This is a genomic window from Thiomicrospira sp. S5 (assembly GCF_003991075.1).
Lineage (GTDB): Bacteria > Pseudomonadota > Gammaproteobacteria > Thiomicrospirales > Thiomicrospiraceae > Hydrogenovibrio > Hydrogenovibrio thermophilus.
The window spans coordinates 400,315-515,657 of record NZ_CP014470.1; the positions used below are offsets into that span (position 1 = coordinate 400,315).

At 51.5% G+C, this 115,343-nt stretch carries 103 protein-coding genes and 1 pseudogene (2 of these 104 only partly in view); 61 read left to right on the forward strand and 43 right to left on the reverse strand.

The genetic code is table 11. The annotated features are described in order from the left end of the window. On the reverse strand, positions 1-655 hold the 5' end (the start) of the coding sequence (locus AYJ59_RS01845; RefSeq protein WP_127119150.1) for an acetolactate synthase large subunit. Its footprint begins 1,010 nt before the window's first position; only the first 655 of its 1,665 coding nucleotides appear in the window; the start codon lies at positions 653-655; its stop codon lies beyond the left edge, outside the window. A 105-nt stretch (positions 656-760) separates the two neighbouring features. After that, the gene (locus AYJ59_RS01850) at positions 761-1,354 is read right to left on the reverse strand and encodes a hypothetical protein (protein ID WP_127119151.1); all 594 of its coding nucleotides are present in this window, start codon (positions 1,352-1,354) and stop codon (positions 761-763) included. Positions 1,355-1,705: 351 nt separating this feature from the next. On the opposite strand from AYJ59_RS01850, the gene sdhC reads away from it, so the two are divergent. The 9 genes from sdhC (at position 1,706) to AYJ59_RS01895 (ending at position 8,604) form a co-directional block, all read left to right on the forward strand. Then, complete coding sequence (sdhC, locus tag AYJ59_RS01855; RefSeq protein WP_127119152.1) at positions 1,706-2,101, forward strand: succinate dehydrogenase, cytochrome b556 subunit; 396 nt, start codon at positions 1,706-1,708, stop codon at positions 2,099-2,101. Continuing rightward, positions 2,098-2,433 (forward strand): succinate dehydrogenase, hydrophobic membrane anchor protein, encoded by a 336-nt coding sequence (gene sdhD / locus AYJ59_RS01860; protein WP_164730721.1) that lies wholly within the window; start codon positions 2,098-2,100, stop codon positions 2,431-2,433. The genes sdhC and sdhD overlap by 4 nt, the downstream gene beginning before the upstream one ends. A 31-nt stretch (positions 2,434-2,464) precedes the next feature. Continuing rightward, entirely contained in the window at positions 2,465-4,249 is a 1,785-nt protein-coding gene (gene sdhA / locus AYJ59_RS01865) for a succinate dehydrogenase flavoprotein subunit (protein WP_127119154.1), read from the forward strand. Positions 4,250-4,264: 15 nt separating this feature from the next. Further along, positions 4,265-4,981: a succinate dehydrogenase iron-sulfur subunit gene (locus AYJ59_RS01870; RefSeq protein ID WP_127119155.1), complete on the forward strand. Its 717-nt coding sequence runs from the start codon at positions 4,265-4,267 to the stop codon at positions 4,979-4,981. Between the two features lie 8 nt (positions 4,982-4,989). Beyond that, on the forward strand, positions 4,990-5,292 hold the full coding sequence (locus AYJ59_RS01875) for an FAD assembly factor SdhE (protein WP_127119156.1): 303 nt from the start codon (positions 4,990-4,992) through the stop codon (positions 5,290-5,292). 26 nt (positions 5,293-5,318) lie between these two features. After that, positions 5,319-5,720, forward strand: coding sequence for a GFA family protein (locus AYJ59_RS01880; protein ID WP_127119157.1), 402 nt, complete (start codon positions 5,319-5,321; stop codon positions 5,718-5,720). A gap of 132 nt (positions 5,721-5,852) precedes the next feature. Beyond that, entirely contained in the window at positions 5,853-6,830 is a 978-nt protein-coding gene (locus AYJ59_RS01885; protein WP_127119158.1) for a helix-turn-helix transcriptional regulator, read from the forward strand. 303 nt (positions 6,831-7,133) lie between these two features. After that, positions 7,134-7,352, forward strand: coding sequence for a hypothetical protein (locus tag AYJ59_RS01890; RefSeq protein ID WP_127119159.1), 219 nt, complete (start codon positions 7,134-7,136; stop codon positions 7,350-7,352). Between the two features lie 43 nt (positions 7,353-7,395). Next, on the forward strand, positions 7,396-8,604 hold the full coding sequence (locus tag AYJ59_RS01895) for a serine hydrolase domain-containing protein (RefSeq protein ID WP_127119160.1): 1,209 nt from the start codon (positions 7,396-7,398) through the stop codon (positions 8,602-8,604). A gap of 119 nt (positions 8,605-8,723) precedes the next feature. On the opposite strand, the gene AYJ59_RS01900 is transcribed toward AYJ59_RS01895, so the two are convergent. From AYJ59_RS01900 to AYJ59_RS01910, 3 genes are all read right to left on the reverse strand, one after another. After that, the gene (locus AYJ59_RS01900; protein ID WP_127119161.1) at positions 8,724-10,724 is read right to left on the reverse strand and encodes a putative bifunctional diguanylate cyclase/phosphodiesterase; all 2,001 of its coding nucleotides are present in this window, start codon (positions 10,722-10,724) and stop codon (positions 8,724-8,726) included. Beyond that, on the reverse strand, positions 10,725-11,606 hold the full coding sequence (locus AYJ59_RS01905) for a hypothetical protein (RefSeq protein ID WP_127119162.1): 882 nt from the start codon (positions 11,604-11,606) through the stop codon (positions 10,725-10,727). Positions 11,607-11,746: 140 nt separating this feature from the next. Continuing rightward, the gene (locus AYJ59_RS01910) at positions 11,747-12,214 is read right to left on the reverse strand and encodes a thioesterase domain-containing protein (protein ID WP_127119163.1); all 468 of its coding nucleotides are present in this window, start codon (positions 12,212-12,214) and stop codon (positions 11,747-11,749) included. A gap of 282 nt (positions 12,215-12,496) precedes the next feature. Between AYJ59_RS01910 and AYJ59_RS01915 the strand changes: the two genes are divergently transcribed. Continuing rightward, positions 12,497-12,925 (forward strand): Hsp20/alpha crystallin family protein, encoded by a 429-nt coding sequence (locus tag AYJ59_RS01915; RefSeq protein ID WP_206197891.1) that lies wholly within the window; start codon positions 12,497-12,499, stop codon positions 12,923-12,925. Between the two features lie 201 nt (positions 12,926-13,126). Here AYJ59_RS01915 and AYJ59_RS01920 read toward each other — a convergent pair whose 3' ends face one another. Beyond that, positions 13,127-14,857 (reverse strand): GNAT family N-acyltransferase, encoded by a 1,731-nt coding sequence (locus AYJ59_RS01920; RefSeq protein WP_127119164.1) that lies wholly within the window; start codon positions 14,855-14,857, stop codon positions 13,127-13,129. Positions 14,858-15,024: 167 nt separating this feature from the next. On the opposite strand from AYJ59_RS01920, the gene AYJ59_RS01925 reads away from it, so the two are divergent. The 3 genes from AYJ59_RS01925 to AYJ59_RS01935 all read left to right on the forward strand — a co-directional run bounded on the left by AYJ59_RS01925 (position 15,025) and on the right by AYJ59_RS01935 (position 18,000). Next, positions 15,025-15,834: an ABC transporter permease gene (locus AYJ59_RS01925; protein WP_237260358.1), complete on the forward strand. Its 810-nt coding sequence runs from the start codon at positions 15,025-15,027 to the stop codon at positions 15,832-15,834. A gap of 155 nt (positions 15,835-15,989) precedes the next feature. After that, the gene (locus AYJ59_RS01930; protein ID WP_127119165.1) at positions 15,990-17,435 is read left to right on the forward strand and encodes a protein adenylyltransferase SelO; all 1,446 of its coding nucleotides are present in this window, start codon (positions 15,990-15,992) and stop codon (positions 17,433-17,435) included. Between the two features lie 31 nt (positions 17,436-17,466). Beyond that, the gene (locus AYJ59_RS01935; protein WP_127119166.1) at positions 17,467-18,000 is read left to right on the forward strand and encodes a hypothetical protein; all 534 of its coding nucleotides are present in this window, start codon (positions 17,467-17,469) and stop codon (positions 17,998-18,000) included. Positions 18,001-18,019: 19 nt separating this feature from the next. Here the strand turns inward: AYJ59_RS01935 and AYJ59_RS01940 are convergent, their stop codons facing one another. Together AYJ59_RS01940 and pgm are read right to left on the reverse strand one after the other, a co-directional pair. Next, complete coding sequence (locus AYJ59_RS01940) at positions 18,020-18,559, reverse strand: hypothetical protein (protein WP_029938995.1); 540 nt, start codon at positions 18,557-18,559, stop codon at positions 18,020-18,022. Between the two features lie 17 nt (positions 18,560-18,576). Beyond that, the gene (gene pgm, locus AYJ59_RS01945) at positions 18,577-20,220 is read right to left on the reverse strand and encodes a phosphoglucomutase (alpha-D-glucose-1,6-bisphosphate-dependent) (RefSeq protein WP_127119167.1); all 1,644 of its coding nucleotides are present in this window, start codon (positions 20,218-20,220) and stop codon (positions 18,577-18,579) included. Positions 20,221-20,530: 310 nt separating this feature from the next. On the opposite strand from pgm, the gene AYJ59_RS01950 reads away from it, so the two are divergent. Both AYJ59_RS01950 and AYJ59_RS01955 read left to right on the forward strand, forming a co-directional pair. Then, positions 20,531-20,872 (forward strand): hypothetical protein, encoded by a 342-nt coding sequence (locus AYJ59_RS01950; protein ID WP_127119168.1) that lies wholly within the window; start codon positions 20,531-20,533, stop codon positions 20,870-20,872. A 63-nt stretch (positions 20,873-20,935) separates the two neighbouring features. Next, complete coding sequence (locus AYJ59_RS01955) at positions 20,936-23,140, forward strand: TonB-dependent receptor (RefSeq protein ID WP_127119169.1); 2,205 nt, start codon at positions 20,936-20,938, stop codon at positions 23,138-23,140. 99 nt (positions 23,141-23,239) lie between these two features. Here the strand turns inward: AYJ59_RS01955 and AYJ59_RS01960 are convergent, their stop codons facing one another. Continuing rightward, on the reverse strand, positions 23,240-24,181 hold the full coding sequence (locus AYJ59_RS01960) for a DnaJ C-terminal domain-containing protein (protein WP_127119170.1): 942 nt from the start codon (positions 24,179-24,181) through the stop codon (positions 23,240-23,242). Positions 24,182-24,414: 233 nt separating this feature from the next. Between AYJ59_RS01960 and AYJ59_RS01965 the strand changes: the two genes are divergently transcribed. Further along, positions 24,415-24,807, forward strand: a complete 393-nt coding sequence (locus tag AYJ59_RS01965; protein WP_127119171.1) for a hypothetical protein — start codon at positions 24,415-24,417, stop codon at positions 24,805-24,807. Between the two features lie 68 nt (positions 24,808-24,875). Here the strand turns inward: AYJ59_RS01965 and AYJ59_RS01970 are convergent, their stop codons facing one another. Continuing rightward, positions 24,876-25,214 carry a HopJ type III effector protein gene (locus AYJ59_RS01970; protein ID WP_127119172.1) on the reverse strand — a complete coding sequence of 113 codons (339 nt, stop codon included), beginning with the start codon at positions 25,212-25,214 and terminating at the stop codon, positions 24,876-24,878. Here AYJ59_RS01970 and AYJ59_RS01975 point away from each other — a divergent pair. The 4 genes from AYJ59_RS01975 (at position 25,213) to sppA (ending at position 28,145) form a co-directional block, all read left to right on the forward strand. After that, a complete protein-coding gene (locus AYJ59_RS01975) occupies positions 25,213-25,410 on the forward strand; it encodes a hypothetical protein (RefSeq protein WP_029938988.1) in 198 nt (65 codons plus the stop codon). The genes AYJ59_RS01970 and AYJ59_RS01975 overlap by 2 nt on opposite strands. A 33-nt stretch (positions 25,411-25,443) precedes the next feature. Further along, complete coding sequence (locus AYJ59_RS01980) at positions 25,444-26,544, forward strand: TRAP transporter substrate-binding protein (protein ID WP_029938987.1); 1,101 nt, start codon at positions 25,444-25,446, stop codon at positions 26,542-26,544. Between the two features lie 220 nt (positions 26,545-26,764). Then, entirely contained in the window at positions 26,765-27,022 is a 258-nt protein-coding gene (locus tag AYJ59_RS01985; RefSeq protein ID WP_029938986.1) for a hypothetical protein, read from the forward strand. 154 nt (positions 27,023-27,176) lie between these two features. Next, positions 27,177-28,145 carry a signal peptide peptidase SppA gene (sppA, locus tag AYJ59_RS01990; RefSeq protein ID WP_029938985.1) on the forward strand — a complete coding sequence of 323 codons (969 nt, stop codon included), beginning with the start codon at positions 27,177-27,179 and terminating at the stop codon, positions 28,143-28,145. Positions 28,146-28,227: 82 nt separating this feature from the next. Here sppA and AYJ59_RS01995 read toward each other — a convergent pair whose 3' ends face one another. The 7 genes from AYJ59_RS01995 to AYJ59_RS02025 all read right to left on the reverse strand — a co-directional run bounded on the left by AYJ59_RS01995 (position 28,228) and on the right by AYJ59_RS02025 (position 39,022). After that, positions 28,228-30,801, reverse strand: coding sequence for a methyl-accepting chemotaxis protein (locus AYJ59_RS01995; protein ID WP_051673444.1), 2,574 nt, complete (start codon positions 30,799-30,801; stop codon positions 28,228-28,230). Positions 30,802-31,033: 232 nt separating this feature from the next. Next, complete coding sequence (locus AYJ59_RS02000; RefSeq protein WP_127119173.1) at positions 31,034-32,734, reverse strand: DEAD/DEAH box helicase; 1,701 nt, start codon at positions 32,732-32,734, stop codon at positions 31,034-31,036. 328 nt (positions 32,735-33,062) lie between these two features. Beyond that, complete coding sequence (locus AYJ59_RS02005; protein WP_127119174.1) at positions 33,063-35,177, reverse strand: putative bifunctional diguanylate cyclase/phosphodiesterase; 2,115 nt, start codon at positions 35,175-35,177, stop codon at positions 33,063-33,065. Positions 35,178-35,274: 97 nt separating this feature from the next. After that, entirely contained in the window at positions 35,275-36,648 is a 1,374-nt protein-coding gene (locus AYJ59_RS02010) for a TRAP transporter large permease (RefSeq protein ID WP_029938981.1), read from the reverse strand. Continuing rightward, positions 36,648-37,244, reverse strand: coding sequence for a TRAP transporter small permease subunit (locus tag AYJ59_RS02015; RefSeq protein WP_127119175.1), 597 nt, complete (start codon positions 37,242-37,244; stop codon positions 36,648-36,650). Before AYJ59_RS02015 ends, AYJ59_RS02010 begins: the two co-directional genes overlap by 1 nt. Before the next feature lie 239 nt (positions 37,245-37,483). Beyond that, positions 37,484-37,993, reverse strand: coding sequence for a DsrE family protein (locus AYJ59_RS02020; protein WP_237260359.1), 510 nt, complete (start codon positions 37,991-37,993; stop codon positions 37,484-37,486). Between the two features lie 186 nt (positions 37,994-38,179). Continuing rightward, positions 38,180-39,022 carry a pirin family protein gene (locus AYJ59_RS02025; protein WP_127119176.1) on the reverse strand — a complete coding sequence of 281 codons (843 nt, stop codon included), beginning with the start codon at positions 39,020-39,022 and terminating at the stop codon, positions 38,180-38,182. Positions 39,023-39,180: 158 nt separating this feature from the next. On the opposite strand from AYJ59_RS02025, the gene AYJ59_RS02030 reads away from it, so the two are divergent. The 3 genes from AYJ59_RS02030 (at position 39,181) to AYJ59_RS02040 (ending at position 44,464) form a co-directional block, all read left to right on the forward strand. Continuing rightward, complete coding sequence (locus tag AYJ59_RS02030) at positions 39,181-40,086, forward strand: LysR family transcriptional regulator (protein WP_029938976.1); 906 nt, start codon at positions 39,181-39,183, stop codon at positions 40,084-40,086. A gap of 119 nt (positions 40,087-40,205) precedes the next feature. Continuing rightward, positions 40,206-41,336, forward strand: coding sequence for an efflux RND transporter periplasmic adaptor subunit (locus tag AYJ59_RS02035; protein WP_127119177.1), 1,131 nt, complete (start codon positions 40,206-40,208; stop codon positions 41,334-41,336). Beyond that, positions 41,336-44,464, forward strand: a complete 3,129-nt coding sequence (locus AYJ59_RS02040) for an efflux RND transporter permease subunit (RefSeq protein ID WP_127119178.1) — start codon at positions 41,336-41,338, stop codon at positions 44,462-44,464. The genes AYJ59_RS02035 and AYJ59_RS02040 overlap by 1 nt, the downstream gene beginning before the upstream one ends. Positions 44,465-44,523: 59 nt before the next feature. Here AYJ59_RS02040 and AYJ59_RS02045 read toward each other — a convergent pair whose 3' ends face one another. After that, positions 44,524-45,648, reverse strand: a complete 1,125-nt coding sequence (locus AYJ59_RS02045; protein ID WP_237260360.1) for a methyl-accepting chemotaxis protein — start codon at positions 45,646-45,648, stop codon at positions 44,524-44,526. Positions 45,649-46,034: 386 nt separating this feature from the next. On the opposite strand from AYJ59_RS02045, the gene AYJ59_RS02050 reads away from it, so the two are divergent. Next, positions 46,035-46,853 (forward strand): DUF2189 domain-containing protein, encoded by an 819-nt coding sequence (locus AYJ59_RS02050; RefSeq protein ID WP_127119180.1) that lies wholly within the window; start codon positions 46,035-46,037, stop codon positions 46,851-46,853. Positions 46,854-46,926: 73 nt separating this feature from the next. Here AYJ59_RS02050 and AYJ59_RS02055 read toward each other — a convergent pair whose 3' ends face one another. Continuing rightward, entirely contained in the window at positions 46,927-48,036 is a 1,110-nt protein-coding gene (locus tag AYJ59_RS02055) for an SO_0444 family Cu/Zn efflux transporter (protein ID WP_127119181.1), read from the reverse strand. 228 nt (positions 48,037-48,264) lie between these two features. Between AYJ59_RS02055 and AYJ59_RS02060 the strand changes: the two genes are divergently transcribed. The 7 genes from AYJ59_RS02060 to AYJ59_RS02090 all read left to right on the forward strand — a co-directional run bounded on the left by AYJ59_RS02060 (position 48,265) and on the right by AYJ59_RS02090 (position 54,137). Then, positions 48,265-48,651: a hypothetical protein gene (locus tag AYJ59_RS02060; RefSeq protein WP_127119182.1), complete on the forward strand. Its 387-nt coding sequence runs from the start codon at positions 48,265-48,267 to the stop codon at positions 48,649-48,651. A gap of 145 nt (positions 48,652-48,796) precedes the next feature. Beyond that, positions 48,797-50,638 carry a DNA helicase RecQ gene (gene recQ, locus AYJ59_RS02065; RefSeq protein ID WP_206197892.1) on the forward strand — a complete coding sequence of 614 codons (1,842 nt, stop codon included), beginning with the start codon at positions 48,797-48,799 and terminating at the stop codon, positions 50,636-50,638. A 288-nt stretch (positions 50,639-50,926) separates the two neighbouring features. Further along, positions 50,927-51,817: a DUF6662 family protein gene (locus AYJ59_RS02070; RefSeq protein ID WP_127119183.1), complete on the forward strand. Its 891-nt coding sequence runs from the start codon at positions 50,927-50,929 to the stop codon at positions 51,815-51,817. Positions 51,818-51,826: 9 nt separating this feature from the next. Continuing rightward, positions 51,827-52,360, forward strand: coding sequence for an FMN-binding protein (locus AYJ59_RS02075; RefSeq protein ID WP_127119184.1), 534 nt, complete (start codon positions 51,827-51,829; stop codon positions 52,358-52,360). Beyond that, on the forward strand, positions 52,357-53,154 hold the full coding sequence (locus tag AYJ59_RS02080) for an FAD:protein FMN transferase (RefSeq protein WP_127119185.1): 798 nt from the start codon (positions 52,357-52,359) through the stop codon (positions 53,152-53,154). Before AYJ59_RS02075 ends, AYJ59_RS02080 begins: the two co-directional genes overlap by 4 nt. A 46-nt stretch (positions 53,155-53,200) precedes the next feature. Further along, on the forward strand, positions 53,201-53,638 hold the full coding sequence (locus AYJ59_RS02085) for a hypothetical protein (protein ID WP_127119186.1): 438 nt from the start codon (positions 53,201-53,203) through the stop codon (positions 53,636-53,638). A 25-nt stretch (positions 53,639-53,663) separates the two neighbouring features. Further along, on the forward strand, positions 53,664-54,137 hold the full coding sequence (locus AYJ59_RS02090; RefSeq protein WP_029938968.1) for a YaiI/YqxD family protein: 474 nt from the start codon (positions 53,664-53,666) through the stop codon (positions 54,135-54,137). Positions 54,138-54,187: 50 nt separating this feature from the next. Here the strand turns inward: AYJ59_RS02090 and AYJ59_RS02095 are convergent, their stop codons facing one another. The 4 genes from AYJ59_RS02095 to trpB form a co-directional block, all read right to left on the reverse strand. Then, entirely contained in the window at positions 54,188-58,609 is a 4,422-nt protein-coding gene (locus AYJ59_RS02095) for an EAL domain-containing protein (RefSeq protein WP_127119187.1), read from the reverse strand. 93 nt (positions 58,610-58,702) lie between these two features. Next, on the reverse strand, positions 58,703-60,508 hold the full coding sequence (locus AYJ59_RS02100; protein WP_127119188.1) for a GGDEF domain-containing protein: 1,806 nt from the start codon (positions 60,506-60,508) through the stop codon (positions 58,703-58,705). A gap of 88 nt (positions 60,509-60,596) precedes the next feature. After that, a complete protein-coding gene (locus AYJ59_RS02105; RefSeq protein WP_127119189.1) occupies positions 60,597-61,406 on the reverse strand; it encodes a class I SAM-dependent methyltransferase in 810 nt (269 codons plus the stop codon). Positions 61,407-61,454: 48 nt separating this feature from the next. Then, positions 61,455-62,657: a tryptophan synthase subunit beta gene (trpB, locus tag AYJ59_RS02110; protein WP_127119190.1), complete on the reverse strand. Its 1,203-nt coding sequence runs from the start codon at positions 62,655-62,657 to the stop codon at positions 61,455-61,457. 311 nt (positions 62,658-62,968) lie between these two features. Here trpB and AYJ59_RS02115 point away from each other — a divergent pair, with 311 nt between their 5' ends. Next, complete coding sequence (locus AYJ59_RS02115) at positions 62,969-63,547, forward strand: uracil-DNA glycosylase family protein (RefSeq protein ID WP_127119191.1); 579 nt, start codon at positions 62,969-62,971, stop codon at positions 63,545-63,547. A gap of 2 nt (positions 63,548-63,549) precedes the next feature. Here the strand turns inward: AYJ59_RS02115 and AYJ59_RS02120 are convergent, their stop codons facing one another. Then, complete coding sequence (locus tag AYJ59_RS02120) at positions 63,550-64,851, reverse strand: aminotransferase class I/II-fold pyridoxal phosphate-dependent enzyme (RefSeq protein WP_127119192.1); 1,302 nt, start codon at positions 64,849-64,851, stop codon at positions 63,550-63,552. 81 nt (positions 64,852-64,932) lie between these two features. Between AYJ59_RS02120 and AYJ59_RS02125 the strand changes: the two genes are divergently transcribed. Further along, entirely contained in the window at positions 64,933-65,610 is a 678-nt protein-coding gene (locus tag AYJ59_RS02125) for an MOSC domain-containing protein (protein ID WP_206197893.1), read from the forward strand. A 14-nt stretch (positions 65,611-65,624) separates the two neighbouring features. Here AYJ59_RS02125 and AYJ59_RS02130 read toward each other — a convergent pair whose 3' ends face one another. Further along, a complete protein-coding gene (locus AYJ59_RS02130; protein ID WP_127119193.1) occupies positions 65,625-66,095 on the reverse strand; it encodes a DUF2059 domain-containing protein in 471 nt (156 codons plus the stop codon). A 346-nt stretch (positions 66,096-66,441) separates the two neighbouring features. Between AYJ59_RS02130 and AYJ59_RS02135 the strand changes: the two genes are divergently transcribed. The 12 genes and pseudogenes from AYJ59_RS02135 to tnpC all read left to right on the forward strand — a co-directional run. Beyond that, positions 66,442-68,478: a TonB-dependent receptor plug domain-containing protein gene (locus tag AYJ59_RS02135; RefSeq protein WP_127119194.1), complete on the forward strand. Its 2,037-nt coding sequence runs from the start codon at positions 66,442-66,444 to the stop codon at positions 68,476-68,478. Between the two features lie 171 nt (positions 68,479-68,649). Further along, a complete protein-coding gene (locus AYJ59_RS02140; RefSeq protein WP_164730723.1) occupies positions 68,650-69,702 on the forward strand; it encodes an ABC transporter substrate-binding protein in 1,053 nt (350 codons plus the stop codon). Next, on the forward strand, positions 69,692-70,735 hold the full coding sequence (locus AYJ59_RS02145) for an LLM class flavin-dependent oxidoreductase (RefSeq protein WP_127119196.1): 1,044 nt from the start codon (positions 69,692-69,694) through the stop codon (positions 70,733-70,735). Before AYJ59_RS02140 ends, AYJ59_RS02145 begins: the two co-directional genes overlap by 11 nt. Beyond that, positions 70,732-71,736: a FecCD family ABC transporter permease gene (locus AYJ59_RS02150; RefSeq protein WP_127119197.1), complete on the forward strand. Its 1,005-nt coding sequence runs from the start codon at positions 70,732-70,734 to the stop codon at positions 71,734-71,736. Before AYJ59_RS02145 ends, AYJ59_RS02150 begins: the two co-directional genes overlap by 4 nt. Positions 71,737-71,896: 160 nt before the next feature. Next, on the forward strand, positions 71,897-72,106 hold the full coding sequence (locus AYJ59_RS02155; protein ID WP_127119198.1) for a TOBE domain-containing protein: 210 nt from the start codon (positions 71,897-71,899) through the stop codon (positions 72,104-72,106). A 129-nt stretch (positions 72,107-72,235) separates the two neighbouring features. Next, positions 72,236-73,081: a ModD protein gene (modD, locus tag AYJ59_RS02160; RefSeq protein ID WP_127119199.1), complete on the forward strand. Its 846-nt coding sequence runs from the start codon at positions 72,236-72,238 to the stop codon at positions 73,079-73,081. Between the two features lie 6 nt (positions 73,082-73,087). After that, positions 73,088-73,837: an ABC transporter ATP-binding protein gene (locus tag AYJ59_RS02165; protein WP_127119200.1), complete on the forward strand. Its 750-nt coding sequence runs from the start codon at positions 73,088-73,090 to the stop codon at positions 73,835-73,837. Between the two features lie 204 nt (positions 73,838-74,041). Then, a complete protein-coding gene (locus AYJ59_RS02170; protein ID WP_164730724.1) occupies positions 74,042-74,470 on the forward strand; it encodes a helix-turn-helix domain-containing protein in 429 nt (142 codons plus the stop codon). 433 nt (positions 74,471-74,903) lie between these two features. Further along, positions 74,904-75,821, forward strand: coding sequence for a putative peptidoglycan binding domain-containing protein (locus AYJ59_RS02175; protein ID WP_127119202.1), 918 nt, complete (start codon positions 74,904-74,906; stop codon positions 75,819-75,821). 28 nt (positions 75,822-75,849) lie between these two features. After that, entirely contained in the window at positions 75,850-78,123 is a 2,274-nt protein-coding gene (locus AYJ59_RS02180; RefSeq protein ID WP_127119203.1) for a hypothetical protein, read from the forward strand. Positions 78,124-78,136: 13 nt separating this feature from the next. Further along, on the forward strand, positions 78,137-80,359 hold the full coding sequence (locus AYJ59_RS02185) for a WG repeat-containing protein (protein WP_127119204.1): 2,223 nt from the start codon (positions 78,137-78,139) through the stop codon (positions 80,357-80,359). Positions 80,360-80,534: 175 nt separating this feature from the next. Beyond that, positions 80,535-81,177 (forward strand): annotated as a pseudogene (gene tnpC, locus AYJ59_RS02190) (IS66 family transposase); the annotation flags it as partial. A gap of 11 nt (positions 81,178-81,188) precedes the next feature. Here the strand turns inward: tnpC and AYJ59_RS02195 are convergent. Next, on the reverse strand, positions 81,189-81,761 hold the full coding sequence (locus AYJ59_RS02195) for a cytochrome b/b6 domain-containing protein (RefSeq protein ID WP_127119206.1): 573 nt from the start codon (positions 81,759-81,761) through the stop codon (positions 81,189-81,191). Between the two features lie 266 nt (positions 81,762-82,027). Between AYJ59_RS02195 and AYJ59_RS02200 the strand changes: the two genes are divergently transcribed. The 6 genes from AYJ59_RS02200 to AYJ59_RS02225 all read left to right on the forward strand — a co-directional run bounded on the left by AYJ59_RS02200 (position 82,028) and on the right by AYJ59_RS02225 (position 92,315). Beyond that, positions 82,028-84,394: a primosomal protein N' gene (locus tag AYJ59_RS02200; protein ID WP_127119207.1), complete on the forward strand. Its 2,367-nt coding sequence runs from the start codon at positions 82,028-82,030 to the stop codon at positions 84,392-84,394. 80 nt (positions 84,395-84,474) lie between these two features. Further along, positions 84,475-84,978: a DUF2062 domain-containing protein gene (locus tag AYJ59_RS02205; protein WP_127119208.1), complete on the forward strand. Its 504-nt coding sequence runs from the start codon at positions 84,475-84,477 to the stop codon at positions 84,976-84,978. Beyond that, on the forward strand, positions 84,975-86,846 hold the full coding sequence (locus tag AYJ59_RS02210; protein WP_127119209.1) for a TIGR03545 family protein: 1,872 nt from the start codon (positions 84,975-84,977) through the stop codon (positions 86,844-86,846). Before AYJ59_RS02205 ends, AYJ59_RS02210 begins: the two co-directional genes overlap by 4 nt. Positions 86,847-86,957: 111 nt before the next feature. After that, positions 86,958-90,188: a methyl-accepting chemotaxis protein gene (locus tag AYJ59_RS02215; protein ID WP_127119210.1), complete on the forward strand. Its 3,231-nt coding sequence runs from the start codon at positions 86,958-86,960 to the stop codon at positions 90,186-90,188. A 91-nt stretch (positions 90,189-90,279) separates the two neighbouring features. Further along, on the forward strand, positions 90,280-91,299 hold the full coding sequence (locus tag AYJ59_RS02220; protein WP_225972326.1) for a CsgG/HfaB family protein: 1,020 nt from the start codon (positions 90,280-90,282) through the stop codon (positions 91,297-91,299). Next, complete coding sequence (locus tag AYJ59_RS02225) at positions 91,296-92,315, forward strand: LPP20 family lipoprotein (RefSeq protein ID WP_127119211.1); 1,020 nt, start codon at positions 91,296-91,298, stop codon at positions 92,313-92,315. The genes AYJ59_RS02220 and AYJ59_RS02225 overlap by 4 nt, the downstream gene beginning before the upstream one ends. A 23-nt stretch (positions 92,316-92,338) precedes the next feature. On the opposite strand, the gene bioC is transcribed toward AYJ59_RS02225, so the two are convergent. The 4 genes from bioC to bioB are packed head-to-tail and all read right to left on the reverse strand — an operon-like array spanning position 92,339 to position 96,370. Further along, on the reverse strand, positions 92,339-93,274 hold the full coding sequence (gene bioC, locus AYJ59_RS02230; RefSeq protein ID WP_335930356.1) for a malonyl-ACP O-methyltransferase BioC: 936 nt from the start codon (positions 93,272-93,274) through the stop codon (positions 92,339-92,341). After that, positions 93,271-94,116, reverse strand: a complete 846-nt coding sequence (bioH, locus tag AYJ59_RS02235; RefSeq protein WP_237260361.1) for a pimeloyl-ACP methyl ester esterase BioH — start codon at positions 94,114-94,116, stop codon at positions 93,271-93,273. The genes bioC and bioH overlap by 4 nt, the downstream gene beginning before the upstream one ends. Positions 94,117-94,137: 21 nt before the next feature. After that, entirely contained in the window at positions 94,138-95,331 is a 1,194-nt protein-coding gene (gene bioF / locus AYJ59_RS02240) for an 8-amino-7-oxononanoate synthase (protein ID WP_127119212.1), read from the reverse strand. Positions 95,332-95,353: 22 nt separating this feature from the next. Further along, on the reverse strand, positions 95,354-96,370 hold the full coding sequence (gene bioB, locus AYJ59_RS02245; protein ID WP_029938928.1) for a biotin synthase BioB: 1,017 nt from the start codon (positions 96,368-96,370) through the stop codon (positions 95,354-95,356). A gap of 71 nt (positions 96,371-96,441) precedes the next feature. Between bioB and AYJ59_RS02250 the strand changes: the two genes are divergently transcribed. After that, on the forward strand, positions 96,442-97,137 hold the full coding sequence (locus AYJ59_RS02250; RefSeq protein ID WP_127119213.1) for a ComF family protein: 696 nt from the start codon (positions 96,442-96,444) through the stop codon (positions 97,135-97,137). A gap of 26 nt (positions 97,138-97,163) precedes the next feature. On the opposite strand, the gene AYJ59_RS02255 is transcribed toward AYJ59_RS02250, so the two are convergent. The 11 genes from AYJ59_RS02255 to hisB form a co-directional block, all read right to left on the reverse strand. Beyond that, positions 97,164-97,850 carry a zinc metallopeptidase gene (locus tag AYJ59_RS02255; RefSeq protein WP_127119214.1) on the reverse strand — a complete coding sequence of 229 codons (687 nt, stop codon included), beginning with the start codon at positions 97,848-97,850 and terminating at the stop codon, positions 97,164-97,166. A 27-nt stretch (positions 97,851-97,877) separates the two neighbouring features. After that, positions 97,878-99,629: a thioredoxin domain-containing protein gene (locus tag AYJ59_RS02260; RefSeq protein WP_164730726.1), complete on the reverse strand. Its 1,752-nt coding sequence runs from the start codon at positions 99,627-99,629 to the stop codon at positions 97,878-97,880. Between the two features lie 49 nt (positions 99,630-99,678). Next, positions 99,679-100,806: a twin-arginine translocase subunit TatC gene (gene tatC, locus AYJ59_RS02265; protein WP_127119216.1), complete on the reverse strand. Its 1,128-nt coding sequence runs from the start codon at positions 100,804-100,806 to the stop codon at positions 99,679-99,681. Next, a complete protein-coding gene (tatB, locus tag AYJ59_RS02270) occupies positions 100,803-101,297 on the reverse strand; it encodes a Sec-independent protein translocase protein TatB (protein ID WP_127119217.1) in 495 nt (164 codons plus the stop codon). The genes tatC and tatB overlap by 4 nt, the downstream gene beginning before the upstream one ends. A gap of 57 nt (positions 101,298-101,354) precedes the next feature. Then, positions 101,355-101,612, reverse strand: coding sequence for a twin-arginine translocase TatA/TatE family subunit (gene tatA / locus AYJ59_RS02275; protein ID WP_029938922.1), 258 nt, complete (start codon positions 101,610-101,612; stop codon positions 101,355-101,357). Between the two features lie 124 nt (positions 101,613-101,736). Next, a complete protein-coding gene (locus AYJ59_RS02280) occupies positions 101,737-102,057 on the reverse strand; it encodes a histidine triad nucleotide-binding protein (protein ID WP_029938921.1) in 321 nt (106 codons plus the stop codon). A gap of 24 nt (positions 102,058-102,081) precedes the next feature. Then, positions 102,082-102,423 (reverse strand): phosphoribosyl-ATP diphosphatase, encoded by a 342-nt coding sequence (locus AYJ59_RS02285; protein ID WP_029938920.1) that lies wholly within the window; start codon positions 102,421-102,423, stop codon positions 102,082-102,084. An 8-nt stretch (positions 102,424-102,431) separates the two neighbouring features. Next, positions 102,432-103,205, reverse strand: coding sequence for an imidazole glycerol phosphate synthase subunit HisF (gene hisF, locus AYJ59_RS02290; RefSeq protein WP_029938919.1), 774 nt, complete (start codon positions 103,203-103,205; stop codon positions 102,432-102,434). A 10-nt stretch (positions 103,206-103,215) separates the two neighbouring features. After that, positions 103,216-103,956, reverse strand: coding sequence for a 1-(5-phosphoribosyl)-5-[(5-phosphoribosylamino)methylideneamino]imidazole-4-carboxamide isomerase (gene hisA, locus AYJ59_RS02295; protein ID WP_127119218.1), 741 nt, complete (start codon positions 103,954-103,956; stop codon positions 103,216-103,218). A gap of 40 nt (positions 103,957-103,996) precedes the next feature. Further along, complete coding sequence (hisH, locus tag AYJ59_RS02300) at positions 103,997-104,638, reverse strand: imidazole glycerol phosphate synthase subunit HisH (RefSeq protein ID WP_127119219.1); 642 nt, start codon at positions 104,636-104,638, stop codon at positions 103,997-103,999. A gap of 4 nt (positions 104,639-104,642) precedes the next feature. After that, the gene (hisB, locus tag AYJ59_RS02305; RefSeq protein WP_029938916.1) at positions 104,643-105,230 is read right to left on the reverse strand and encodes an imidazoleglycerol-phosphate dehydratase HisB; all 588 of its coding nucleotides are present in this window, start codon (positions 105,228-105,230) and stop codon (positions 104,643-104,645) included. Between the two features lie 404 nt (positions 105,231-105,634). Here hisB and ccoN point away from each other — a divergent pair, with 404 nt between their 5' ends. The 9 genes from ccoN to ccoS all read left to right on the forward strand — a co-directional run bounded on the left by ccoN (position 105,635) and on the right by ccoS (position 114,361). Beyond that, positions 105,635-107,065 (forward strand): cytochrome-c oxidase, cbb3-type subunit I, encoded by a 1,431-nt coding sequence (ccoN, locus tag AYJ59_RS02310; RefSeq protein ID WP_029938915.1) that lies wholly within the window; start codon positions 105,635-105,637, stop codon positions 107,063-107,065. Positions 107,066-107,139: 74 nt separating this feature from the next. Then, entirely contained in the window at positions 107,140-107,970 is an 831-nt protein-coding gene (gene ccoO, locus AYJ59_RS02315; protein ID WP_029938914.1) for a cytochrome-c oxidase, cbb3-type subunit II, read from the forward strand. Further along, positions 107,963-108,148: a cbb3-type cytochrome c oxidase subunit 3 gene (locus tag AYJ59_RS02320; RefSeq protein ID WP_029938913.1), complete on the forward strand. Its 186-nt coding sequence runs from the start codon at positions 107,963-107,965 to the stop codon at positions 108,146-108,148. The genes ccoO and AYJ59_RS02320 overlap by 8 nt, the downstream gene beginning before the upstream one ends. A 22-nt stretch (positions 108,149-108,170) precedes the next feature. Next, positions 108,171-109,070, forward strand: coding sequence for a cytochrome-c oxidase, cbb3-type subunit III (gene ccoP, locus AYJ59_RS02325; RefSeq protein WP_029938912.1), 900 nt, complete (start codon positions 108,171-108,173; stop codon positions 109,068-109,070). Between the two features lie 60 nt (positions 109,071-109,130). Beyond that, positions 109,131-109,268 (forward strand): hypothetical protein, encoded by a 138-nt coding sequence (locus tag AYJ59_RS12915; protein ID WP_164730727.1) that lies wholly within the window; start codon positions 109,131-109,133, stop codon positions 109,266-109,268. A gap of 153 nt (positions 109,269-109,421) precedes the next feature. Continuing rightward, positions 109,422-110,891: a cytochrome c oxidase accessory protein CcoG gene (gene ccoG, locus AYJ59_RS02330; RefSeq protein ID WP_029938911.1), complete on the forward strand. Its 1,470-nt coding sequence runs from the start codon at positions 109,422-109,424 to the stop codon at positions 110,889-110,891. A gap of 95 nt (positions 110,892-110,986) precedes the next feature. After that, positions 110,987-111,526 (forward strand): FixH family protein, encoded by a 540-nt coding sequence (locus AYJ59_RS02335; RefSeq protein WP_029938910.1) that lies wholly within the window; start codon positions 110,987-110,989, stop codon positions 111,524-111,526. Positions 111,527-111,537: 11 nt separating this feature from the next. Then, positions 111,538-114,033 carry a heavy metal translocating P-type ATPase gene (locus AYJ59_RS02340; RefSeq protein WP_127119220.1) on the forward strand — a complete coding sequence of 832 codons (2,496 nt, stop codon included), beginning with the start codon at positions 111,538-111,540 and terminating at the stop codon, positions 114,031-114,033. 13 nt (positions 114,034-114,046) lie between these two features. After that, on the forward strand, positions 114,047-114,361 hold the full coding sequence (gene ccoS, locus AYJ59_RS13045; RefSeq protein WP_237260363.1) for a cbb3-type cytochrome oxidase assembly protein CcoS: 315 nt from the start codon (positions 114,047-114,049) through the stop codon (positions 114,359-114,361). Positions 114,362-114,420: 59 nt separating this feature from the next. Here ccoS and AYJ59_RS02350 read toward each other — a convergent pair whose 3' ends face one another. Both AYJ59_RS02350 and AYJ59_RS02355 read right to left on the reverse strand, forming a co-directional pair. Further along, complete coding sequence (locus tag AYJ59_RS02350; RefSeq protein WP_127119221.1) at positions 114,421-115,161, reverse strand: hypothetical protein; 741 nt, start codon at positions 115,159-115,161, stop codon at positions 114,421-114,423. 133 nt (positions 115,162-115,294) lie between these two features. Beyond that, positions 115,295-115,343 carry the 3' portion of a glutamate synthase subunit beta gene (locus AYJ59_RS02355; protein WP_029938906.1) on the reverse strand. 1,364 nt of this gene lie beyond the right edge of the window, so the window shows 49 of its 1,413 coding nt (coding positions 1,365-1,413); the start codon falls outside the window, past its right edge; it ends in the stop codon at positions 115,295-115,297.

A 115,343-nucleotide genomic window follows, 5' to 3' on the forward strand; every position in this document is an offset into this window, starting at 1 on the left:
ACTGGCGCAGCATCTTCCCGGCGGTTTTGCGGTTGGCACCGGCGCCAATCATAATCAACGGGCGCTTGGCGCGTTGAATCATTTCCACCGCATTCCGCACGGCTTTATCTTCCGCCAGCGGGCGGCGGTGCATGCCTTGTTGAATCACCGGCGAATCGGATTCTTCGCGGGCGATGTCTTCCGGCAATTCTAAATGGGAGGCACCGGGGCGTTCGGTTTTGGCGGAGCGGAAGGCTTCGCGGATGCGTGCCGGAATGTTATGGCCGCTGTGAATCTGGCAGGTGTATTTGGTGATGGGGCGCATCATATCCACCACATCGACAATCTGGAACTGACCCTGTCGGTTGGTTTTGACGGGTTTTTGCCCGGTGATCATCACCATCGGCATGGCGCCTAGTTGGGCGTAAGCCGCGGCGGTGACCAAGTTGGTCGCGCCTGGTCCGAGCGTGGACATGCAAACTCCGGCCATCCCGGTAAGGCGGCCATAGGTGGCGGCCATGAAGCCGGCGGCCTGTTCGTGGCGGGTGACGATAACTTGGATTTGGGAATCTTTGAGGGAATTGAGTAAATCCAGGTTCTCTTCACCTGGAATGCCGAAAACGTATTCCACGCCTTCGGCTTCCAGCGCTTTGACAAACAGATCCGATGCTTTCATGGAGGCCTCCGTAGTGTAGTGAATCTGCATCATAACACGTCTTCAATAGGCGATGGAGTATGGAAAATTTAATGCCCTGAAAATTATTTTTATACGTGGTTTTGATTAAGTTTTGTCTGCATTTGCGACAAATAGGTCATAATATTTTCGTGCTTCTTCTTCGGGACCTAACGCGATGTCAATAAGCATTTGAAGATTCCATAAAGGTCCTGGTATCACTTGTTCTGAGTCAAGGTCTTTAGGATAATTTTCTGGAGCTATTGACATTTCTATGTTTTCGAACCACCAAATTTCTATCTTGCGTAATAGCTTTACCATTTCATCAAATGCTTCTCCGACATCAAAATCCACACCTGACGAAGCAAATTTGAGCATTTCATGAGTTAAAGTGTTACGACAATTTTTAATATGTTCGAATTTTTCTAAGTCTTTACTGTCAATAGCATCCATGTCTTGAAGCCATTTTAATGATGCATAGAGAGGACTTCTGTTGAGAGAAAGTACCTTCTCTTTATATTCTGGACTAACAGTCATTCCATTTTCGTCAAAGCCATCTGTAAAAAAACTTTCAATTTTTTCGATAATGCTACTCTTGAGCATTTCAAAAGCCATTGAAAATATAGAAGCAGTAATAATGTTTGTTTTAAGCGTCTCAGGATGAAGTGTCCTTTCCCATGACGCTTTAATTTTTTCATCCATGTTGAATATCAATAAAGGTATTAATGATTAAGTTAAATGACTGCATATTTTTGCGGTAGGCTTGGGTGTTTGGTTAGTATATATTCTTTCTGTTTGGCATATAAACTGCCGCCATACATCCTGATAGCAGTGACAATTTAAATCTTACCCTATCCATTTTGCCGTTTCTATTTCAAATACGTAAAAAACATAATTCCACCAGGCCTGGTGAATTTTATAAATCGTGGGGTTAACCTTATTTTGGGTATGGAGTATACTTGGAATTATCTCATGGACAGTCATGCCTCCGGTCATTCGGGGGATGAACGCGACGGCGCTACGCAGCGGCCGTGACAAGGTAGGAGTTCCTTTATGTATCGCCACCCCGGCAAACGCCCTGTTTACCTCAATCTGTTCGCCTTTCGCTTTCCGTTAAACGCCATTCTTTCCATTTTGCACCGCATCACCGGAGTGGGACTGTTGTTGTTCCTGTTGACCGGCCTGGCCTGGTTGAATCTGTGGGTTTTGTTTCCCGAACAAAGAGTGGACACCTTACACGCCCTGACGCATCCGCTGGGGCAGTTGATTTGGTTTTTCGCTGCCGTCAGCTTGTGGTTTCACTGGTTGGCTGGCGTGCGGCACTTGATGATGGAGCATAATGCCTTTCAATGGCAAAGCCAGCCGCAAAAAGGGCGGCAATCCGGCCTGCTGTTGCTGGCGTTGTTTGCCATTGGAGTCGTAGTGATTTTTGCGGGAGTCTGGTTATGAACGTGTTATCCGGCTTGAGAGCGCATGTTTGGCAACGATTCAGCGCCTGGTATCTGATGGTGTATTTCCCTTTGGCGGCGTTGTATTGGTGGCAAGCGCCGACGGAATCGGTCGCGCAGGTGCAAGCGGCGATGACGTCTTGGTTGTTTTTGTGGCCGTCGTTGCTGGCCTTCGGGTTGTTGATGGTACACGCCTGGATCGGATTGCGGGATGTGTTGCTGGATTATCTGCCACGCAGAGCCTTGCAAGCGGGATTATGGCTTTGGGCGTTGGTGTGGTTGTTGGTGTTGGCCGATGGCGTGTTTTTAGCCGTGCAGTTGGTTGCGAACTGAGATTTTAAAGAATAAAGAGAAGAGAGGCGAAATGGTTTCATTGCAGCAGGTCGATACCTTTCATTTTGATGCGGTGATTGTCGGAGCCGGGGGCGCGGGGCTTCGGGCTGCGTTGCAATTGGCCAAGTCGGATTTGCGCGTGGCGGTGGTGTCGAAAGTGTTTCCGACGCGTTCGCATACAGTGGCGGCGCAGGGCGGCATTAATGCGGCCTTGGGCAATCTGACCGAGGATAACTGGCACTGGCATATGTACGACACCGTCAAGGGCAGTGATTATCTGGGCGATCAGGATGCGATTGAATTCATGTGCCGGGAAGCCACTGAAATTGTGCGCGAGTTGGAGCATTTCGGCGTGCCGTTTTCGCGCACCGAGCAAGGCAAAATTTATCAACGACCGTTCGGCGGCCAAAGCCGAAACTTCGGCGAAAGCCAGGCCACGCGCACTTGTGCGGCGGCGGACCGCACCGGACATGCCATTTTGCAAACCCTGTATCAGCAGAACATTCAGGCGGGCACGACCTTTTTCGATGAATTTTTTGCGGTGGATTTGGTCAAGGATGAAGTTGGTCATATCGGTGGCATGGTGGTGATGAACCTGCAAAACGGTGAATACCAATTATTGCGCGCTCATGCGGTGATGGTGGCCACCGGCGGGGCTTGCCAGTTGTTTAAAACCAACACCAACGCCAAAATCAACACCGGCGACGGCTTGGCGATGGTGCTGCGCGCGGGCTTGCCGTTGCAGGACATGGAGTTCTGGCAGTTCCACCCGACCGGCGTGGCGAACAAAGGCATGTTGTTGTCGGAAGCGGCGCGGGGCGAAGGCGGCGTGTTGCGCAATGCCGACGGCGAAGCCTTTATGGTGCGTTATGCGCCGCATGTGAAGGATTTGGCGTCGCGGGATGTGGTGTCACGCGCCATTGCCATTGAGGTGAAAGAAGGACGCGGTTGCGGCCCCAATAAAGACCATATGTTGCTGGATTTGACTCATCTCGATTCGGAGATGATTAAAAAGCGTTTGCCGGGCATTCGCGACATCGGTTTGACGTTTTTGGGCTTGGATATGTGCGACGACCCGATTCCGGTGTATCCGACCGCGCATTATATGATGGGCGGCATTCCGACCAATTTCCACGGTCAGGTGCAGACGCTGGATGAAAGCGGTCAGGCCATCAGTGTGCCGGGCCTGTATGCGGTGGGCGAATGCGCTTGCGTGTCGGTGCACGGTGCGAACCGCTTGGGCGGGAACTCCTTGTTGGACATCGTCGTGTTCGGACGGGCCGCCGCCAAGGAAATCGAACGGGTGTTGAACTTGCAGAAATCGGACCGCAACTTCGACCGCCGATTGGATTTGGCGCCGGTGGAAGCGCGACTGAACAAATGGGAAGCGCCAGCGCATGACCGCAAGGAGTCCATTGCCGCCATCAAACACGATTTACAAGTCGCCATGCAGGAGGGTTGCGGGGTTTTCCGCAACCAGGAATCCATGCAGGCGTTGATTGAAGCCTTGGAGCCGATTCAACAGCGTTTGGATGAAGCGGTGTTGCACGACCGCAGCCGGGCGTTCAACTTGGAACGCATGGAAGCGCTGGAGCTGGAAAACCTGATGACGCTGGCGTATGCGACCGTGCATTCCGCGATTGAACGAACGGAAAGTCGCGGCGCGCATTCCCGCGTGGACTTTACCGAGCGTGACGACGAAAACTGGTTGCAGCACAGCCTGTATTTTCTGGACGGCCATCGTCTGCGTTATAAGCCGGTGTGCGTCACGCCGTTGACCGTGACCGGATTCGAACCCAAGCCTCGCGTGTACTAACAAAAGGATAAAGCAATGCGGTTTTCCATTTATCGTTTCAACCCGGAAGTCGATGAACAGCCTTACATGCAGGATTATGAGTTGCCGGATGCGGAGATTCGCGACGACATGATGTTGTTGGAAGCGTTGGATAAACTGCGCGAACAGGACCCGACACTGGCGTTTCGCAGTTCCTGCAAGGAAGGCGTGTGCGGCTCGGACGGCATGAACGTCAACGGCGAAAACCATTTGAGCTGCATTACGCGAATGTCCAGCCTACGCGATCCGGTGGTGTTGAAACCGTTACCGGGCTTGCCGGTGATTCGCGATTTGATTATCGACATGGAATTGTTTTACGACCATTACCGCGCGGTAGACCCTTTCCTGAAAGCGACCAGGCCTGGTCAAAACGTCGATTTGGACCATGAGTTCCTGCAAAGTCCCGAAGAGCGTGAAAAACTCGATGGCAGTTACGAATGCATTCTGTGCGGTTGTTGTGCGACCAGTTGCCCGTCTTTCTGGTGGAACCCGGATAAGTTTCACGGCCCGGCCGCCTTGTTGGCGGCGCGGCGTTTTGTGGTGGACAGCCGCGACATCACCACGCGCGAACGATTGGAAACCTTGGACGATCCGTTTAAGACCTTCCGCTGCCGTAATATCCAGAATTGCACCGCCAGTTGCCCGAAAGGGTTGAATCCGAGTCAGGCCATCAATGAACTGAAAAGCTTGATGATTGAAAAGCAATTGGATTAAATTACCCCATGACAGTGGAATCTGAACAGCAGCTTTTGCAGTGGAAACGACTGCAGTTCAATTGTCGGCGCGGCAATGCAGAAGTGGAATATCTACTGTCGTCCTACTGTCATCACCTAAACCCACAGAACCCGCATCATAGAGATCAAATGGATGACTTGGAGGCGTTACTTTCAGAAAGTGACCAAACCCTGTTTGAATGGCTGTTGCAGTCGGACACCGCCGAATCACCAGGCCTAATAAAAATCCCTGATGCCTTCAAGCCGCTGATTCAAGCCATCCGCTGTTTCAACCGCAACATGACTACCTAAAGCCACGAGAAAAGAAGGAGAGCTTTATGCCGGATTACTTAGGTTCTTGCCTGTGTGGCACTGTACGATTTGAGATAAAGGGCGATTTCGACAGCTTTTTTCTGTGCCATTGTCACTATTGCCAAAAAGATACGGGGTCGGCGCATGCGGCCAATTTATTTTCGTCGTCAGCCAAACTTACCTGGCGGTCAGGTGTCGAGTCGGTGACCTCTTTTACCCTTCCGGGCACGCGTCATACAAAAAGTTTTTGTCAGTTATGTGGTTCCGCCGTGCCAAACATTCAATCGGATGGAGGGCTCGTTGTACCCGCAGGGTGTCTGGACACTGAAATTTCGCTGCGACCCACCGCGCATATTTTTACCGCCAGCCGAGCGGCTTGGGATGACGGACTGGATGAGGTGACCAAATTCAAAACACTGCCGGAGTAAGTTATAATTATTCTGTGTGGGATGCGGCCGTTCTCCTTGTTATAGTCGGTTTGGTTTTTATAGCGATTGCCGTATCAATCAGGTCTGTTTTGGCTTAAGTCCGGCAGGCGGTTAGCCGCCTGCCGAATCTGAATGGAAAATATGGCTCTTATTAAATTTTCAACTCAAAGTTTCCCTTTGAAAGAACGCATTGAGGCCGCGCAGGATATCTATGCGGCGATTGCAAACATTGAGTTGCGCACACCGAACAAACAGATTCCGACCATAGAAACACAGCTTCGGCTTTTACCCGGCATTTCAATCGGTTGGGTTAAAACGTCGCCCATTATTGTCCACAGAAATAAAAAACACGTTCAGGACGGCAATGACGATTTTACGTTGTTGCTCAACCCGCGGCTGACGCCCTCAGGACGCTCTGCATGGAATGCGTCCATTGAGCAAAAAGGAGACATCAAGTGTGCCCCCGGCATGGGTTGCTTCAGCTACAATGACCGCCCAGGGATCATCACCTTTGAAGGTGGACAGACCCACATGCTGAACTTGAAATTGTCGCGCACGCTGTTTGAGCCACTGGTGACTCGTTTTGAGCGCTCTCATCGACCGATTTTAGATCAGGAAGTTCTCACGCACCTCACACGCGCATCACTCCACCTCATGGAAGAAAATCCGGCTGAGCTCATTAATATCCTCGCCCAGACCAATCAGCTCATCGACTTGGCGGCATTAGCGATGGGCGCACACTCGGATTATGCCATTCACGCACGCCAACATGGCTTAAAGCAAGCGCGGATGGCGGCGGTGAAGGCCGATATAAACATTCACTATTATCGTGGGGACTTATCGCTTAACTGGATTGCAAAGCGTCATGGTATCTCGCCAAGCTATATCCGCGCCATGTTTGATGAGGAAGAAACGAGCTTTACCGATTATGTGCTGAATGTCCGTCTTCAAAAAGCCTATGATATTCTCGCGAACCCTGACTATGTTTCCACTCCCATTACCGAGATTGTCTACAAAGTGGGCTTCAACAACCCCTCTTGGTTCTATCGTGCCTTCAAAAAGCGTTTCGAGTTTGCGCCTGGCGACATTCGCGCGCTAAAAACAACCTAACCCGAATATTTCACAAATTTGCACCGACCTTGCTTGCTCCTTGATTCCACAAGAAATATTTTCTCAGTCGGTCGTAATCGTGGATACGACACTTCTTCGAAAATTTCCTCGTGAAAACAAGGTGCTGCGCAATCTCAGCACAAATTCATAAAACATTCGGGTTAATCCCTCCAATCACCAGGCCTGGTGGTTATCTTTTTTTAAAGTAGCGCTCAGTGGAAGCCAGCTTAGCTGTAACTCTTTAAACTGCTATTAAAAACCTTTCATCTGCACATTGTCTGTGCAAAAAATTTGGAGAACACCATGAATATCGCCTCTTCGTTCAAATCCGCAAAATGGGTTCTGCCATCGGCTCTGGCGTTGGCCATTTCGGCGCTGGTGATCGGTTGCCAAAGCGATAGCGATTCGTCATCGAATACGTCATCGAATACATCGCCCACCCTCAGCTTAGAGCGCCAGGCGGCCACCAAGGTCAAGCAGGGCGATACGGCTTATCAACTAAGGCAATTCTCTAATAAATAGCATTCATTAATGTTTAAATTTTCGGAAAAAAGGAATCATATAAATGACATTTTCCAGCTTAAGGTCTTTGGCCGCGCTTTTCGCCATGACCGTTTTCATCTCGGCCTGTCAATCGAGCAGTAACAGCGATCCGTCAACCCAGCAGAAATTGGAAGAAATGGTCGATCAGCAGTGGATAGACTTCAAACAAGAACACCAATTTTCCAAGGGTGGCATGGGCGTGCGTTTGATCAGCCCAAACGGCGATTATTTTGCCCATCAGGGATTTGACGGAAATGCCGATGTGAATACTCATTTTCGTGGCGCGAGTACCGCAAAAACTTTCACCGCGGCCGCGATTATGATGATGCATCAACAAGGGTTGCTCAATATTGATGATACGGTGGACATGACCATACCCGGTCGTGCTGAGACTTACCTACCTGACACGGCGAACTATAATGTTCCCTACAAGAGCACCATAACCATTCGCCAATTGTTGCAGCACCGTGCGGGCGTGTTCGATATTAAGAATAATCCGATTCCGGATACCGTAGAGCAACCTTATGCGGGCCAATACTATGCGGATTACGTGATGGAAACCTTGGAAGAACCGGATCATACTTTCACCCTGGAAGAATTCATTGGCGTTGACGCGGTAAATAACCTGTCCTTCACGCCGCCAAATACAGAATTTCATTACAGCAACACAGGATACGCCATGCTGGGTGCCATCATTGAGCACATCAGTGGTCTGTCTTACAGCGACTATATTCAGCAAACCTTTTTAGATCCGCTTAATCTCAGTGACACTACATTTCCGAGTCAAGGAACGGATCAGGCTCTGCCCGAACCGTATTTTGAAGGTTACACGATTGTCGAAGGCGAAGAGTTTGAAACCTCGTTTATTAACTTGTCCGCCTCGGTGGCCGAAGGCAATGTCGTGACCACCCCGGAAAACCTCACCCGATGGTTACACTTGTTATTAACCGGCCAAGCCGGCCTTAATAACAATACGGTCAGCATGATGAAAGACGTGCTTCCGGCCGATGAACAACATGGCTATTATGGGTTGGGTATCACCTACACGGATGGCCTGGGATATGGGCATGATGGCGCTCAAATGGGTTATTTGACGTCCATGCGATACGATCCAGAAAGCGATATCACGGTTCTGGTGTTTACCTCTACGATCCTGGCGGATGATTTTTACACCCAGGCGATGATGCTGTTGGATGTCGCGGGAGAAGCAAAATCTTTAGTTGAGTACTGACCCGAAAACCGATAAAAAGTACGAGCTTTAATTGCAATGGAAGCGGATTCGGTCGATTAATCGATTGGGTTATCGACATTTCCGCCAGGCCTGGCGGTTTTTCAGATTCGGAAACGGGCTCACTGACAGCAACTCTTTTCCATCGTCAGAAACTTTTCAAATTCCGCCGCCGGTAATGGCCGCGAACAGAAAAAGCCTTGATAGGTTTCGCAGCCCGTCTTCACCAGATAATCCAGTTGTTCCGGATGTTCGATGCCTTCGGCCACGACATTCAGATTCAGTGTCTGAGCAATCTTGATAATGGTTTCGATGAAAATCGCACCGGATTCGGTGTCGTAATCGTCCATAAAGGTTTTGTCGATTTTCAGGGTGTTGATCGGGAATTTTTTCAAATACGCCAGTGAGGAATAGCCGGTACCGAAGTCGTCCAGCGAGATGGAAATGCCTTTTTGTTGGATGGCGTGCAACAGGCTGAGGTTTTGCTCGGAGTTTTCCATGAACTGCGATTCGGTCATTTCCACGTCGAGCTTGCTGGGCGTGATGCCGCTTTCCTGAATCAGTCGATTGAGTTTTTCTTCAAAGTGGTTGTTGATCAGTTGCACCGGCGACAGGTTGACGGACACCTGGAAGTCGCCCAATCCACGCTTTTTCCAGTCGATTTGCTGGCGTACCGCCGTTTCCAGTACCCAGTCGCCCAATGGTACCATCAAGCCGGACTTTTCCGCCGACGGTATGAATCGGTCCGGTGTAATCACGCCTTTGTTCGGGTCGATCCAGCGAATCAAGGCTTCGGCGCCGGTCACTTGGCCGGTGGTGACGGAGATTTTCGGCTGGTAATAGAGTTCAAACTCGCCGTTGTCCAGAGCGCGTTGCATGTTGTTTTCCAACTCGATTTCATGCACCAGCTGCTGGTGCAGGGATTCGGTGAAGAATTTGAATTGGTTTTTGCCGGCGTTCTTGGCTTCGTACATGGCGATGTCGGCGTTTTTCATCAGGGTGGTGATGGATTGGCCGTCTTTCGGGTACAGCACCACGCCGACACTGGCGGACACTTTCACGGGATGATTGTCCACCAAATGCACGTCGCTGATTTTTTCGATGACGCGTTGGATGATATTGATGAGCTCGTGTTCGTTGCCGTGGTGGTTGACGACGATGACGAATTCGTCGCCGCCGACACGGGCGATGATGTCGTAGTCGCGCAAGACCTGTTTGATGAGGCTGGAAACATTGCGCAACAGTTTGTCACCGACCTCATGGCCCAAGGTGTCGTTGACGGTTTTGAAGTTGTCCAAATCCATGAACAATAGGGCGAATTCCTGCCCGGAACGGGAGAATTCGGAAATCAGCCAGTTCAAGCGTTCATTCAGATGGTTTCGGTTGGCGAGGCCGGAAAGGTTGTCGGTTCGGGCCAGGCGATACAATTCACTTTTTTCTTCGTCCAGGCGGGTGAAGGTTTGTACCATGGAGGCGCGGATGTATTCCAGTTCACGTAGCTTGAAACGTTTTGGAATTTCCGACTGGTAATAGGCGTACTGGCGTAACAGTTCCAACGGGTTGGTGACGAAGCGTTTCAGCAGCCCCCACAACAAGCCGAGCAGCAGTAACGGCACCACGCCGAAAAAGAGCAGTGAATTGGTGGTGTTTTCGGCGAAATAGTTTTCCAGATAGGCTTTGTCGATATACAGATACAGCTTCAAATACGCCGGTTGGTTCTGGATGAAATACGGAATGTCGGTTTCATAAATATCGTAGCGCAACATTTCATGTGCCGATAAGCCTTTCAGTTTGTCCTGGGTGTTCTTTTTCGGTGGCGCGGAACGGATATCGTGTTCGGTCGTAATCAGGATTTTGCTGCCCGACGCAATCGCCATGGCCGCGACCAGTGGATTGTTGGCGACTTTACGGTGCAGAAAAGACTTGAACTCGCGCAAATCTTGCGGTGTGGCCATTTCCGTGGAAACGACGTAAGCGGTTTCCGACAGGTCGTGGCGGATGTTTTCCAGAATGAGGTCGGTTTTCTTTTGCTGGTCGTTGAGGAAGTAATATAAGAACACTCCGTAGAAAACCAGAACCAGAGCGACGATAGCGGTGATAAAGAAGCGACGGATGGAGATCATTTACAGCAGATCCCTCGTGGGAAAGTTGGCATCGTCCAAACGTTGTTGCAGCGCCGGAGAGATACCTTTATTCAACCATTCGATGGTGCTCAAACTGGATTGAAAGTCTTCGAAACTGCTGTTTTCCAGATAGGGTTTGACCTTTTCGTAGTACTCTTTCGGGTCATCATGCAGCGCCTGGATAGCGTGGTTGATCAGGGTTTTCAGTGCCAGCATCTGGTCTTTGTGGGCGTGATAACGGTTTTCAGTGGTAAAAAGTCCATCCAGCACCAGCAGGTTTAAACTGTCTGCCGTGGAGGCCAGTGTTTGAAAGCCCTGGTCTTCCAGTTCATGGTTGTAGGGGGTGTAAGTGACGACCAGTGAAGGGGCTGTTTCACTCGCGGCAACGGATTGCAGTTTGAGCTGGTCACGGTTGATGTAGTTGAAGGTTTTGCCTTCCAGTTTGTGCTGATGGATGAAGTCGTTGAAGACGGGGTAATTGATGCTGTTGATTTCCAGATAAACATTGATGGGACCGTTTTCGGATTTGATGGCGTCGAGTGAACGATTCCCCATGATCATGTCGCCGCCATTGGAGCGATCCAACAGCAGAATCGGAATCACCGACGGGTCTTTTCGGTACATGGTCTGATATTCGTATTGCGTGCCGGCGAAAGCATCGAGCTTGGCGGATTGGTAAATGTGCAGACTTTCGCCGAGGGAGACCACGCTGGAAAGACGGATGTCGTGTTCATCAAGCCAGCCTTTTTCCTTGGCATAGAATAAAGGCGAATAACCGATCCAGGAATTGGCAATGATGTTGAGTGTCTTATCGGGTTTTTCGGTGCAACCTGAGAGTGCAATCAGACCGCTTAGCAATACGGCTTTTATTATATTTATCATGTTTATTGACCATAATAAAAAGTTACCTTAATGCTACCACAGCCGGTAAGGGTTTTTTAAGAAATATCCGCTTAAAACGCTGATAAAACAGGGTGTTGCGAGCGCCTTTCAGAATAAAAAGCATTCGCGTTTTCACTTGGTCAGCGGTGCACCACATATTGGCCTTCAAACACCGTCGCCAGCTCCTGGGCTTCATTGTATATTTCCGTGGTCAATTGAATGCGGGCGCGGCCTTTTCGGTGGTATGTTTTCAGAAAGGTCGCCAATTGCGGTTCGGATTCGAATCGACAACGGGTTTCGATGTCGGCTTTCACCGGTTTCAAAAAACGGGTGTGGCTTTCCTGAATGACGATGTGGCCGTGTAAATCGTGTTCGGTGAGGGCGAGATGAATCAATCCCCAGCCGGTGAGCACGGCCGTGGCGTACAGGCTGCCACCGAAAGCGGTGCTTTTGTGGTTGATGTTGTTTTGCAAAGGCGCGCGTAAACGCAGGGAGTCGGCGGTGGCCTCCATGACCTGCAACCCCATGGACTGGGTGAGCGGGATGTCTTGATGCAAAAGCGTTTCCAGTGATTTTAGCGCTTTCGGCGTATGGGTGGAATCGGTCATGGCGTCTCCGCAGTGAAACGTATCTGTGATTCAGTATAGCCGGAGTGCCGAAAGTGTCCAACCGCTGGTCTTCCGATTAGAAGAAAAGTGGCCAGGCCTGGTTGTTTTGAAAACTTGATGTGTATTAAGTAAAAAGTCTTAAAAGGTGTTGACGAGCGTCCGGCATTTTGTCATATTTTAGTGGTACGGTTTTTTATTGAAAAGACTTGAATAACAATTTCTTAACCCCATATAGCCGTTGAATGAAAGTTGTATTGTTCTCTTTAAAAGGAGGGTTGTGCGATGAGTATGTTTTTAAGAACGTTGGAACCGTTTCGTGAATTGCGGGATTTGGAAAACCGGCTGCAAAAAATGATGCCGAAACCCACGGAATCGAATGTGGCCGGGTTTTCACCGACCGTCAATACACGAGAAGGGGATTACGCTTATCACATCGAAGTGGATTTACCCGGTGTGAAAAAAGACGATATCCATGTGGAAGTGAAAGAAAATCGTCTGACCATTTCCGGTGAACGTAAAACCAAGGAAGAGGTCAAGGACGAAGACTATTACCGCGTGGAAAGCAGTTACGGCAAGTTCGAGCGTAGCTTTGCCCTGCCGGATAATGTGGATGCCGAAAATGTATCCGCCAGTTCGGAAGACGGCGTGCTGGAAGTTGTGCTGCCGAAAAAGGAACGCAGTGCCGAGACCAAAAAGGTGGAAGTGAAATAATCTTCCACGAAGGTTTCAGTCAAAATCGAATTCAAACCAACCATTGAATGATCTTATCTGTCATTACAAGGGCCGCGGATTTTCCCCGGCCCTTTTTTTATGGGCAAAAAAAACTCACCGGCCGGTGAGTTCAAGACAAGGACGTTTTAACGGTTATATTTTATTATTCGGTGCTCACGCGGCCTTTGACCGCATGATGGATTAATCGGATGTGACCGGCGTCAGGTAACGTTCGCGTTTTTTCGGGATGATTTTGTCGATTTCCACCAGAATCAAACTGTCGATGCAGTCGTTGAAATCCGGGTCGACACTGAAGTCGATAAAGCGGCAACCGCCGGGTTCGCACAGTTCCGCGTATTGTTTGAACAAAGTCGGCACCTTGACGCCGAACTCGGTCAGCAAGCTGTTGAGCTTTTTGTAACTCTCTTTGTAGTCGCCGCTGAATTCTTTTTCCGCCAATTCTAGAATGTCCGGCGACGGTACGAAAGGGCGTTTCCCCACGGCCAAATCCTGATGCGAGCCCATCTGGGTTTGGAAGAAGGCGACAATCAGTTCTTTGGCGCGCAATGGGTAAGCATCCGACAAACTCACCGGGCCGAAGAAATATTTGGTTTCCGGGTGACGCATCACATAAGCGCCGATGCCGTACCATAGATAGTCCAGGCTGCGCTTGCCCCAGTAACGTGGTTGCACGAAGCTGCGGCCCATTTCCAGCGCATTGGGCAGATAAGGTTCGATGTCCGGTTTCAAGTCGAATAAGGTGCTGGTGTAAAGCCCGTCCATACCGTTTTTCTCGATGATTTTCTGGCATTCGCCGATGCGGTAGGCGCCGACAATTTCCAAATCCTCTTCATCCCACAGCACCAAGTGGCGGTAATCGGCATCGTATTTGTCTAAATCAAAGGCATCGCCGGTGCCTTCTTCCACCGTGCGGAAGGTCAGTTCGCGCAAGCGACCGATTTCACGCATCACCGGCGAATCGGCATCGTAATCGAACAGAAAGATTTTCTTGCCGTCCACCGTCTGGCCCAGTAGCTCGCCGTTTTTTAAATCCTTTTTCAAGGCCTTGCGGTTCACCGGGTGGGCGATGGTGCTTTCGGTTTCGAACGGCAGTTTGGCAATCGCTTTGCCGGGGTGGTTCAAGCGGTAAACGTGTTTGCGGAGCAGCTTGGCGATTTTCGTCAGCGGCCAGTCGCATTTCGCCACCGATTTCCACGGAATCATCGGCCCGACATGAAAGGCAATCTGTTGGTCGTTCTTATTGAACATTTCCTTGACCAGCATCAGCGTGCCCAGCGGTTTGTACAGGGTGGACAAACCATAAAACAAAGCGGAGTTTCGGGCGTCGATGTAAATCGGCAAAATCGGCGATTGGGTCTTTTTCGCCAGTTTGAGGAAACCGTTTTTCCACTTGCCGTCGCGCACGCCGTTCGGGCGGATGCGTGAGACTTCGCCCGCCGGGAAAATAATCACCGCCTCTTCGTTTTCCAACGCCTTGATCATGGTTTTGAAGAGTTCTTTATGGTTGGCCTTGTCGGACATATTGTCCACCGTCAAAAACAACGATTGAAACGGTTCGACATTGGCCAGCATTTCATTGGCGACGATGCGCACGTCCGGGCGAATGCTGCGGATGAATTTCAACAGTGCCAAACCGTCCAGCGAACCGATCGGGTGATTGGCGACGATGACCACGCGCCCCTCGGCCGGCACATTGTTGAAAGAACGGTTGTTGACCTGATAAGTGAAGTTATAATGTTCCAGGCTTTTGTCCAGGAAGGCAAAACCGCGCAGGTGTTTGTTCTCTTCGATGAACTGGTTGATTTCGTTTTCGTAGGTGAGCTTTTTCAGAAATTTAATCAGCTGTTTGCCACCCGGCTTCTGATTGAAATCGGGGTATTTTTCGAGAATGGTTTGTTCGATATTCAGCATAATGGTTTCTTCGTAACTCGTCTTCTTGGATAGCTCGGAGGGCACGTAGGACTCGTCTGGTACGTGCGGCGGTTCTACTCGTCTATTAACTGTATTATTCTGAGTTGTCCAGTTGACGTAGAAGTGACAAATGCGTGAGTTTCAAATGACGGTTGTGTAACAAAAATATGACAATGATTTCCCTGAGTTATTATGATTTGGCCGGTTTATCGGTGATGATTCTGCTGCTCGGCTTGTTGCTGCTATTGAACGGCTTCGAGCAAACGCGCCAGCTTTGGGTGGCGTCCGCACGCATGGTGGTGCAACTGCTGTTTATGGGCGTTTGGTTAAGCTGGGTGTTCAATGCCGACAGTTGGGTGCTGGTGGCGTTGGTGTCGGTGGTGATGCTGCTGTTCGCCGGTTATGAAATTCTCAAACGGCAGACCTACCGTTTTCAAACCAAGGGGTTGCTCTCCGGCTCGTTTGTGGTGGGACTGTTGTCGCTGTCGATGACCGCTTTGGTGTTGACGATTTTCTCGCTTACGCTGGTGATTCAGCCGCAACCTTGGTACGAAGCGCAATACGCCATTCCGTTGCTGGGGATGATTCTCGGCAACAGCATGACCGCCATCGGCCTTGGGTTGGATACCATGACCAAAAGCGCCGTGAAACAGAAAGCGCAAATCGAAGCGCAACTGGCCTTGGGCTACACCGCTAAAGAAGCGCTGATGTTCCTGAAAAAGCAAAGCCTGCACACGGCGATGATTCCGGTCATCAATATGCTCGCCGCCGCCGGCATCGTATCCTTGCCCGGTATGATGACGGGGCAAATCCTTGCCGGCATCGACCCGATGGAAGCCGTTAAATACCAAATCATGATTATGTTTCTGATTACGGTGTCCACTGCTTCGGGTGTGTTGATTGCCTTGTGGCTGGCGCAGAAAAAACTGTTCGATCCGCGGATGCGTCTGAACTTGTCACAGTTGGTAAAAAGCTGAAAACAGAAAAACGCCCAGACCTGCTCTTTGAAAGCTGTCGGATTTGACAAGGCGCGTTATAATAACCTTAAAGCGCGCTCAGTCTTTGCCGAGTATTTGTCGAATATTTGCAGAAAGTTCGCGCGATTCCGTCACCCCAAACCTCAGGTTGAACCATGTTACAGCACCCATATCTCGAATTGCCGAAATCCTTTTTCCAACCCGTCTGGCCGGAGCCCCAGCAAAACGCACGTCTCGTCGCGGTTAATCGGGCGCTGATGCAGGAAATCGATTGCGACTTGAGTGACGAACAATTGCTTGCACTCACCGCCGGGCAATTGGAGGATGCCAGCTTGGCCGAGTTCGATTTGCAGCCGCTGGCGCAAAAATACACCGGCCACCAGTTCGGCTATTACAACCCGGATTTGGGTGATGGCCGCGGAGTGTTGCTGGGGCGCTGGGAAGACAAAAACGGCCAGGCCTGGGACTTTCACCTGAAAGGCGCCGGGCGCACACCTTATTCCCGTCGAGGTGACGGCCGGGCGGTTTTGCGTTCGGTGATTCGCGAATACTTGGCGTCCGAAGCCTTGTACGGGCTGGGCGTGCCCACAACGCGGGCCTTATCCATCGCCACCAGCGACGAACAAGTGCAGCGTGAAACCTTCGAAACGCGCGCTAGCCTGATGCGTGTCACGCCCAGCCACATCCGTTTCGGGCATTTTCAGTGGGCCGCCTCCAAAGGCCCGGCCACCTTTGAATTCCTGACCAATTTTGTGGTGGAACATCATTACCCGGAACTGCAATCGCTGGCAGAACCGCAGCGCAGTGCCGCCTTGTTGAAAACCGTGTGCGAGCGCACCGCGGTGCTGATGGCGAAATGGCAAGCGGTGGGCTTCAATCACGGGGTGATGAATTCCGACAATATGTCCATCCTCGGCGAAACCTTCGACTTCGGGCCTTATGCCTTTTTCGACGATTTTCAAATCGAGTACATCTGCAATCATTCGGATTATGAAGGGCGCTACGCTTATAACCAGCAACCGAAAATCGGCGTCACCAATTGCCAACTGCTGGCACACGCCTTCGATAAAGTGCTGGACGAAGCCGCGCAAAACGAAGCCTTGGAAGCCTTTGTGGAAACCTATAATCGCCAGTACATTGACGAGATGAACCGTAAAATCGGATTGCATACCGTACAGCCGGACGATAAAAACCTGATTGGTGATTTATTGGTGTTGATGGATCAGCATCGGGTGGATTTCAGTTTGTTTTTCCGCCGCTTGGCGAAATGGAACCAACCGGATGAAGGTGAATTGATGGCGTTGTTGAACCAACCCGGTGCCTTTGTCGATTGGTTCCAGTGTTACGATGCCCGCTTGCAGCAAGAAGGCGTTTCCGAGTCGGAACGTCAGCAACGGATTTTGGCCGCCAATCCGGCCATCGTCTTGCGGAATTACATTGCTCAGGGCATTATCGAAGCCGCCGAAAACGGTGACTATCAACCATTAGAACAGTGGGTGGAAGCACTGCATTCACCTTTCGAAGAACACCCAGGCCTGGCGGAATTTCAGAAACCGCCAAGTCCGGAACAAAAAGGGTTGCAACTCAGTTGCTCTTCTTGATAAAACAGGCAATAAAACAGGAAATATAAGGATGGCTTATCAAACATTTACGCCGCGCCACTTAGCGCGCTTTAAATTATGGATGTGGGTGGTGGCGTTGATTGTCGCATCCGGCTTGGTGTTGGCGATTAGCCAGCTTTCAAACGGTTTTATCCACACCTTACCCATCTGGGGGCTGTGGGTGTTGCCGGGGCTGCTGTTATTGCGGTATGGCTTTAAACAACACCAGGCGCTGAAAACCGAAGTGGCACAAACCTACCAACGTTTGTTGGAAACCGAAGCGTTTCAACCCGCGAACGAAGTGGACTTAGGCTTGGGCCGAAAACTGATTGTGGACGCCGACAACGACAAGATGGTGTTACTGTTTCCTCTGGAAATTCACCGCTTTCAACGAGCGGATATCGCCGATTGGAAAGTTGAGCCCAGAAGCGCGCGTAAACACAAAACCAATCGCGTGGAACATGATCTGCATTTGAACTTTGATAGTGGTGAAGCGCTTGAGGTGAAAGGTATTCACCATCGAGACGAAGTGCATCAACAATTCAGTGTGTTGCTTGCAAAATAGTTAGAAACAAACGCTTGAACTAGCGCATCAATATTTTAGCCGTGATGATGGCAGGCTCATTTTCGTAACCTTTTGATGCCAAGTTCGAGATTTCATTTTTTATTTTTTCGGGTGACCAAAAAAACCAGCCTTGATTATGGAACAAGGTTTCTATGTCCAAAGACTTTGACTGATACACTTTACCGGCTGCGAGACCAAGGGTGATTGACGTTTCACGGTTGGCCATATTCATTGAAATCAGGTCTTCTTTTAATTTGGCTAAAACGATTTCTCTATAGTTTTGGCAGGTGAATAACTTGTATTTTCCTTCGGGAATTTCGTGGTTTTGGCAAAGGTCGGCGTATTTGACACCGGAGGAGTCTAAGAAAGACTTTGCTTCCAGTGCCAAAATTGTATTCTGGGTGACATTAAAAGCCAGCAAGTCTATTTCCGGCCTAGGTATTGAATGTTTGCCAATGTCACGCTTTTCTTGTTTGGTTAAATTGACTTTAAAAGATTGCCTAACCCAGTTGCCTTTGTGCTCCAGTAGTGTTTTGAGAATGCCCTCAAAGTAATCCATGGTTGGCTCTCCAGAAATTAACCATTCAACGCATCACTCACAATCGCTTGCGCTTCTTTTAGGATTTCATCCAAATGCGCTTGGCCTTTAAAGCTTTCGGCGTAGATTTTATAGATGTCCTCGGTGCCGGATGGGCGGGCGGCGAACCAGCCGTTTTCGGTGGTGATTTTCAGGCCGCCGATGGCCGCGCCGTTGCCCGGAGCGTGGGTGAGTTTGTCCAGAATAGGCTCGCCCGCCAAAGTGTCGGCTTTGACCATGTCCGGTGACAGGTTTTTCAAAATCGCTTTCTGTTCACGGTTGGCCGGTGCGTCGATGCGGCTGTACACCGGATTGCCGAATTGTTCGGTCAGTGCCTGATACAGTTTCCCCGGGTCTTTGCCGGTGACGGCAGTGATTTCCGCGGCCAATAAATTCATGATAATGCCGTCCTTGTCGGTGCTCCAGACGGTGCCATCCATTTTCAAGAAAGACGCCCCGGCGGATTCTTCGCCACCAAAGGCATAGTCGCCGGACACCAATCCGTCCACAAACCATTTGAAACCGACCGGCACTTCCGCCAGAGTTTTGCCCAAGGAGGCGACGACGCGGTCAATCATGGAACTGGACACCAGCGTTTTACCGATTTTAACGTCCGCCGACCAGTTCGGACGGTGGGTCAGCAGGTATTGAATGGCGACGGCGAGATAGTGGTTCGGGTTCATTAAACCGACCGACGGAGTGACGATGCCGTGGCGGTCGGTATCGGTGTCGTTGCCGAAGGCGATGTCGTAGTCGTCTTTCAGGGCAATCAGGCTGGCCATGGCGTAAGGCGAGGAGCAGTCCATGCGGATTTTGCCGTCCTTATCCACCGTCATGAAAGAGAAGGTCGGGTCGACGTGTTTGTTGACGATTTCCAGATTCAGGCCGTAATGGTCGGCGATCGGTTGCCAGTAATCCACCGCTGCGCCGCCGAGCGGGTCAATGCCGAGCTTGAGTCCGGCGTCTTTGATGGCTTTCATATCGACGATTTTGTCGAGGTCTTTGACATACGGCATGATGAGGTCTTCGGCCTTGACGAATTCGGAAGCCATCGCCTCGGCCAGTGGCATACGATTGATGGCTTGCATGTCGGACATCAGGATTTCATTGGCGCGGTCTTGAATCACGGAAGTGGCATCGGTATCGGCCGGGCCGCCGTTTGGCGGGTTGTATTTGAATCCGCCGTCTTCCGGTGGATTGTGCGATGGTGTGATGATGACGCCGTCGGCCAAATCATCAGTGCGGTTTTCGTTGTAGGTGAGAATGGCGTGCGAAATGACCGGCGTCGGCGTGTAACGGCCTTTGCCTTGAATGATGACGTCCAGACTGTTGCCGGCAAAGACCTCGATGGCGGTGGCGTGGGCGGCTTCCGACAGGGCGTGGCTGTCCATGCCGATGTAGATCGGGCCGGTGATGCCTTGCGCGTCGCGGTATTCGACGATCGCTTGCGAAATGGCGGCGATGTGGTTTTCATTGAAGGCGGTTTTGCTGGCGCTGCCACGGTGGCCGGAGGTGCCGAAGGCGACCGCTTGATCCGGATTGCTGGCATCGGGAATCAAGTTGTAGTAGTCGGTCATCAGTTTGGGAATGTTTTCCAGAATGGATTGTGGGGCAGCTTTTCCGGCGTAGGGTGACAAAGACATGGCGCATCCTTCTATAAGTGATTTTGTGCAACGATTGGTTTCATTATAGCCATGCGGTTTGAAAAAATCATGCCGAATCCGCGCCTTTCATAAAGCTGTCAAACAAACCGAAAAACCACCAGGCCTGGCCATTTGGGTGACTTTTTGAAATAAATTTTATTTATCTCTGGATTTCATGTCAGGAGGCGCTAAAATAGAGAATGTTATTATGTAACACAATGTAATGACAAAAATGTAAAGAAGTAACCGACGCGGGTTGTTTCAGAACAGTTAAGTGAATATTCCAACAACCTGTAACGAACCCGTATTTTTGACGATGAATCAACGAACCCTGACAAACACACTGCCGAAGCGATGGTTTCAGCCTTTTGGCGCTGACACGGTGTCCTGGCGACACCTGTTGCTGGCGTTCGTGTTGCTGTTCGCGCAGACGGCGGCTCTGTTGCACGCCGAGATTCATCCGTTCCATGAACACACCGAAGTGTGTAATGTCTTCGACGGTGTGGAACACCAAGCCAGTGCCTTCACGCCGACATTCGAGTTGCCGCAGACACCCGTTTATCGGGATGTGTGGCGCCCGGATTCCATCCTGTCGTTTGCCGCCACCTTCGCGGCGGTCTATTTCAGCCGTGCCCCGCCGGCCTTCTCCTGATTGATTCTTTTTATTTAATTCCCCTTAAAAATCAGTAAGAGAAATCCTTTTCAGGAGAAAGACATGCTTCGCAAGAAACTCGTGTCTGCCATTCTGTTGGCCAGTGGCGCGTCGGTGAACGCGGCCTGGGCGGAAGACAGCAAGCAGACCCAAACAACCCAATTACAGAAAATTTCCGTGGAATCGCAATTGAATCCGCCGTTGGAACCGGTGGACATCAGTACGTCCACCACCTTACAACCCTCCAAAACGGAAATGGATCGCAACGGCACCGCTTCCCTCGGTGAAGCGCTGGACGGCTTGCCCGGCGTGAATACCCTGGAAACTGGCCCGCAATCCGGTAAGCCGGTGGTGCGCGGCGATACTTCTTTGCGTTTGCCGGTGTTGTCCAATGGCATGACCATGGAGTATCAGGCGGAAGGCACACGCCATAACCCGAATGTGGACCCGGCTTTGACCGAACGTCTGGAAGTGATTCGCGGCCCGCAAGGCTTGAAGTATTCCAGCCAGGCGGTGAAATCGGCGGTGAATGTGGTCGGCCCACAAATAGATTATGCCGGGCCGGGTGAAACCAAAGCGTCCGGTGAGTTGATGGGGGAGGTGAATTCCAATAATAACGAAACCATGATTGGCGCCAAGGCCAAACTGTCATCCAATGGCTTCGGTTTGGTCGGGGGCGTGACCAAACGCCGCGGCAACGATTTCGTCACGCCGGACGGCCCGGAAGCGGGCGATGTGGCCCCGGGCGATCCGCCGGGCACCAAACCCTTGGTCACAGGTACCACGCCTTACACCAACTTTGAAGGCGAGTCGGCCGTGATCGGCGCGGGTTACCGTGGTGATTGGGGTGAAGTGGAATTACGCCACAATTATTGGGAGTCCAAACAAAACTATCTGGGCGTGGAAGCGGCGCCGGGTGAATATGAATTGATTCCGTCCGCCGGGCAAAATCTGACCAACTCCGAAACCCAATTGAAGGCCGAGTTTTTCGCCGGGGATTGGGTCATCAAACCGAAATACGCCCATACCCGCAACCAGCGTCAGGCGATGCATGAAGTGACTTACGAGGACATGGACGATTACAAGGATGACGAGGAATATCTCGACATCGTCGTTCACCGCGATGATTACCAGTTGGCGGTGGAGCATCCGGAATTCTTCGGGTGGCAAGGTGAGTTTGGTGTCAGCGGTTACACCAAAGACCAGGATTTGCGTTCCGGTCATTTGACGCCGAGTGCGACCGAAGATGGCGCCGGCATCTTTGTGGTGGAAAAACAATCCTTCGGTCCTTGGGATGTGGAAGTGGGTGCGCGCTACGACAGTCAGCATGTCAAAGCGCCGTTAAGCTCGGAAAACGCCCATTTCTGGGATGAAACCGGGGTGTATAACAGCTCGAACAATTCGCGCGATTTCTCTGATTGGTCCGGCGCTTTGGGCGTGGCCTATCACTATACGTCCAACTGGACCTTCACCGGTAACCTGGGACGCAGCTTCCGCGCGCCGTCCATTTTTGAACTCTACGCCTCCGGCGCGCACGGCGGGGTGCAGGCCTACCAACTGGGTAACCCGGATTTGAAAGCCGAGACCTCCATCAACACCGAGCTGGCGGCGACCTGGCAGTCGGAAAACCTGCACTCGACCTTGTCGGTGTACTCCAACTGGGTGGATAACTACATCGTGCTGGAAAACACCGAGACCGAAGAGTATTGCGACCACGAAGGCGATTGCCAACCGACGCAGAACCTGAATTATCCATATCGTCTGATGGTTAATTCGCAAACCAATGCGTTGATTCAAGGGATCGAATGGTCGGCGACTTACCGTATGACACCGCAGCTGCAATGGCAGGCCACCGCGGAAATCATGCAAGGGCGCGATACCAAGAACAATCGCGATCTGCCGTTGATGCCGGCGAACAATGCGACCTTAGGCGCGCAGTACACCTTCGGCAGCGGTCAGTATCTGGCGAAACCGTATGTCGGCTTGGGCACCAAGTATGTGGCCGAGAAGGATTCGGCCGGGCCTTACGAGCCGTTCAGCCAGTTCGACAGCACGCCATTCGGGACGGCGTCCACCAAAGATTACTGGTTATGGAATCTGGAAGCGGGTACCGGGTTCAAATTCGGCAAGCAACGCCTGTACCTGGATTTGACCGTGCAGAACTTGATGGATGTGCAGTATCGTGACTTCCTCGATACCTATAAAGGGTATGCGCAGGGCATGGGTCGTAACTTCCAGTTGCATGCACGTTTGCCGTTCAAAATTTGATGTTTGAACCGTCGTCGACTCCAGTCGGCGGTGGGTATCAAATCAATATAAAAAAACCGCCAGGCCTGGCGGTTTTTTCGTTTCAGGAGCGAGAACGCTTTAGAAGTGTTCGCGCGGATTGAACGGCATTTTCGTGGCCATGTCTTCGTAAAAGGCTTTGGCGTCGTCGCTGTCGGCCGGTGGTGTGTGGATTTGTACCACGATGAACTGATTACCGGCTTTATCGTTTTTGCCGAGGCCGCGGCCTTTGATGCGCAGTTTCGAACCGGATTGAGTGCCGGCCGGAATGTTCATATTGACCTTGCCTTTCAGGGTCGGGATTTCGACCTTGGTGCCCAGCGCCGCTTCCCACGGTGTCAGCGGCAGGTTGAGGATAATGTCGTCGCCATCCACTTTGTAAAGCGGGTGGTTTTGCAGATCCACTTCCAGATAAAGGTCGCCGTTCGGACCGCCGCCGAAACCGGGCGCGCCCTGACCGCTCAAGCGAATGCGCGAACCTTGCTTGACCCCGGCCGGAATCTTCACCTTCAACTGTTTCGGCTGGTGCGAGACCTGGCCGAACTGGTTGGGGTTCGGCATTTGCAGGTTCAGGGATTTCGCCGCACCATTGACGGCTTCTTCCAGCGTCACCAACACCTTGACGATTTGGTCGTCGCCTTTTTGTTGGAAGCCTTGGCCCTGATGTCCGAAACCGCCTTGCCCGCCGAACCCGCCGCCGAACATGGATTCGAAAAAGTCGCTGAAGCCGCCGGCCTGACCACCGGCACCGCCAAACCCGCCGCCGAACATGCTTTCAAAGTCCGGTGGTGGTTGGAAGTTTTGGCCATTATGGTAGTTGGGGCCGAGTTGGTCGTACATTTGACGTTTTTCGGTGTCGCCCAATACTTCGTAGGCTTCATTGATTTCCTTGAATTTGGTTTCGTCCCCGCTCGGTTTGTCGGGGTGATGCTTGGCGGCCAGTTTGCGGTAGGCTTTTTTAATCTCCGCTTCCGAGGCACTGCGTTCCACACCTAAGATTTCGTAGTAATCTTTATATTCCATTGTTTTTCCTGAAAATTTAAGCTAACTAGCTTATGGGGATGATGCCAAGGGTTTTCAAGGGCTTTTATCGATTTTGTATTCATTTAGTCTTTGTAGGGGTATTCACCGGAAGGATTGAGATATTTCAATTTTAACGGAAATTACGCCTCTGGGGCTTGAACGATAAGTGAAATTGATTATTATTGAAGTTTGCTTCGGTATGAAACGTTTATAAAATAATCAAAAGGTTGCGCATGTTTTACGGTGTCACAGCAGAAGAAGACGAAATCATTTCGACGGCCATTTCGACGCCATTCAGTTTTCACAATGGCGAGGAAGTCCTGAAAGGGCGCAGTCTCAGTCGCGAAGGCTTGGGTGTGCATTGCCCGAATCAGGGGGCCAAGGCGTTTCATTTCAACCGTCGGCAGAAGTTGAAAGACTGTCACATCCAAATCGACGGGCTGACCATTTATTTCTGTCAATTGCAGGTCGTGGAGTTGAAAGAACTCAACGGCGAGTACATTTACGGCTTACGGATTCTCAGCATCTTGCCGCAAGAGCAGGAAAAGCTGGAAGCCGTTTACGAGAGCAAATTGTGCGAGCTGGACGATGACTGCAACAAGTGGACCGCCATTTCTTCTTCCTGAAATCTCGAAACGGTCTTTCCCCTTCTTTTCGAGCCGCCCGGTCGGGCGACCTTTCTGAAACGATTGTTTTATTTCGCCGTCAGCGGCATGGCATCGAATTGCACGCCAGACCAACCGGTTTTCATAAAGTTGCGGATATTGCCGTGGTCTTGCCCGTCCGGGTTTTTCAGAACATCCTGAGTATAAAAATCACCGAAGGCGTTCAGCGTGGCTTGCTCGCTCAGACCGTTTAATTTAGCGAAGGCGAAAATCTTGCAGGAGCCGTTGTTGGTGTCGGCTTGATTGATTTGCTCGCCGTTTTGAAAACGGGTCGGGGTGAAGTCGTAATGGGTGTCGATGGTTTGCATCACCGTGTTGAAATCGACGGGTTGTTGATTCAGTTCGGCGGTTAAGGCATCCAATGTCATGGCAGCTCCTTTGATGTTTGGAAATCGGGTGGTTTCGTTGGCGAGGTATTTTATCAAAGGAGTGCTTCTTCACGGTCGGTTTTTCCGACAAGACCGTGTTTTGGGCGCTTTTCGGAAAGGCATTTGCGGCGGTGAATCTAAAATTAGACAAGATAACATCTTGAAAAAATGGCAAAATATGGGGCAATTAAATTGATTGTCAAAGCATTAACAAGGAAGCACAGATTCAATGAAAAGACGTGATTTTATCGGCGCGATTGCCGGTGCGACAGCAACCACGGCCATGACCGCCTGTGGACAGAAAGACGAACCGAAAACGGCGGCGGTGCAACCGATGGAAACCGTGGAATGGAAGATGGTCACCACCTGGCCGAAAAACTTCCCAGGCCTGGGGACCGGCGCGAACCGTGTGGCGGAACTGATTAATGAGATGTCCGGCGGTCGCATTCACGTCAAGGTCTTCGGTGCGGGTGAAATGGTCGGTGCTTTTGAAGTGTTCGATGCGGTGTCTCGCGGCAATGCGCAACTGGGGCACGCCGGTGCCTATTACTGGAAAGGCAAGGTTCCGGCATCGGTGTTTTTCTCGTCGGTGCCGTTCGGTTTGACGCCGGATGAAATGAACGCCTGGCTGTATTATGGTGACGGTTTGAAACTGTGGGAAGAAGCCTATAAACCGTTCGGTTTGATTCCGAATCCGGCGGGGAACTCCGGCACCCAGATGGGTGGTTGGTTCAATAAGGAAATCAATTCCGTGGCCGATTTGAAAGGCCTGAAAATGCGTATGCCGGGCTTGGGTGGCGAAGTGCTGAAAAAAGCCGGTGGTGTGCCGGTGTCCTTGCCGGGCGGAGATATTTTCCCGTCGATGGAGTCCGGTGCTTTGGATGCCACGGAATGGGTCGGGCCTTATAACGATTTGGCGTTCGGCATTTACCGTGCGGCGAAATACTATTACACACCGGGCTGGCACGAGCCGGGCACCACCATGGAATGTATGATTAACGAAGAAGCCTTCAATGCATTGCCGGCGGATTTGCAGAGCATTGTGCGTAATGCGATGAAAGTGGCGAACCTGGAAATGTTGTCGGAATACATGGCGCGCAACCAGCAGGCGTTGCAGACATTGGTTGAGAAGCACAATGTGGAACTGCGCTACTTCCCGGATTCGGTCTTGAAGGAATTGAAAAAACTCTCGGCCGAAGTCATTGAAGAAGCCGCCGCGGAAGATGCGCTGTCCACCAAAGTCTGGGCGTCGCAAAAAGCCTTTAAAGAGCAGGTGTCCAAGTGGACCAATGTCTCGGAATTGGCGTTCCTGAACGCGCGTAACCTGTAATTTTTTGTGTCGAAAACGGCCAGGCCAGGCCGTTTTCACAATTGCCTTCGGCGCGATCGCGTCATCTTTTGCCGTTCGACCAATCTTTAAGAAACCCTGAATCTTACGTTATTTTCATTATTTTCGGTTGGCATCGGAGAGCATTATCCGTAAACTTGGTTATTAGTAACAATAATGTTGCTATTAAATATTTTTATTGAATCAAGACAGGAGGTGAAAGATGAAACACTTGTTCAAAGTGATGCTGGTTTCCTTGTTTGTTTTGGGCATGCACAATGCGAAGGCGGAAGACACTTGGTCGTTCGACGGCAGTGAAAAGGCCGTGACCAAGCTGGTGAAAGAAAAACGGACCGAAGCCGCGTCCAAAGTGCTGTATCAAGAAGTGTATGACAACAAAATGCTGTGTTGGTCGTGGGATGCCTGTGCTGATAAACGGCGCGTTTATGGCCGTGCTTACGATACGTACAGTTTTCAATAAGGTGATCATGTCGCCGATTTAAAACAATAACGATTTCCTCAGAAAAGCTCTCCAAGCACCTGCCCGGCCCTGATTCAGAGTCGGGCTTTTTTATATCGTTTTACAGCGGTCGGAAAAACGGTACACTGAGAAACGTTATACAGGAGAAAAAACCATGTTCAAGAAAAGTGTAATGGTATTGTTGGGGGCGAGCCTGTTGTCAGGTTGCGCCACGATTAAGTTGGGCCCGAGTTACGACGAGCCGCTGAAAGAACAAGTTGTGGCAAAAGTCGATGGGTCGGACGGCAAGGTGTTGATGATTCCGGTGGAAGGCGCCATTTCCAATGAGCCGTCCAAAGGGTTTTTGGACAGCTCGCCGGGGCTGCTCGATAAGGTGATGATGCAGTTGCGTCGTGCCGAAAAAGACGACGACATCAAAGCGGTGCTGCTGAAGGTCAACTCGCCGGGCGGCGGCGTGACGACCAGCGATATTTTCTATCACGAATTGAAGTCCTTCAAAAAACGTACCGGCAAGGCGTTGTATGTGCAGATGATGGACGTGGGCGCTTCCGGGGCCTATTACCTGTCGTTGGCGGCGGACCATATTCAAGTGCATCCCACCACCTTGACCGGCTCGGTCGGGGTCATCACCATTTTGCCGAACGTCGTCGGTTTGTCGGATAAGATCGGGGTGGAAGTGAAAACCTATAAAACCGGCCCGAACAAAGACACCGGCTCGCCGTTCCGTCGCATGACGCCGGAAGAGAATACCTACCTGCAAGGTTTGATTGATGAAATGGCGAATCGCTTTTACGGTTTGGTGAAAACGGAACGCGGCTTGACCGACCAGCAAATGGCAAGCATCAAAACCGCCAAAGTCTATTTGGGCAAAGATGCGGTACAAGCCGGTTTGGTGGATTCGGTCGGCTATCTGTCGGGCGCTTCGAAACAAGCCTGTCAAATGGCGGGTGCCAAGCGCTGCGATTTGGTGACGTATCGTTTTGATGCGAATGTCAACGCCAATGCCTATTCACCGAATATGGCGAATGGACGTGTGGCACCGGAAATGAATCTGATTCGAACCAATTTGCTGAGTCCGTTGACGGAACTGCGTCCAGGGTCTTATTACTTGTATCTGGAGTGATGATTCCGAAAGGATAAAGTCAGACATAAAAAAGGCCGACATTTGTCGGCCTTTTTTATGGAACGAAGGAAAGAGGAGACTTTTAGAACTCGCCCCATTCGTCGTCTTGTGATGGTGCCGCCGGTTTATTCGGACTGCGAATCGGTTCCGGCTGAGCCGCTTTCGGCTTGTCGGCCGGTTTGGCGTCGGCTTTTTTCGGGGCCGGTAAGGCCGCCTTTGAACCGGACGCTTTCGGCGCGGCAATTTGAGCTGCTCTGCCGGTTTTGAAGAACGACATGTCTCTGGCCAGGATATCCGATTGTTCACTCATGCTTTCTGCGGCGGCGGAGGTTTCTTCCACCAGAGCGGCATTTTGCTGGGTGACTTCGTCAATCTGGCTGATGGCACGGTGCACTTGCTCGATGCCTTCCATCTGTTGAACCGATGCTTGCGCAATCTGCTCAATCATTTTCGCCACTTCATCCACCGACTGGTTGATGGTGGTCAGCATTTCACCGGATTCGGACGCCAGTTTGGTGCCTTGGTCGATGCGGGTGACGCTCTCGTTGATGAGGTTGGTGATGTCTTTGGCGGCGTCGGCGGATTTTTGCGCCAAGGCACGGACTTCTCCGGCCACCACCGCGAACCCGCGGCCGTGTTCACCGGCACGTGCGGCTTCCACTGCGGCGTTCAAGGCCAACAGGTTGGTTTGGAAGGCAATGCCGTCAATCAAGGTCACGATTTCCGAAATCTTGTGGCTGGATTCCTGAATGGCGTTCATGGCCTGAATGGTTTCCTGCATGACCTGCGAGCCTTCGGTCGATTTCTGTTGCACTTGATGCGCGACGTCCGTCGCCTGCTTGGCGTGTTCGGTGTTGTTCTGAACGGCCGAGTTCATTTCTTCCATGGTGGAAGACGTTTCTTCCAGCGCGGCCGCCTGTTCCTGTACGCGCTGACTCAAATCCATGGAGCCTTGCGAGACTTCGGAAGAGGCCGTGCTGACCACGTTGGTGGCGTTGACCGCTTGCGAGACCACTTCGGTCAGTTTGGCCGCGGAGGTGTTGACCGCGTCTTTCAGGGTTTTCAGCTCACCGTGGTAATCGGCGGTGATGTTGTGGGTCAGGTCGCCCTCGGATTGGGAAACCACCACTCGGGTCACGTCCTGGATGGCGTTTTCCAAGGCTTCCATCGAGACGTTGATGCCGTTTTTCAGGCGCAACAAATCCCCTTTGGCTTCGACATTGACTCGGTGTTCGAACTGACCTTGTTGCATGGCGTCCATCACCGAGATGATGCCGCTGATGGTTTGGTTCAAGGCGTCCATGGTCGCGCTGACGTTATTGACCATTCTCAAGAAGTCGCCTTCGACTTGGACGTTCATGGAGACGTCGAAGTTACCGTCGTTCATGGACTGCATCACTTGACCCAGTTCACGCATGGTTTCATCGACCGAGTCGGCGGAATTGTTGATGCCTTCTTTCAAGGTGTTCAGGTCACCGTTCAAGTCCATTTCCACGCGTTGGTTGAACTGGCCTTTCGCGATGGCGGTGACCACTTTATTGGCTTCGTTGATGGCGCCTTGCATATTGGCCAGCAATTGGTTGACCGAGTGCCCCATGGCACCGATTTCATCCTGGCGGCTTTCATTGGCACGAATCGAGAAGTCACCGGTGTCGCTGACTTTGGCCAGGTTTTGTTGAATGCTGTTCAAACCGTTGGCAATGGTGCGCGGAATGAAAATCGCGACCAGTGTCGACAACACGGCGATGATAATGGAAATCACAATCAAGGTGCTGATGATGTTTTCATTCAAGGCTTGTACCATCGGTCCGATGCGTTCCTGCTCTTTACGGATGGAGGATTTAATGTCGTCACTCCAGGCGGCAATTTGTGGCCCGATGACCGCCAGCTGGGTGTCGTAGATTTCATTGCGCGAGGTGATGGTTTGGTTCAATGCTTTGACCCCATTGGTATAGGTTTCGGTCAAAGTGAACAATTGGTTTAATTGATCGACGCGCACTGGGTTTTGAATGCTTTGTTGCAACGCGTGCATGTCTCGGTTCAAGTTCGCGAATTCCGACAGAACGCGGTCCATGTCTTCTTTGAGGTTGGCTTCAATGAATTTCACGGTGTAGATGCGTGCCAGAAGTAAGGTTCTCAAGCCTTCTGCGGCGGTAAACGCAGCTTCCGGGTCACCGTCTTCCCGTGCACTGCGTTGCACGCTGGTGAGAAGCTGTTCCATTTTAGGGCCGTTGGAATTGAGGTTATTAAAGACAATCTCATTACGTTGGGCGACCAGTGCCTGGATTTCCGAAAACCCTTTGTAGTATTGGTTGAGACCGCTTTCAATCTGATCAACCAGCTTGGCCCGGGTCGGGTTTTGCATTTGGGTTTGTGCTTGCTGGATGACCTGTTCGGTCCGGTCGTAATATTCTTGGAAACGTTTGGCCTTGTCATCGGCCGGACGCGCCATGTAATCCAGTACGTTCAAGCGTACCATCAGCATGTTGGCTTGTACATCATTGGCGACGATGGCATCGATGGCCATTTCGCGGTAGTCCTTGAAGCCGTCGGCGGATTTATTGATTTGGACGATACTGAAAATCGACATCCCGATGACCAGAACGGTCAGTAGAATGAAGCTGCCAAGCAGTTTGGCGCGGATGGTTTTGAACATGGCCGTTGTTCCTCTTTTTTTCACATTTCTCCTTAGGTTTACTATGGTTTCAGGGCAACAACAAAGAATCTTTTATGAATCTGCATAGACAAATACTTATGATTAATATTAATGAAAATAATTCAAAATCAACAATTTAGTTAATATGCGTATAAGAGGGAAGCGGGCACCTGAGAGAGCGGTGCCCGTTGTTTGGGAATGAAGGATTGAAAAGCCCTTTTAAAATAAAGGGTTAGTGTTTTTTACGGGGTTTAAGACGACGCTTGGCGCTGTGGGCAACGTCTTTGATGCGTGCAATTTTTAATTGTTGCCCGCACACCCAAGCTTTTTTCAATTCGTTGAAAATATCTTTTGGCATCTGTGATGGCAAGTCCACTAAGCTGTAATCATCTTCGATGTTCAGTTTTTGGATGAATTCACCGTCCAAACCGGCTTCATTGGCGATACAGCCGATGATATTGCCCGGTTTGACGCCGTGTTGACGACCCACTTCAATGCGGAAACGTTCCATGCCTTCGTTTGGTGGCGTCTGGCGGCGTCCACGTGGAGAGCGGTCACTTTTTTCGCGGCGATTGCGATCGCCGCCACGGTCGGAAAACTCGGCTTTCTTAATCGGTTTTTCGTCCAGAAAGAAAGGCACGTCGCCTTGCAACAATTTTGCCAGGCCTGCCGCAATCTCGATGGCCGGAATGTTCTGTTCGCTTTCGATGCTTTCGACCATTTTCTGATAGAAATCCAAATCGTTGGACTGAGCCGCGTCGACGATTTTGTCTTTGAAACGGATGATGCGGGAGTCGTTGATTTCCTGCGCGGTCGGCAGTTCCATTTGCGGGATTTTCTTTTTGGTGGACGCTTCGATGGAGCGCAACAGACGACGTTCACGCGGGGCCACAAACAAAATGGCGGTGCCGCTACGACCGGCACGACCGGTACGGCCGATACGGTGCACGTAGGATTCGTTGTCGTAAGGAATGTCGTAGTTGATGACGTGGCTGATACGCTCGACGTCCAAACCACGCGCCACGACGTCGGTGGCAATCAGGATATCCAGCTTGCCGGATTTCAATTGGTCGACAATGCGCTCCCGCTGGTTCTGGGCGATGTCGCCGTTCAAGGCCGCGGCGGCATAGCCACGGGCTTCCAATTTTTCAGCCAGCTCGACTGTGGCGGTTTTGGTGCGCACGAAGATAATGATGCCGTCGAATTCTTCGGCTTCCAGAATACGGGTTAAAGCATCCAGCTTATGCAGGCCGCTCACCAGCCAGTATTTCTGGTCGATGGTGGACGCCGTCGAGCTTTTTTGCTTGATGATGACTTCGGTCGGGTCTTTTAAGTAAGTGTTGGCAATGCGATGCACTTCTTTCGGCATGGTGGCGGAAAACAGTGCGATTTGACGCGAATCCGGCGTGTGTTTCAAAATCCATTCGACGTCGTCGATAAAGCCCATGCGTAGCATTTCGTCGGCTTCGTCCAACACCATAGCGCTTAATTCATCCAGCTTCAGGGTGCCTTTTTTGATGTGATCCATAACACGGCCCGGCGTGCCCACCACAACGTGTACGCCGCGTTTCAGGGCACGGATCTGTGTGCCGTATTCCGAGCCACCGTAAATCGGCAGAACGTGCAGGCCTTTGATGCCGCGCGAGAAGGTCTGGAAGGCTTCGGCCACCTGGATGGCGAGTTCACGCGTTGGGGCCAGCACCAGCACTTGCGGTGACTTTTGTTTCAAGTCGATATTCGACAGAATCGGCAACGCGAAAGCGGCGGTTTTCCCCGTTCCGGTTTGGGCCATGCCCAGAATGTCGCCGCCTTTCAGCAGTACCGGAATGGCTTGGGCCTGAATCGGGGACGGCGTTTCGTAACCGATTTCGGTCAGGATTTTTAAAATGGGCGCAGAGAGCCCTAGATCGGCAAATTTGATCTCGGTATTCATGAGGTTTCCTTTTTCATGGTGGCGACTTTGTGTTTGTTCTCGGGCAAAGTCGGAATCAATGCCACCCTGTTTGCAATCTCAGTTGCGAATCCCCAGTAGATGAGATGTGGTTGTGTCGGACATCTCAAAATGAATAACGATCAGGCAGGCATATCAAAGTATCGGAATCTGGCGTTTTTGCATTTAAGATTCCTAAGAAGCGGGCATTCTACCTTAATTGGAAATAAATATCTGTTTTTATTTGGGTTGTGTGCGAAAGACGCGGTGAAATCTCAAAAATCACCAGGCCTGGTGACAATTCGGTGAAGTTCGGTCTGGCTGTTTGGTTTTAAGCGGTTCTGTTATTGGCTTGCGGTTTGACGAAGACGTCTTCGAATTCGTCGGCCGGTAGCGGTTTGCCGTAGAGATACCCTTGTTGCAGAATGTCGGGATAGAGGGCGTTCAGGTAGTCGGCCTGGGCTTGGGTTTCGACGCCTTCGGCGACGATCTTGAGTTGTTTGCTGGCGGCCAGTTGAATGATGGAGGTGATAATCGCTTCGTCGTCGACATTGCCGGGTACGTCGGAAATGAAGCTTTTGTCGATTTTCAATTCATGCAATGGCAGTTTCTGCAAGTAACTCAAGGATGAGTAGCCGGTGCCGAAGTCGTCAATCGAGACTTCAAAGCCGAGGCTGACCAAGTGTTGGATTTTCTGGAGGGCGAGTTTGGCGTTTTTGATGAGCACGCCTTCGGTCAATTCCAGCGTGATGTTGTGTGGATTGACCTGAGTGAATTTGATGAGACCGATGATCATCTCGATAAAGCTTTGCTCGTGAAACTGCACCGGGCTGACGTTGATGGCGATGCGGATGTCGCAGTATTTGGCGTTCCAGGCGCGGGCCTGCAAGAAGGCTTTGTGCAACACCCAAAGACCGATTTTGATGATTTGTCGGCCTTCTTCCGCCACCGGAATGAATTTGGCCGGTGAGACGAAACCGAGGGTGGGATGGAACCAGCGCAACAGGGTTTCCGCCGAGACGACGCGTCCTTCGCGGTTCACCTGCGGTTGGAAATACATCTGGAATTCGTCGTCCAGCTCCGAGTGGTTGAGCGCTTCAATCAGTTCCAAGCGACGCTTGGCGCGCTGCATTAAGGTGTCTTCAAACAAATACGCCTGGTTGCCGCCCAGTTTTTTGGCTTCGTACATCGCCATATTGGTGTAGCGGGTTAACTGGTCGCTGTCGTAATGGACTGTATCGTTCAATGCAAAAGGGCAGATGCCGATACTGGCGGAGGTGTGCACCGAGCTGTCTTCCAGTTTGTAGCGGTCGTCGATCAAATCCAGCAGGGTTTCGGAATAACGGGCGATGTCCTGCTTCGACAGGTCTTCGTCCTGCATTTGGCTCGGGTAGAGCACCGAGAAGTTGCCGCCACCCATACGGGCCAGTGTGGCCTGTTCCGGTAACGTCTGTTTGAGTTTGTTGGCCACCTGTTGAAGCAGTTCGTCGCCGGTGTCATGACCGAAAGTGTCGTTGATGGATTTGAAACCGTCGAGGCTGATAAGGTACAGCGCATGGTAGGGCGTTTCCGAATCGGTTTGTTGCAGCAGGCGTTCAATGCGGTCGTGCAGTAAAGTCTGGTTCGGCAAGCCGGTCAGTTTGTCGAAATAGGCCAACTGCTGGATTTCGGTTTGCGCCGCGCGGATGTCAGTAGTGTCTTGCAACAGACCGACGAAATGTTCGATGTTCTGCTCCGCATCGAGAATCATCGACAGGCTGAGCACAGCGAAGAAAACATTTTCTTCGGAGGCGTGTACTTGCACTTCGCCGGTCCAGAAATGTTCTTTCAACAGCGCGGAAATGACTTTCTCGAACGGCACTTTGAACGACACCTGTTGGCGCAACCAGTCGATGTAGGTCATGCGGCTCAGTTCGGCTTGCGTCAATCCGGTGTAGCCGGAGAAGGCCTGGTTCGGATGCTGGATATAGCCTTGCGCATTGGTGACAAATTGACCCGCGTAGCTGGCCTCCATCAGTTTGCGTTGTGCCGTGACTTGGGTGTGTAATGTTTGGTCGGAGACAATCAACAGTATGTGCGGCGTGGTGTGGAGGTCAATCCAATAGGCTTGCAAGCGAACCGGAATCGATACCTTGGATTGCGGGCTTTTCAACCAGACCTGCTGGTGGGGGGATTCGATGTTCTGGTGCAGTTGTTTCAACCAATCTTTCAACTCGAACCGGTGGCCGTGGTGCTTCTGGGTGAAGAGTGCGACGTCTTTAAAGAAGTCTTCGGACGACTCCAGTTGCGGGTAATAATGCAGGAAGGTTTGGTTGAAGAGAATCGGATTGGCGTCGGCGGTGAAGAGAATAACCCCCTGCTCGAAACGATTGATGATTTCGAGTGTCTGCTGGTGAGAAAGTTTTAAGGCTTTTAAATGCCTTTCTTCGAGTTCAGCGGCCTGCATTCGATTCGACTGTCATTCCCATAAATGTGCAACAAATGTGATTGGGTCTCAATATCATTAATCATAGCGTATTTTGACCCAAGCCAAGAATCTTTTTTTAGTCTTGATAAATCATGCTTGGCAACCAAGTGGCCAACTCCGGCCAAACCGCCAGCATCACCAGCACCGAGAGCTGAATCAGAATGTATGGCAACACCCCTTTATAGATGTCGACGGTCGCCACCGACGGCGGGGTGACGCCCCGCAAATAAAAGAGTGCGAACCCGAACGGCGGGGTCAGGAAGGCGGTTTGCAGGTTGATGGCGATCATAATGCCCAGCCAGATCGGGTCGACCCCCATCATGAACAGAATCGGCGCCACCACCGGCACGATGATGTAAGTGATTTCGATGAAATCGAGGAAGAAACCGATAATGAACATTAGCACCATCACCATCAGCACGGCGGTGAAGACGCCGCCCGGCAGGTTGGTGAGGAAGTCGTGCATCAAATCATCGCCGCCCAGTCCTCGGAAAGTCAGTGAGAAGAAGGCTGCGCCGATGAAAATCAGGAAAATCATGCTGGATACCTGCAGGGTGCCACGCATGACTTCTTGCAGGCGTTGCAGGTTCAAACGTTTTTTGGCGGCGGCCAGCAGCATCGCGCCCAAGGCACCGAGAGAAGCGGCTTCGGTCGGGGTGGAAAAGCCGCCGAGAATCGAGCCCAGTACCAACACAATCAGCGCCAGCGGCGGAATCAAACTGGTAATGACGCGTTTGCCCAGGCCTGGTGGAATCGTGGCATTCGCATCGGCCGGTACCGTGTGCGGGCGGAACACCGCCATGGCGAACACATACGCCATGTACAGCACCACCAACAGCATGCCCGGGAAAAGCGCGCCCACAAACAGATCGCCGACCGATAGGGTTTCCGGCGAGAAGATGCCTTGTTCCAGTTGCGCCTGTTGATAAGCCGAGGACAAAACGTCTCCCAACAGAATCAAAATGATGGACGGCGGAATAATCTGCCCCAACGTGCCAGCGGCGCAGATGGTGCCGGTGGCGAGTTTCGGGCAATAACCCTGTTTGAGCATGGTCGGCAAGGCCAGTAAGCCCATGGTGACGACGGTGGCACCGACGATGCCGGTGCTGGCCGCCAAAAGCGCGCCGACCAGGATGACCGACAGCCCCAGTCCGCCGCGGAAACCGCGCATGACTTCGTCCATGGTGCCGAGCAGTTGTTCAGCCAGTTTGGATTTTTCCAGCATAATGCCCATGAACACGAACAACGGCACCGCCGTCAGCGTCGGGTTGGTCATGATGCCGAAAATGCGGTTGGGGATGCTTTGCAAAAAGGCCAGGTCAAACCAGCCGAACTGGACGGCGACCAAAGCGAAAATCAACGAGACGCCGGAAAGCGTCAAGGCCACCGGAAAGCCCATCATCAGGGCGATGAAAATCAGAGCGAATAACAGCAGTGCGAGGAATTCCATTACAGTTTCTCCTCGTGTTCCGGCTCACGGTGCTGAAACCAGTCGATGACCGCTGGTTGCTGGTGTTGGAACAGCTTTAAGTACGCTTCAACGGCATTGGCGAGAATCTGTGACGCCATCAAGGAGGCCATGATTAAAATGAAACTTTTCAGAACGTACAGGAATGGCAGGCCACCGGCTTCGGAGGAACCTTCCAAAATGGCCCAGCTCCCAGTGACGTAATCCCAACTGACCCAGAAAATAAAGACCATGGATGGCAACGCCAATATCAGGCTGCCAATCAAATTCACCCAGGCCTGGCGGGTTTCGCTCATACGGGTGTAGAACACATCCACCCGCACGTGACCGCCTTGCTGCAAGGTGTAAGCCATGCCCATCATGAAAAAGATGGCGTGGTTATAAAGAATGGTTTCTTGCAGGGCGATGGAGCCGCTGTTGAAGCCATAACGGTACAACACCACGAAAGCGGACAGGAGCACCAATGTCAGCGCCAGCCAGGCAAAGGCATGTCCGATGGTTTGTTGCAGTTGGTTTTGTCGTTGAATAAAGCGCACCAGTGTGGCGGGCAGGGAGCTTGAAGCCGGTAAGTCTGTCATGTCGAACTCATGGGTTCTTGGAGAAAATCAAAAAACAACCGGCCCGGTCAGCGTTGAAGAAGGGCGCTAGTTGGTTCCTAGTTGGTTCATTTATAAGCAAATTCGGGCTATTCTACCCCAAAGGCGGTAAAAGGCGCAATTCTCGAATGGAAAAAGCCGGGGAAATGTAAGGGTAGAACGGGAAAGAAAAAAGCAACGGAGGTTTGAATTACGATGCCTCACTCCGTTGCTGGAGGAAACTATTGGATTTTCAAATAGGCAAATCCTTCACTTTGCAGGATGGCGATTTTCGCAACGCCGGACGGCGTCAATTCAATGCCCGAATACACTTTTGACGGGTCGAGGCCGACTTCGCCGCGGGTTTTATCACACAAATGCACCTTGACGTTACGGACGTCCATTAAGGATTGCAGGCGTCCTTTCAGTTCGGCGCGGCGTTCTTTCAGCGGCTTGCCGGCTTCATAAGGCGTGCCTTTCAAATCGTCGTCGGTGGTGAAGCGCAGACCGTAACCGACAAACACCAAATGAATTTCCGGCTCCATCAATTCGGATTCGTAATAGTTGATGATGTTGTTGATGGAGGTCAGGGTAGCGGAATAACGTGTCGGGTCTTTGAAGTCGACATGGTAAACCACCTTGGCACCGTCGTCCGCGGCCTGGGAAACCGGACTGAAGGCCAAAGCGACGCTGGCCGCCGTCACAAACAGGAATTGCATCAAGCGTTGGGGAAGATGGAAAATCGTTTTCATGGCGTGCTCCGTAACCGTTGTTGTCTTCTTTGTTAAAACTGTGTCTTGCCAGCCTAGTGATTTCGGGGACAAAAGTCCAGTCATGTCCGGCCGTGAAAACGGAGTTCTAAAGGCGATAAACCGCCAGGCCTGGCGATTTATCGCCTTGGTTGAGATTGTGAAACCAATGTGGATTTTGTCCCTATTTTAAAAACGGTTGTTGCGAAAGTCGTCGAACGCCTCTTGCAGTTCCGCTTGGGTATTCATCACAAAAGGCCCGCCGCGGGCAATCGGTTCTTCCAACGGTTGGGCGGAAATCAGCAAAAACCGCGCGGGTTTGTCGTTTGCACGCAGTTGCACCCGGTCGCCGTTCGACAGCACGGCCAATTGACCCTGGCTGACCGCCGCCTCTTTGTCGCCGATATAGACCCGGCCTTCGATCAGGTAAATGAAGCTGTGACTGCCGCTTTCCAGTGCCTGAACAAATTCCGTGTCCGCCGTGAGACTGACATCCAGATAGGTCGGCGTGACGTAATCGTTTTTGACCGGCCCGACGGTACCGCGTTCGGTGGTGCCGGTGACGACGCGGATTTCCGTGCCGTTTTCCCAGGTTTCCACCGGTACGTCTTCGGGGCTGAAATCCTGATAGCCCGGTTCGGTCATTTTGGCGTGGGACGGCAAGTTGACCCAGAGTTGGAAGCCTTGCAACAGTCCGTTTTCCTGTTCCGGCATTTCCGAGTGGATGACGCCGCGTCCGGCGGTCATCCATTGAATGCCGCCCGGCTCAACCACGCCTTCGTTGCCCTGGTTGTCGCGGTGGCGCATCCGTCCGTGCAATAAATAGGTCACGGTTTCGAACCCGCGGTGCGGGTGCGGTGGAAAACCGGCAATGTAATCGTCCGGGTTGTCCGATTCGAACGCATCCAGCATGAGAAACGGGTCGAGGTCTTTCAGTTGCGGGTTGCCGATCAAACGCGTCAGGCGGACGCCTGCGCCGTCCGAAGCGGGCATGCCTCGGGTGATTAAGGTAACTTCTTTGGTCTGTGACATAAGCTTCTCCAAAATATGTGTGTGACGCTTTCCGTGCGGCACGGAACCATTGGGCATAGATTACCGCTTGATTTCGTTTGGAAAAACCGCCAGAATGCAAAAACAGTGTTCTGATAATGCGAACAATTTCGAAAAATCCCCTTAAGGAATTGATGAAAATGGGACAATTGGAAGATATTCAGGTGTTCATCCGGGTGGTGGAATCCGGCGGTATCGGTAAAGCGGCGGACCAGCTTAATCTGGCGAAGTCGGCCGTAAGCCGTCGCCTGGCGGACCTGGAAGCGCGTCTGGAAACCAAGTTGATTCATCGCACCACGCGTAAATCCAGTCTGACGGACGCCGGTCAATTGTATTATCAGCGTGCTTTGAATGTCATGGACGCGGTGACGGAAATGAACCAGGTGACGCGGGAACAGAAAAATAACCTGGAAGGCAGTCTGCGATTGGCCTTGCCGTTGTCTTTCGGTTTGGAGCATTTGTCGCCGTTATTGGATGAGTTCGCCAGTCAACACCCGAAGCTGACGATGCAGATCGATTTTTCCGACCGTGAAGTGGATTTGGTGGAAGAGGGGTTCGATGTGGCTTTTCGCATCACCGACCTGAAGGATTCGACCAGCCAAGCGCGCAAAATCACCCCGATTCGGTTTGTGCTCTGCGCCAGCCCCGATTATCTCCAACAGCACGGTACCCCGGAAACCGTCCAAGACCTGAAGCAGCATCAAGTGTTGCGCTACGGTTCGAAAACCGCCATGAGCTGGTTATTGGTCGACCCGGACGGACAGGAACATCACCTGAATCTGGACGCAAAGATGTTTTCCAATAACGGCCACTTTCTGCTGAACATGGCCAAATCCGGCCACGGCATTGTGTTGCAACCGACCTTCATTGCCTGGAAAGCTTTGGCGAAAGGTGAACTGGTGCCGATTATGACCGACTATGAAATTCCGCCGGTCGCGGCCTATGCGGTCTATCCGCAAAATCGTTTCCTGTCGCAAAAAGCACGGGTGCTGATTGATTTTCTGGTGGCGCGTTTTGGTAACAACGCTTATTGGGATCAGCTGTAACGATCCTCGAATCCTTGAAAAAGCATTGTAATTGCATTTTATTTTCATAATCATTCGCTCCTTCCCGGCATAATATAATCTGAATTTTATAACCGCAGTTTTTGATAAAGGCGAAATACATGCGTCGAACAGCTCTGTTATTCCTGGCCACCTGTCTGTCCGCTTCGGCGGTGTGGGCGAGTGACGCCCCCGTGCAAAAAGCGAAAAAGCCACCGGTTCCGGTCATCGCCTATGAAGTCAAGCCCATTGCCATCCCGGTGCATTTACAGGTGTTGGGGCGACTGGAGTCGATAGAGTCGGTTGATATTGCCGCGAATGTCACCGAACGGGTCAAAGCCCTGCATTTCAAGGACGGCGAGTTTGTCCGCAAAAGTCAGTTGCTGGTGGAGCTGAATGCCGAAGAGGAATTCGCGCTGTTGGAAGAAGCCAAAGAGGCGGCGGAAGAAGCCAAGCGCCAGTATGACCGGGTGAAAGAAATCGAAGGGCGCGGCACCGTGACCCGCTCCTTGATTGACGAGCGTTACCGCCAGTGGAAAACCGCCGAAGCCAAACGGAAAGTGATTCAGGCGCAGATTGCCGACCGCCGTATTTATGCGCCGTTTGCCGGGCAGGTCGGGTTGCGCAATATCAGTGTCGGTGCCTTGGTGCAACCGGGCACGAAAATCGTGTCGTTGGATGACACGCGCCAGATGCGTCTGGATTTGCTGCTGCCGAGCCGTTATCTGCGAGACTTGAAACTGGGGCAAACCGTGGAAATCGAATCGACGTCCTACCCGGGACGACGTTTCAGTGGACAGCTGGAGGTGATTGCGCCGCGGGTGGACGAAACCATTCGAATGGTCAAGGCGAGAGCCATGGTCGATAACCCTAAGGGCGAACTGAAAAGCCAGATGATGGTGCAGGCGTTTATTGAACTGCCGACGCAAGAACAACTGATGGTGCCGAACACGGCGATTTTGATGTTGGGCGATCGTCAGTTCGTCTATCGCATGGTGCCGGGCCAAAAACCGGATGTCTATCAGTTGGAGCGGGTGGAAATCGAAACCGGTGAGCGCCGTAATCGCATGACCCAAGTGGTCAGTGGTCTGGAAACCGGCGACTGGGTGGTGAGCCAAGGGTTGATGGGCATTTCCTTGAACCGGCCAGTGAGCATTAAGGCGATGCAGCAAGGACAACCGCAACCGGAGTTATTGAAAAAGTCCTCGTCCCAGTCGGCTGTGGATGTCTCGACGCCAGCGGGTGACCGCTAATGTGGTTGTCGGACACGTCTATTAAACGGCCTGTACTGGCCACAGTGGTCTCGTTGCTGCTGTTAGCGGTCGGGATGATGTCGTTTGATCGCATGAGCTTGCGGGAATATCCGAATGTCGATCCGCCGGTGGTGACCATCGACACCACCTATCTCGGGGCGTCCGCCCAAGTGGTGGAAAGTCGTATCACCAAACGCATCGAAGACCGTATCGCCGGGATTTCCGGTATCGAATACATGTCGTCCGAATCGACCGATGGCCGTTCCAAAATCACCGTGGAATTCAGCATTAATCGCGACATCGATGCCGCCGCCAACGACATTCGCGACCGGGTGTCCCGCATTGCCGATGACCTGCCGGTGCAAGCCGATCCGCCGGAAGTGGAGAAGGTGGATGGGGATGAAAGCCCGATCATGTGGTTCAACCTTGCCAGCGACAGTATGACCATCCCCGAACTGACCGACTTTGCCGAACGTTACATTGTGGACCGCTTTTCGGTGCTGGACGGCGTGGCACGGGTACGTATCGGCGGCGGGCAGTCTTTTGCGTTAAGGATTTGGTTGGATCCGAAAAAGATGGCCGAATACGGCGTGACCGCGTCGGAAATCGAGGCACAGATTCGCGCCTCGAATGTGGAATTGCCGGTCGGCTCAGTGCAGGGACAACACATTATGCTGACCTTGCTGGCCGATAAACCGTTGCAAACCGTCGAGCATTTCAAAGACCTGATCATTAAACAGAGTTCGCAAATCGGACAGATTACCTTACAGGATGTGGCCAACGTCTATATGGGCGCCATTGAGCGGCGTCGTTTCTTCAAAGGTAATGGCATGCCGATGGTCGGTATCGGCATTATCAAACAATCGAACGCCAATACCTTGAGTGTGGCGCAGTTGGCGCGGGAACGCAAAACGCTGGTGAACGAATCCTTGCCGGAAGGCTTGGAGTTGAAAGACAGTTACGATGCGTCGGTGTTTGTTCAGGAGGCGGTGAACGAGGTGTATAAAACCTTATTCATCTCACTTGGACTGGTGGTCTTGGTGATGTTGGTCTTCCTGAAAAACGTGCGTGCGGCACTGGTGCCCGCCGTGACTTTGCCGGTGTCGTTGATTGCGACCTTCTGGGTGCTGTGGATGTTGGGCTTTTCCGTTAACCTGTTGACCTTGTTGGCGTTGGTGCTGGCGATCGGTTTGGTGGTGGACGACGCCATCGTGGTGCTGGAAAACACCCAGCGGCATTTGGATATGGGTTATCGACCGATTGCCGCCGCTTATTTAGGAACGCGGCAGGTCGGGTTTGCGGTCATTGCCACCACCATCGTGCTGGTGGCGGTGTTTTTGCCGATCGGGTTTTTGGAAGGCAATATCGGCCGACTCTTTTCCGAGTTCGCCATCACTTTGGCGGTGGCGGTGCTGTTTTCCAGCTGGGTGGCGCTGACGCTGTCGCCGGCCTTGGCGTCCAATATCCTCAAGTCGACCAAAACCGCAAAAACCACCAGGCCTGGTGCGGCCCGTGCCCGTTGGTCGAATCACCATTTCTTCAAGAAATTTCTGATTAAGAACCTGCGTCATCCGATATGGGTGTGGGTGGCCTTTTTCACTGTGTTGGCGTCCCTGATTTATTATGCCCAGAAGGTACCGCAAGAATATGTGCCGAAAGAGGATCGTGGGGTCTTTTTCGTGATGGTGAAAGGGCCGGAAGGGGCTACCTTCGATTACATGCAAAGTTACATGACGGAAATCGAAAGCCGATTGATGCCGTTGGTGGAAAACGGCGAAGCCAAGCGTTTGATTGTGCGCGCACCGCGTTCTTTCAGCAACAGTGAAGTGTTCAATTCCGGTTTTGTGATCGTAGTGTTGGAGGACTGGGCCAAGCGACGGAACGGTTTTGACATCATGCAGGCGGTGCGCAAGGATTTGTCGGATTTGTCCGGCGTCAAAGCGATTCCGGTGATGCGTTCCAGTATCGGCGGTCGCATCCAGAAGCCGATTCAGTTCGTCATCGGTGGCTCCAGTTATGAGGAACTGGAAAAATGGAAAGGCTTGATGGACGAAGCCATCGAGCAAACCAATCCGGGCTTGACCGGTTTGGATTGGGACTATCAGCCGACCAAACCGCAATTGCGCTTGAAAGTGGATTACGCCAAAGCCCGCGCGCTGGGAATTTCGCATGAAGAAATTTCCGAAGCCTTGCAGATTTTGTTGGGTTCGAAAAAAGCCACCACCTTTGAATATAACGGCGAAGAATACGACATTCTGTTGAAAGCCGACCCGAAATGGTTCCAATCCCCGCAGGACCTGAATCAGATTTACCTGAGTTCGGACGACGGTTCGCAAATGATTCCGTTGTCAAACCTCGTATCGTTGACGGAAGACGCCACGGCCTCGAGTTTGAACCGTTATAACCGGGTGCGCTCGATTACCCTCTCGGCCAATTTGGTGGACGGCTATTCATTGGGCGATGGCTTGGCGTATTTGAACGATCTGGTTCGGGAGACCTTGCCGGCGCATGCCACCATCGAATACAAAGGCCAGTCGCGTGATTTCCAGAAGTCGTCCAGCTCGTTGTATTTCGTGTTTATTTTCGGTTTGGTGGTGGTCTTTCTGGTGCTGGCGGCGCAGTTCGAGAGTTTTGTTCAACCGTTTGTCATCATGCTGACGGTGCCGCTGGCGTTTGCCGGAGGGATTTTCGCTTTGCTGTTCTATGGCATGAGTTTGAATATCTACAGCCAAATCGCCTTGGTATTGCTGCTGGGGCTGGCGACCAAAAACGGTATCCTGATTGTGGAATTTGCCAATCAGCTGCGGGATAGGGGGATGTCGTTCTATGCGGCAATTGTTTCCGCCACCCAATTGCGTCTGCGGCCGATTTTGATGACGGCGTTCACCACCTGTGCCGGAACCGTTCCGTTGATTTTATCGGAAGGCGCCGGGTCGGAAACCCGTCAGATTCTGGGGTATGTTCTGTTGTGGGGGGTGGCATTTTCAACGCTGTTAAGCCTATTCGTGGTGCCGGTGGCCTATGGCTTGATTGCCCGCCGTACCGGCTCGCCGCTGGCGAAAACCCATGAACTGGACGCCGCCTTGGCGGAACGCGCCGAGCCAAACGGTCAATCAGAGAAGGCCTGATAGAATCAACTGGAGCGGCGAACACGGCTCGTTTTCGAACGCCGCGTTTGCCGAATGCGTTAACGAGTTTTGAATTGACCGATCAGCTCGGATAACTGGGTGGCAAAAAGATCCACTTCTTTGCTGGCCTGGTCGGTTTTGGCCGCGCCTTGTGCCACCGTGCCGGCGGTTTCGCGAATCTGGTTGACGCTGTCGTTGACCACATCGGTTTGATTGCGCTGGGTTTCCGCTGAATTTGCAATCTGGATATTCATGTCGGTGATGGTTTTCACCGCGGAGGCAATGTATTCCAAAGAGTGTCCGGCTTCATGGGCTTTGGTAACACTGTTATTGGCTTGCTCACGGCCTTGGTTCATGATGTCCACCGCTTGTTGTGCGGCGTTTTGCAAGTTGGCGATCATGGTTTCGATTTTTTTAGCGGACTCCTGCGTTTTGCTGGCGAGGGTCCGTACTTCGTCCGCCACCACGGCAAATCCGCGTCCGTTCTCACCGGCCCGGGCCGCTTCAATGGCGGCATTCAAGGCCAATAGGTTGGTCTGTTCGGCAATGTCTTTAATGACGTCCAGTACGGTGGCAATGTTTTCACTGTCTTCTTTCAGGTTTTGGATGGCGTGGGCCGTCTGTTCGACTTCATTGGCCAGCGATTGAATCGCTGCGACCGTATCCAACACCACTTTGGAACCGTCCTGAGTGGCACTGTTGGCTTTTTCGGCCGCTTCCGAAGCGGCAAAGCTGTTGTTGGTCATTTCGGTGACGGTGCTGGTCATGTTGTCAATGGCGGAGACTACCATTTCGGTGCCTTGTTGCTGTTGGTTGACGCTGTTTTGAGTTTCGTGGGTGACGTGCACCATCTGTTCGGCCGATTGGTTCAGCTTGGTGGACACTTCGGCAATGCGGCTGATCATGCTGCGCAGGTTGCCGGACATGAGGTTAAAACTATTGGCCATATCCCCGATAAAGTCGTGGCTGACCAGACTGCATTTGTGCGACACGTCGTTATTACTGATGGCATTCGCCACTTCCCCGATACGCTTCAAACGTTTCAGCAGCATGATGTTTAGGAGCCAGTAGTTGAACAGACCGATACTGATGCCCGCCAAAATGCAGGATAAGACGAACCAGCCTAGCATGCCCGGTTTCCATTCAACGAACAAATGGGCAAAAACCGGGAAGGAAATCCCCATAAAAACGCCAAAAGCGATAAAGGCTGTAAACATCCGCCGTAGGATGCTGGGTTTTTTAGTGTTCCACAAAAACATAATTGATTATCCGTGTCGTAATTGATCCTGAAAAGGGTTAAGCAAATTCGTTGCCAAAACCATGTGCTATTAATATTAGTGGTTGATTATATTACGATTTGTCTATTGATTAAGTGAAAACACTAACAAATATTCATTTGAAAATCGATTTAATAACCTTAAACTGGAGTCAAGTATTTGAATGTGCTCGGTACATTCGAGTTCTTCAGCGCGCTTGGCGCGTTTTGAGTCAAAGGGCCGTTTTGCTCGGCTTGACGTCGACAGCCTAGGCAATGGGTGCCCAAATCATGTCTAAGGACAAGGAGGGAGTTATGCCACATGTAATAACCACGCATACTTATCGTCATGATGAGTGTATGCCGTCCGGTGAAACCCTTATTTCCAAAGACGTTCATTTTGATCAAATTGGTGATTGGTTACAAAAAGGGTGGGCTGACATGGCTCATGCGCCGTTGGGGTCTTTATTTTACGGCCTGGTCAGTGCTTTAACAATTATGTTGACAATGGCCGCCTTTAGAGGAACTCCCCCTCTAATGCTGATTGCCGGAGCAACATTTATTTTCATTATGCCGTTTTTGGCTATGGGGTTGTACTATCTGGCCTATCGCTTAGAGAAAGGGTTGTCTCCAAACTTAATTCAGTCCATTTTTGCGTGGCGTTCCAATGCTTCCAATATTGCTTTATTTGCTTTGACACTAGGGGGCATTTTAAGTTTTTGGTTAATGATGGCGATTGTTATCGCCGGTGGTGTTCGTTCAGAACAATTGCTCATTGTTAATACCAATCAAGGAATGCTTGGATTTTTAACCTCTGAAGCCGGAGTTATGTTTTTAGCCGCTTTTTTCCTATTGGGAGCGGCAGTCTTAGCCGTCGTGTTTATGGTCAGTGTTGTTACGATGCCCCTTATGTTGCGAGATGAGCGTGTCGCGGTGGTGCCAGCCATGATTATGAGCTATAGAGTGACCATGCAAAATAAAGGCGTTATGGCGGCTTGGGCCTTAACGCTCGGGATTCTGGCAACATTGGGTATTGTGACCATGGGCATCGGAATGGTGGTCATCATGCCTTTACTCGGTTACGCCAGTTGGCACGCTTTTAACGACCTAGTCGAAATTTCAGAGGAAGCATGACCAGGCCTGGTCATATTTGGAAATATGCCTAAAAAACAGCCCTTCTTCGGAAGGGCTTTTTTGTTTCAGTGTTTTATTCGTGTTCAGGGGTCTGTTTGGCCGTACGCCATTTACGACGGTAGATATTCAGTGCCGCCAACACCAAAATGGTCAAACACGCCACTTGTAGCCAGAACGGCACAGTGTCGTGGTGAGCCTGCATGGTCGCGGTGAGATTCCAGTCCCAGTAATTCAGGAACGCATCGAATAACAGGCCGGCGGCCAAGGCTGAAAAAACCGTGCCGGACAGGTAAAGCCACATGGTGCGGTGGCCGAGCAGTTTGGCGATGATGCCCAGTGTGCCAATATTGGTGGCCGGGCCGGACAGCAGGAACACCAGTGCTACGCCGGGGGAGATGCCGGCCAGAATCAGCCCCACCGCTATTGGGGTGGATGCGGTGGCGCAAACGTACATGGGGATGCCGATGAGCAGCATGATGATCATGGCCAGTAGCCCGGAACCCCATTGGGTGAGAAAATCCGGCGGCAGATAGGTCTGCACCGCAGCGGCAAATACCAGCCCGAGTGTCAGCCAACCGATGATGTCGGCCAGCATGTCGTTAAAGGCATAACGCAGTCCTTGCGTCGCGGATGTCAGCCAGCCGGAGGACGAAGGTTGAGGTGTTGAACCACAGCAGCTCGAGGTTGCGGGTTTCTCGTTACGGCCGTTACTGCAACAGCTGGATGTGGCTTCGCATTGGTCAGAAACCGGAGAGGTCGCGGCCGAACTCTCGGCGCGGGATGAACGATCGAACAACAAGACCAGTAAGCCCGTGAAGAAAGCGGAACCGAGCGCGCTGATGGCCCGCGTGACGGCCATGACCGGTCCCATCAGAGCATAGGTGACGCTGATGGAATCCACGCCGGTTTCCGGCGTGGAAATCAAAAAGGAAACGGTAGCCGGTTTGGAGGCACCGGCTTGCCGTAATCCGACGGCGGCCGGCACGACGCCGCAGGAACATAAGGGTAGTGGGGCGCCCAGTAGGGTCGCTTTGGTCACGCTGCCCAATGAATCACGTTTTAAATGTTTGTTGAGGAAGTCGGTTGGCAGCAGGACTTTCATCAGTCCGCCGAGAATCAACCCGAGCACCAGCCAGGGAGCGGACTCCAGAGCCAGAGACAGGAAATGGTCAAACAGGGTCATCAGGCCTCCTTGGGTAAGTGACCGGGTCGTTGGTCAGAGTGTTTTCGGTATCGGTACATCCTAGCAATTTCTATCGGGATGTGCCATTCAATGAACGACCGTTTGGTTTAATTATGATTGTAAATAAAAATACGTTTTGTTTGTATTTTAAAGCTGAGGCTTGGTATAGTAAAACTCGAGTGGGCTTAAATTTAGGCACTCATGTGAGCTCATTAAATGGGGAGTGGTATGTTCGTTGAGTGGATGGATGTGCTTCCTTTTCTGGTGTTGGCGATCGCGGCTTACGGGCTAGCGTTCGCTTTCTACAAACTGGTTCAGGATAAACGCGAATATCTGGTGCTGTACTTTCTATATGCATTCGTTTTGTTGACGTTTGTGTATTTTCTGTTCAGCGCGAAAATGCAGGCCGCGTCCAGCCAGCTGGTCATGATGGTCTTGCTGGTGGTTTTGGTGTCGGCGATTTTTGCGAAATTTTCCGTTTATGTGCACTCGCGTTGGCAACGGATGCTCAGGCCCTGGGTTTGGGAAGTCGTGTATCTGGTGGTGTATTTCGTGGCGATTTACGGAGTGTTGTTCTCGGTTTTGAAAGATAAATGGCTGTGGGTCTACGTCTAAGCCGGCCCGACGTTGAACGGATGCGGCCTTATCGGTCAAGATTGCGCATCGATACCCAGTAAATATCACCAACTCTTTTCTTATCGCGGCGGGTTTTTTGTAAAATACGCGCCATGATTCTCGTTCTATTATCCAATCTCGTTTTATGAATGCCCCTTCGGTGATGGCGCCCGAGCGTGCAAATACGCCATTGGGCGTGTTGCAAAGCGTTTTCGGTTATGAAGCGTTTCGTTCGCACCAGGCCGATATCATCGAGGATGTCATGGCCGGTCAAGATTGCTTTGTGCTGATGCCAACGGGGGGCGGAAAATCCTTATGTTATCAAGTGCCCGCTATCTTGCGATCCGGGACGGCCATCGTCGTGTCGCCGTTGATTGCCTTGATGCAAGACCAGGTCAGCGCCTTGAAAGCCAATGGTGTCAAGGCCGCCTATTACAATTCCACGCTCGATGTCCAGACCGCTGACCAGGTATTGATGCAACTGCACACCGGCCAGCTCGATTTGCTGTATGTTTCGCCGGAGAGGCTGTTCAACAACACGTTTTTGCAACAGCTTCAGCAGCTCCCCATCGCCTTGTTCGCCATCGACGAAGCGCACTGCGTGTCGCAATGGGGGCATGATTTCCGGCCCGAATATCGGCAAATCGGCCAGCTCAGAACGTTTTTCCCGCAGGTCCCCTTCATTGCGCTGACGGCGACGGCCGACGAGGCCACCCGTCAGGACATTTTGCAGCGGTTGCATTTACAGCAGCCGAAAGTTCACATCAGCAGTTTCGACCGTCCGAATATCCGCTATACCGTGCTGGAAAAGCGTCAGCCGATGAAGCAGTTGTTACGGTTTTTAGAGGCGCGCGGCGAGGTGCAGGAAAGCGGTATTGTCTACTGCCTGAGCCGTAAGCGGGTCGAAGAGGTGGCGTCGCAATTGCAGGCCAACGGTTACAACGCGCAGGCGTATCATGCCGGCTTGCCGGGCGAGGTTCGCCACAGCGTGCACCAGCGTTTCATACGGGATGAGGTGGACATCGTGGTGGCGACGGTGGCGTTCGGCATGGGCATCGATAAGCCCAATGTCCGTTTTGTGGTGCATTACGATTTGCCGAAAAATATCGAAGGTTATTATCAGGAAACCGGGCGTGCCGGTCGGGATGGTCTGGCCTCCGAAGCCTTGTTGCTTTATGGCGCGCAGGATGTGGTCACGGCACGGCATTTTGTGGAAAATCAGCCGGATGAGCATCAGCGTCGGGTGGAAGGTTTCAAGTTGAGCAGCATGGTGGATTTTGCCGAGTCGCAGACTTGTCGCCGTCGTGTATTGTTGAATTATTTCAGCGAAGTCACCGACAGCGATTGCGGGAATTGCGACATTTGTTTGAACCCGCCCGAATTTTTCGATGCTACTGTTTCGGCGCAAAAAGCGCTTTCCTGTGTTTATCGGTTGAACCAGGGATATGGTTTACGCCATGTGGTGGAAGTGTTGCGCGGTCAGGACAATGAACGAATCCGGCAATTGAACCATCAAGCGCTGAGTACTTACGGCATTGGCCGGGAGCATTCGGCGGCGGAATGGGACAGTATTTTGCGGCAATTGATTCATTTGGGCTACTTGCTGCAGGACATTCAACAATATTCGGTCTTGCGGCTCACCGAAAAAGCCGGGGAGGTGCTGAAAGGGCAGGTGCGCTTGCAGTTGGCCAAACCCCGTAATCCAATCGGAAAAACCACCAGGCCTGGTGGAAAACAGCAAAAAGCGGATTTGTCCCGTGTGGAGCTGGAACGTTTCGAAACTTTGCGACGCTTGCGAAAAGAGATTGCCGACAGTGAAGAACGCCCGGCATATCAGGTGTTCGGCGATGCGGCGCTCATCGAGATGGCGCAGCGGATGCCGCAAACAGATGCCGAGTTGTTGCAAGTCAGTGGCGTGGGTGAAAGTAAGTTGGCGCGTTATGGCTTCGAATTTCTGGCGGAACTCCGTCGATTGCAACAAGCGTGACGGTGCTGGATTCAAAATGTGCACGAAATGTGCAATCCAGTTTGGTCGGGTTTTACAATTTCGTTTGGCGATTTGCCTAGTCTAATAATTTGTTTTAAATCAACTAGTTCGTTTAGTTCTGTTCGCTCGGTCGTGTTGCGAATAACGTTTCTTTATTCTTTTATATAAAAACAATTCTCAATATTTTTTGCATTTTTATTGAAATAAGTAAGGTTTTTTATTTAAAATGCCAATCAATCTCAATTAGATTTGATTTTGTATTTTATTTTTATTGGAGAAACGACTTAAATGAAATTGCAACGACTCTTCGCAACCGGCTTGTTAACGGCGGCCGTCGCTTTGGGCAATGTCGCTCAAGCGGATGAAAACCTGTTGGGTTACACCACCGGCGCGGAAACCTTGCCGGAAGGCGCTAAGGAAGCTTATCTGTGGATCACCCAGCATGGTGGTAAGCGCCGTGGAACTTATAACATGCAAGCGGTGCGCGCGGAGTTGGAATATGGTTTGACGAACCGGACGTCGATTGCCGGTTACATCAACGGTTATCGTCATGACTACGATTGCGGTGCTGGATGTGCCGGTCCGACCGGCGATGAAGAAATCAGCGGCAGCAAAAACGATTTTCAGTTGAGTGGGGTATCGGCCGAAATCAAGCACATGGTGTTGTCGCCTTATGCCGATGATTTGGGTCTCTCGCTTTACGGTGAGTTGACATACGACACGGTGGACTCCATTACCGGTGAAAAAGGTGAAGGTTGGGCGTTGGAAACCAAATTGATTCTGCAAAAGCCGTATATGGACGGGCAATTGCAGTGGGTGACCAATATCGAGTTGGAAATGGAAACCTGGAAGACCGACGGTGAGAAAGGCACGGAAATGGCCGTGGCACCGAGACTGCGTACCGGTGTGGCTTATCGTTTCGCGCCGAACTGGTATGTCGGTGCCGAAGGCTGGGTGGATCAGGAGATGTTGGATCCGGCCGACGGGACTTGGGAGTTCGATCATTGGGATGTGTTTGCCGGCCCGAGTATTCACTATGGTGCCAAAGCTTGGTGGGCCACTCTGACGTATGCGCAACAGATTGTGGGCACGGATGAAAGTGACGATAACCGCAATGGCTTGCACTTGGCGGACCATGAGAAATACGAGTTGCGTCTGAAGCTGGGTTATAACTTTTAAGGAGTCTTCATGTCGTCATTCAACCCTTGGTTGATCTTGCCGGTGGCCGCTATTGTGCAGCCGGCATTTGCGACCGAATATTTAACGATACCGCAGGCACAACAGGCTTTGTTTGCCGAGGCGAGTGCTTTCCAGAAACATTTCTTGCACTTCAGCGATGAAGATAAAGATCGGATTGAAGAGGTCAGCGATGTCCGGCAACGCTGGGACGAACAGCAGGTCTGGCGTGCTGAGAAGGACGGCCAATTCCTGGGGTGGTTCCTGGTTGATAAGGTCATCGGCAAGCATGAATACATTACCTATGCAGCGGCCATCTCACCGGAAGGCGATGTGATCGGCATCGAAATCATGGACTATCGTGAAACTTACGGTGACGAAGTCCGGGAAGCGTCCTGGCGTGAACAGTTTGTGGGAGCGGATGCCGCCAGTCGACTGAAGTTCAATAAAGACATCACCAATATCGCCGGTGCCACCTTGTCCTGCCGTAACGTCACCAATGGCGTGAAACGCCTACTGGTCATCCACTCTCAGCATTTGAAATGACGTGGTCCAAACGCATGCGTCCGATGATGGGCACTTTTGTCGAAGTCGGGTTTGACTCAGCGGTGGTATCGGACGTGGCGTGGGTGTTTCAGCGCGCCTTTCAAGCCTTGGAAGAAGTGGTGTCTTTAATGAGTTTCCACGATGTGAACAGCGACCTCAGCCGAATCAATGCTCAGCCCGGGCAATGGGTGAGGGGGCAGGCGCCAACGGTGGCGTTGCTGCAACGGGCCAAGCAGCTGATGCTGGATTCGGATCACCTGTTCAATTGTACGGTGGGCGGGTATCTGGTTCGAGACGGTATTTTGCCGGAACACGAGGGGTATGCTTCGGCGTTGCCGGCCGGCCGGGCAGAGGACTTAGACATCGACGGCGAAGCGGTTCGATTGCGGCGTCCGGTGTTGGTGACGTTGGACGGCATTGCCAAAGGGTTTGCCGTGGATCGTGCCGTGAATGCCATGCGGGCGTGTGGTGTTGAAACCGGTTGGGTGAATGCGGGCGGGGATTTACGCTGTTTCGGAGCAGTGACTTTGCCGGTGGCATTGCGGACGGCGGATGGTTATCAGACGTTGACGTTGCAAAACGCGGCCTTGGCGTGCTCGAATACGTCGCACAGCGAGGATTTTCCGTCGAAAATTTTTCACAGCGATGGCGGTTCGCCGGATGATGTCGAGATTTCGGTTCAAGCTGATTCTGCCTGGTTGGCCGACGGTGTCACCAAGGTGTTGGCTTTGGCTGAACCCGAAGCCCGTTCCGCGCTGGCAAAAAAATTAGGCGCCCGCCATCTAAGCCTTTAAAATGCTCGACATGCGTTTTTAAGAGTGTGATTTCAGAGAGGCAAGAATGAAAGGATATCCACCGTATTTTTTGGGCACGCTGATGTTGACCGTGGTCGTGGTGTTCGTGACCGGGTTGTTACTGATTCCGACTTTGTTTACGTTTCGTCTCGACATCGATTGGTTCAGTGATTTTCCGAATAGCTGGCGCACGCCTTCCGCGACGTTACACACCGGCATGAGTCTGTTGTTTTTGATGCTGGCCGGGGCGTTATGGAGCATTCACATGCGCTCGGGCTGGGCGCGTAAGTTGCAACGGGTCAGTGGCGGTTTGCTGGTCGGTAGCCTCTTGGTGTTGACGCTGAGTGCGTTGGGAATTTTCTATTTCGGAGATGAAGATTGGTCAATGGCCGCCAGCATCATCCATTTGGTGTTGGGAGGTGTTATGGGGTTGATGTTTGTGTGGCACTGGCAGAAAGGCCGCCGTTTGTTGATGGCGCGTTAAGATGGTGTCGTCTCAATTGCAGGGAATGCATATCTGGGTCGATGCGGACGCTTGCCCGGCGGTGATTAAGGAAATCCTGTTCAAAGCCGCAGTGCGCACCGAATGCCCGACGACGTTGGTGGCGAATCATGTCATACGCGTGCCGTCTTCACCTTGGTTGCATTTTTTACAGGTGGCGAAAGGCTTCGATGTGGCGGACAATGAAATCGTCCGGCGGGTTTCGCCCGGTGATTTGGTGGTCACGGCCGATATTCCGCTGGCGGCGGAAGTGATCGCCAAAGGCGCTCATGCTTTGAACCCTCGAGGGGAGCTGTATCAAACCAGCACTATTCAGCAGAAGCTCGCGATGCGGGATTTTATGGAGTCTATGCGCTCCAGTGGAGTGGAAGTCGGTGGCGGTCCGCCGCCCTTGAATCAAAAAGACCGTCAGGCGTTTGCCAACCATCTTGATCGGTTGCTGGCGGCGCACCGCAAACGGATGGCGTCGTCTGAGGATTAAATATCAACCGGGTGGCATGGAATCGTGATTTCAGCCAGGCCTGGATGTTTCTACAATTGGTCTGCTAGTGCGTCGATGTGTGCCAAAAGTTCGTTTTTCATGCTGTTGAGGTGGTGCAATTCGGCGATGGCATCTTCCTGCTTGCCATGACGTTTGAGCTCGATGATCAATTCGCCCAGGTAATGGACCTGGCTGTGCACTAAATGAATCGCTTCCAGTCGTTCTGTATCCTGAATCATTTCCGGCCCTTTGGCATTGAGCCATTGACCGAAACCGCAACGTGATAACTCCAGTGGTGGCGGGGCGTCGACTTGGTCATGCACGAATTTATGCAAGGTGTTGATCCAGGAGCGATGTTCGGTGGCGGCGGCGATCAGGGATAAATCCCGTTTGTCGAGTTTTTCGACTTGGTGCCAGTGTGGTGCCGGTTGCCATTGTGCCATCCAGCCCGGAATTTCCGCTGGAGGCATGGGGCGGCTGATGTGATAGCCCTGTGCCATGTTGCAGCCTAGTTTGAGCAGTAGGGTGGCCTGTTCGTCGGTTTCCACCCCTTCGGCGATGACGTCCAGATTAAAGGCATCGCCCATGCCGATGATACTTTCCATAATGGACAGGCTTTGCGGTTCGGTGTGCAGGTCTTTGACGAAACTTTGGTCGACTTTCAATTCCGTGACCGGCAGGTGCTTGAGGTAGGTCAGAGACGCATAGCCGGTTCCGAAGTCGTCGATGGAGAAGTTGACCCCCAATTTGCTGCTGCATTCCGTCATGGTTTTCGAGACGCTGAAAATGTCTTCCAGTGCGGAGGTTTCCAATATCTCCAGCGTCAGGTTACGCGCCGGAATGTCCGGGTAACGGTTCAGTACGTCACCCAAGCGTGGAATGAAATCCGGTTCCTGCAACAGTTCGCCTTCAAGGTTGATGCTGAGGTTGATGTCCAGTCCGAGTGTTTTCCATTGCTGCATCTGTTTCATGGCGGCTTCGATGACCCAGAAGCCGACGTCGATGCTGAGCGGGTGGTCGCGCAGCAACGGCAAGAAGGCGGCTGGCGACAACAGGCCTTTTTCCGGATGTTGCCAGCGTATCAGGGATTCAAAACCGAGTACATGGCCTTCCCGCAGGTGAATCTTCGGCTGGAAATAGAGGCGGAGTTCGTCGTTTTTGACGCCTTGCTCCAAAGCCATCAGTTCCTGGGTTTGTGCCATGCTGCCGAGGGTTTTTTCGTCGAACACATACACCTGGTTTTTGCCTTTCATTTTGGCTTGATACATCGCTTGGTCGGCTTGGCGGATGATTTGGTCGGCGTCCAGGTCGTTTTGCTGATTATAGAAACTGACGCCGATACTGGCGGAGACCTTGAGCAGGTTGTCTTCGAAGGTCATTGATTTATTGGCATCTTCGAGCAAGCGTTGCAATAAGGCGTCGGTTTCGCTGGTATCTTCGATGTCGAGAATTACCGCCACGAACTCGTCGCCGCCGATACGGGCGATGGTGTCTTCTTCACGCAAAGCCTTTTTGAAGCGTTTGGCGATGGTGATCAGCAGTTCGTCACCGGCTTGATGGCCGTAAAGGTCGTTGATGGCTTTAAAGCCGTCCAGGTCGATGAACAGCACCGCCAGATTCAATTGGTGGCGTTTGGAGTAGGTGATGGCCTGGTTTAGACGATCGGCCAGCAGCGTGCGATTCGGTAGGCCGGTCAAGGCATCGAAATGGGCGATGTACTCAAGTTGCGACTGTTGTTTTTTCTGGGTGGTGATGTCCGAAAACAGCGCGATGAACTCTTTCGGCGAGCCGTTTTCATCCAGAATCGAGCTGACGGTCATTTTTTCCGGATAGATTTCGCCGTTTTTACGACGGTTCCAGATTTCGCCGGACCAGGTGCCTTGGTCGAACAGTTCGCGCCAAAGTTCGGCGTAAAACGTTTTATCGTGTTTACCCGAACTGAGAACGCGTGGGGTTTCACCTAATACTTCCTCTTTACTGTAGCCGGTGATGCGGGTGAAGGCATCGTTGATATTGAGGATATGACCTTGGCGGTCGGTGATGAGGATGGCCTCTTGAGAGTGGCGGAAAACGTTGGCCGCCTGAATCAGGTCGTGCTCGGTTTGAATTTTATCGGTGATGTTTTCAATCAAACCGTCAATGGATGTCAAGCGACTCTGGTCATCCAGCACCGTATGCTGCATGACCTTGATGGCGCGTTTGTCGCCTTGTGGCGTGTTGAAGGTCAAGTCGAGCGTGTTTTCGTTTTCGTGCTGGGACACTAACTTGTCGAGGGCTTTTTTCAGGTTCTGTTGGCTGTCGTCCTGCCAGTGGATGCCCGCCAGAATGTTGGTTTTGAGCAGGGCGTTTTTCGGTTGGCCGAAAATGTCTTTGGCGCTGTCACTGATGTAAGTGATGCGACCGGTGTCCGGCTCCAAGCTGAAAACGCAATAATCCCGGCCGATTTCGTCGACAAGACGTTCGTATTGCTCTTGCTGGGATTCAATCTGTTGTTGGTCGCGTTTGCGTTGAATCATGCGCCAGAGCTCGTAAGCGATCAGTTCGGCGGCTTCTTGGTCCATGTCGGAATAAGCTGTCGGTTTATCGGCCAACCCTAGAATCATGACGACCTGCTGGTTGGCGACCACAGGGATGATCAATAGCTTTTTTGGTGTAAAACCATCGGAAAAGTCGGCGTCTTCAAGGGTGACGTCGTTCAAAATCATCGATTTCCGGTTTTGCATGACGGTTTGGCAAAAGGTGCGTTCGGTCAGCTTGATTTGTGCCAGTTGCTCGGACGAAAAACGTTCATATGCGGCTGAGGACCAGAAGGAGAGTGGCTGGTCCGGTGTGAATTCATCCAGAATGCGCACAAAACCAAGTCGGCTCTCGGTGAGTTCTTCCGTCAAGTTTAGGGCATAACGAATCAATGATTTTTTGGACAAGTTATCCACATTAGCCGGCAATTTCAGCAATATCTGGTCGCGTTGGGACTTGAAGTCCAACAGGGCTTCCTGTTGTTTGATTTGGGTAATGTCGGTGTGAGTGCCCGACACCTTCAAAGGTCTTTGGTCGGCGCCCCATTCAATGACTTTCCCTTGTGACAGAATCCAAACCCAACTACCGTTTTGGTGACGCATCCGGGTCTCCACCTGATAGAAATCGGTTTCCCCGCTGAAGTGATTACGCAAAGCGCTTTGCAAGGCTTTTTGGTCGTCCGGGTGGGTGAGTTCTTGGCGGTTTTCGAAGGTGAATTCTTCATAGGCCTGGACGTCGTAACCCATGATTTTCGACCACATATCGGTGTTGAAGTGAACTTTATCGGAAGGGACGTCCCATTCCCAAGTCACCGAGTGGGTGGCGTGCAATACATTACTGAGTTTAGTGGATTGCGCCTGGATACGATTGGCTGCCGTGGCGATACGCTGGCTGAGCAGGCTGATGCGTAAAAACGCGGCAATCAAAGCCAGGAATAAAATGAATGCCGCCAGAATTTCGAAGGCGTAGTTTTTCCAAACCATGTTCCAGGTCAGTTCGGGTGGTTTGTCATACGGTTCGAGGTGCAGTTCGCGCAGCAGATTTTCAACCGGCAGGTAGTCCAGTGGCGGGACGAACCCGGCAATGCGCGCGGCTTGAGACGTTGGACTGTCCGGGGTGAGGGAAAACAAGGCGACGGAGAGTTTGCGCACCATGGCGTCATCCACATGGGTCAGTGCCACGAATGGCCATTCGGGATAAAGCGGCGTGGACACCATGAAAGGAAAATGATCAAACTGCCGGGCGTTTAACACGGTAATCTGGTTCGGAGATAACAGGCCCTGATCAATCATGTTTTCCAGTATCCCGGTTCGGACAAAGCCGGCGTCGGCCTGGCCGTTCAGGACGGCTTCCACCACCTTGTCGTTCTGACCGACGCGCAGGAATTTCATTTCTTGAGCGGAGATTCCATGTTGCCGAGTTTCATAGATTGGAATGCGATAGGCGCCGGCATTGCTAAAAGAGGGAATCGCGACGGTCTTTTTCGATAGATCGGTGATGCCTTGAATGTCTTGCCGGTTTGCCAAGGTGAAAATCACCCCGCCTAATTGTGCAGTCGGCTGTCCGCTGTAGTTGGTTTGCAGTGTGGCAATGGCGCCGCTCAAACGGTTTTCATTGCGGACGATTTCATACAAGCTCGGATTGACAAGTAGCAGATCGAGTTTTTCCTGTCGCAACGCCTGTCGCAGATCCCGGTGGTTGAGTACCGCCAGTTGAATATTGGTATGGCCGAGTTGTTGACTGAGGTAGTCGGCCAGCGGTTGGTATTGTTGGTGAACTTTTTCCGGCGTGAGGTAGGCGTAAACGCCGAGGGTCAGGGTTTGCTGTGCATGACTGGTGAGGTAAATCAGGCTTAATGCGGTAAACATCAACGTCTGGCTGGCCATGCGGGTTCGGCTTTGGATTCTGTGCGATAAACGAGCGATAGCGCGCGCGATGGGCTGGGATATCGGCATGACGTTGGTTTTCGTATTGAAACGGTTAGTTATTGATTTGCAAAAAATTTTATCACAGCTATGGCGTTGAGCCGTGATTTAATTGTGCAACCATTATGGGTTTGGCGCGGTGCATACGCAATTTCGCCCACTGGATTTAGCCTCATACAGAGCTTGATCGATACGATGCAGTAATTGCTCCAGGGTTTCATGCGTATCCAGTTCGGCCACCCCCAGGCTGATGGTGAGGTGCGGCAGCGACTCTTCCTGAATGCGTTCAACTCGCTTGCGTAGCCGTTCGGCGATTTCGTGAGCCTGATTGAGCGGGTGATGTGCCAGCACGATCATGAATTCTTCGCCGCCGACTCGGAAAAACACGTCGGATTCACGCAGTTGTGCCGATAAGGTGTCGACCACGGTACGAAGCGCGACATCGCCCGTTTGGTGTCCGTAAACGTCGTTGACCTTTTTGAAATGGTCGATGTCGAAAAAAATCAACGACAAGGGGTGGCGATGGCGTTTTGCCAAGGAGATTTGTTGCTCCATGTAATCGTTGAAAAAGCGTCGGTTGCCGATTTGGGTCAACTCGTCAATGCGGGATTGTTCCAAGAGTTGCTGGCTGAGTGCTTCAAGCTCGGTGATGTCGACCAAGACAACAACGGCGAGGTGACTGTTCGGTAAAAAGGCGTGGGCTCTTAATTTGAAAATGTAGGTTTCATCGTGCAGGATACATTTGGCCTTGTGAATATCGTTCGGGTGTTCAAGCAAATAATCCAGCCAGAGTTGGTCGCCCATGTATTTTTGCAGGAATCCGTCTTCTTCGACAAAGTAATCGCAAATGCAACCGCGTTTGTCGGTACGGAAATTATCAAAGTGGTTGTAGAGCTGTTGGTTGGCATCAATCAAACGTTCGCCATTCGATACCAGTACGATTTCTTCTTCGGCGTTGATGATGCGCTGGAAATAATCGCGTTGTTTTTTAATGAGAAAAGTGACCAGGCCTGATAGCAATAATAATGTCAGGGTGATGTTGGCGATTAAGGTGATGTTTTTGGTGGTTAAGAGTTCCGCGCCGGCATCCAGGTGGTGAGTGGCTTCCAAGGGGTAGAATGCCAGTAGCGTACCCTGTGGTGCTTTATTCAGGTTTCGTAGCGGGATCGCAACCACCAGTTTATCCTGCCAGACGGTGGGGCGGGCGTTTTGGCTTGTCCAACGTTGTAGGTCTGCGCCGGTGATTTGTTTCATCAGCGTCGGGTTAGGGTCCAGGTTGGCGATATAGAAACCGCCTTTACGGTGTTCGCTGAACGGGTGTTGCATGGTTTGCGCAAGTTCGGGCGGCACGACGGCCAGGGTTTGGATGTGCTTGCCTTCAAAATAGCGTTGAATCGAATTGAAGTGCGAAATCAAGCACAGAAAACCTACGCGTTGCTTCTGGTGGAAAATCGGTGTGGTGATGCGAATCGTTAAATCGAAAGAATCGGTGATGATGTCTTTTCGCGGAGCCTGTAGCAACTTCAGCTCAGAAATAGGTGCATCGTTGGTACCTTCTTTCGTCCAGTTTCGGTAAACGATGTCGCCATCCGAATCCATGACCTGTACCCAAAGGTTTTTATAATTGGATTTTTGGGTGATTTGCGCAATCAAATCGTTGAAGGCCTGGTATTGAACATCGTTGTGCTCGGCCAGCAGGTGACTGACATCATTCGCCAGAGTCAACGCGATGGCCGTGGAAGCCGCTTGTTTTTCACCAATTTGGTGATAGACGTCCTGAGAAATCGTTTGGACGATGTTTTGGTGGCGAAGGGCTTCAATCTGCTCGTTAATTCGGCTGATCCAATAGTAACTGGTTATTTGAATCAGAACCAATAGGCCCAGTGTCAGGAGCAGTAGACGCTTATGTCGTACAATCGAATCGAACAAAGGGAAAAATCCTTTCTCACCTAATGGGGTAAATGAATCTTACCAAAATAACCATACCGAAAAAGTGTTTCCTGGCAGATTTTAAATTTTATTGGTTTGAATCATGAGACAGGCTCAGGGCCTTGATACTGTAAATATCGTAGCGAGTATTGGGGCTTTGCACGGTGGCATTCGGTTTGGGCCCATTCAGTGCCGGTGCCCCTTTGGGGCGTTTGACGACGACGCGCTTTTCGGCGGTATGCAAAGCCGCGGCCAGTAATGCTTCACTGTCCAAGTCGGGGCCAACGAGGGCTTGCAAGGCCTGCATGTCCTTTTTCGCGGCGGCGGCTTTTTTCTTTTCCGGGTACATCGGGTCAAGGTAAATGACATCGACGTTCGGCCGTTCCGCGCGTAAATAGTCGGCGGCATCGGCGCACACCAGTGACATGCGCTCCACAATTTGACGGATGTCTTCCGGTACGTCGGGTTGCTGGCCGCGTTCCAACGCATCGGCCAGTAAGGCGGCGACGATGGGTGAGCGTTCCACCAAGGTGACGTCGCACCCCAGGCTGGCGAAGACAAAGGCGTCGCCGCCCATGCCGGCGGTAGCGTCTAGTATGCGGGGGTGGTCCTGAATGGCCACGGCTTTCGCCAATGGTTGGCCTTTGCCGCCGCCGAATTGGCGACGATGGTTCTTTTTGCCGCCGACAAAATCGACATAAACCGGGCCGCTGGTCGGCGGGAACAATGCCAGTTTGAGCGTTTGCGCTTCGGACAAGGCTTTGGGGTCCGGCCACCAGCCGAGTGAAAAATCGCTTTGATGGCTGGATTCAGTGTTCAGCGGTAACTGTAAACGCTGTGCCAAAGCCTGTGCTTTGTCTGGGCATGGCTCGGCGTTGACGGAAAGGGTGTGCGGCATGGGACGGGCGTTCAGCTGAACAAGGCCCGAAGCCGGGCCTTGTTTCAATTATACGTTTTCGCCGAAACCGAAGTTTTCGGTGACGTAATCAATGTCTTTGTCGCCGCGACCGGACAGGTTGATGAGCAGGGTGCTGCCTGGATTCTCTTGGCCGTGCTTCATGGCCCAGGCCACGGCGTGCGAGCTTTCCAAGGCCGGGATAATGCCTTCCATGCTGGACAGTTTGTAGAAGGCGTCCAGGGTTTCCTGGTCGGTCACGCCGTGGTAGTTGACTTTGCCTTCAGTTTTCAGGAAGGAGTGCTCCGGCCCGACGCCCGGATAATCCAAGCCGGAGGCAATGGAGTGGACCGGGGCCGGGTTGCCTTCGTCGTCGGACAACAGCATGCATTTAAAGCCGTGAATCATGCCCGGTTTGCCGTACGTCATGGTGGCGGAATGCTCACCGAGTTTGGTGCCTTTGCCTAACGGCTCCACGCCGTTCAAGGTGACGGTTTCGTCTTCGATGAATCCGGCGAACATGCCCATGGCATTGGAGCCGCCGCCGACACAGGCACCGACTTGGTCCGGCAATTCGCCGACCATTTCCAAGTATTGTTCACGGGCTTCGTGGCCGACCACGGATTGGAAATCGCGCACCATCATCGGGAACGGATGCGGCCCCACCACCGAACCGATGGCGAACAAAGCGGTGTCGGCTTGCGGTACGTAAGATTGGAAAGCGGAATCGACGGCTTCCTTCAGGCTACGCCCGCCAAACGAGACCGGTACGACCGTTGCGCCCAGTAGTTTCATGCGGGTGACGTTCGGGGCTTCCTTGGCGATGTCGATTTCGCCCATGTGGATTTCGCACTCCATCCCGAAATAGGCGGCGGCGGTCGCCAAAGCCACGCCGTGTTGACCGGCGCCGGTTTCGGCAATCAGTTTGGTTTTGCCCATGTGTTTGGCCAGCAGCGCTTCGGCCATGCAGTGATTCAGTTTGTGCGCGCCCGAGTGGTTGAGGTCTTCGCGTTTCATGTAAATATGCGCGCCGACTTCGCGGCTCAGGTTGCGGGCGTAATATACCGGCGTAGGACGGCCTTGATAATGTTTGCGAATGTATTTCAGCTCATTCAAAAAATCCGCCGAGCGCCCGAGGGTCAGATACGCCTGATTGATTTCGGCGAAATGCGGTTCCAGTTCCGGCGGCAGAAAGGCGCCACCGAAGTCTCCAAAATAACCTTCGGCGTTGGGGAAATTTTTTAAATAAGACATGTCGACTCCTGCGGATGTTTTTATAGAGGGCTTTGCATGAGTGGGACACGAGGAAAAAATGAGATAAAATTTTTCTGAATTAGGCGGAAAACGAAGCTAATAGCTGGCTATTAACGAGTTTTTCAACGACATTCAGGAAGATTCTAGCCATTTTTAGCCGTGAATCCATCTCGTGCAAAGTTCTCTTATAGTTTTGATTAAGCTGAACTTGTGTCTGCAAAGGCTATAAGGATACACTGGCCGGCGAAAGATGGAAATAGTCGAATGGTAAAAATGGCCAGGCCTGGTCAAATTTTAAGGAATGCATCGCGGTGTCGAAACTGGAAACCTTGTTAACCGAAATTCGTGGGTGCCGAGCCTGTGAAGCGCATCTGGAACCGAATCCGGTGGTGCAGGCCGGCGAACACAGTCGCATCCTCGTGGTCGGTCAGGCGCCGGGGCGAAAGGTGCATGAAAGCGGTTTGCCTTGGAACGATGCCAGCGGTGATTTGTTGCGCGAATGGTTGGGGGTGGACGACACGGTGTTTTACGACCCGGACGGGTTCGCGCAAATGCCGATGGGATTGTGTTATCCGGGCAAGGGACGCAGTGGCGATTTGCCGCCGCGCAAGGAGTGCGCCCCTCTGTGGCACGAGGCCTTGAAAGCACAGATGCCGCAGATTCAATTGACCTTGTTGATTGGTCAGTATGCCCAAAAACATTATCTCGGCGCGGCCTATAAAGGTTCGTTGACGGAAACGGTTCGCGCTTATCGCGAATTTTGGCCCGATATTATCCCGTTGCCACACCCGTCTCCTTTGAACCGTCATTGGCTGAAAAAGAACCTTTGGTTTGAACGTGAGGTGTTGCCCGATTTACGCCGACGGGTGGCGTCGGTGTTGGCAACCTGAGGTTACAGCACCGTTTGCGATGTGGCTTTTATGGCCTTCGCGGTGAGGGCCGCGATTTGCGGGATTTTATCGCCAGTCAGATGTGCGACGCTGATGCGAATCGCCTTTGAGGAGCGGATGCGGAAGGCCTGGCCGGATTGCACCGCAATGCCCTCCGCGGAAAACACCTGTAACGCGAGGGCTTCGTCCTGCACCGGCACCCAGAAGTGCAGCCCTTCCCGAACCGAAAACCGTATCTGATGATTTTGCATGGCTTGGACAAATAACCGACGGCGGTTCTCGTATTCCTGGGCGACCGCGTCGAAAGCGTTGTCGTCGATCATTTTTTGCCAAAGGTGGGCGGTCAGGCGTTGTAACAACAAACTCACCCAGCGTGGTCCGGCCAGTTGGTGTTGTTTGAGTTCCGCCATCAAGCGCGGATTGCCGGTGGCGATGCAGAGCCGTAAGTCGGGGCCGAGAGCCTTACTGACCGACATCAGGTAAAACCAGTTTTTCGGTAAATCGTCGGACAAGTCCGGCAGCGGCTGCTTGGACAGTGGCCCCCAGTAGTCGTCCATAATCAAGGTTATTTTCGGGTTGCCTTCCAGAAATTGTTTCCATTCCTCGAAGCGTTGCGGCGACAGGCTGATGCCGGTCGGGTTGTGGGCGCGCAAGGTCAAAATCACACCGGCCACATCCTGATGCGATGCATCGGGCACCCGTGCGCCGTCTTCGTCCAAATCCAGCGGGATGGCTTTGAGGTGGAGGTTTTTCAGTAATGCGATGACCGGCGGCCAGCAGGGATCTTCTACCAAAACGCTCGCACCGGGGCGGACGCGTTGGCGCAGGATGCGTTCCATGGCGTCTAGGGTGCCGGAAAAAAAGCAGATTTTGTCATGCGGAATCCGTTGCGCCGCCAACCACTGTTTGGATAATGCCAACAAGGCGTCGTCGTCACGGTTGGCTTCATAACCGATTTGGTCGGTTTGTTGGCTGAACCAGTCGGCTTCCGGTTTCGGCAGTAAAGCGACATCGACATTGCCGCTGGCGAAGTCTTCCAGTCCGGTCGGAAAACTGACCGACAAATCCAGCTGTGCCGGTGGCGGGGCCACTTGGGAACCTTTTCGACCGTTGGTGACAATCATTCCGGCGGCACGCAGGTTCCGGTAAGCGGTGGCCACTGTGCTGGGGTTGACCGACATGCGTGTGGCCAATTCCCGAACGGTGGGGAGTGGGGTGCCGGGTGCCAGGTCGCCATTTTGGATTTGCGTTTCCAAATGATTGGCGATGCTTGCGGCATTGAGGGTTTTTCTATATGATTCCATACAAGTAGTTTATTGTATTAAAACAAAACTATCAACTGTGACGAGTCGCGTGTCGAGTTCTCACGAGGAAAAGGCGGAATTATGATGATCGGTAAAGTGGAAGCGGTTTTGGTCGGACGCGTGGCGGCGTTGGGTGAGGTGGCGGAAAGTGGCATGGACAAACACCCGGTGTCCGGCCCGGTGATGGCCGAACCCTTGGGGTTGGCTGGGGATCAACAAGCGGATTTGCGGGTGCATGGCGGCCCGGATAAAGCGGTGCATGTGTATCCGGCGGCGCATTATGCTTTCTGGCAAACTCAGGTGGATTCGCCGTTATTGGCCAGGCCTGGCGCGTTTGGGGAGAACCTGTCGGTGTCAGGCCTGGTGGAATCCGATGTGTTTTTCGGGGATGTTTGGCAGATCGGTTCCGCCCGTTTTGAGGTGTCGCAGGGGCGCCAACCTTGCTGGAAACTGAATTTGCGCTTCGGCGTAACGGATATGGCGCAGCAGGTGCAGAACAGTTTGAAGGTCGGTTGGTATTTGCGCGTGTTGGAACCGGGAAACGTGCAGGCCGGAGACGAGGTTGAATTGTTGGCGCGGCCGTATCCCGATTGGAGCATCGAGCGCATCATGCGGGTGTTTTATCGGGATGGTTTGAACGTTTTTGAATTGGAAGCCTTATTGGCGTTGCCATTGCCGCCGTCCTGGCATCGCACGTTGCAAAAGCGGTTGGCGTCCGGCGAATTGGAAAACTGGCAACCGCGCTTATTCGGCCACTGACATCAATTTAATAATTACTCCAATAGGTTGTCTTGCGGTGGCGGGGTGGCCTGGCGCTGCGATTTTTCATACTCGCTCAACACCTTTTGCGCGATTTCACGGCCCCAGGCCTGGCCGGCTTGCATCGATTCCCGTGCGATTTTCGGCTGTACCTTCAAGAGTTTCTGGCCGGTGGGGGTTTCGTAAAACGCATTGATTTTTTGAACGTCTTCTTCGTTCAGGTATTTTTGGTAAATCGGAATCACCAGTGCGTTGATCTGCTCCGGGTTAATCTCTTTCATAAAACTGTCCCAGAAATCATCCGGTGCATCCGGCACCAGTTTTTTCAACATCGGAATCATCTGCTGCACGATCTGGCGGGACATTTGCGTCGAGCCGGTGGTCTCCATCAACTGTTTAACGCTGTCGGTAGTGGCGGGTTCCGCGAAGGCGGACGGCAAGTGCAAAGAGAGCGTTAAAAACGGCAAGGCGAACAAATTTTTCATGGTTTGAATCCCGGTTGGCAGTGAAAGGTCATCTCAAGGCCATCTTAAAGGGTGCGCCGCCGTCTGGCAAGATAAGCGGCCTTAAGAAAATTAATCCGTTTTATGGAGTGATAATTTTTTTTATTTACAAAAAGTTTGATTCCGCCATATTGGCGTGTTCTAATAACGCCTCGTTATTTCTTTTTGTACATATCGAAAAATATTCCGTATCCGGCGCGAAAGAGGATTCGCTCCGGAAGCTGTCGCGCAGAACCTGTTTGAGAAGCGGGTTGAGCCGACGGCTATTTTTTGCGCTCTCGATATGTACCAAAGTATATTTTGAGGACGTAAAAGGATTTAAACTGTTATGACGTATAAGAAAAATATCCAGTTGACCGTCGCCATCGCCGCGTTGCTTGCACAACCGGCTTGGGCGGACCCGCAACAAAACGATTCGGACGACCAGGTGTTCACCTTGGGGAAAATCCAGGTATCGGCCCAGGCTGAAAAATCCAATCCGGTGAATGTGGTGACGCCGGACGAAATCCGCCAACACGGCCAGACCGACGTGGGTCAGGCGATTGAATATGTGCCGGGTGTGACCTTGCAGGTTGGTGGTCGTCGCGCCGAGACGCGAGCCAATATCCGCGGGTTCGATTCCCGCCAGATTACCCTGAACCTGGACGGCATTCCGATTTACATTCCATACGACGGTAACATCGATTTGAGCCGTTTCCGCACCAGTGATTTAAGCCGAATCGAAGTCTCGAAGAGTTTGGGGTCCCTGTTGGAAGGGCCGAACAATATGGGGGGTGCCATTAACCTGGTGACCCGTCGCCCGGATCGACCATTGGAAGTGGAAGCCGACATCGGCGTGGAAGCCGGTGAAGACGGTTTATTCAAGAATGCCCAGAACATTCAGGTCGGCAGTCGAGCGGACAAATTTTATGTGACCGGCGGGATTTCCCGTCTTGAAAGCGGCGATTATCCATTGTCAGACGATTTCAGCCCGACCGAATACGCGCCGGGCGATGTCGTGCAGGGTAAAGGCTCGCGTGACCATTCCGGCAGCGAAAGTGCCACCGGGAACCTGAAATTCGGTTACACACCGAATGCGACCGACGAATACGCCATCAGTTATTACCGTACCGAAGGAACGAAAGAATCGCCGCCGTATGCCGGCAGTTCCGATACCGGGATGGCGGTGCGTTACTGGGATTGGCCGGAGTGGGATAAGGAAAGTATCTATTACGTCGGTCATACGCAAGTGGGGAAAGGCTATGTGAAGTCGCGTTTGTTCTACGACAACTTCAAAAACAAACTTTATTCCTATGATAACGACAACTACGACACCATCACCAAAGGCTATGCTTTCCGTTCGCAGTATGACGATTACAGCATGGGCGGTAGCTTGGAAGGCGGCATGCCGATTGCCAATCATGACTTGAGGGCGACTTTGCAAATCAAGTACGACGAACACCGTGAGCGGGATTTGCCGAAAGACAATTCGCCGTCCACCTTCGACGACAGTTGGCGTACTTACCAAAGTCATATCTATTCCTTGGGCTTGGAAGACACCATTGCGTTGACTGAAAAAGCCAATTTGACGCTGGGTTATCGTCGTGACGAATTCGAAATGACGAAAACGGATGACGGCGACCCGAGAAACGACCCGGATGGTACGCAAGGCAAAAATAATTTCCAGATTAAAGGGGATTACACCGTTCAAGGGCAGACCCTGTTTGCCGGCGTGTCGTTGAAGTCGCGTTTCCCGAATATGAAAGATTTGTATTCCTATCGTATGGGCAGTGCCATTCCAAACGTCAATTTGGAACCGGAACAGGCTACGCATTATGAAATCGGGGCCAAAGGGAAGATGAGCCGCGTGAACTATCAGGTCAATGTGTTCTATTCCGATATTACCGATGCCATCGAGTCGGTCACGGTGCAAAGCACCGAGTGTGGCGGCACGACCTGTAACCAGAACCAAAACGTCGGCACGGCGACCTCGCAAGGGGTGGAAGTGCAATTGGATATGCCGGTCACCGAAACGGTGGACTTGGGCGTGGTGTATGCCTACCTGGATCGTGATTTGAGCGAGAAAGACCTGGTACCGACCTTTTCGCCGAAGAACAAGGTCAGCATTTACGGGGACTGGTACCCTGCGCCGAAATGGCATTTCGGTGTGGATTGGCATTATCAGGATCAATCCGAAACCAGTACCGACGGAGAGCGTCCGACGGCTGGATTCAACCTTTGGAACGCCACGGCGTCCTACGACATCAACAAGCACTTCAGCACGAATGTGGTGTTGAAAAATGTTATGGACACCGATTATGAATTGGCGGAGGGCGACCCGATGCCGGGCCGTACTGTGTGGGTGAACCTGCATGCCAGTTATTGATTTTCGCGGCCGACTTTAGCCATCGAGTCGCCGCAACCGTTTTCCTCTAACTCTGTTATCTGTCATTTACCTAGGGGGAGGTTGGTTCAAGCATACTCTGTGTGTTTGGACCTTTTTTATTTTCGGCTTCCGATGAGAGCGGAAGCTTTGATGACCATTTGGATGTTTAGAATGCTTATTGCACGCTGTCTTCGTTTACGAATAGGGGTATTCGTCGCATTATGTTTTGTCAGTCACCCGGCGTTGTCGGCCGGGGACGATTTTTGTCAACCGCCGGAAACGGTGTCTAAGGTCTATGCCGCTAATCCGGTGCTGGCCTATTTGGTGATGGCCGTCGCGCCGGACAAGCTGGCCGGTTGGAACTTTCCGCCGCCGCCACAGGCTAAAGGGATTTTCCCTGAAGCCAGTTTTCAATTGCCTGTCATCGGTGGTTGGTTCGGTCAAGGGCGCACGCCGAACATGGAAGTGCTGCTGGCCAATCAACCGGATTTGATTGTGATGTCCGGGGCGACGGTTCACCTCAGCCGTCAGCAGACCTTGAAGGACCTGGGGGTGCCGGTGTGTCAGTTGCAACTGGACGTGTTGTCGGATTATCCGTTAGGGTTTCGCCGTCTCGGTCAATGGTTGGGCGTGCCGGAGCGGGGTGAGGCCTTGGCCCACGCGGCCGAGCGTGTTTTGACCTTGCAAGCGCAACGCCGTGATTTACTGGCGGCGTCCGGCGTGCCGGTCAAAACCGTCTACTACGCCGAATCGCCGAATGGTCTGGCGACCGAGTGCCGGGGCTCCATTCATTCCGAGGTGATCCCCTTGGCCGGTGGTTTAAACCCGCACATTTGCCCGAGTGATTCGGCGCAGCAAAGCCGTTTCGGTAAAGTCGCCATCAATTTCGAGCAGCTTTTGAAATACGATCCGGACGCGATTGTGACGCAGGAACGGCGTTTTTACGACAAGGTGTATCGTGATCCCAAGTGGACCAACCTGAAAGCGGTGCGCAATCAGCAGGTGTTCTTTATGCCGCAAACACCCTTCCGATGGATGGATCGCCCACCGTCGTTTATGCGTCTGCTGGCCAGTCAATGGCTGATGAATCGGTTGTACGGCGATCAGATGCGCATCGATATGGCGGCGCAAGTCAAAAGCTTCTATCAACAGTTTTTTCACGTGACGCTGACCGATGTTCAGGTGAGTAACATTCTGGCAGGAGGGACGCTGAATGGGCGCTGAAAAATCCTTGACGCTCGGGGCCATGTTTCACGTCACGCCTTTGGGGGATGAAGACGCGACCCGAACCTACCAGCGATTCACCGATTTGGCGGTGTCGTTGGAAACTCTCGGTTATGAAGAAGCCTGGGTGACGGAGCATCATTTCAATGCTTACAGTTTGACGCCAGTGCCCACCTTGCTGATGTCGCACTTTCTGGCCAACACGCAACGTTTGAAATTAGGCGCAGCGGCGGTTTTGGTCGGGTTTCACAATCCGATTCACGTGGCGGAACAATTGGCGACCTTATCGGCTTTGGCACCGGGACGGGTGTTGTGCGGTTTTGCCAAAGGCGGGCCGTTTGAATCCCAAAACGCGGTTTTCAAAGCGGAACAATCGGAATCGCGCGAGCGCATGAACGAGGCGGTGCCGGCCATGCTGGATTTGCTGAAGGGCGAGACAATGACGCATCAAGGCCATTTCTATCAGTGGGACAATGTCGATCTGACACCGAAAGGCGGGTTCAGTCATCGTGAGGCCTTTATCGCCAGTGCCGATGACAGCAGTTTGACGATGGCCGCCCGGCAGAATGTCGGACTGATGGCCGCGCAGTTTTGGGATTTGGAGCGAATAGAGCGGAATGCAGGCGTGTATCGACAGGCACATCCAAAATCCGCCAGGCCTGACCTAATGGCGGCGCGCGGGCTGTTGATGGACGACGACCCGGAGCAGGCGCGTCGGTTGGCTTGGCAACATATCGAATCCTTCCGGGCGCAAAAAGCGCAGCTTTGGGGCAAAGGGCAAGGCCAAGTCCAAGGTTTTATGGCGAAGTTATCGCCGGCCGAACTCTTGCAGCGCATGCTGGTGGGCACGCCTCAGGACATTGTCGGGCAGGTGTTGGCGTTGCATCGTGCCGGCGTCACGCGTTTGGCTCTGAATCCGTTGACGTCTAGCCCTGAACAACGCATTAACCAATTTGAGCGGTTCGTGTTGGCGGTTTGGCCTCAGGTGCAGGCGGCGTTAAGTGTGGATTTAAGTGCGAGGCACAGCACATGAGGCTGGGCGCGTTCGGACTTCTGTTCGGGGGGCTGGTGTTAACGGCTTTGGTGTCGCTGACGTTGGGGCGTTACGACTTTGCACCGCTGTCCAGTTTGACGCAGTTATGGTGGTCGTTGACGTCGCAGGACGGTGAAGTCAATCCGTTGCTGGTCAATATCATGCTTGATGTACGCCTGCCGAGAATCCTTGCCGCGGTGTTGATTGGCGCGGCGTTGGCCGTGGCGGGCACCGCTTTTCAGGCGCTGTTTATGAATCCGCTGGTGTCGCCGGGCGTGCTGGGCGTGTTATCCGGGTCGGCTTTCGGGGCGTCATTGGGCATTTTATTGTTCGACAGTGTGTGGATGATGCAGTTATTGAGTTTCGGGTTCGGCTTGCTGGCGGTGTTCATCGCCTTGATGCTGGCGAAGGGGGAACTGCGCAATAATCTGACGATTCTGGTGTTGGGCGGGATGATTGCCGGCGCCCTGTTCACCGCCTTGTTGTCGGTGGTGAAATACGTCGCTGACCCTTACAACAAGCTGCCGGCGATTGTTTATTGGTTGATGGGGTCGCTGGCCAATGTGGAAGGCGGCCTGCTGCTGTGGGTGGCACCGTTTATGTTGGTGGGGATGGGGTTGCTGATGGTTCAGGGGCATACTTTGAACGTGTTGAGCTTGGGCGATGACGAGGCGCGAACGCTGGGCGTGTCGGTGGAGCGAAAACGGTTGTTGGTCATCGTGTTGGCGACCTTTCTGGGCGCGATTACCGTGACGTTGGGCGGCATGATTGGCTGGGTCGGCTTGGTGATTCCACACCTGACCCGTTTGCTGTTCGGGGCCGACAACCGCTTTCTGCTGCCGGCGTCGGCGCTGATTGGGGCGATTTATCTGCTGGTGGTCGATAACGTGGCTCGACTGGCCTTAACGGTGGAAATTCCGCTTGGCATTCTGACGGCGTTGATTGGTTTGCCGGTGTTTGCCTGGGCGTTGAAAAACGTCCGAAAAGGGTGGCAGCCTTAAATTGTTACGAATAATTTAAGCGATGGAGATTGACATCTTTTATCGGTTTTTAATTTAATATTAATTCTTTAAAAATCAATTGGTTATGTTGTATTGGTAATATGAAAGAAAAGTCATATTGCGTTTACTTTATATCGAAAAATGAATAGGAGTATTTTAAATGAAATTCAGCGCAAGAAATCAAATCAAAGGAACCGTAAAATCCATTCAAACGGGTGCTGTGAATACCGAGGTGGTTATTGTTGTCGCGCCGGGTGTGGAGTTGGTCTCAATTATCACAAAAAATTCAGCTGAAGCTTTAGGTTTAGAGGTTGGCAAAGAAGCTTATGCGATTGTTAAGGCCAGTAATGTGATGGTTGCCGTGGATTGATCTGAATTTAATCTGATACTGAAAACCCCCAGGCCTGGCGCTTTCAGGCTTGGGATTTTTTTGCTTTTTCAATATGTAATAAAGTATATTTCGTAATGATTTTTAGATAAGCAAAGGTAAGGCAAGATAATGGTTTGGTTTAGCAACGAAGAAATTGCGCAGTGGATTAATGAAGACGCCCCTTTGGTGGATTTGACGTCGCACTTGCTGGGAATCGAGGCGCAATATTGTGAGCTGACGGTCACGACTCGGCACTCAACCTGCCTGACATTGACCGAGGAAGCGACACGCCTTTTCGAGCAATTGGGTGCGGACACTGTTCTTTGTGAACCCAGCGGGCGGCAGGTTGATGCCGGAACGGAAATTTTGAAGGTCACCGGGCGCGGGGATGCTTTGCACCGGGGCTGGAAAGTGGCGATGAATCTGTTGGAAACCGGTTGTGGCGTGGCCACCGCCACGGCCGATATGGTGGCAGCGGTGCAACAGGTCAGCGATATTCCGCTGCTGGTGACACGCAAACATGCGCCGGGGATGAAAAAACAACTGATCAAAGCGATCCTGTCCGGCGGGGCTTATCCGCATCGTTTAGGGTTGTCGGAAACGGTGTTGATTTTTGAAAATCATTTAAATGTGATTGGCGGACGCGAGGCCTTGCCTAAAGCGATTCAGAAAATGAAAGCGGCGGCCTGCGAAAAGAAAATCATGGTGGAGTGCGACGACCTGGAGCAGGCGGTTCAGGCGGCTGAAGCCGGTGCCGATGCCATTCAATTTGACAAGGTGCCGGTCGATGATCTGGTTTTATGGTGCCAGTCCTTGAAAACCGCTTTTCCGGCATTAAAGGTGCTGATGGCCGGTGGCATTCGTCGTGACAATGTGGAGGCTTATGCCGCCAGTGGTGTGGATGGCATCGTGCTCAGCTCGCTCTACCATGCCAAACCGGCCGACTTGGGCGTGCGCATTCAACGACGGGATTGAGCGGCGATGATACAGATTCAATCTCTGGCGGCGGCTTACGGCGATCAGTCGGTGTTTTCCGATTTGAACCTGTCGTTGAATGCCGGTGAAATCATCAGTCTGCTCGGCCCGAACGGTTGTGGTAAAACCACTTTGCTGCGAACCCTGTTGGGGTTGCATCCGAAAACGGCCGGGCGAGTGTTGATCAACGGAGACGTCGCGGATAGTTTGACGCCGAAAGCACAGGCCCGTTTGATCAGTTATGTACCGCAGTATCATCGGCTGGCGTTTGGGTATGCCGTGCTCGACATGGTGTTGATGGGTGTGGTGGCCGCCGAGTCGCAATGGTACCGTGCCGGTCAAGCCGACCGGCAACGCGCCGAAGAGGCGTTGGACTTGCTTGGCATCGGGCATTTAAAGCAACGCCCTTACACCGAATTGTCCGGCGGGCAACGCCAGTTGGTGTTGATTGCCCGGGCCTTGGCGCAAGAGACGCCTTATATTTTAATGGACGAACCCACCAATGGATTGGACTTCGGCAATCAGATTAAATTGCTGGAGAAAATCCGCGACTTAGGTGAGGACCATCGTTGCATTCTGTTTACCTCCCACCACCCGGAGCAAGCGATGATGTCCGCCACCCGAACTCTCATGATGCAGAATGGGGAAATCCTGCGGGACGGAGCACCGCAGGCGCTGTTGACGCGTTCCAATATCTGCCAACTCTACGATATTCCCGAGGCGCATTGGCCGTCGGCGTTCAGCGGATTTTCTTAGCCTTTGAATTTAAGGTCGAGTAAGAGAAACAATCCGTCTATTCATTTTTTATGGGCGCTGGATATAAATTTTTTTATCGCATAGAATCTTTTTTTGATGATAAGAATAATGCCAGAATGCAAAAAGCATTTAAGGGCTTGGTTGCACGAATGAAACCTGCCGAAATACGCGCAGGGGAATCGATAATATAAAAATATGTCAAAAATGAAATTTATTGAGCGTTTAGAGGCGCTTATCAAACAAAGTGGATTGCCGAAAAAAACGCTTGCCGAGCAAGCCGGAATTTCCCGCTCCAATCTTTATAATCTTCTCAATGGCGAAGTGTCTGAAGCCAAACTTTCGACATTGATTAAGTTGTCGTCAGTTTTACAGGTGCATCCTCTTGATTTGCTTCGGCCTTATTTCCAGGGTTCTGTCGTGGATAATCATCTATCCGAAAACCTGCCAGGCCTGGGGGCGCAGTTTGTGGCAGATATGTCTTTTCCGGATTATTCACTGGTGTACACGAATCAAATGTTTGAAAAAATATGGCGACTGCAAAACACTGGCGTATGTGTTTGGCGAGACTTATTTTTGCTGTGCCAGGACACTCCCCAAACGCTGAATGGGTTACAGCTCGGGTTGAAACCCTAACAAACGCGTGTTGCGATTCCGGAAGCCCTGCCAGGCGAGACGGTTGATTTGTCTATCATGTTCAAGGCGCCCTAATTGCCATGCAATGGCAAATAAACCGTCAAGCAAGGATGAATGCCAGTGTACAAAATATTTTTAACACGGATTATGTCAGCTACAGCTCCGCACAAGACTTTGTACGCTTCGGAGACCCTAGAATCTTTAGACTTTCAATGACCTATCTTATGTAAAGTAAACGTCTCGTTTCCTTTAACGACGTAATTTTGTGTTATCAAATGCTTTCCGTGTGCCTTTACTCGTGAAAAAAACAACTAATTGTCCAGCAAATTGGACATTATTTTTTGTACGATAAGAAAGTATTTTTCGTATCTTATGGCTTGTTCATTATGATTGATACTTGGTTAATGAGTTTTGGCATCTAAAGGAGTTTGTTATGCCGTTGTTTTTGAGTCGGACACGACTGGTTTTATTTTCGGTTTTAATGGTTATGGCGCAAGTGGCTCAAGCTGGCTTGTTAAGTTTTTTGGGTGATGTTTCCAGTATTTCATCGGCCATGTCTGGTAAAGGTGGAAATGTACTCTTGCCGGATTATGAACGGGAAGTGAACCAACAGATCCAAAAATCTCTACAAATTCAGGGTTATTACACAGGGGAGATAGACGGAAACCTCAATACCTATGATTCACGTAAAGCCATTATGGCGTATCAAAAAGCCGCTAACCTTGAAGATAAAATGGCACCGGGCTTTTTTGGAGGCAAATCATTATTTCATGTTGGGATCTTGGACAATAACAGCAAGCAAGACCTTCTTTATTATTATGAATTGGCGGAAGAGTTTGAAGCCAATACCTTTGGCGTTTTCCAAAATCAGCCACAACTTAAAACACTCAATACAGCCGCTAAAGCCCTTGAAAAAGCCCTGACGGATGGCGATAACACTGTCTTGAGCGATTCTATGCAAAAAACCATCAATGCCACGACACGCAAAGAATTGCCTGTTATTAAACTTAACGCACTTAATGACCAAGGTTATGTGGTGGATACAGTCAATGGTTTTGTTTGGCAAGATAAAGATCTACCCTCTTTCGTCATGTCGTATGGCGAAGCCAAAAAATATTGTAAAAATCTCACTTTAGATGGCATTAACAAATGGATTCTGCCTTGGGAAAGTCGCTTAACCAAATTGGCTGGTCACATTGATAAAGGGCGTACAAAACTCATTTTCACCACCAAAACACCCGTAGATTATGTATGGTCAACCGATTACCGTTCTGCTTACCGTTTGGACAATGGTAAATACGTTAATCGTATTCGCAGCACCGCCGCCGTGCGTTGCGTTTATAAGTATTAATTTTTGACATGAATGTATGGAAAACTCTATGAAAATCACTTGTTTTAGAAATTATGTCAATAGGCTATTGATTATCAGCCTTTTTCTTTCTATCTCCGCTTGCAATTCCACTCCGACGAAAACAAGTAAATCCAATTTGAAATATCTGGCTCCTGTGAGCGGAGAGGCGTTTTCGAGTGATTTTAGAGTTCAGCAAATACCCAGTGAAATTGAAGTGTATGAGGGCGATAACGGCCTGTTTATCGCTTTTATGATTTCTCGATATGGAACAGCATCACCATTTTTGTTTTCAATTAAGGATGGTAAGCGCATTTCGCTTAAATCGAAATACCCAAAAGAACAGAAAGAAGAGCTCAAAAAATACATTCAAAACCCACATTCGTTAGGGCACTTAAAAGAGGGGCCTAGTCCAAATCAACAGAGAGATCAGATTCATGTCTTTTCGCAAAAAAATGGTAAAGAACTTTTTGTGAAATTAAAAGATGGGTCAACCTCACAAGTGTTGATTGAAACAGTGGATTTTTCTAAAGAGATTCCCTTGGTTCGTAAGGCCGTTAAACAGAATAATCCCAGCTTATTGACAAAGACGTATTCCGGAGCGATTGAAAAATTTATTGAACCTGAAATTGCACAAAATCTTAAACAGATTCAGTCCTTAGAAGCGTTAGAGACCTCCAAAAAAGTATTCGCGCATTTAACCCCTCGGTCGGGCCATCTTCAATGTCGCCTGATGCAAATAGAAACACAGTTAAAACTTCAGCAACAATTCAAAAAGGCGACAACGGTTCAAGAGTTAGCCTCCATCAAAAAAACGCTCAATAGCCCAATTCCAAAATGTTATGTCGTTAAACGCAATACGGTTTATAAAACTTCCAGATATGAAAGAAATCGTCGTAAATATTTTGCGGTTAAAACCCGTGAAACCCTTCCAAAAGGGGACATTATCAAAGCCGAATCAGACAAGGTGGAAATATTACGGGGCAAAAAGACGCAAAACAACTGGATTGCCACTGAGGGTAATAATCAGTTGGGACAAAAACTTACCTATAGTTCGTTACGTTTGCCCGAGGAATTTCAACTAGTGGACCCATGGGATGTGAAACCGCTCAAACCCTATTGGCCTAAATCACAACATCTTGCTTTAGAGTCTCAAATCAAAAACTATAAAAACCGAGACTTTAAGCTAGCCGATCAACAGAGTTTTGATCATGCAGTTCGTAAAAACAGTGTTGCAAGTTATCAGGCGTATCTGGATAACAACCCGAAAGGGCGTTTTCAAGACAAAGCCACAAAAGGCTTGATTGAAAGCTATCGCCGTCTCAATACCCCAGAAGGCTTTATAAAGGCCTTTAAGCTTAGTAAAGACGATCAAGATTTTAAATCGGCTTTCGCGCATTCACAGACGGATGAACAAAAAGCGTTTGTACTCAAAGCCTATCCATTAAAGCACGCTAGTCAAATTCCCATGTTCTTTGGGTTGTTACAAAAATGTGCTAGCTGTGATAAATCCGATTTTTACAAAAAGGCACAGTCTTTGGCAGGCTTTGGACATGGTTTAACAGCCGATAATATAGAACACAGCTATGAATATAAATATGTGTTAAAGCACCTGACACCAAAGTTTTATGCCATTAAAGACGGCGAAAACTATGGTTTTAGAGCCAATTATGGAAGTTATACCTTGACCTCTTTGCAACCTGGAAACTGTCGTTATTCGCATGAAGAAAGAGAAGAAGGTTGGCAAGGTATTATTTTTGCCCGTCGAGTTGAGCGTTTTTATAAGATCTATGCTTGCCAAAGTAGTCCAGCAAGCAATCAAAAATTACTGGCGCAATCAAAAGTCATGGGGCAAATGGCCCCCAGTGTACTCAATCAAACGTGGAAATACTCTAAGCTTGTAGCTACTTTTCGAATATACAATGATAACTCGACGCAAAATAACCCTTTCTCAAATCGTTTCTCGGCAGACATAAAAAACCTTTGCTTAGGTGCGAGCGGTAAAAGTCATTGGCAGATGTGTTACAACATAAAGGATTCAGATTTTAAAAATGTTTGTGTAGGCATGACCGAATTTCCAGATAGCTGTTACGGTGTTAAGGATCCTGATTTAAAAAACTTTTGCTTAGGCGCCAGTGGACAATACCGCGACTTCTGTTACAGCATCAAAAACTCAGATTTAAAAGAAGCTTGCTTGGGAATAAGCAAAAACTCCAGCCATTGTTATGGTGTAAAAGATAACAACCTCAAATCAATGTGTTTAGGTATCTCAAATAATCGCAACAATTGCTACAACATTAGATAAACGAATTTAAGGAATGAAAGTGAACCATTCAAAATCTAGATTAGAAAAAACCGCCTTTTGGGTGAATATCGTTGCGTTTATTTTTGCAACAGGTTTACCTGTCATATTCGCTCTATTCATAGGGAAGATAAGTTTCGCGTTTATGGGGTTGGTTGGTCTTTTGGCCTTGGTGAATATCAAATTGATGAAATCGCATTCAAAATGGGCGAGAGAGTTTCTTTTGGGTGCGCCATTACTGGTCGCCACTCTGGTAGCCATAATAATGAGCAGTGACGGCGGACTAGGAGCTTTTGTTTGGGGATTCATCTCAAGTTATCTATTATTTTTCTTACCAGGCCTGTTGGCTTATTTGGTCTATCGAAAAAATGAAGTACCTCAAATGGCCTTTTACAAGAGTCCAGTGCTTGTCTTAGTGGGCATTCTGTTTGCTTCAACAGTCGGTAAGACTTATGTTGATAAGCAATATCAGGCCTATTTGGCCAGTCAGCCGCCTGTTTTCCAAAAAACAGATAGCAATAATGATTTTGAGCGTTGGATTGCCTTTCAAGGCGGATTTTATGACCCAAAACTCAATGACTACATCATTCCACCGCAGTTCGAAAAAGTTGAAGCATTTTCAGAGGGGCTTGCTGCGGTAAAGATTAAGGGCAAGTGGGGATTTATAAATTCCGATGCAGAGTTAGTTATTCCTGCAAAATATGATAACTACGGTATTCCAGAAGATTTTAAGAATGGTCGTGCAATAATTCACGGAAGTTCTGAAGCATTATTAATTGATAAAACTGGAAAAACCATTGCCAGAGCTTCAGGCCACATTAATCGTAATAAAAGTCATAAATTGAGGATATTAGAAGCTAACACCACTGTTCAAATGTTCACGGGGTATATTGACTCCACCAACTTCAATATCATAAAAACCAATTTTAAAAAACTTGGCGATTTCAGTTCAAATAGTTTAGCAGCCGTAGAAATATCAAAGGGAAAATATGGTTATATTAATCAGACAGGAAAAATTGTTATTGAGGGAAAATTTGATCGTGCTGGTAAATTTTCTGCTGTTGGTCTAGCCCTTGCCAAATTAGGGAAAAAGCATGGCTATATTAATGACAAAGGTGAATTTGTTCTTAAGCCACCTTTCGCTTACAAAGACATAGGTGACTTTTCTGATAATGGCTTGGCGGCTTTTAAAGGTAAAAATGGCAAGTGGGGGGTTTTCGATAAAAAAGGCAAAATTGTTATTAAACCAAAATATGATCGTGTCGAACAGTTTAGTCAAGAAGGCTTCTCAATTGTTGTAATGAACAAAAAAAGAGGCGTCATTGATTCAAAAGGCAACGTCATTATTCCTTTCAAATTTGATAAATTTGAATACTTAACTTTTTTCCCTAAAAAAAGATATGCTCAAGTTAAAGATGGCTATGTTCCTAAAGGCTATATTGAAACAAATGGTAATTGGATTGTTTATAAAGGATCGCTCTGTGATCAAAACGTAGTTAAAAATGCCAGTGGAAAAGTTATTTGGCCTAAAGGATTTGATGAAAGCTGCAATAATCAATCGGCATCCAACTCCTTAAAATACGCCCCTTCAGATTCATCAAAAACCGTAGATCCAGATCCTAAGTACTCCAAATCTAGGAACGAAAAAAGCCCCTTTGAAATAGCTCTGCAAAAAATCAATAATCAGGCACCAAGACAACCTCTTTTGATTGATAGCTCTACGAAACGTGATTATGTATCAAAAGGAGGTATAGTCATTGATCGGGACAATAACCTGATGTGGTCGCGCTGTGCTCACGGACAGGGCTGGAATGGTAAGACCTGCTCTGGAGAAGCGCTTGAGGTTACCTGGGAGCAGGCCGTTGATATTGCTAAGTCTAGTACCTTAGGGAATTTCCATGGCTGGAGGCTGCCCACTATTAAAGAACTGCAAACGTTAATTTATTGCTCGAATGGAAAACGGATTCAGTACGATGGGGTGAGGGACTTAAGAGATGAGGGAATCGGTTGTATTGTTCGAAACTCTCGAGCGCTGGAAGGTACTCCGACTATTGATATTAGTCAGTTTATAAACCATTTGGGTTATGGGTACTGGTCTTCTACGACATTACCTGCTAATGCTTATTCTGTTCTCTTTGATGAAGGTAAAGGGATTTTTATGCGGGGCACTACGTACCTTACTGGTAGAAAATATGCAGACAATGTTCGGTTAGTAAGAAGTGGACATGACTCATTATAATAGCTCCAGTGTGTGCTCATCCGGTATTGGATTAATGCACACCACGCTCGGCGGTTGCCGCACTTTTGGTTTACCTTGTCTAAAGCTACTGGGGTGGCTGCAGAAGCCTTGTCCAAGGCCGATCGCTTGTCGGGTTTGGGTGATTGTTTCAACTTCGCCATGAAACACTTTGTGCAGCGGTCAATACGCCCGAGACATCTTAGATGCTTGGGGGCGGGCATCTGGTGTGCGACGACTACAGTGGCTACAAAAAATGCTTTAAGCAAGGCATGACCGAAGTCGCCTGTCTGGCGCGTGCCCGACGCAAATTCGTTGACTTGGCCGAGACCGGCAAAAGCCAGATTGCCTATCAGGTGATTGAGTTAATCGGCGGTCTTTATGCGATCGAACAGGACGTGAAAACACTGGACGATCAACAACGCTGGCAAGCCCGTCAGGCGCGTGGCAAACCTATTGCCGACACACTGCACCAGTGGTTGCAAGCCAATCATCAAAAAGTTCCGTATGGCAGTGTAACAGCCAAGACCATCGACTATATGCCCAAACGCTGGGTGGCGTTGACCCGCTACCTGGACGATGGTCGCTTGCCGATTAACAACAACTGGGTCGAAAACCAGATGCGCCCCTGGGTATTGGGCCGCAAGAACTGGCTCTTTGCTGGCAGTGAGCGCAGTGGCGAGCGTGCGGCGGCGATTATGACGCTGGTGCAATCGGGCAAGCTCAATGAGCATGATCCGTATGCTTATCTCAAAGACGTGCTCACCCGTCTGCCAACCCACAAGTACAAGTTGTTACCACATCACTGGTCGCCCCAATAGGGGTGATTTCCTTACCCGCCGATCATTTTCGAAGCAATGCCCTTTTCTTTGCCGTTTTCGCCGAGTACGATGCCGCCCAGGTGCAAAATCAGGAAAGGCACCAGATACCACAGCGCAAGCACGTGCATGTCTTTGGCGATGTCACCCAACGCATCGTCGGGGCCGAACTTGATGTACAGTCCCGTCATGACCGACAAGGCGACGCCGGTGTAGAATACGATATACACCCAGGCCTGGAACTTTTCACGCATGCTGGCTTGCGGGTTGAAAGGACCTTTGTAGAAAATGCCTTGCGAGTAGGTATACGCCAAACGCGCCAGCAGCAACACGCCCATCAAATAACCGGCATACAAGTGCCACTGAAACATATTGCCGCGAATCGTTTTGGCCGCTTTGACGGCGTCTTCTTGACTGATGTCGTAAGCCTCTAGTTGCGGTGACGTGGTCAGTACTTCGGCCATGCCGTTCTTTTCCATCCACCCCATGCGCAACAGCACGGTCAGCAGAATAAACAGCATTGTCAGGGCGATGCCCCAGTGAATCACACGGTGGATCAACGTAAAATAACGGCGGTCTTCAAGCATCGTTTAGCATCCTTGTTCAGGTTTTCAAAATCCGTTCTACGGGTAAAGAGTGCGTATAGTGTAGCGGGTTCAGCTGTAAATGGCGATGGAAATTCCATATGCACCATAAGGAAAATTTGTTGCGTCGAAAAAAGCGATGCCGACCTGAACTCGTGGCGATAAGCGGGTACAATAAATCGTATTTTTCAGGGGGGTATTTTCACAGTCGTGGATAAGGAACGCATGCAAAACGGTCGAAGGGTTGCCGCAAAAAAGGGGAAGGCGCTATGTTTGTGAAAGTCGCCGTGCCCGGACCGTTTTTGGCGCCGTTGGATTATGCATTGCAAGCCGTTTCGAGTGACGCTGAGAATGGCGCTCATGCGGAGACCGCGAACCTGTCGCTGGCGCTGGAACCGAATGAGTCTTCGGCGGATGCAGGAGATTCCGAAACGTCAACACAAAAAGATATTTTGCCTGTGATCGGTGGTCGGGTCACGGTGCCGTTTCGCAATAAGCGCCACACTGGCATTGTCATGGCCTTGAGTGAAGAAGCCGAAGTCGACGCCGCCAAAATCAAACCCATCGACACGGTGTTGGACGCCGAACCGATTTTCTCCGAGCCGGAAATGGCGCTGTTGCAGTGGGCCAGCCATTATTATCATGAGCCCATCGGCAACGTTATGCAAACCGCCTTACCGAAACGGATTCGCCAGGGCGAATCTTTGACGGTGGAAGGCGTGCCCGCTTGGCAGTTGACCGAAATCGGGCAGTCTGCCGAATCCCAAATTGCATCCAATGCCACGCAACAAAAGGCGCTGTTCAAAGCGCTGTCCAAAGCGCTGTCCACCCAAACCGACGCCGTCACCGCCGAGCAATTGAATGCGGTGCTCAGCGGTTGGCGTTTGCCGATGAAGCGTTTTATCGAAAAAGGCTGGGTCGAGGAAATTGAAAAAAGTTGTCTGCACGCCCTGCCGCCCAGGGAAAAACTGGCCAGGCCTGGTCATATCTTGAATACCGAACAACAGGCCGCGGTGGACCAGGTGTTGGCCCAAGACGGTTTCAGCGCGCATCTTTTAGAAGGGGTGACCGGCAGCGGCAAGACCGAGGTGTATCTTGGCTTGATTGAAGCCATCATCGCGCAAGGCAAACAAGTGCTGGTACTGGTGCCGGAAATCGGTCTGACGCCGCAAACGGTCAAACGTTTCGAAGCCTATTTACAGGCGCCGGTGGCGGTGATGCATTCCGGTTTGAACGATAAGGAACGTCATTGCGCCTGGTCGCTGGTGAAAACCCATCAGGTATCGGTGTTGCTGGGAACGCGTTCGGCGATTTTTACGCCGTTTGACAATCTTGGCTTGTGCATTATGGACGAAGAGCATGATTTGTCATTCAAGCAACAGGACGGTTTCCGTTATTCGGCGCGGGATTGTTTGGTGCGCCGGGCGCAGTTGGAAAAAGTGCCGGTGGTGTTGGGGTCGGCGACGCCGTCGCTGGAAACCCTCTACAATGCCGAAAGTGGCCGCTACCATTGGCTGAAACTGACCCGCCGCGCCGGCACCGCGTCCTTGCCGACGATCGGTTTGCTGGACGTGCGCGGTGTGCCGCAGGAAGAAGGTGTGTCCGAGGCCCTGAAAGCGCAGATGCACACGCATTTGCAGGGCGGTGGGCAGGTGTTGTTGTTTTTGAACCGACGCGGTTATGCGCCGGTGTTGATGTGTCATGACTGTGGTTGGCAAGCGGCCTGCCCGAGTTGCGATGCCAATATGACTTACCATCACCAAGTGGGCGAACTGCGCTGTCATCACTGCGGACACCAGGAAAAGGCGCCGTCGCATTGCCCGAATTGCGGTTCCGGCGAATTTGTTAAAGTCGGCCAGGGCACGGAACGATTGGAACAGGCCGTGGCGGCTTGGTTCCCGGATTATCGCGTGTTACGGGTTGATCGCGACACCACACGCAATAAAGGCCAGATGATGGCCTTGACCGAACAGGCCAGCCAGGGCGAAGCGGATATTTTGATCGGCACGCAAATGCTGGCCAAAGGCCATCATTTTCCGAAAGTGACCTTGGTGGGGTTGTTGGACATTGACCAAGGCTTGTTCAGTTGCGACTTTCGCGCCGCCGAGCGGATGGCGCAACTGGTGGTGCAGGTGTCGGGCCGCGCCGGGCGGGCAGAACAGGCCGGTGAAGTGTTGATTCAAACCCACCATCCGGAACACCCATTATTGAAAGTGTTGGTGGAGCAAGGTTATGGCGCCTTTGCGGAACAGGCGTTGCAAGGCCGTCGTTTGGCGGAGTTGCCGCCGTTTCAATATCAAATTCTGTTGCGCGCTGAGTCGGTGGACCCGCAGTCCGGTTGGACCTTTTTAAATGATGTTAAAAACCGCCTGAACTTTGCTAAAATGCAGTTATTACGTTCGCATTTCTCGGTAGCCGAGCCGGCGGACGAGGCGCCGGAGCTTGAGGTGTTTGGCCCGGTCAGTGCGCCGATGTTGCGCCGGCAAGGCCGGTTCCGTTATCAGTTGCTGCTGCAAAGCGCGCAACGTGGTTGGTTGCACACTTGGTTGGCGCAGGTGGAAAGTGAACTTTACACCTCGCCCCAGGCGAAAAAGGTACGCTGGTCCTTGGATGTCGATCCACAGGAGATGACCTGAAACATGGCTTGGCGACCGATTTAAAGGCCTCCGGACAACGGCCGGAAACGACTTAACTCATCCCGTTTAGAGGAGAAAGCATGTCCCTATTAATCAAGTTGTTCAAGGCGTTGAATGCCAACCAGCATTCCGGTCAGATCGCCTTTTCGTTTGTGCTCGGTATGATTCTGGGCTTAACTCCACTCTTTTTCCCGCACAACCTGCTCACATTGGCATTGATTTTCTTCTTGCGGGTAAACCTTTCAGCGGTCATCGTGGCGACGCTTTTCTTCAGCGGACTGGCGTATCTACTCGATCCGGTCTTTAATCAAATCGGTTTATGGATTTTGCAGGCGCAGACGATGCAGTCGGTGTTTACCGACTTGTACAACAGTGCTTTCTGGCGCTTCCTGCACTTCAATAATTCCATTGTGATGGGCAGTGTGGTGACGGCGTATCTGTTGAGTGTGCCGGCCTTCTTGTTGTTCTGGGTGCTGGTGAAAACCTACCGTCAGCGCTTCCTGGTGTGGACGAATAAATTCAAAATTATTCGATTGTTAAAAGGCGCCGAAGGGGCCGGTTTTGTATCGGGGATGATGAAATGAGCGAAACATCAAATAACACGCAAACACAATCGTCGCAACCGGCACCGAAAGGCTGGGTGCGTTGGTCAGGCCTGGGCCTTTTTGCCGGGATTGTCGTGGCGGTGGTCGCCATCGGCTATTTCAGTTTCACCACCATTCTGAAGAGTCAGTTGGAACATTATGCTTCCCAAGCCTGGGGGGCGAAAATCGAGATTGGCGCTTTGGATTTGGGCATTATGCCGATTGAGGTCGGGCTGCGTGAATTGCAAGTGACCGATCCGGACAAGCCGATGGAGAACCTGTTGGTGTTGAGCCGCCTCAGTGCTTCCTTGAATCTGTATCATTTGATTGCCGGGCGCACGGTGATTGAGGACGTCAATTTCACCGGCCTGGCGATGCACCAGCCGCGTGACACGTCCGGTGCGTTAGCGAAGGCGTCGAAAACCGAGACGACCGATGCCGCGGAAAAAGACTCGAAATCCGGCGGGTTTGCCATGCCGGACATGGCTTTGCCGGACCCGAACGAGATACTGGCGCGCGAAAAACTGGAAACCTTGGAAGCGGCCAATCGGGTGCAGGCGCAGTTGGACGAAATCGACCAGGCCTGGTCGGAAATGCAGAAAGAATTGCCGTCCGATGCCGAAATTCAGGATTATCAAAAACGGTTCGAATCTCTGACCGGCGGTAAAAACGATATGCAGTCGATTCTGGCAAAAAAAGACGAGTTCGAAAAACTGCAGTCGGAGCTGGAAGCGAAAAAGAAAACGTTGGAAAAAGCTCAGGATTTATTGCAGAACAAGTTGCCGAAAATCCAGAAAGACGTGGTGGCGCTGAAAGATCTGCCGGAAAAAGATTACAACCGTCTGATGTCGAAATATTCGCTGAATCAGTCCGGTTTGTCGAACGTGACGTACCTGTTGTTCGGCCCGCAAATTCAATATTGGACGGATGAAGGTTTGAGCTGGTATCGCAAGCTGGAACCGTTTATCGCCAAACTGAAAACCATGCAGGCCGAACAGGCGGCGGAGACCGAAAAACAGGCGCCGCAGCGGGCCTTTGGTGTGGATGTTGCTTTTCCTGAATACGATCCACAACCGGATTTCATCATCAAGCGTATCAACGGTTCCGGCACCTTGGATTGGGGCGATATCGACATTCGTGTCCGTCAGGTGACGTTTGATCATCCGACTACCCGTTTGCCGGTGCTGTTTGAAGTGCTCGGCAAACCGAAAGGGCAAGACCAAGCCTTGCGAGTGATTGGAGAAAGTAACTTTACCGACCCGCAAGCGCCGCTGAACGAAGCTAACATTGTTTGGGATGGCTACCGAATTTCGGATTGGACGATTTCCGGCGACAAAACTCTGCCAGTGGTCATGAAGCAGGGGGCCGTCGACGTAACCGGTAAGATTTCACTGGTCGGCGTCGATGAAGTCAATGCCGTGGTCGATATGGTTTACCAGGATGTGGCGATGGACGTCAGCCAAAGTGCTTCGAAAGAGGTAAAACGTTACATCGCGCCGTTGTTTGACGAGGTGAAAGCCTTCAAAGTGAAAGCGGACATTTCCGGCGAGGTCACGGCACCGAACATCAACGCCAGCTCGAATCTGGATAAGTTGATGTCCGGCGCGTTCAACAAGGTGTTGGGGCAAGAGCTGCAACAGGTGAAGGCGGAATTCCAAGATCAATTGAACGCCAAGCTTCAGGAGCAATTGGGGCCGATTAACCAGCAGTTGAACGGCTTGTTGGGCGACAAAGCGGAACTGGGCAAAGAAACTGCCAGTCTGGATAAAATGCTGAATTTCGACTTCGAATCCTTGGTGAAAGAACAAGCCGGGGGCGAAGCGGAAAAAGCCGTAGGCGACAAGCTGAAGAATTTATTTAAGTTTTGACGGATAATTACATTACCGAATCAGAGGATTTCGCAAAGGCTTTTGACAGGAAGTTGAAAGTCATGATGCTTTTGTGCGTTTAAGCCATCGAACATCAGGAAAGAGATAACAATGAGAGACAATGGACCTGTTACACAACAAGAATATCAAATTCCGCAGGGCTATATTTTGGTGTCGGAAACCGATTTGCAGGGCAATATCGTTTACGCGAATGAAGCCTTTATCGAAGTCAGTGGCTACACCTGGGTCGAGCTGAAAGGCCAGCCGCACAATATGATTCGGCACCCGGATGTGCCGGAAAAAGTATTTGAAGACCTTTGGGCGTGTTTGAAGCGCGGCGAGCCGTGGCATCAATACGTCAAAAACCGTCGTAAGAACGGCGACCACTACTGGGTGGAAGCCAATATTGCACCGGTGGTGGAAAACGGTGAAATCGTTGGCTACAAATCGGTTCGAAACCCGATCAAAAACGATGAAGTCGAGTTGGCGGAAAGCGCCTATCGGTTGATTCAAAACGGTCAACGTCTGATTAAGAAAGGGGCGCTGGTGACGCCATTGTCGCAACGACTGGCGCGCTGGAGTCCTTTGCCGCAGAAAAGCATTATGGGCAAAACCATTTTGCCGTTGATTGTAATGGCGATCGTGTGGAGTGCCGCTTTGCAGCTGTATTTGCAGAATGTGGCCGACAACCTCTATGCCGGAGCGGTGGTCGAGCGCCAGGAACTGTTGTTGAAAAACCTGGATTCGGAAATCGCCAGTCAAAGCCAGATTGCCTTGACCAATGCAGTCGGGATCGCCGGGAACTCCGCGGTGATTTACGGCCTGTACGACCATCAGGACACGGTTTTGTGGCAAATCCTGCAGGTCAACCACGATCAGTATGTCAAGCGTGCCAATATGCCGGGCATCGGTTTGGCGATTTTCGATGAAAACCTGAAGCAGGTTGCGTCCAGCGGTGTGCCGATTGCGGTGGATGCCATTCCGAACGAACCCATTACCCGAATCACTTTCCAGCCGGAGGGGGGGGTCATTCAAGCTTTGGTGCCGGTGCCTTATGGGGATAAAACCATCGGGTTGGTTGGCGTGAGCCTGCCGTTACAGCAAATTGCCGGTTTGGAGAAAGAATCCCGTCACCATTATGCGGCGTTGGACTTAGCGAAGGACCAGTCGTTCAGCTTTGCGAAAGGGTTCGAGGATTCCAAACTCAAAGACTTGATGGGGCAGGCGGATCGCACGCAGTTGGTCGAAAACGGTTATGCGGTGGTCGGCAACGACTTTTTGGTGCTGGGTAAAATCCATGCCGGGGATCAGGTCATCGGTGCCCACCTGATTTCCGAGCCGATGAACATTCTCGATAAACTGCTCAGCGACACCTACTTCATGATTTATGTGGCCCAGGCGGCCATGTCCGGCGGCTTTATCCTGTTGCTGATTCAAGTCTTCTGGCGGATGCGTAATTACGTGCTGAAACCAATGAGCCGCTTGACGCAAAAGTTGTCGATCGCTTCGGAAGAAGGCAGTTTGTCGGTACGTGCCGATGTGGTGGTGGACGATGAAATCGGCCAGATGGCGCGTAACTTCAACCATTATGTGACGTCGGTTCAGCATTTGATGATCAGTGTGTCCGATATGATCTCGGCGTTGTCAAAAGGCGATTTGCAATATCGCATCCAAGCCGATGCCAAAGGGGATTTGGATATCCTTAAGGGGCAGGTCAATCATTCGGCGGAAAACATTCAAAATGTGATTTCGGAACTCGATCGGGCCATTCAGTGTCTGATCGAAGCGACTTACGATTTCGAAACGCAGGCAAATTTTGAAGGTGATTTTAAAGTCATGGTCGATGATCTGCAAAACGCCATGCGTAACACCCACGAAGCCGTGTCCGGTATTAATCAGACCATGAAAGCCATCGCGGAAGGGAATTTCTCCAGCCGTTTGACCACGCCATTAACGGGCGAACTGGATTCATTGAAGCGCAATATCAATGAATCCTTGGATCAACTGGAAGCTGGGATTACCGAAGCGGTGGAAGTGGTGGTCGCGCAATCGGAGGGCGATTTGACGCGTCGAGTCGAAGGGCAGTATCTCGGTAAAATCGGGGTGATGAAAGACGCCATTAATACTTCATTGGAAAACATGGGGCGGGCGATTTCCGAATTGATGGTGTCGTCTCGCACCGTGAATGATGCGTCGGATCAAATTGCTTCCGGCAGTTCCGATTTGTCGGACCGTATTCAAAACCAAGCCGCGACCCTGCAGGATACGGTCACGTCGATGGATATGATCACGCAAACGGTTCGTAAGAATGCCGAAAATGCCAATGAAGCTTCGGCACTGGCCTCGGCGGCTAAAAAACAAGCCGATGACGGCGCGGAAGTTATGTCGCAGACCATGGTGTCGATGAAAGAACTGTCCGAATCGAGTCAGAAGATTTCCGACATCATCGGATTGATTGATTCGATTGCGTTCCAGACAAATTTATTGGCCTTGAATGCCGCCGTGGAAGCGGCGCGTGCCGGAGAGCAGGGACGTGGATTCGCGGTGGTGGCCGGTGAAGTCCGTACCTTGGCCGGTAAATCGGCGGATGCCGCGAAAGAGATTCGCAGTCTGATCGAAACCAGCGTGAATCAGGTCGCGCACAGCGAAACCCTGGTGCAACGTTCCGAAAGAGAATTCGCGTCCATTGTGGAAGTGATTTTGAAAATGCATCAGTTCATTTCCGATATTGCCTTGGCCAACGGCGAACAGACGCAAAGTGTCGAACAAATCAACCGCGCCATTGAAGGTATGGACGGTGTCACCCAGCAAAATGCGGCCTTGGTTGAAGAAACCGCGGCGGCGGCGGACACCTTGCGTGGCGAAGCCGATCAGATGCGCAGTCAGGTCGGATTCTTCCATTTGCAGAAGGATACGATGGGCCGCGGTTTGACGCGTGGGCAGGCGGTCATCGAGAGCTTTAAGGTCGATCATTCCGCCTTGGTCAAATCGGAGTCGGAAGACAGTTGGGATCGTGCCTTGGTGCGTCGTGCCTTTAAAAACTGGGTCAACAAGCTGCAAGCCCATGTCAATGACATCGGTTCCGCATCCCGAGCCGATTTCGATAACCCGACCGGGTTTACCCATTGGCTGCAAGGCGAAGGCCGTGAACGCTATGGCGACGTGGCGGAGTTTGCTTTGATGGCGCAGCTGTATCCGAACTTGCGTAAAGACTTGATGAAAGCCTATGATTTGAAAGCCGAGGGGCAGGACGATGAAGCGAAAGTGCACTTCATCATTGTGCAGGAGCTGTCGAATTCGATTCTGGACTTGATGGATGCGCTGGAGAAAAAACTGGCTTAAGTCTCAACGTTGAGGCCATACAATAATAACGAATCCGGGCCTTTGGGTCCGAGAGTCGAACACTCTGATTACCCTTTGGACGAAACTTCTGATGATGAGTACGAAAATTTGGAGCGCGGCGCGTGCCGGTCTGTTGGTTGCAAGCGCGTCGGCGATGGTCGGCTGCGCGACCAACGTGAAGCTGAAAGTGTTGGAGCCGGCGCAAATTGATCGGGCGGCTCAAACCAAACAGATTGCGGTGTCACCTTTTGAGCAGGACACCGTCGGGTTGGCGGGAAAAATCGAAGCGACCCTGGCCAAGCAAAAATTGGACGGCCAATATTATTTCACCACCGTCAGTCGTAACGAGGTGGATCAGTTGCTGAAAGAGCAGCGCTTTCAGTACAGTGGCGTGGTGGATGAGGCCAAACTGGTGGAAGCGGGCGAGTTGCTCGGTGCGCAAGCCTTCGTGACCGGAGAGGTGACGTCGGCTTCGGCGCGAGACGACCGTCATTACGAAGAACGTATGCAGTGCGCCGACAAAAAATGTAACGAATTCCGCGTCTATAAAGTGCTGTGTGAAATCCGCACCATTTCCATGGGCGCCAATATCAAGATGATTGATGTGGCAAAAGGCGACATTATCCATGCCGATACCTATATGAAAAGCCGTCGTTGGAAACATTGCCGCGATGATTCGCGTTCACTGCCCTCCAAATCCGCCGGACTGGAATTGTTGGCATCGGAAGTGGCGACCGATTTCGTCTATAAACTGACGCCGCACTATACGCATATGACGGTGTCCTTGTTGGAAGACCCGGACATCGACTATACCGCCGAGCAAAAGAAAACGTTGTCGTTGGCCATCGAATACATCGAAGCCGGGCGATTGGATAAGGCCGAGCGTTTGCTGGGCACCTTGCTGGATTCCACCGGTAACCGTTCTTACGTCGCCGCGTACGATTTGGGCGTGGTCAAAGAAGCACAAGGCGATTTGGTTGAAGCCAAGCGCCTGTATCATCTGGCCGATGATCTGCAATTGGAACCGGTTGACGAAATCAATGAGGCCGTGATGCGAATCGATCACGTCATGGCCAACCGCGAAAAAGCCCTGTCGCAGATATCGCAATGAGACCATTCCTACTCTTTTGTTTTTTCTCGTTCGCTCTGACCGCGTGTGTCGGTCAGGACGTGAAGCCGCTCTCCACCACTGAAAAACCGACGCCGGACTGGTTTCTGAACCCACCGTCCGATACGACTCGCCAGCTCTACGGGGTGGGCGAAGGTCGAACGCGGGAGGAGGCGGTGCAAGCCGCGTTGGTGGATATCGCCGCCAAATTGAGTGTACAAGTTTCCGCCACTTTCCAAAGCCGTTTGCAGGTCACGCAATCCACGTATGAATACGCGGAACGCACCTCGGAGAAACAAGTTCAATCCCAAGTGGCAAAAATTCAGCTGCGGGATTATCAGGTCGAACGTGCAGAGCGTTTGGGTTACGGCAAGACGGTGGCACTGGTGGGGTTGGATCGTCAGGCCTTGTTCGAGGATTTACGACGTCAGCAGGATGCGCAAATGCAGACGCTGCAAACGGCCGAAAGCGCCCATCAGAAAGACGGTGCTTTAGGGCAATACGTTTTCTATCGCCGTAGCCTCGATGCGCTGGCGGACTTTCGGCAACGTTTATTGATTTTGGAAACCTTACAGCGTGATTTCGATACTCGGCCGTACAGCGATTTCCTGCAACGGTTTGAACAGCGCACTGCCCGTTTGAAAGCCGAAATGCGCTTGGTGGTGATGGCGGACGACGATACGAAGCGCCTAGTCGGGCCTTTGCAAAGTGCTTTGAGTCAGGCCGGGTTTCAAATTGCCAAAACGACCAGGCCTGGCGAAAAGGCCCAGATTCGCTTGATGGCGGAAGTGGCGCAGTCGCAAGCTTACGGTTTCTACATCGAGCGGATGGCGCTGAACATTCAGGCACTCAGCGACGGCGTGCAAATCGGCGGTCATAAACTGAATTTGAAAGGGCAGGCCACGCACAGCTTCGAACAGGCGCGTGAAAACCTGACCGTGAAGTTCCAGCAACAACTGCAATCGCAAGGCCTGAATGCCGTGATCGGTGTGTCGCTCCTGCCAGCCAAGGCCGACTAATTCCTTTTCGCTTGAATTGTGCTTTACAGCTGGCGGGTTTGTTTGGCGAACTCGTCCAGGCTGATTTCCACCAGGCCATCGCGACTGCGGTTGGGGCCTTTCACCACTTCCTGCGCGGCCCAGGCATGGCCGTGAATCACTTCGTAAGTCGCTGGCACCACGCCGTTGCGTCGAAACTGTTCATATGCTTCCAACATACGGGTGAAACGTTGTTTCCCCATTAAGCCGTGCTGACGCCCTTCGGTGGCGTTGGTGGCGCCGATGGCTTTGAGATCGCGCAGCACGCCCATCGGTTTGCTGTAAGTCAGGGTGAAATGTTCCACATCCATGACCGGTTGTCCGAAACCGTTGCGAATCAGGGCGTCGCCGATATCGTGCATATCGATGAAGGTATTGACGTGCGGGGTTTCATCCACTTCCGACCAGGCCTGGCGCAATTCTTTCAAGGTGTCCGGCCCGAAGGTGGTCAGCATCAACAAGCCTTCCGGGCGCAGCACACGGCGAAACTCCTGAAACACCGCATCCAAGTCGTCGCACCATTGCAGCATCAAGTTGGTGGTGATGAGGTCGACCGAATCATCCGCTAACGGCAGTTGAGCGGCGTCGCCATTCAGGCAGGTAGCGCCGGGACGGGTCAAATTAAAGGTGTCGGTCAGGGCTTTCGGCAAGGCCGGCCATTTCGGGCGCGTTAAATGTGTGTGAGCCCGTTGCAGCATTTGAATGGATAAATCCAGCGCCAAGACCTGAGCCTGCGGGTAACGTTCGACGAGTTTTTCGGTGAGGATACCGGTGCCGGCGCCGACGTCCAGAATGGTTTTGGGCGCTAAGGTAATCAAGTCGAGTCGTTCGTCCAGATGGGCGGCGACTTCGCGTTGCAATACGGCCGCTTCGTCGTAACTGACGGCGGCGTGATTGAAGTGTTGTTGAATGTGGGCGCGGCTGAAATGTTGCATGGTCATGAATGATAAGGATGTGCGCGTAAAAAAGCCAGTAATTCGCGAGCGGTGTCTTCCGGATGGGAAAAGAACGGCATGTGTCCGGCACCGGGTAATATGCGGGTTTCACCATCCGGTTGTAGCTCACTCAAGGCTTGAATCAATTCTTTCGGAATCAACGGATCGTGTTCGCCCAACAGCCAAAGGGTCGGCTGGGTCAGGTTCAGTAAGGCGTCGCGGTTGTCGATGTCGCGTAACAAGTAAAGGCCTTGCAATAAACCGGAATAATGCGGCAAGCTACGCTGGCTCATGTGTTGCCGTAAGCGTTTCATCAACGGGCGGGCGTTTTCGGTGCCTTGCAGTTGCAGGTTCCAGAATTGTTTTAAGACGCCGACGTATTCCACCCCGAGTGCTTTGATGAAATCGGCCATCAACGGCGGGCTGACCGCCCAGCGCCAACCGTCGTTCTGGACGAAACGGGGCGTGGAGGCCAGGCAAACCAAGCTTTTGACTCGTTCCGGCTCCCGTAGGGCGATCTGCTGGGCCAGCAGCCCGCCAAGCGACCAGCCCAATAAATGGGTGTGTTCGGGCAGAGCTTGAATCAAGGATTCCAACCAGGCCTGGTCGATTCGGCCGTTTTCCAAATTTTCAAAGTGCGGGCTTTGCCCGAAGCCCGGTAACTCGATTAAATGCACCCGATAGTGCGGACACAGAAATTCAATGGCCCAGTCTTGCCAGATACTGTTTTCCGCGGCCCAACCATGAATCAAGGTCAGGTTTTCGATGGCTTCTTTAGCACCTTCACCCGTATAGGGCAACATGTCGGTGTGAAGGGTTAAGGGGCTGATGTTCGTGTTTTCGGACATGGCGGTTATTGTACGGCTATTTTAGGAATTTTGGGATGGGAATGCATCGGCACACTGAGCCAGCGCGGCCAATAAGCCGTCGATTTGCTCGGACGTGTGGCTGGCCGATAAGGTTACGCGGAGGCGTGCGGTGTTTTTGGGCACTGTCGGTGGGCGAATCGCACCGACCCAATAGCCTTGCTGTTTGAGTGCGTCCGACCAATCCAGTGCGCGTTGGCTGTCACCGATCATAATCGGTTGAATGGCGCTTTCCGACGGCCAGAGCGTCAGCCCGATTTGCGCGGCCCCGTCACGGAAATATTGGATATGGCGCTGCAATTGGTGACGCGCGTCGTCGGCGTCTTGTACTAATCGCAAGGCTTCTCGCGTCACCTTGGCGTTAATGGGCGAGCTGGCGGTGGTGTAAATGTAGGGGCGTGCCAGTTGAATCAGGGTTTCAATCAGAATCTTGCTGCCGGCGACAAAGGCGCCGGAGGTACCGAAGGCTTTGCCGAACGTGCCCATCAAAATGGTGTTGTCGCCCGGCGTCAGGCCAAAATGCTCGAAGGTGCCTTGTCCATGCGGCCCGACGGTGCCGAAACCGTGTGCATCATCCACAAACAGCCAGGCCTGGTAAGTTTTGGCTAAGGCTTGAATTTCATCCAAGGGGGCGAAATCGCCATCCATGCTGAAGACCCCATCGGTGACAATCAGGCATTGGCGGTTTTCGGCCTGGGCCTGTTTCAGGCGTTTTTCCAGCGCTTGCATGTCGTTGTGCGGATAACGTTTCAGATCGGCGTCGGAAAAGCGGGCGCCGTCGATGAGAGAGGCGTGATTGAGCTTGTCGGCCAGAATCCAGTCGCCTTTTTGCATCAAGGTTTGCTGTACGGCGAGATTGGCCATATAGCCGGTGGAAAACAGCAACGCACGTTCACATCCGAGCCAATCGGCGATTTCATCTTCCAGAAGGTGATGTTCGAGGTGGTGGCCGGTCACCAGGTGCGCTGCGCCGGAGCCGTAACTGAGCGAGTCCACGGATTGCAGGGCTTCTTTTAATTTCGGGTGATTGGCGAGCCCCAGATAGTCATTGGACGAGAAATTCACGACTTGAAGGCCGTTGATTTGCATTTCCGGGGTTTGCGCCGAGGTGGCGAGTGGGCGGCGCCGGGTGAGGGCGGCGACTTCCCGCTCGGCCAAAATCGGCGCAAAACGGGATTCGATGGACTCTTGAGACATGACGAGAACCGACTTGTTCAGGTTAAGCGGTCAGTTCGGTGGCTTGCTCCGCCAGTTTTTTCGCGGCCATTTCGGCTTTGACGTTTTGCTGCATGGTGATGCCGAGTTTCGCGAACAACTGTTCGTCGTGCCCGCCTTCCGGATTGTCGGTGGTCAGCAGTTTGTCACCGTAGAAAATGGAATTGGCACCGGCCAGGAAACACAAAGCCTGGGCTTCGTCCGGCAGCTCCATTCGACCGGCCGACAAGCGCACGTAGGTTTGCGGCATGACGATGCGCGCGGTGGCGATGACACGGATGAATTCAAAGGAATCGGTCTGGCCTTTCATGTGCGCCAGCGGAGTCCCTTCAATCGGCACCAGCAGGTTAATCGGTACGGAATTCGGGTGGTGACGCATGGTGGCGAAGGTGCGAATCAGTTCGGCACGGTCCTTATGTTCTTCGCCCATGCCGATAATGCCGCCGGAACACACATTGATACCGGCTTGCTGCACCTTGTCGATGGTGTCCAGACGGTCTTGATAATTACGCGTGGTGATGATTTTCGGGTAGAAGGCTTCGGAGGTGTCGAGATTGTGGTTGTAGTAGTCCAGCCCGGCTTCCTTCAGTTGCGCTACCTGGTCGTCGTTGAGCATACCGAGGGTCAGGCAGGTTTCCAGCCCCAAATCCTTGACGACACGCACCATTTCCAGCACACGCGGGAAATCTTTTTTGGTCGGGTTACGCCAGGCGGCGCCCATGCATAGACGGGTGGCACCTTTTTCCTTGGCGACCAACGCCTGCTCGATGACTTCCTGCACTTCCATCATCTGTTCTTTTTCGACATCGGTCTGGTTACGGGCGCTTTGCGAACAATAGGCACAGTCTTCCGCACAACCGCCCGACTTGATGTTCACCAGGGTGCTGGTCTGAACTTCATTGGGGTTGAAGTACTGACGATGCACCGTTTGGGCTTGAAAGATCAAGTCGTTAAACGGTTGATTCATAATGGTTTTGATTTCATCAAGCGTCCAGTCGTTGCGAATGTCACCGAGGGCCATATTCTTCTTTCCATTGTTGCGTAACGTTACGTTATTATAGCGTATTTAGCCGTTCAACAATCTTAAGAAATATGAACTCGTTTGAAAAATGGCTGTTTCCGCCGACCTGTGTGGTGACGGATGCGGCCGGGCAAGATTTGGATTTGTCCGAGACGGTCATGGCGAAAATGGCCAGACCTGGTGTGGCGTGCCCGGTGTGTGGCGAACCCTTGCCGGCCCTGTCGGCACCTCAGGTCTGCGGTGCCTGTTTGGCGCAGGCGCCGAGTTTTGAGCAAACCCAGGCGGGTTTTCGCTACGAAGCGGTGATGGCGGATTTGATCCAGGGATTGAAATATCATGAACAACTCTACCAGGCACGGTTATTGGCTGAACTCTGGACGCCGCATTTAGACGTTGGCAGCGTGGAGGCTTTGATTCCGGTGCCGCTGCACGTCAATCGTTTGCTGGAACGCGGTTTCAATCAAGCCTATGAGTTGGCGAAATCCTTGTCGAAAGGGACGGGGCTACCGGTGTTATCGCAGTCGGTGACGCGGGCCAAGCAAACGCCACCGCAAGCGTTATTGAACGCCAAAGACCGTCGTCGAAATCTGAAAAGCGCTTTTGCACTGATGTCGGAGACCGATTTGCACGGACTGAGCGAAGTGGCGCTGGTGGACGATGTCATGACCACCGGCGCCACTATGGAAGCATTGGCGTCGGTGTTGAAAAAGCGATTTCCCGAATTGCGGATACAGGTTTGGGTGTTGGCGCGGGCTTCCGGCCAATAGTGTCAGGCGTCTGTTTTTTGAACCTATCAACGTCCTTTGATGGCGCGAATCCATTTCCATAAATTAAACAGACTCGATAAGGACGCGGCCACATAGGTCAAGGCACAGGCCTGGAGGATTTTACGGGCCTTTTTCAAGTCGGCGTCGTCCAGGTATTCGCCTTCCTTGAGCAACGGCAAAGCGCGTTTGTAGCTGGCGTCGAATTCCACCGGCAAGGTGGTGAGGTGAATGATGACCGGCACGCCCATGGCGATGAATCCGGCCCCGAAGGTCACCAGGCCAATCAACGGCGTGTGCAACAGCGGAATCAGTACCGGCGTGGCCATCAGCGCGATGCCGCTGAATTTTTGCATCCATTGTGAACGTTCAATCAGCACCGTACGTTGCATCAACGGTTCGTAGTTGGCTTGATCTTGCAGGGCGTGACCGATTTCGTGCGCCACGGTGGTGATGGCGGTCAGCGAATTGGAATGGTAATTTTCCGATGAAATGCGCACGACTTTGTCGATAGGGTCGTAGTGATCGCCACCCGGTGTTTCTTCAAGAGTCACCGGCAATTGATACTTTTTAATCAAATGTTCGGCGAACTGGCCGCCGGTGCCGGGAATGTCAGGGTGCGGCTGACGGTGTTTCTTGAGGATGTAATTGGTCCACAGGTTGGGCAGCGAGGTCACCGCAAACAATAAAATAAACCCGACGATCAATAACCCCATAACGCCCTCATGCGATGTGTCCTTTTCTTAGTTTGATTTTGATTCCGGACAATTCAAAGCGTGTCCGTAACTGGCGTAACGCAGTGGATAACGTGCGATTTCCGTTTGAGAGTGTGCCAGATGTGCGGCGTTTCCGCAATCCAAAATGGCGGTTGGGCTGGGGAGGGCGTCATCCGGTAAGGCCCAGTGGCCGACCTGACCCGGCAACAGGGGCGCATCGCTGAAATGCCAGCCTTCCGGACTGAAAAAGCGCTGGGTCGCCTGCTGTTGCAAGCGGTGAATGGCCTGTTTTAACGCAGGCGCAGAGGCTTGGGTTTGCCAGTCTTTCAAGCCTTGCAGAACATAAGCGTAGTCTTGCAAGTTGGCCTGCCCGATGGGCTGGTTGTCCAGCGATAGCGCGCGTGGTGGTTGCGGCAGCTGCATGAGTTCGGTCAGACGTTTGGCAAGCTGTTTGGCTTGCGTCTGCCAATGTGGTCGGTTGGCGACATCTTGTCGAACGGCCTCGGCGTAAGCCGAAAGCATCAATCCGTTCCAGCCCAGCAAACTTTTGTCGTCGGTGGGGATGTCGCTTGGAGCACGTTGCAACTTGCGACGAATCGAGGCCCAGTGTTGGTTGGTCGGTTTGGGGTGCCAGCCGGCTTCATAGGGTGGGGCTCCCTGTAATGACCAGGCCTGGTCAATTTTGGCATATTCCGCGGGTGTCAGGCGAGCCTGTAGTTCAGTTTTTGTCCACAGATAGGGGCCGCCTTCCACTTGCTGATCGTCAATGGCGGATTGGCTGCCGCGAAACAGGTGTGTCGCCGGGTTCCAAAGGTGTCGTTCGGCATAGCGCAGTGTTTGGCGCGCGGTGTCGAGATAATCGTCGCGTTGGATAACCTGAGCGGCACGAAAATACACTTGGGCCAATTGGGCTTGGCTGTAGAGCATTTTTTCAAAATGCGGGGTTTGCCACTCCGGATCCACGGTGTAGCGGTAAAAGCCACCGTGAACGTGATCGAACAAATGTTGTGACTGCATCTGGTCCAATGTCAATTGCAGCCAGTCGTGCCGATGTTCAGCTTGAGAATCGTCGGTGTTATTCGGTTGCAAGGCTGTCCATAACACGCTGGCGTTCGGGAATTTATGGCTGCCTTTTAGGCCACCGCTGAGGTCGTCCATTTGATGGCCGAGCGCCTGATTGAAACGCCGCTGGAATTCGGATGATGTCAGTGTTAGGTGTTCAGGTGCATTTTGTCGAGGGTGAGATGGCGTCTCGTTGAGGCCGCTTTGCGCCGCTTGAATAATGCGCTGTGGTTGAGTCTCCCACAGACGTTGTACGCGATGGAGAGTGGTCATCAGTTGCGATTTGGGTTGATAAACGAACGCGAAAAAGGGCAGGCCGTTTGGAGTGAGAATCACGTGTTGAGGCCAGCCGGCGTGACCGGCGGCCTTTTCGGCGAACTCAATCAGGTAGCGGTCGAGGTCGGGGGAGAGTTCGCGGTCGATTTTGACCGGGATGAAGTGTTGATTCAACAGGCGGGCGACGTCTTTATCCTGGTAATTTTCCTGTTGCATGACATGGCACCAATGGCAAGCAAAATAGCCGCTGGATAGAAAAATCAGTTTGTTGTCACGCTGGGCGTCTTTCAGAACCGACGCTTGCCACTCTTGCCAGTGAACCGGATCCTCGCTGTGCATGGCGAGATAAGGGGAGGGGTGATTGACCAGGGTATTGTTCACTGTAGCGGCAAAAGCAGGGAGGGCAACCAGGCTGAATAAAACCGGCAGCAACCGAGACATCCGAAATGCGAATGGACGAAAACCGACCAGGCCTGGTCGGTTTTGGGGATTATTTATCCGATTTGTCGGTTTTGGATGAATCGCCGGACGGCTTGGGCGAGTCCGAAGGCTGGTCAGTTGGAGTGTCCTTTTCATCCGTTTTGTCGGTGTCATTGGCGTCTTCTCCCGCTGGCTTATCCGCGTTTTTGCGCGCTTCTTCTTCCGCTTTGCGCTTTTGATGCTCGCGTTCTAGGATAGCAAATTCCGAATCGATTTCGTCAAAGGTTCGATCCCAGTCTTCGTCGTCTTCGAGTTGGTCGGCGTAACGGGTGTCGTATTCTTCGTCGTCATCGGTTTCCGGTGGCGCTTGGCGTTTTGTCGCATGGCTGGACGGAGTCTTTGAATCGTCATTGCTGTCGTATTCCTCGTCAGCGTCATCCGCGCCATCGTCTTTGGATTTGCGTGCTTTCAGCACGGTGCGACCAACGATGATGCCGGCTTCGTACAACAACCACATCGGAATCGCCAACAGTGTTTGCGATACGATGTCCGGTGGTGTCAGCAGCATGCCGATGATGAAGGCGCCGACCACGACATACGGACGCGCATGGGAGAGTTTTTGCGGTGACACCATGCCGGTTAGGATGAGCAAGACAACGACAATCGGGACTTCAAACGCCAAACCGAATGCGAAAAACATTTTGATGACAAAATCGAGGTAGAGTGCGATGTCGGTGGCGACGGTGACGCCTTCCGGTGCGGCGGTGGAGAGAAAGCCGAATACCAGTGGGAAGACGACATAGTAAGCAAAGGCGCCGCCGGCGTAGAACAAGAAGGAACTGAAGAACAGCAAAGGGCCGACCAGTTGGCGTTCATGTTTATACAGCGCAGGCGCGATAAAGGTCCAAAGTTGATACAGCAGAAACGGCATTGCTAGGTAGATGGCCAACACCAGGCTTAATTTGAACGGTGTCAGGAACGGCGAGGCGACGCCGGTGGCAATCATGCTGGTGCCTTCCGGCAGGAAGCGTGACAACGGTTCGGAAATGTAGATGTAGAGGTCGTTGGCGAATGGGAACAGTATGACGAACAGCACCAAAATCGCCAAAATGCCTTTGGTGACGGAGTTTCTCAGTTCCAGCAGGTGCTGGACGAGGGTCATTTCCTTGTCGTTAGGAGGTAGGGCACTATCGCTCATGACGTTTTATTCGTTTCCACACTGTGGGTATCGGCGGTTTGAGTCGCCGGCTTTTCCGAGGACTCTTCGGACGCGTTGGCGTTTTCCGTCTTGTCGTCGGGTTGGGCCTTATCGTCTTGTGATCCCGGTAAGACGGGTTGGGCCGGCGCCTTGTTGAACTGGGAACCTTCGGCGGGTTGGTTCGGGTCGTTTCCAAACGGACGGGAAAGTTCGTCGATACCGAACTCGTCCTGCATATTGGTCAGGTCATCTTGCAAAGAATGGCTTACGGATTCAATCTGTTTGCGTTCCTCCTCCAAGTTGATGGAGTGTTGCAGTTCGCGTACCGTTTCGCTGATTTCACTATTGTCTTTGACGGAATTGATGAAGCGCTTGGTCTTGCCGACGAATTGGCCGATTTTACGCGCCACTTCGGGCATGCGTTCCGGGCCGATGACAATCAAGGTGATGACCAAGATGACGATGATTTCAAGAAAACCGATATCAAACATCTAGCGCATGCCTATGGTTATATGCAGAAAAGGAAGTTGGGAAAGGCGAAAGCGTGATTACGCTTTAGGCTCGTCTTTCTTTTCTTCCGCTTTTTCTTCGGCTTTGACGTCAAAAACGTTTTCGCCGTCTTTTTTCTCAAGCTTCTGTTCGGCGACTTTCTCGTCTTTGTCTTTGTTTTCGTCTTCCGAAACGGCTTTTTTGAAGCCTTTGATGGCGCCGCCCAAGTCAGAACCAACGTTTTTCAAACGCTTGGCACCGAACAGGACCAAAACGATTGCTAGAATGATGAGTAATTGCCAAATGCTGATGCCCATTTTGTTTCTCCAGTAAAAAAGGGTGGCCTTTCGTAAAATGACCGCTAATAATAGCAGACTCTAATGTCTTTTTTCAAATCACTTCGTTGTGATTTAAGCGATTTAATGGATGGATCCGCTTGGGTTATTCGCCCATGAGGTGGATGTGGATGTGGAAGACTTCCTGTCCACCGGACTCGCCGGTATTGATTTGAGTTTTGAATCCGTCCAATCCTTGCGACTGCGCCAATTGCGGTAGAAGCAGCATCATGTGACCCATCAGGTCTTTGTCTTCCGGCGCCAAGTCGAACAATGTCGGAATCGGTTTTTTGGGAATGATGAGCAGATGCACTCGGGCTTTCGGGTTGATGTCGTTGATGACGATACACTTTTCGTCTTCGTAGACGATTTCGGACGGAATTTCCTTGTCGATAATGCGACTGAAAATGCTTTTTTCAGGGGTCATGGTTGTGTTCCTGTTAGGGTTTGGTTATGAGTCGTTTTGTGAACGGCTCGCCTTTTCTTCATGGCCGGATAGGCCAAAACGTCTTTGTAATTCTTGCATGACATCGTCGCCGGAGCGTCCTTGTTGGGACAGCAATATCAGCGTGTGGAACCAGAGGTCGGCCACTTCGTAGACCAGGTTGTCGGTTTTGCCGGTGTGCTCGGCATCCTTGGCGGCCATGACGGTTTCGGTCGCTTCTTCGCCGACTTTTTTGAGAATCTTGTCGATGCCTTTGGCGTAGAGGCTGGCCACGTAGGAGGTGTCGGGTGATTCCGACTTACGGGCTTCCAAAACCGCGTCAAGTTGCGACAGTATGTCGTTCTTCATCTGATCGCTCATAACCGTACCTCGATTCCGGACTGTTGCATCATTTCTTTCGCTTCCTGCACCGTGTGTTCGCCGAAGTGGAAAATGCTGGCGGCCAGGACCGCTTCGGCATGGCCGAGCTGAATGCCGTCGCAAAGATGCGACAGTTCACCGACGCCGCCGGATGCGATGACGGGGATTTTAACACTATCGGCAATCCGGCGTGTGAGTTCGATGTCGAAACCGCTTTTGGTGCCGTCGCGATCCATGCTGGTCAGCAGCAGTTCACCGGCGCCGAGCGCTTCCATTTTTTGGGCCCATTCAATGGCGTCGATGCCGGTTTCCTTTCGGCCGCCGTGGGTGAATATTTCCCATTTGTCAGGGTCGCCTTTCAGACTGACCTTTTTGGCGTCAATGGCGACGACAATGCATTGTGATCCAAAGGTGTCGCAGGCTTCCTGAACGAAGCCGGGATTGAAAATGGCTGCCGAATTGATGGCAACCTTATCGGCGCCGGCGTTGAGCATTTTACGAATGTCGTCAACGGAACGGATGCCGCCGCCGACGGTTAAGGGAATAAACACCTGGCTGGCGACTTCCTCGACCACGTGAACGATGGTGTCGCGCTCGTGTGCGGTGGCGGTGATGTCCAAAAAAGTGATTTCGTCGGCGCCTTGCTGGTCGTAGCGTTTGGCAACTTCGACCGGGTCGCCGGCATCGCGGATGTCGACGAACTGGACACCTTTGACGACGCGACCGTTATCGACGTCCAGGCAGGGAATAATGCGTTTCGCTAAACTCATGCGTCAATCCTTATGCCTTGGAAAGCTCGTCGGAAAGGGTTTGGCCTTCACGGAAGTTCAAAGAGCCTTCGTAAATGGCGCGCCCGGTGATGGCGCCGGTGACGCCATCGGTTTCAATGGTGGCCAAGGCGCGAATGTCATCCAGATTGGTAATGCCGCCGGATGCGATGATGGGAATGTTCAAGGCTTGGGCTAGAGTTTGGGTGGCTTCGATATTGACGCCTTGCATCATGCCGTCCCGCCCGATGTCGGTGTAAATGATGGCTTCCACGCCGTCGTTTTCAAATTGCTTGCCCAGTTCGGCCACGTGGTGGTCGGTGACTTCCGCCCAGCCGTTGATGGCGACCATGCCTTCTTTGGCGTCCAAGCCGACCATGATGTGCCCCGGAAACGCTTGGCAGGCTTCGGCGACGAACTCCGGGTTGTGAACCGCTTGGGTGCCAATGATGCAGTAGCTGACGCCCGCTTCGAGATAGGCTTCGATGGTGTTCAGGTCGCGGATGCCGCCGCCGATTTGAATCGGCAATTCCGGGAAAGCCTCGCGGACCTGATAAACAGCCGAGCCGTTGACGGGTTTGCCTTCGAAAGCGCCGTTCAGGTCAACCATGTGGAGGCGGCGTGCACCTTCCCTGACCCAGCGTTCGGCCATGGCGACGATGTCGCCGGAAAATACGGTGGCGTCTTCCATCAGGCCTTGGCGGAGTCGTACGCATTCGCCGTCTTTTAAATCAATTGCTGGGATGAGTAGCATGGTGTTCCTTCCGTTAAATCTTTGAAAATTCTGATTCGGTTTAGAGTTGGTTCCAATTCAGAAAGTTTTTGAATAATTGCAGTCCGGCGTCGGCACTTTTTTCCGGGTGGGCCTGAATGGCGAACAGCTTATCTTTAGCCAAGGCCGAAGCGAAAGTGGTGCCGTGTGTGGTTTCCCCGACGATGGTGTCGGCGTCCGTGGGCACTACATAGTAACTGTGGACAAAATAAAACCGGCTGTCCTGTTCGATGCCGTGCCATAACGGGTGGTCTTGTGTTTGGCGGATTTGGTTCCAGCCCATGTGCGGCATCTTCAGGTCTGGGTGATTTTGCAAGTCGAATTGTTTGACGTCGCCGGGCAAGATGTTCAGGCAGTCGATGCCGTCGTTTTCCTGACTGTGGGTCATGAGTACCTGTAGGCCCATGCAAATGCCCAAAAAAGGTTTTTCGGCCGCCGCTTCCATTAAAGTGTGGGCAATGCCGGTGTTGTTCAAGGCGTTCATGCAGGCTTTGGCCGCGCCTTGGCCAGGGAAGATGACCGCATCCGAATCACGGATGACGTCGGCATCGTCCGTGATTTGAATGCGAACCTGCTCTGGGGCGACGTGCTCCGCGGCTTTGGCGACGGAGCGCAGGTTGCCCATGCCGTAATCAATGACCGAAACAAGCTTTTGGTTGGACATAAGCTTATAACGCCCCTTTGGTTGACGGCAGTTGGTCGGCCATGCGCTCGTCGGTTTCCAACGCCATTCTCAGGGCGCGGCCGAAGGCCTTGAAGATGGTTTCGGCCTGGTGGTGAGCGTTCTTGCCACGCAGGCAGTCGATGTGAATCGTCGCTTGGGCGTGGTTGGTCAGGCCTTGGAAAAATTCGGCCACCAACTCGGTGTCGAACCCACCGATGCTGGCACGGGTGAAATCGGCGTTGAAGGTCAGGCCGGCGCGCCCGGACAGGTCGATGACGACGCGAGACAAAGCCTCGTCCAACGGCACGTAAGCGTGACCGTAACGTTTAATGCCTTTTTTGTCCCCAACGGCTTCACGAAGCGCCATGCCCAGACTGATACCGATGTCTTCCACCGTGTGGTGGTCATCAATATGGGTATCGCCTTTGGCATCGATCGTCAGGTCGATCAGGCCGTGGCGGGCGATTTGGTCCAGCATGTGTTCAAGAAACGGAACGCCGGTGGATAGGTCGGATTTTCCGTCGCCATCCAGGTTAACCGATAAACGGATTTGCGTTTCCAAAGTGTTTCTCTCAATGGTGGCTTGCCGCATGAGAATGCTCCCGTTTGGTATAAAAATTAGGGTGTTTTAAAAGCGGATATTATAGCGATTTTCTGACGAAGTTCGATGTTTAAATTTCCACCAGGCCTGGGTTGGTTAGGAAAAATTAATGTGGGTTATAAAAAAAATTTGTCATAGAAGTTCAAAAATTTATCTGATTTTTGCGATAATTGGCGTGTTATTTTTTAGGTCAATTCTGCATAGGGAGAGGCTTTCCGGGCATTTTTTGAATCAATTTGTTGATTTAGATTAAGTTTTTGAATGTCAGGGCTGGTGCGGTTGTAGGAGATTCTTATAATTCGCCATTGAGGAAAGTAAGTCCGGCGTTTTGGAATTGGTCACTCTGGAAGCTGTGTGGGCTTGATTAATTTTGACTATAAGGGGGAATCCGACTAATGGATACTACAGCAAAACCACAATATGATAATGGTGTTGTGAAGTACTTAGCGGTTGGTGCGATTACGTTCTTGGTATTGGGGACCTTGATGGGTACCTTTGCCGCGGCGCAATTGGCATGGCCGGCGTTAAACTTTGATATCGCGGAAATTACATTTGCGCGTTTGCGTGTGATGCACACGAATACTGTTATCTTTGCCTTCGGTGGTATGACATTGATGGCGACGGCCTTCTATACCGTTCAAAGAACGAATGGAGTCCGTTTATGGAGTAACGGGATGGCCTGGTTGACGGCGATTCTGTTTACGATTGGGTTGCTTGCCGTTGTTGTGACTATCTCGTTGGGGATGACAACTGGTAAAGAATACCATGAACAAGAATGGCCTCTGGCGATTGCGATTGCATTAGTCTGGACGCTTTATACGTTGAACTTCGTGATGACCATTGCGTCACGTAATAAAGAAACGCATCCAAACGTTTACGTTTCAAACTGGTTCTTCTTGGGGATGATGATTGCGATCACTTACCTTTACGTTGTAAACGGTTTGGCGATTCCGGTTTCTTTGTTCCGTTCTTACTCGCTGTTCTCTGGTGTTCAAGACGCTATGATTCAGTGGTGGTGGGGCCATAACGCGGTTGGTTTCTTCCTGACAGCCGGTTTCTTGGCAATCATGTATTACTTCGTTCCGAAGCAAGCACAACGTCCAATTTACTCTTACCGTTTGTCCGTTATCCACTTTTGGGCGTTGATGTTCGGTTATGTTTGGTTGGGTGCTCACCATCTTCAGTACACAGCGCTACCGGACTGGACCGGTTCCTTGGGTGCGGTTATCTCTTTGGCGATGATCATTCCGTCATGGGGTGGGGCGCTTAACGGGATGTTGACGCTTTCCGGTGCTTGGGACAGACTGCGTACCGACTACATCTTGCGTTTCTTGATCATTGCCTTGGCTTTCTACGCGATGTCCACCTTTGAAGGTCCGGTCATGGCAGCGAAAACTGTCAATGCGCTTTCTCACTATACTGACTGGACCATTGGTCACGTTCACTCTGGTGCACTGGGCTGGGTTGCGATGGTTTCCATCGGTGCCTTGTACCACATGGTGATGAAGCTTTGGAATACGGAAATGTATTCCATGAAGTTGATCAACTTCCACTTCTGGCTTGCCACAATCGGTACTGTGTTCTACATCGTTGCGATGTGGGTATCCGGTATCATGCAGGGTCTTATGTGGCGTGCTTATGATGAGTACGGAACTTTGGCGTACACCTTTGCGGAATCCGTTGCTGCGATGCACCCTTACTATGTAATGCGTGCGGTTGGGGGACTGTTGTTCTTCTCAGGTGCGGTTGTCATGCTTTATAACGTTGTGATGACAATCCGTATGGCGAATGCTAAGCAAACAGCGGCCGCCACAGCGAACGCCTAAAACGTACTAAATCAGTTGCGATGGGCGGAGCCCGTCGCAAGCTTAAGAATGATGAGTTGAGGAGCAATAGACTCATGTCAGATAATCAAAAACCTAAAAATTTTCAAGAGCGTCTAGAGAGAAATATCTTTGGGCTGTTCATCGCGACAGCGTTAGCCGTTTCGATTGCGGGTATCGTTGAAATCGTACCGTTGTTTTATCTAAAGCAAACGGTTGATTACACGGAGCAAACCGATAAATACGGTAACGTTAAAAACGAAAAGTTCCCGGAATTGGTTTGGGAAAGAACCTTTACTCAGGATGAGAACGGTAAGCTTGTTTCCGACAAGGCTTTGTATAAGCAAGACCGTAATGGCCAATGGGTTTTAGCCGATTGGAAAGCCGGTGACGGTGTTCGTCCTTATACTCCGCTGGAATTAGCCGGTCGTGACCTTTACTTGCGTGAAGGTTGTTATATCTGCCACTCGCAAATGATTCGTCCATTCCGTGACGAGCGTGAGCGTTATGGTCACTATTCACTTGCGACCGAATCCATTTACGATCACCCGATGCAATGGGGTTCAAAGCGTACTGGGCCTGATCTAGCGCGTTTGGGTGGTAAATATTCGGATGAATGGCATGTCATGCACTTATTACGTCCTCAGGATTTGGTACCCGAGTCTGTGATGCCGGCTTATCCTTGGTTGGCTGAGAATCCGGTCAGCGAAGACTTCTTCGGCACGAAACGTGATATGTCGAAGCGTCTAGCCGTCATGCGTACTTTGGGTGTGCCTTATACCGACGAAGAAATTGAAAACGCCAATGCGGCCATTGAAGGTTATACCGAAATGGATGCGATGGTAGCGTACCTTCAAGTGTTGGGCACAATGGTTAAATTAGACGATAGCAAGGCGTATCGTGAGTAATCTTGAAGCCTATATGAGTACAGACTGGTCCGCGATGACAACGTCGGATTGGGCCGGTCTCATCATTACGGTCGTCGTCTTTTTCGGAATGCTGATCACCTTTGTGCGGACATTACGTCCCAGCAAGCGTGAGGAGCTGGAAAAAGAGAAGTTCAAGATTTTAGATGAAGATGATTAAGTTATTCTGAGGAGAATAAAATATGGCACATAACAATCCTTGGCCAGATGAAGGAAACACTGGTCACATTTGGGATGAGGATATTCGCGAGTTAGACAATCCGCCGCCACTTTGGTGGATGCTGTCTTTCTATGCCGGTTTCGTCATGATGGTGTTTTACGCTTTGTATTACCCAACCATTCCATGGGAAAACTCTTGGTTTAAAGGTTATGCCGGATGGACACAGATCGAAGAGTATGATGAAGAGGTTCAGGTTCTTCAGAATTGGCGTAAAAAACGTTTTGCAGAACAGGAAGAGCAGCTTGCCGCTCTACCGGTCAGCGAAATTCTGAAAAACGAAGAGTTGAAAACCTATGCGGTTAAAACCTCTAAGGTGTTGTTCGGTGATTACTGTGCCGCTTGTCACGGTGCCGGTGGTCAAGGTAACCCGGATTTCCCTGTGTTGGCCGATGACGATTGGCTATGGGGTGGTAAGCCCGCTCAAATCGAAGCGTCCATCACCAACGGTCGTATCGGTAACATGCCGGCTCGCGGCATGATGGGGAACTTGACGGACAAAGAAATCGATCAAGTTGCCGATTACGTCATCGCGTTGAGTGAAGGTAAAGGAAATGAACCTGCCTATGCTGCCGGTAAAGCGGTTTATGCAAAAGGGATGTGTTTGGCCTGTCACGGACCGGCTGGTAAGCCTTTGGCTCCAACGGGTGCGACCAACTTTACCGATGGTGTATGGCGTTTTGGTGGTGATAAAGCGGACGTTATCCGAACCATTACTTACGGTGTAAACGTTAAGAAGAACGGTGAGCCGATTAAAGGCACTCGTTTGGCTGTTATGCCTGCGTTTAAAGACCGTTTGCCTGACCCAGAAGTTAACATTAAACGTTTAACTGTCTATGTCTATTCACTGGGTGGTGGTCAATAAGCCGATCGCCGCTTTTTATTCATTGAATGAATTGATTCTGTATCAATTAAGGAGCAGAAAATGAATGAGTTAAATAATGACTGGGTTTTATGGGGTTCCATCGGGGCCGTGGTTTTAACCATTGTTGCGTTGGTAGGTTTCGCGTGGAAAGCTACGCGAGGCATGGAAGGTCTGGAAAAGGATGAAGACGATTCTTGATGAATCCGTTCATTTAACACTGGACACCTTATGAAAAAAGGCCTAATTTTATATTAGGCCTTTTTTCATTTATGCGGTCGTATAAAAAAGATTACTTATTGTCAGAGTGGTTTTTTTATACAATCGTCGCGTTAAATTCAGAAGGAATTGATTATGTCCGAAGAACGCAAAGTCACATACGAAAACAGCAACCAAACAAAATCGCTGTTGGATGAAATGGATACGTCCAATAAAAACCTGCAAAACATTGGGGTGGAGCTCCTAACGGTCCACACGGAAGGGACGGTGCATGCCAAGCGCATGCCGGGTAAATTCCGTACCATTAAATGGGTAGTCGCAGCCATGTGGCTATCGTTCTTCATTGGGCCTTATCTACAGTGGGATGGTCGGCAAGCCATTTTGTTCAATTTAGTGGATCGTCAATTCCACTTCTTTGGCATCACGGTCTTGCCGCAGGATATTTGGGTATTGGCAATGATTTTGTTGTTCTTTGCCTTGTTGTTGGCCGCCACTACTGCTGTGGCCGGGCGTTTGTGGTGTGGTTATGCTTGTTTCCATACCGTGTGGACTGATATTTTCACTTGGGTGGAAGAAAAGTTCGAGGGTTTGCCGAACAAACGAATGAAGCTGGATCAAGAGCCGGTCAGCTTTTCAAAATTACGTAAAAAAGTGCCGAAATGGATTATTTGGGCCATCATTGGTTTTATGACCGGTTTCAGCTTTGTCGCTTACTTTGACCCTGCACTGAGTTTGTGGGCGCGTTTGTTCACGTTTGAGTGGTCCGGCACCGAAGCGACCATTATCCTGGGGTTGGGCGCGGCGACGGTTTTTTTCGCCGGCTTTTTAAGAGAGCAGGTCTGTATCGGTTTCTGCCCTTACGCGCGTATTCAAGGGGCCATGATTGATACCGAAACCGTTGTGCCGACTTATGATGTGGATCGAGGAGAGCCTCGTGGTCGCATGAAACGGGCTAAACCGGGTGAAGAACAGCCAGACCTGGGCGATTGTATTGATTGTAACTTGTGCGTTGCGGTCTGTCCGACTGGCGTGGATATTCGTAAAGGTCAGCAATTCGGTTGTATTACCTGTGGCTTGTGTATCGATGCCTGTGATTCAGTGATGGAAAAAATCAAGAAACCGAAAGGATTGATTCGTTATGCTTCCCTCGCGGAATTTGCCGGCAAGGCTTTTGTTCCGTTGTATAAGCGTCCGCGTGTCATTGTATATTCCAGTATTATGACTTTTGCTGCGGTCGCGATGATTTGGGGGCTTGCGACCATGTCGCCATTGGATGTGAAAGTGTTGCACGAGAGAGCCCCGCTGTTCGTTCAAATGAGTGATCGTACGATTCAGAACAAGTATTACGTCAAGGTCGTGAATAAAGGTAATGCCCGTTTGGATGCCAGCATTGAAGTGACCGGACCGGAAAGTTTGTTCTATATCGGTCCGAAAAGCATTCAGGTGGAACCGGGGAATGTCGGCACAGCGACCTTGTTGGTCCGGGTGCCGAAAAAAGATTTGACGGAAGCGAATACGCCAATCGAGATTCTGGTGACCGATCAGAACAATCCGGCGGTTAGCAGCACTTACAGCAGTATGTTTATCGGGCCGAAAGTTCGTTAAGAGTGTCTCCATAAACACGCATACTGTGGTGAATGAAATTTAGGTATAATGAAGGCCCTTATTTTAAGGGCCTTTTTTTATGGAGGGAAAAAGCCTTGACGGACGCCAAAGACAACAAAGATGTTAAAAAGGATACCCGGGACTGGAGTGTCGCCTGGAAAAACCCATTCGTAATCGGTTGGTTCACGATTTTGATTATCGTGCTGTCGGTGAATTTCTTCATGGTCAGTATGGCGATCGTGACGGCACCGGGCTTGACCGTACCGGATTTCTACGAAAAGGGCAAAAACATGGGCGAAATCATCGCTCGCCGCAAGCATATGGAAGAGCTGGGTTGGCAGTTTGATATCGATTTGCCGATTTTGAAAGAAGGTCAGGACCAGGAAGTGGCGGTGACCGTTCTGGACAAAGACAATAACGCCTTCGATGTCGATACTGCGGTTTTGTACTATTACCGACCTTCCAATAAAAAATACGATGGGCAGCTTGAATTGAACTCGTCCGGGAAGACGGGGGAATATAAAGGGGTGATTAATTTACCTTTAAAAGGCAAATACGATTTGGTGATGGAGATTACCAAAGGGGACGAAGTGTTTAACCTTGGCCGTTCCATTATGGTTCAGGATGCGCCCTAAGAGGTATTTTCATGACACAAACGTGCTATCACTGCGGTCAAGGGATTGAGCAGGGAGCCTTGGTGCTTAAACCCATTAAAGGGGTTGAGCGAGAATTCTGTTGTCACGGCTGTGCCGGTGTCTGTGACGCAATTTATGAAGCCGGTTTAGACAGCTTCTACCGCCGTACGCCCGAAGGCGAGTTGCTGTCGCCGCCTCCGCCTCCGAATAAAGATACGGAGTTTTTCGATTACGACGAAGTTCAGTCGCAATTCGTTTCCGACCTTTCTCAACGTCGCGAAATCACTCTGATTTCCGAAGCGATTCATTGTGCCGCTTGTATCTGGCTGATTGAGCATACATTGGCCAAACTGGATGGCATTCAGATGGCCAAGGTCAATTTCACCAATAAACAAATTAAACTGCGTTGGGATAACGACGTCATCAAGTTGTCCGAAATCATTCAGGAATTGAATCGCGTCGGCTATGATGCGGCGCCTTATGATGCTTCCAACAGTGAAGAAGCTTTCCGTAAAGCGAATCGAGATTTGTTGTATCGACTTGGTTTTGCCGGTTTTGCCATGATGAACGTCATGTGGTTCTCGGTGGCCCTGTATGCCGGAGCGGACCAGGATTCCGAATTCCGGCATTACTTCCATTGGGTCGAATTTATCATCGCCACGATTACCTTGGCCTATTCCGGGAAGCCATTTTTATCAGGTGCCTGGACATCGTTGAAGTCTCGAACGGTCGGGATGGATGTCTCCATCTCATTGGGCATTCTGACCACCTACCTCTATTCCTTTTGGGTAACGATTGACCCGCAGCATTCGGGTAACGTCTATTACGACACCATGATCGACTTCATGTTTTTGCTGCTGATTGGCCGCTATCTGGAAGCCATTTCCAAAAATAAAGCCATCGATTCCACGCGCCGTTTGATGGATCTTCAGCCGAAGGTGGCGAGAATGAAAACCGAATCCGGCGTGGATGTGGTGCCGGTTCGAAAACTGAAAGCCGGCGACGTGGTGCTGGTCAAACCCGGTGATCAAATTCCGGTCGATGGCACCGTCGTGGAGGGCGTTGGCAATGTCAATGAATCCATGTTGAGCGGAGAGTCACGTGAAATTCTGAAACAGAACGGTGCCTCGGTCTCGGCCGGCACCTTGAACCTGGATGGTGCTTTGTCGATACGGGTGCAATCGATTCTGCAAGATACGATGCTTGGGCGGATCGTACACATGGTCGAAGATGCACAAGGCTCAAAAGCACCCATCCAGTGCACCGCCGAACGGATCATGCCTTGGTTCGTCTCGGTTGTCATTGCGCTGGCGACGTTGAGTTTTGTGTTCTGGATTCTCAATGCGGATTTCGAAACAGCTATGATCGCGGCCACTTCGGTGCTGATCATCACCTGTCCGTGTGCGTTTGGCTTGGCGACGCCGATGGCGACGGCGGTGGCTTCCGGCGTTTCGGCTCAAAACGGTATTCTGATTAAGAACGGAGCGGTGCTGGAAATTTTGAACGATATTCAGCATTTCGTGTTTGATAAGACCGGCACCTTGACCAAAGGCCAGATGCGGTTAGTGGATTCCCGTTTTGGAAAAAACGTTGCGGAAAATGATCTTTGGCGAGACTTGGTACGGATTGAATTCCACTCCGAGCATTCTTTGGGGCGCGCCATTGTCGACACCTTGCAGGAGCGTCATCCGGAATTCAAAAATATGGATATGAGCGTGGATTTTTTCCAGGCCCATCCCGGCAAAGGAGTGGAGGCGGCGGTGACGGGGCGTCACTATCACATCGGAACCGGCCCTTGGTTGGAAGCCAGCGGTGTTTCGCTTCCGAGTGATTTTGTGCGGCTGGAGGCCGAGAAAGCTCAGCAGGCACAAACCAGCGTGTGGGTGGCTCAGGATCAACAAGTCGTGGCCATTTTGTTCCTGGAAGATGAGCTACGCGAGGATGCCATCGAGATGATCGCTCGTTTAAAAGCTCGTGGCAAGCGAGTGACGTTGTTGAGTGGCGACCGTCAGGCTGTGGCCGAAACCGTTGCAGAAAAATTGGGCGGTATGTCGGTGCATGCCGAGGTGTTGCCGGAACAAAAACACGAAGCGATTCAAGCCTATCAAAAAGATGGTGAATTGGTGGCGATGGTCGGTGACGGCATTAACGATGCGCCGGCGATGGCTCGTGCTAATGTCAGTATTGCCCTCGGTTCGGGAACGGATGTGTCGATGGATTGCGCCGACATTGTTTTGCTTAACAACGAACTCTTGTCCGTCGATACGGCCGTGGATTTGTCTCAGCGTACCTTGAAGACCATCAAACAGAACATTGCCAGCTCGATTCTTTATAATATTACCTTGGTGCCGTTGGCGATGGCCGCGTTACTGACGCCACTGATCGCCGCCATCACCATGCCGTTGAGCAGCCTGGTGGTCATTGGGAACGCGGCGCGCATTCGCAGCTTCTACAGTAAAAAAGCCGTGGCCAAGCGCAAACGACAAAGCTTGGCTGGTAAAGCCTGAGCAAGGAGAGGAAATGGACGTTGTATTTGGTTTAATCCCGATGATGCTGTTATTCGGCTTTTTGGTCGTGGTGGTGTTTATCTGGATGGCGAAATCGGGGCAGTTCGATGACTTGGATGGCGCGGCCAACAGTATCTTTATGGATGACGAATTTGACGAAGAGCTAAAGAAAAAGGAATCTAACGAGCCCGGAGCCGTTGAGAACAAGCAAGAGGGTACCGCTGACGGTGAATCTATGACCTCTCAGGTTGTCGACAAGACGCTTTCTCGGCAAGATGGCGAGGCAGGCACGCTAACCTCTAGTGACGACGCAAATACCCGAAAATGACCAGGCCTGGTCATTTTAACTTTATTCAAAACATTTAACTCAGTGCGAGAGGCTTGCAACTAAAGAGCAATGCCGTGTTGATTGAAAATCTGTTCGATGGCGGAGGATGATCTTCCAGCATGGAAGAGATAGCTTCGGAAGTCGTTCAGAGCTTCATCGGCGGTTTGCACGCTCTCATAAAAATTATCGCCCGGCTTGAGCATGATATAGCTTTCGGTGTTCGGATCACGGGCCAGCTTAATGTCCGACCCGTATTCTTGTTGAAGTTGTTTGGTGGCCTGTATTAAGCTGGCAAAATCTTCTGATTTATTGGCGAGTTGCTGTTCAATACTGGACCCCAACACGAAAAGTGAATCCCAGCTCGCCGATTGTGGAGCTTTCCAGCGGTTTGCTTCGGTGATCGGGGTTGCCTCCAATTCTTGCAGGCCGGTCTTACTGATTTTGTCCGGGTTATTGGCTAACCAGTCGTTGAGGTCATCCGTGCTGAGTTGTGAATGGTTCGAAAAACGGCCGGGAAGGCTCGTATCGTAATCGTGGCCGGAAACGGCGATTTTCAGACCGCCGATATTTCGATACTGGATGGTTTCGCCGGGTGACATATCGGTACTCTCTGCGGGCAGAACTTGCCGGTTTGCCGGATGATTTTCCGTCGCCGATGCCAATTTTTGTCCCATGGCGGAAAGAGTGACCGTTTCCTGGTTGGGTGGCGGCTTGATGGCGGCTGGCTGTGAACTTCCCTGTCCAGCCGGGCGTTGCTGTGGCAGTATCAAGGCATAGTCGGTGTTTGTGATCGACGTCATGGCGATTCTCCAATGATTCGGACTCTGAATTTAAAGCACATTTCACGCCAGGCTATGGTGTTCAGGGGGTTAGATGTGAACATAAAAAAAGGCCGTTAAAAACGGCCTTTTGATGGGGTCTGTTCAGAAGCGGTTAAACATCCAGATAGTCCAAGATCCCTTCAGCGGCTTTTCGGCCTTCG

Bases quoted from the DNA above. Each gene is read 5' to 3' on its own strand.
- AYJ59_RS01850 (WP_127119151.1), bottom strand. From the start codon at position 1,354: ATGGATGAAAAAATTAAAGCGTCATGGGAAAGGACACTTCATCCTGAG.
- sdhC (WP_127119152.1), top strand. From the start codon at position 1,706: ATGTATCGCCACCCCGGCAAACGCCCTGTTTACCTCAATCTGTTCGCC.
- sdhD (WP_164730721.1), top strand. From the start codon at position 2,098: ATGAACGTGTTATCCGGCTTGAGAGCGCATGTTTGGCAACGATTCAGC.
- sdhA (WP_127119154.1), top strand. From the start codon at position 2,465: ATGGTTTCATTGCAGCAGGTCGATACCTTTCATTTTGATGCGGTGATT.
- AYJ59_RS01870 (WP_127119155.1), top strand. From the start codon at position 4,265: ATGCGGTTTTCCATTTATCGTTTCAACCCGGAAGTCGATGAACAGCCT.
- AYJ59_RS01875 (WP_127119156.1), top strand. From the start codon at position 4,990: ATGACAGTGGAATCTGAACAGCAGCTTTTGCAGTGGAAACGACTGCAG.
- AYJ59_RS01880 (WP_127119157.1), top strand. From the start codon at position 5,319: ATGCCGGATTACTTAGGTTCTTGCCTGTGTGGCACTGTACGATTTGAG.
- AYJ59_RS01885 (WP_127119158.1), top strand. From the start codon at position 5,853: ATGGAAAATATGGCTCTTATTAAATTTTCAACTCAAAGTTTCCCTTTG.
- AYJ59_RS01890 (WP_127119159.1), top strand. From the start codon at position 7,134: ATGAATATCGCCTCTTCGTTCAAATCCGCAAAATGGGTTCTGCCATCG.
- AYJ59_RS01895 (WP_127119160.1), top strand. From the start codon at position 7,396: ATGACATTTTCCAGCTTAAGGTCTTTGGCCGCGCTTTTCGCCATGACC.
- AYJ59_RS01900 (WP_127119161.1), bottom strand. From the start codon at position 10,724: ATGATCTCCATCCGTCGCTTCTTTATCACCGCTATCGTCGCTCTGGTT.
- AYJ59_RS01905 (WP_127119162.1), bottom strand. From the start codon at position 11,606: ATGATAAATATAATAAAAGCCGTATTGCTAAGCGGTCTGATTGCACTC.
- AYJ59_RS01910 (WP_127119163.1), bottom strand. From the start codon at position 12,214: ATGACCGATTCCACCCATACGCCGAAAGCGCTAAAATCACTGGAAACG.
- AYJ59_RS01915 (WP_206197891.1), top strand. From the start codon at position 12,497: ATGAGTATGTTTTTAAGAACGTTGGAACCGTTTCGTGAATTGCGGGAT.
- AYJ59_RS01920 (WP_127119164.1), bottom strand. From the start codon at position 14,857: ATGCTGAATATCGAACAAACCATTCTCGAAAAATACCCCGATTTCAAT.
- AYJ59_RS01925 (WP_237260358.1), top strand. From the start codon at position 15,025: ATGACAATGATTTCCCTGAGTTATTATGATTTGGCCGGTTTATCGGTG.
- AYJ59_RS01930 (WP_127119165.1), top strand. From the start codon at position 15,990: ATGTTACAGCACCCATATCTCGAATTGCCGAAATCCTTTTTCCAACCC.
- AYJ59_RS01935 (WP_127119166.1), top strand. From the start codon at position 17,467: ATGGCTTATCAAACATTTACGCCGCGCCACTTAGCGCGCTTTAAATTA.
- AYJ59_RS01940 (WP_029938995.1), bottom strand. From the start codon at position 18,559: ATGGATTACTTTGAGGGCATTCTCAAAACACTACTGGAGCACAAAGGC.
- pgm (WP_127119167.1), bottom strand. From the start codon at position 20,220: ATGTCTTTGTCACCCTACGCCGGAAAAGCTGCCCCACAATCCATTCTG.
- AYJ59_RS01955 (WP_127119169.1), top strand. From the start codon at position 20,936: ATGCTTCGCAAGAAACTCGTGTCTGCCATTCTGTTGGCCAGTGGCGCG.
- AYJ59_RS01960 (WP_127119170.1), bottom strand. From the start codon at position 24,181: ATGGAATATAAAGATTACTACGAAATCTTAGGTGTGGAACGCAGTGCC.
- AYJ59_RS01965 (WP_127119171.1), top strand. From the start codon at position 24,415: ATGTTTTACGGTGTCACAGCAGAAGAAGACGAAATCATTTCGACGGCC.
- AYJ59_RS01975 (WP_029938988.1), top strand. From the start codon at position 25,213: ATGGCAGCTCCTTTGATGTTTGGAAATCGGGTGGTTTCGTTGGCGAGG.
- AYJ59_RS01970 (WP_127119172.1), bottom strand. From the start codon at position 25,214: ATGACATTGGATGCCTTAACCGCCGAACTGAATCAACAACCCGTCGAT.
- AYJ59_RS01980 (WP_029938987.1), top strand. From the start codon at position 25,444: ATGAAAAGACGTGATTTTATCGGCGCGATTGCCGGTGCGACAGCAACC.
- AYJ59_RS01985 (WP_029938986.1), top strand. From the start codon at position 26,765: ATGAAACACTTGTTCAAAGTGATGCTGGTTTCCTTGTTTGTTTTGGGC.
- sppA (WP_029938985.1), top strand. From the start codon at position 27,177: ATGTTCAAGAAAAGTGTAATGGTATTGTTGGGGGCGAGCCTGTTGTCA.
- AYJ59_RS01995 (WP_051673444.1), bottom strand. From the start codon at position 30,801: ATGTTCAAAACCATCCGCGCCAAACTGCTTGGCAGCTTCATTCTACTG.
- AYJ59_RS02000 (WP_127119173.1), bottom strand. From the start codon at position 32,734: ATGAATACCGAGATCAAATTTGCCGATCTAGGGCTCTCTGCGCCCATT.
- AYJ59_RS02005 (WP_127119174.1), bottom strand. From the start codon at position 35,177: ATGCAGGCCGCTGAACTCGAAGAAAGGCATTTAAAAGCCTTAAAACTT.
- AYJ59_RS02010 (WP_029938981.1), bottom strand. From the start codon at position 36,648: ATGGAATTCCTCGCACTGCTGTTATTCGCTCTGATTTTCATCGCCCTG.
- AYJ59_RS02015 (WP_127119175.1), bottom strand. From the start codon at position 37,244: ATGACAGACTTACCGGCTTCAAGCTCCCTGCCCGCCACACTGGTGCGC.
- AYJ59_RS02020 (WP_237260359.1), bottom strand. From the start codon at position 37,993: ATGAAAACGATTTTCCATCTTCCCCAACGCTTGATGCAATTCCTGTTT.
- AYJ59_RS02025 (WP_127119176.1), bottom strand. From the start codon at position 39,022: ATGTCACAGACCAAAGAAGTTACCTTAATCACCCGAGGCATGCCCGCT.
- AYJ59_RS02030 (WP_029938976.1), top strand. From the start codon at position 39,181: ATGGGACAATTGGAAGATATTCAGGTGTTCATCCGGGTGGTGGAATCC.
- AYJ59_RS02035 (WP_127119177.1), top strand. From the start codon at position 40,206: ATGCGTCGAACAGCTCTGTTATTCCTGGCCACCTGTCTGTCCGCTTCG.
- AYJ59_RS02040 (WP_127119178.1), top strand. From the start codon at position 41,336: ATGTGGTTGTCGGACACGTCTATTAAACGGCCTGTACTGGCCACAGTG.
- AYJ59_RS02045 (WP_237260360.1), bottom strand. From the start codon at position 45,648: ATGGGGATTTCCTTCCCGGTTTTTGCCCATTTGTTCGTTGAATGGAAA.
- AYJ59_RS02050 (WP_127119180.1), top strand. From the start codon at position 46,035: ATGCCACATGTAATAACCACGCATACTTATCGTCATGATGAGTGTATG.
- AYJ59_RS02055 (WP_127119181.1), bottom strand. From the start codon at position 48,036: ATGACCCTGTTTGACCATTTCCTGTCTCTGGCTCTGGAGTCCGCTCCC.
- AYJ59_RS02060 (WP_127119182.1), top strand. From the start codon at position 48,265: ATGTTCGTTGAGTGGATGGATGTGCTTCCTTTTCTGGTGTTGGCGATC.
- recQ (WP_206197892.1), top strand. From the start codon at position 48,797: ATGAATGCCCCTTCGGTGATGGCGCCCGAGCGTGCAAATACGCCATTG.
- AYJ59_RS02070 (WP_127119183.1), top strand. From the start codon at position 50,927: ATGAAATTGCAACGACTCTTCGCAACCGGCTTGTTAACGGCGGCCGTC.
- AYJ59_RS02075 (WP_127119184.1), top strand. From the start codon at position 51,827: ATGTCGTCATTCAACCCTTGGTTGATCTTGCCGGTGGCCGCTATTGTG.
- AYJ59_RS02080 (WP_127119185.1), top strand. From the start codon at position 52,357: ATGACGTGGTCCAAACGCATGCGTCCGATGATGGGCACTTTTGTCGAA.
- AYJ59_RS02085 (WP_127119186.1), top strand. From the start codon at position 53,201: ATGAAAGGATATCCACCGTATTTTTTGGGCACGCTGATGTTGACCGTG.
- AYJ59_RS02090 (WP_029938968.1), top strand. From the start codon at position 53,664: ATGCATATCTGGGTCGATGCGGACGCTTGCCCGGCGGTGATTAAGGAA.
- AYJ59_RS02095 (WP_127119187.1), bottom strand. From the start codon at position 58,609: ATGCCGATATCCCAGCCCATCGCGCGCGCTATCGCTCGTTTATCGCAC.
- AYJ59_RS02105 (WP_127119189.1), bottom strand. From the start codon at position 61,406: ATGCCGCACACCCTTTCCGTCAACGCCGAGCCATGCCCAGACAAAGCA.
- trpB (WP_127119190.1), bottom strand. From the start codon at position 62,657: ATGTCTTATTTAAAAAATTTCCCCAACGCCGAAGGTTATTTTGGAGAC.
- AYJ59_RS02120 (WP_127119192.1), bottom strand. From the start codon at position 64,851: ATGGAATCATATAGAAAAACCCTCAATGCCGCAAGCATCGCCAATCAT.
- AYJ59_RS02125 (WP_206197893.1), top strand. From the start codon at position 64,933: ATGATGATCGGTAAAGTGGAAGCGGTTTTGGTCGGACGCGTGGCGGCG.
- AYJ59_RS02130 (WP_127119193.1), bottom strand. From the start codon at position 66,095: ATGAAAAATTTGTTCGCCTTGCCGTTTTTAACGCTCTCTTTGCACTTG.
- AYJ59_RS02135 (WP_127119194.1), top strand. From the start codon at position 66,442: ATGACGTATAAGAAAAATATCCAGTTGACCGTCGCCATCGCCGCGTTG.
- AYJ59_RS02140 (WP_164730723.1), top strand. From the start codon at position 68,650: ATGCTTATTGCACGCTGTCTTCGTTTACGAATAGGGGTATTCGTCGCA.
- AYJ59_RS02145 (WP_127119196.1), top strand. From the start codon at position 69,692: ATGGGCGCTGAAAAATCCTTGACGCTCGGGGCCATGTTTCACGTCACG.
- AYJ59_RS02150 (WP_127119197.1), top strand. From the start codon at position 70,732: ATGAGGCTGGGCGCGTTCGGACTTCTGTTCGGGGGGCTGGTGTTAACG.
- AYJ59_RS02155 (WP_127119198.1), top strand. From the start codon at position 71,897: ATGAAATTCAGCGCAAGAAATCAAATCAAAGGAACCGTAAAATCCATT.
- modD (WP_127119199.1), top strand. From the start codon at position 72,236: ATGGTTTGGTTTAGCAACGAAGAAATTGCGCAGTGGATTAATGAAGAC.
- AYJ59_RS02165 (WP_127119200.1), top strand. From the start codon at position 73,088: ATGATACAGATTCAATCTCTGGCGGCGGCTTACGGCGATCAGTCGGTG.
- AYJ59_RS02170 (WP_164730724.1), top strand. From the start codon at position 74,042: ATGAAATTTATTGAGCGTTTAGAGGCGCTTATCAAACAAAGTGGATTG.
- AYJ59_RS02175 (WP_127119202.1), top strand. From the start codon at position 74,904: ATGCCGTTGTTTTTGAGTCGGACACGACTGGTTTTATTTTCGGTTTTA.
- AYJ59_RS02180 (WP_127119203.1), top strand. From the start codon at position 75,850: ATGAAAATCACTTGTTTTAGAAATTATGTCAATAGGCTATTGATTATC.
- AYJ59_RS02185 (WP_127119204.1), top strand. From the start codon at position 78,137: ATGAAAGTGAACCATTCAAAATCTAGATTAGAAAAAACCGCCTTTTGG.
- AYJ59_RS02195 (WP_127119206.1), bottom strand. From the start codon at position 81,761: ATGCTTGAAGACCGCCGTTATTTTACGTTGATCCACCGTGTGATTCAC.
- AYJ59_RS02200 (WP_127119207.1), top strand. From the start codon at position 82,028: ATGTTTGTGAAAGTCGCCGTGCCCGGACCGTTTTTGGCGCCGTTGGAT.
- AYJ59_RS02205 (WP_127119208.1), top strand. From the start codon at position 84,475: ATGTCCCTATTAATCAAGTTGTTCAAGGCGTTGAATGCCAACCAGCAT.
- AYJ59_RS02210 (WP_127119209.1), top strand. From the start codon at position 84,975: ATGAGCGAAACATCAAATAACACGCAAACACAATCGTCGCAACCGGCA.
- AYJ59_RS02215 (WP_127119210.1), top strand. From the start codon at position 86,958: ATGAGAGACAATGGACCTGTTACACAACAAGAATATCAAATTCCGCAG.
- AYJ59_RS02220 (WP_225972326.1), top strand. From the start codon at position 90,280: ATGATGAGTACGAAAATTTGGAGCGCGGCGCGTGCCGGTCTGTTGGTT.
- AYJ59_RS02225 (WP_127119211.1), top strand. From the start codon at position 91,296: ATGAGACCATTCCTACTCTTTTGTTTTTTCTCGTTCGCTCTGACCGCG.
- bioC (WP_335930356.1), bottom strand. From the start codon at position 93,274: ATGACCATGCAACATTTCAGCCGCGCCCACATTCAACAACACTTCAAT.
- bioH (WP_237260361.1), bottom strand. From the start codon at position 94,116: ATGTCCGAAAACACGAACATCAGCCCCTTAACCCTTCACACCGACATG.
- bioF (WP_127119212.1), bottom strand. From the start codon at position 95,331: ATGTCTCAAGAGTCCATCGAATCCCGTTTTGCGCCGATTTTGGCCGAG.
- bioB (WP_029938928.1), bottom strand. From the start codon at position 96,370: ATGGCCCTCGGTGACATTCGCAACGACTGGACGCTTGATGAAATCAAA.
- AYJ59_RS02250 (WP_127119213.1), top strand. From the start codon at position 96,442: ATGAACTCGTTTGAAAAATGGCTGTTTCCGCCGACCTGTGTGGTGACG.
- AYJ59_RS02255 (WP_127119214.1), bottom strand. From the start codon at position 97,850: ATGGGGTTATTGATCGTCGGGTTTATTTTATTGTTTGCGGTGACCTCG.
- AYJ59_RS02260 (WP_164730726.1), bottom strand. From the start codon at position 99,629: ATGTCTCGGTTGCTGCCGGTTTTATTCAGCCTGGTTGCCCTCCCTGCT.
- tatC (WP_127119216.1), bottom strand. From the start codon at position 100,806: ATGAGCGATAGTGCCCTACCTCCTAACGACAAGGAAATGACCCTCGTC.
- tatB (WP_127119217.1), bottom strand. From the start codon at position 101,297: ATGTTTGATATCGGTTTTCTTGAAATCATCGTCATCTTGGTCATCACC.
- tatA (WP_029938922.1), bottom strand. From the start codon at position 101,612: ATGGGCATCAGCATTTGGCAATTACTCATCATTCTAGCAATCGTTTTG.
- AYJ59_RS02280 (WP_029938921.1), bottom strand. From the start codon at position 102,057: ATGACCCCTGAAAAAAGCATTTTCAGTCGCATTATCGACAAGGAAATT.
- AYJ59_RS02285 (WP_029938920.1), bottom strand. From the start codon at position 102,423: ATGAAGAACGACATACTGTCGCAACTTGACGCGGTTTTGGAAGCCCGT.
- hisF (WP_029938919.1), bottom strand. From the start codon at position 103,205: ATGAGTTTAGCGAAACGCATTATTCCCTGCCTGGACGTCGATAACGGT.
- hisA (WP_127119218.1), bottom strand. From the start codon at position 103,956: ATGCTACTCATCCCAGCAATTGATTTAAAAGACGGCGAATGCGTACGA.
- hisH (WP_127119219.1), bottom strand. From the start codon at position 104,638: ATGTCCAACCAAAAGCTTGTTTCGGTCATTGATTACGGCATGGGCAAC.
- hisB (WP_029938916.1), bottom strand. From the start codon at position 105,230: ATGCGGCAAGCCACCATTGAGAGAAACACTTTGGAAACGCAAATCCGT.
- ccoN (WP_029938915.1), top strand. From the start codon at position 105,635: ATGGATACTACAGCAAAACCACAATATGATAATGGTGTTGTGAAGTAC.
- ccoO (WP_029938914.1), top strand. From the start codon at position 107,140: ATGTCAGATAATCAAAAACCTAAAAATTTTCAAGAGCGTCTAGAGAGA.
- ccoP (WP_029938912.1), top strand. From the start codon at position 108,171: ATGGCACATAACAATCCTTGGCCAGATGAAGGAAACACTGGTCACATT.
- AYJ59_RS12915 (WP_164730727.1), top strand. From the start codon at position 109,131: ATGAATGAGTTAAATAATGACTGGGTTTTATGGGGTTCCATCGGGGCC.
- ccoG (WP_029938911.1), top strand. From the start codon at position 109,422: ATGTCCGAAGAACGCAAAGTCACATACGAAAACAGCAACCAAACAAAA.
- AYJ59_RS02340 (WP_127119220.1), top strand. From the start codon at position 111,538: ATGACACAAACGTGCTATCACTGCGGTCAAGGGATTGAGCAGGGAGCC.
- ccoS (WP_237260363.1), top strand. From the start codon at position 114,047: ATGGACGTTGTATTTGGTTTAATCCCGATGATGCTGTTATTCGGCTTT.
- AYJ59_RS02350 (WP_127119221.1), bottom strand. From the start codon at position 115,161: ATGACGTCGATCACAAACACCGACTATGCCTTGATACTGCCACAGCAA.